Genomic DNA, 115,343 nt, shown 5'->3' with positions numbered 1-115,343 from the left:
CCAGTGCTGCCACGTCGGCGCCGACATGGCGTGGGACGCGGAGGGCAACCTCTTCCTGTCCACGGGTGACAACACCCCGGCCGGTGCCCCCGGCGCCGACGGGTACGCCCCGAACAACAACGCGCCCGGCATGAACCCCGGGTTCGACGACCGCCGCAGCGCGGGCAACACGAACGACCTGCGCGGCGCGATCCTGCGGATCAACCCGATCGAGGACATCGCCCCCGGCACCGAGGTCGGGCCCGGCACCACGTACACGATCCCCGAGGGCAACCTCTTCGACGACCCGCAGTACGAGGGCTCCGAGGACCTGGTGCGCGAGGAGATCTACGTGATGGGGGTGCGCAACCCCTTCCGGATCGACTACGACCTCGAGTCCGGCGCGCTCGTCTGGGGCGACTACGGCCCCGACGCGGCGAACGCCAACCCCGACCGCGGCCCCATGGGCTACGTCGAGTGGCAGCTCACGACCGAGCCGATGAACGGCGGCTGGCCCTACTGCCACGGACCCAACGCGAACTACAACGAGTGGGACTTCGCGACGGGCACGCCCGGCGAGTGGTTCGACTGCGAGGCCGGCGCGAAGAACAACTCCACGTGGAACACCGGTCTGGACGTCGTCCCGCCGGCCACGGCGCCGCAGGTCTACTACGGCGACCGCCCCGGCGACCAGCCGGAGCTGCTCGACCCGCTGGTCGAGCTGGGCGGCGGCGGCCAGGCGCCCATGGGCGGCCCGATCTTCCGCTCCGCCGACTACCCCGACGCGCCGGGCAAGTTCCCCGCGTACTGGGACGGCAAGCCGTTCATGGCGGAGTTCTCCCAGGACTACGTCGTCGCGTTCACGCTCGACGAGCTCTCGTCGGCCGGTGAGGTCACCGCGGTCGAGGACTTCCTGCCCAACGCGCACCTGGAGACGGTGAACCAGCCGATCTGGGACAACGTCATGGACATGGAGTTCGGTCCGGACGGGTCCATGTACGTCCTGGAGTACGGGGACGGCTTCTTCCGCCAGAACCCGGACGCCGGGCTGTACCGCATCACCTACGGGTCGGAGAACAAGACCCCGCGCGCGGCGATCTCGGCCACCCCGGTGTCGGGCAGCGACGCGCCGCTCGAGGTGACGTTCGACGCCTCGGCGACCACGGACGCGGAGACCCCGAACGAGGGCCTGACCTTCGACTGGGACTTCGACGCCGACGGCGAGTACGACGCCCAGGGCGAGACGGTGACGCACACGTTCACCGAGCGCGGCCGGTTCGCCGTGCAGCTGCGCGTCACGGACCCGGAGGGCAACTTCGGCCTCGCGATCCAGCAGGTCACCGTCGGCAACACCGCCCCGGAGATCACGCTGAGCCAGCCGGACGGCGCGGTCTTCGACTGGGGCGACGCCGTCCCGTACACCGTCGCGGTGCACGACGCCGAGGACGGCGACGAGCCGGTGTGCACCAACATCCAGTACACGTTCGGCCTCGGCCACAACGAGCACGCCCACCCCGAGGTGAGCGGGCGCGCCGCGGTCACCGAGGACGGCTGCGGCTTCACGATCCAGACGAGCCCCGACGCCGTCGAGCACGGCGAGGGCGAGAAGATCTTCGGCACGCTCGTCGTGACCTACACGGACAAGGCCCAGGGTGACGTCCCCGCCATCACCGGCGAGGCCACGCACATCCTCAAGCCGCAGGCGCAGCAGGCCGAGTGGTACGACGCGGCCGAGGGCGTCGAGGTCGTCGAGGACCCGGCGGCGAACGCCGGCCGCTATGTCACCTCGTTCGACGAGGGCGACTCGTTCACCTACCGGCCGCTCGCGCTCGTCCACGCCCCGACGGGCGAGGCCGTCGACGAGGTCACCGTCCGCGGCAGCGGCGAGGGCACCGTCACGCTGAGCTGGCAGGGTGCGGGGGCCGAGTCCTCCGAGCCGCTGGCCGACTTCGCCTTCACGGGCGAGGGCTGGCAGGACGTCACGCAGACGCTGAGCAGCGTGCCCGAGGGCACCGGCTCGGTCGTCGTGACGACCACCGGCGGCGTGGACGTCGACGCGGTGACGTTCGCCGTGGGCGAGGGCAGCACCGAGCCGGTCGTCGTGCCGGCCGAGCAGGTGTCCATCCAGATGTTCTCGCTCATCCCGTGGGTCAACGAGGCGGGCCTCCCGGCCGTCCTCGAGCGCCTGTCGGAGATCGGCTTCAAGAACATCGAGCCCTTCGGCGGCAACTTCTCCGGCTACACCGCCGAGGAGTTCCGTGCGCTGGCCGACTCCTACGGCCTGAGCGTGAAGTCGTCGCACTACAACGTCGACGAGGCCACGTTCGACGCGACCCTGGACTACGTGGGGACGCTCGGCCAGGAGTACGTCGGCTCGGGCGGCTGGCCCGCACCGGGGATCGGCACCTACGAGAACACGCTCGCGACGGCCGAGGCCATGAACCGGCTCGGGGAGCGGGCGGTCGACGCCGGCTTCACGAAGTTCTTCGGCCACAACCACGACGGCGAGTTCCGCACGACGTACGAGCACGAGGGGGAGACGCTCTCGGCCTGGGAGATCCTGGTCCGCGAGACGAACCCCGAGTACGTGACGTTCCAGCTCGACGTCGCGTGGGCCGCCCACGCGGGCGTCGACGTCCCGGCGCTCATCGAGCAGTACGGCGACCGGATCGAGCTGCTCCACGTCAAGGACGCCACGGGCCTGAACGCGGGCGGCCGCCCGTCGTTCACCAACCTGGGCGAGGGCGAGGTGCCGCTCCAGGAGATCCTCACGGCGGCGCAGGAGGCCGGCGTCGCGTACTACGTCCTCGAGTGGGACCAGGCGCCCGACGGCGAGGACTTCGCGGCCCACGGCTTCGAGTACCTCACCGGCGTCCCCGCCGGCGAGGCCGGGCCCGACGTCACGGCGACCGCGCAGGCGCGCTGCCTCGCGGGCAAGACCTACGTCGCGGTCCGTGCCCTCAACGAGGACGACGTGCCGCTCACCGTGACGCTCGAGACGCCGTACGGCACGAAGACGGTCGAGAACGTCGCCCCGGGCGCGAACGCCTACCAGTCGTTCGCGGTCCGCTCCGGCGAGGTCGAGGCCGGCTCCGCCACGGTCACCGCCACCGACGCCGAGGGGAGGACGGCCACGGTCACGGCCGAGCACGACGCGCTGTCGTGCGGCTGACACCGGCCTGACGCGCAGGAGCGCCGGGTGAGGCGGACGTCCGACGCCGCCTCACCCGGCGCTCGCGCGTCCGGGCACCGACCCGCTCCGGACGCACGGCGGCCCGGGTGACGCACGCGTCACCCGGGCCGCCGTCGTTCGGGCCTGTCAGCCCTCCTTGACCTGGTCGCGGACGTCCGCCGCGGCCTCCTTGCCGTGCTGCCCCACGGACTGCGCGGCGTCCTTCGCGGCGTCGCGGACGGCCTCGGCGCCCTCCTTGGCGGGCTCCTTGAGGTCCTGCACGACCTCCTGCGCCGTGGACTTCACGTCCTCGACGAGCGGGGCCGCCTTCTCCTTGACCCCGACGGCGGCGCGCTGCTCGGCGCGGCTCGACGGGAGGAGGGAGGCGACGACGAGGCCCACGCCGAAGGCCACGAGGCCGACGGCGAGCGGGTTGCCCTGCGTCTGCTCGCGCACCGCCCGCGGGGCGGAGCCCACGGTGTCGGCGACCGAGGACGCCGTGCTGCGCGCCGAGTCGGCGACCGACGAGGCCGCCTCGCGCCCGCGGTCGGCGACGCCGTGCGACGTGTCCCGGGCTGAGCCGACCGTGTCGTGCGCGCTGCCCATGACGCGGTCCTTGACGCTCGTCACGCCCGACCGCACGCGGTCCACCTGGCGGCGCGCCACGTTGCCGGGCTTGACCTTCTCCCCGAGGGCGTCGACGTCGCGGCTCAGCTCGGTCCGCGTGCGCTCGATGTCCGCCCGGATCTCCTCCGGATCGCTGGTGCTCATGAGTTCTTCTCCTCGTGTCCTCGGACGGCGTTCGGGATCTTCTTGAGGGTGTCCGTGGTCTCGGGCATGCCCCCGACCGTGCGCAGCTCCTTGCGTCCGCGCGCCGCGAGCACCGCGGCGACGATCGCCCAGAGCACCGCGACGACGACGGCCGACCAGCCCCGGCCCATGACGGCGCCGAGCGCCCACCACAGCGCCACGGAGAGGAACAGCAGGACCATGTGGCCCGCCACCCCGGCGCCGGCGAGCATCCCGGCGCCCTTCCCGGCGCGCTGCGCGGACTGCTTGGCCTCCGCCTTGGCGAGCTCGACCTCCTGGCGCACGAGGGTCGACAGGTCGCGGCTCACCTCGGCGACGAGCTCGCCGAGGCTCTGCTGCTCGGCCTGCTGGTCCGCCGACGTCGGCGCGGGCTGCGGCGTGGCCGCGAGGCCCGGGTCGGGGCCGCTGCCCGTCGTGTGCCGACCGGTGCCCGCCGCGGCGAACGGGTCAGGGGTGTACGACATCGGGGCCACCTCCCGGCCGGGCGCCCGAGCCGGGCGTCGTGGGCGGGTACGACGGCGCCGGGGGAGCGCCCTCGGCCGACGTCGCGACGTCGGGGTCGTGCGCCAGGCGGTCGTTCGCGAGGCCCGGGTACGCGCCCGCCGTGCCGATGTCCGGCGCGCCCGTCGTGCCCGTGCCCCCGGTCGTGCCCGGCACGCCGGTGGTCCCGGTCGTGCCGGTCCCGCCGACGGTCCCGGTGCTCCCGGTCGTCGCGCCGGTGGTCGTGCCCGTGCCCGTGGTCGTGCCGAGCGGTGCGGCGTGCGCGCCGCGCGTCGCGGACGGCGTCGACCCGGTGCCGCCGCTCTGCTCGCGGTCGGAGCCGGTGTCCGGTGCGTCCTTCATCCCGCGCACGAGGCGCCCGACCAGCAGGCCGGCCCCGGCGGCGAGGAGGAGGAACGTCCCCGGGCGGCGCCGCGCGAAGTCCTCGACCTCGTGCAGCACCGACGCGGGCTCGCGGTCCTCGAACCACTGCGCCACCTGCCCGGTGGCGTCCCCGGCGCGCCGCACGAGCTCGGTCGCGTAGCCCGGGTCCTCGGTGCCGTCCGCCATCTGGCGGAGCTCGTCACCGAGGGACCGCAGCCCGCTCGCGAGGCGCTCCTGCTGCGTGCGCGCCTGGTCGCTGAGCTCCGTCCTCGTCTGGTCGACCAGGCCGCGGGCGCGGTCCGTGGCCTCGTGCGCGACGTCGCGCGCCTTCTCCTTCGCGTCCTGCGCGACCTCGCGTCCGGCGTCGCCCGCGTGGGACGCGGCCTCGCTCGCGCGCTGCTTCACCCCGGACGCGGCGCCGCCGCCGTCCCCGGTGCCCTGCGCCGTCCCGACACCCGGCGAACCGGGCCCCGAGCCGTACGGCACGTTCGTCTCGCTCATGGTCGGACTCCCGTCGTCGTCGCCGCTCGTGCGGCGTGACTGGCGACGGAGCGGTAGCCGTGCCGGGCTCTCGCTCCGCCGGTACGGCCACCTCCTGGACCACCTCCCACGCTAGGCGCGGGCCGCGCGCACACAACTGGAACGAGGGGTCGCCCGCAGGTTGCGAGCGGGCGGGGCCTTGCGACCGTGGGAGGAGGTCCAGCAGCCTGCCGCCCCCGCCGGGCCGGGCCCGGCAGCACGACCGCGCCCCCGGGCGCAGGAGGTTTCGACCATGGCCACAGGAGAGACCGGGTTCGACGACGTCACGTTCGACCTCATCTCGGTGCAGTACCACTCGCTCAAGGCCGGGCACGACTACGGCCAGTACGTGCGCGACGCCCGGAACGCGGGCAAGGAGGAGATCGCCGCGTTCTTCGAGAAGGTGATGGCGGAGGACTCCGAGCGGGCCCAGCAGTGCCACCGCTTCCTCGCCGACCTGACCCAGGACGGCACGTCCGCGACGTCCCCGCAGGGCTCCCAGCAGGGCTGATGCACCGCCGGCCGCCCGCTCGGGAGCCGGTTCGGCTCGCGAGTCGGGCGGTCCGTGGGGAGCATGGCGGTGGCGTCGAGCAGGGGCGCCGTCCGCGCGAGCGTCAGGAACACGTGATGACCTCCACCGCCCTCCCCGCCCACGTCCCCACCGCCGGGTCGGCGACCACCACCGGCCCGGCGGACGAGCCCGCGCCCGGAGCCTCGCCGGCACCGGGGTCGGGCCGCCTGCCGCGGCCCCGTCCGCGGGGCCCGTTGAGCGCCGCGCTCCTCGCCGCGCTCGTCGAGCCCCCGGGTGCGGCCGACCTGCGGCCGGTCGAGGACGCCGTCGGGCCGGCGCTCGACGCCGCGGCCGGGACGATCCTGCGCGACGAGGACGTGCAGCTCACCCTCACCCTCCTCTACGAGCTCCACTACCGCGGGGTCGAGGGCGTCGACGACGACTGGGAGTGGGACCCGGCGCTGCTCGCGGTGCGGGCACGTCTCGAGGCCCCGTTCGAGGCCGCGGTGCGCGGGCGCGCCGGCCGGCCGGCGTGCGACGCGACCGACGCGGCGGGCGTCGCGCGACGGCTGTTCGAGCTCGCGGCGGCCGACGACGGCCCGAGCCTGTCGCGGTACGTCGCCAAGCGCGCCGACGCGGGGCAGGCGCGCGAGCTCCTCGCGCTGAAGTCCCTCTACCAGCTCAAGGAGGCCGACCCGCACACGTGGGCGGTCCCGCGGCTCGCGGGCGTGCCGAAGGCGGCGCTCGTGGAGATCCAGGCGGACGAGTACGGCGGCGGTCGGCCCGGCCGCATGCACGCCGAGCTGTTCGCGCAGGCGATGCGCGGCGTCGGGCTCGACGACACGTACGGCCGCTACGTCGACGCCGTGCCCGCGGTCGTGCTCGCGGCCCTGAACACGATGTCGCTCTTCGGCCTGCACCGGCGCCTGCGGGGCGCGATCGTCGGCCACCTCGCCGCGTTCGAGATGACGTCGTCGGTGCCGAGCCGCCTGTACGGCAACGGCTTCCGCCGCCTCGGGCACGACGCGGACACCACCTGGTACTTCGACGAGCACGTCGAGGCGGACGCGGTGCACGAGCAGATCGCGGCGCGCGACCTCGCGGGGCGCCTCGTCGAGCAGGAGCCCGCTCTGCGCGACGACGTCCTGCTCGGCGCGGCCGCGTGCCTGGCCGTGGAGGGCGACGTGGCTGCCCACGCGCTCGAGCGCTGGCAGCAGGGCGCCTCGGCGCTGCGCGTGCCGCTCGCCCCCGCCGTCGAGCCGCAGCCGGGCACCGGCCCCGCCGCGGCGCAGGAGGGCGACGCGCCGCGTGGCTGACGTGACCTACGTGCTGCCGCTGCGCCGCGAGCAGCCCGACGAGCCGGCGACGGCCGAGCTGTCCGCCTACCTGCACGACCTCGCGCGCCACGTCGAGGTCGTCGTGGCGGACGGGTCGCCCGGTCCCGTCCGCGACCGCCACGCCGCCGCCTGGGGCGGCGCGGCGCGCACCCTCGCCGTCGGCCCGCCGCCCCCGGGCTGCAACGGGAAGGTGGTCGGCGTCCTCGCCGCCCTGGCCGCGACGACCGCGCCGCGCCTCGTCCTGGCGGACGACGACGTGCGCTGGGACGCCGCGACGCTCGACCGGGCCCTCGCGGCGCTCGACGACGCCGACGCCGTCGTGCCGCAGAACGTGTTCGACCCGCTGCCGTGGCACGCGCGCTGGGACACCGCGCGCTCGCTCGTGAACCGCGCGCTCGGTCACGACTGGGCGGGCACGGTGGTGCTGCGGCGCGACGCGCTCGGTCCCGACGGGTACGACGCCCGCGTGCTGTTCGAGAACCTCGAGCTGGAGCGCACCGTGCGCGCCCGCGGCGGGACGGTCGTGCACCGTCCCGACCTCCTCGTGGCCCGGCGCCCGCCGCCGACGCGGAAGTTCGTCGAGCAGCGCGTGCGCCAGGCGTACGACTCGTTCGCGCAGCCCGTGCGGCTCGCCGCGGAGCTCGCGCTCGCCCCGCTCCTCGGCGCGTGCGTCGCGGGTGCGGTGCGGTGCCGCGGGCCGGTGCGCGCGGCGTGGCTGGGGACGCTGGTGGCGCTGCTCGCGGGCGTCGTCGCGCTCGCCGAGGCGGGACGACGGCGTGCCGGGGGCAGCGCGGCGTGGCCCGCGTCGTCGGCGCTGTGGGCCCCCGCGTGGTTGGTCGAGCGGGCGGTGTGCGTGTGGGTCGCGGTCGTCTGGCGCGTCCGCGGCGGCGTGCCGTACGCCGGCACGCGGATCCGCCGGGCCGCACACCCGACGGCCGCGCTGCGCGGCGCGACGACGCGGGCGGTGGCCGCATGACGGGCGCCGGGGGTGCGTCGCGCGAGGACTCCCGGGCGGGGTCGCGGGCGGAGGAGGTCACCGTCACGGCGTGCCCGGACGGGCCGCTCCTCGTGCGTGGTCCCGCGCGGCTCGTCGACCAGCGGGGTCGTGAGATCGAGCGGCACCGCGCGACGGTCGCCCTGTGCCGCTGCGGTGGCACGGCCATCCCGCCGTGGTGCGACGGGACGCACAAGGTGAACGGCTACCGCAGCGGCGAGCCCGACGACGGGGCGCGCGGGACCGCCAGCGACGGCGGGACGGGCGCGTAGAACCAGCCGTGGAACGCGGCCCGCGCCGGCTGGGGCAGGACGCGGGCGACCGCCAGCATGGCCTTGCCCTGGACGCCGTGGACCACCTCGGGCCGGCCGTGGACGAGCGCGTCCACGGCCTGCCGCGCCACCGCGGCGGCGCTCGGCTTCGGCAGGCGCCCCACGTGCGTGCGCTCCATCCCGGCCTCCCGGAAGAACGGCGTCCGGGTGGGCCCGGGCAGGAGCGCGGTGACGGTCACGCCCGTGCCGGCGAGCTCGCCGCGCAGCGACCACGCGAACGAGCGCAGGAACGCTTTCGACGCCGCGTAGGTCGCGAAGTGCGGCGCCGGCATCTCGCCGGCGACGGACGCCGTGACGAGCAGCCGCCCGTGCCCCTCGGCGAGGAGGTCGGGCAGCAGCAGGTGCGTCAGGTGCGCGACCGAGCGCACGTTGAGGTCCACGAGCCGCAGCTGCGCCTCGAGCGGGGTGCGGGCGTAGGCGCCGTGCACGCCGACGCCCGCGTTGAGGACGACGGTCGAGACGCCGAGCTCGCGCGCCCGCCGGGCGGTGGCCTCGACGCCGCGCGGCGTCGTGAGGTCGACCGTGAGGCCCTCGTGCGTCCCGCCGTGCGCGGCCAGATCGCCCACGGTCGCGTCGACGTCGCGGTCGGCGACGACCAGGACGTCGTGCCCCCGCCGGGCGAGCTCGTGCGCGAGCGCGCGGCCGATGCCGCTCGTCGCGCCCGTCACGAGCGCGTTCGCGCGGTCCCGCACGACCGCCGGGGGACGCGGCGTCACGGGAGGTCCGGGACGTCGTCGTCGCCGAGCGCGACCTCGGCGGGCGGCTCGCGCAGCGCCTGGGCCAGGTGGCCGCCGAGGAACGCGCTCGCCCCGGCGAGCCCGTAGGCGGCGAGCGACACGGCGACGCCCGACCGGCGCCGGCCGCCGCGGCGCAGCAGCCACGACGCGCCGTAGAGCAGCGAGACGCCGGAGTTGAGCGCGGCATGGACCGCGCCGACACGGCGCGCGCGGCGGTCGACGTCGAGGTAGTCGGCGAGGCCCGTGAGCGCGGTCGGCGCGACCGCGAGCACGCCGAGCCCGACGAGGCGCTGCGCCGCGGGCGCGCTGCGCTCGCCCCCGACGAGGTCGAGCACGGCGGCGCTCGTCCACAGACCGACGGGCACGTCGGTGAGGGTCGCGTGCAGGGCGTGGCCGAGCGAGCGGCCGTGCAGCTCCTCGCGCAGCCGTCCGTGCGAGGGGACGAGGGCGAGCGCGACGCCGCGCACGGTGCCGGAGAGCCCGTCGAGCGCGGGGGAGTCCTCGAGCCGCCGGGCGAGGCGCAGGAGGACGGGGGAGTCGTCGTCGCGGGCGGCGGTGCCGGGGGCGTCGGGCATGGTGGCTCCTCAGGTCTCGTCGAGCTCCCGTTCTCGAAGCTGCGTCGACCGTAGGCACGTTCGCGCGCGCTCGCGCGCGCGTGGGCCCGGACGCACGTCGCCCTCGTCCCGGCGGGCCCGGACGAGGGCGGTTCGCCGCAGGGCAGGCGTGCGGCGGTCTTCTTCACCGGCTGCCCCGCGACGGGCACCACGCTAGGGGCTCGGCTCCCTCGGCGGCCTTCCCCGCCGGGGGTGAAATCCGGCGTGTCGTGGTCCGGCCGCCCCAGATGCGACCGGCGGCGGACGGCCACAGGGTGGGAGGACGCTCGACGCGTCGAGAACGGGGCGCGTGCCGTGGTCCTCCCGTGCACGCTCGTGCCCGGGAGGCGACCTCCCGAGGGAGAGACCATGTTCTTCCACCGTCAAGAGCTCCAGCACCAGGCCACGCCGGACCGCCCGGACGCCGTCTACGCCCGCAAGCTCCAGGAGGTGCTGGGCGGGCAGTACGGCGAGATCACCGTGGCCATGCAGTACGGCTTCCAGTCCTGGAACGCCCACATCCCCGGCAAGTACCGCGACCTGCTCTACGGCATCGGGGCCGAGGAGTTCGGGCACGTCGAGATGCTCGCGACGATGATCGCGCAGCTCCTCGAGAAGGCGCCCGTCGGCGCCGTCGAGGGAGCGGTCCAGAACGACCCGACCGTGGCGGCGATCATCGGCGGCACCGACCCGCAGCACGCGATCGTCGCGGGGGCCGGTGCACGGCCCGTCGACTCGAACGGCAACCCCTGGACGGCCGGGTACGTGACCGCGAGCGGAAACCTGCTCGCCGACTTCACGGCCAACGCCAACGCCGAGATGCAGGGCCGCGTGCAGGTCGCGCGGCTGTACCACATGACCGACGACGCCGGGGTGAAGGACCTCCTGGCGTTCCTGCTCGCGCGCGACACGATGCACCAGAACCAGTGGCTCGCGGCGGCGCAGGAGCTGCGCGACGAGGGCGTCGAGGAGCTCCCGGTGCCCAGCACGTTCCCGGTGTCGAAGGAGGACCGCGACGTGTCCTACCAGTACATCAACTTCTCCGACGGCGAGCACGCGTCCGAGGGGCGCTGGGCGAGCGGCCCGACCCCCGACGGCAAGGGCGAGTTCACCTACGTCGCCGAGCCGCCCGCGGGCGTCCCGATGCCGCCGCCCACGACGCCGGACGAGCGCTTCCACGGCACGACCGGGAAGCCGTCGACGCTCGAGAGGGCGAAGGGCGCCGTCAAGGACGCCCTGCACAAGGACTGAGAGGGGAGGCCGACATGACCGCCGCATCCGCACCACGGGACGCCGCGCGGGCCGACCGCCCCGCGCGGGGCGTCCACCAGTACCTGGCGCTCGTCATCGGGATCGTCTACCTGCTGGTGGGCGTCGTCGGGTTCGCCGTCACGGGGTTCGACGGGTGGACCGTGCACGACCACTCGCAGACCCTGCTGGTCTTCGCGATCAACCCGCTGCACAACGTCGTCCACCTCGTCATCGGCCTCCTCGGCGTGCTGCTGTGGAGCCGGTCGTCGAGCGCCCGGACGTACGGCTGGATCCTCGCGATCGGCTACGGGGCCGCGTTCGTCTACGGGCTGGTCGTCGTGAACGACCCGCAGGCGAACGTCCTCAACATCAACGGCGCGGACAACGTGCTGCACGCGGTGAGCGCGGCCGCGGGCCTCGCCATCGCGCTGTGGCCGGCGCGCCGGGAGACCGGTCCCGCGACGCCGACCACGAGGACGGCCGCGTGACCGACACCCCGGTCGACCTGACGGCGAGCGAGACCGGGCGCGTCCTGCGGGACGTGCTCGGTCCGCTCGTCGCCCAGGGCGCCATCGTGCGGCGTCCCCGCGCGACCGCCTGGGCGGAGCGACGCCAGGTCGACCGCACGTCGCGCCGGGTGCTCGAGCGGCTGCGCGCCCGGTACGACGGCGCGCCGCTCGTCGTGCGCCTCGGGGGCCGGCGGCTCGTGCTCGCCACGCGGCCCGAGCACGTCGAGCGCGTCCTCGCGGGCTCCCCCGATCCCTTCACGCCGGCGTCCTGGGAGAAGCGGGGCGCGCTCGCCCACTTCCAGCCGGACGGCGTGCTGATCTCGCCGCTCCCGGAGCGGCTGGTGCGCCGCCCGTACAACGAGGCGGCGCTCGACATGTCCGAGCCCGTGCACCGCGACGGGGACGCGTTCGTCGCCGCGGTCGAGCGCGAGACCCGCGCGCTCGTCGCGACCGTCGAGGCGTCGGGCCGGCTGGACTGGGACACGTTCGCCGCGTCGTGGTGGCGCACCGTGCGGACGGTCGTCCTCGGCCGGGCGGCGCGCGACGACGAGCGCCTCGTCGCGATCCTCGACGCGCTGCGGCGCGACGGGAACTGGTCGTGGTTCCGGCCGCGCCGACCCTGGCTCCGCGCCGCCCTGGAACGGCGGATCGCCGAGCACGTCGCCGTCGCCGAGCCGGGGACCCTCGCGGCGCGCGGCCGCGACACCGGCGGGGCGGACGCCGTGCGCCGGCAGATCCCGCACTGGCTCTTCGCGTTCGACGCGGCGGGCGCCGCGACGTTCCGCGCGCTCGCGGTCGCCGCGGCGCGGCCCGCCGTGCGCGACCGGCTGCTCGCGGAGCCGACGACCGCCGGGAAGGGTCCGGCCGTCCTCCCGTACGCCCGCGGGTGCGTGCTCGAGTCCGTCCGGCTGTGGCCGACGACGCTCGCGATCCTGCGCGACGCGACGGCCCCCGTGCGCTGGGGCGCGAGCACCTTCCCGGCGGGCACCGGGTTCGTCGTGCTCAGCGCGTTCTTCCACCGGGACGCGGACCGCCTGTCGTTCGCCGACGCGTTCACGCCCGAGGCGTGGCTCGACGGCCGGGCCGACGCCGACTGGGGCCTCGTCCCGTTCAGCGGCGGTCCCGTGTCGTGCCCCGGCCGCAACGTCGTGCTGCTCCTGGCGTCGCACACGCTCGCGCGCGTCGCGCGCCTCGACCTGGCCGTCGCGCGCGGCCGCTACCTCGCCCGGGACCCGCTCCCGCCGACGATGGACCCCCTCGGCCTGCGGTTCGGGCTGCGCGGCGAGACGGCCCGCCGGGAGGGCGAGCTCGCCCCGAGCGCGGCCGCCTAGACACCGCCTAGACACTGCCCAGACGGCACGAGGGCCCGGGTGCGCCGCACCCGGGCCCTCGTGCTGCCGTGCGTCAGGCGTCGCCGGACGCCTCCCCGCCGGTGCGCGGGTTGACGTTCCCCGGCTCTGCGTCCGGGTCCGTGTCGTCCGGGTCCGTGTCTTCCGACCCCGAGCCGCTCGCCTGCCGCCCCTCGCGGGGGTTGAGCGACCGCGGGTCGGCGTCCGGGTCCTCGGCGGGGTCGTAGCCGCGCTCGTCGTTCTCGCTCATGTCGGCCTCCTCGGTCGGGCTCTCGTGCGGGTCTCGCGCCCCGGACGGGCGGCGCGTCCTGTCACCGTCGCACGACCTCCCGGCGCTCGCAGGGCTGGGGATGCCTGGCCGTCGACCCGCTCGTAGCCTGGGGACGGCGGGCGTGACCGGCAGGTCCCGTCCGTCACGGAGAGTCGAGAAGGGGCCCCGCCGGCACGCAGCGACGCCAGCCCAGGAGGTCCCGATGCCCGACGCGCCCAGCATGCTCGACACGCTGCCCCGCCTGCGGAGCCTCGCGGAGGTCGCCGGGCTCGTGGAGGTGGTGCGCCCCCTCTACGTGCGGTTCAGCGGCGGTCCGGAGCAGGACGCCGAGAGCGTGAGCCGCGACCACGAGAGCGGGTGCCTGCTGCCCGGTCTCAGCGTCAACCCGCTGACGCCCGAACCGTGGTGGGACCGCCCGGTGGAGCACTGGGTGGCGCGCCAGCTCTGCCAGTACGCGCACCTCATGACGCCGGAGCGCTTCCCGTGGCTCCTCACGGGCGAGGTCGCCGGGCGCGGCCCGGACAGCGAGCCGCTCCTCGTGGACGTCGTGCCGGCCGCGTCGCTCGACCCGCGGGTCGTCGAGGAGGCGGGCCGGCTCTACCGGAAGGCGTTCGACGCGGGCGACGACGGCACGTGAGGAGCGGAGCCGTCACGCGAGCCCGGGTCGCGTGCGCACGCACGCGGCCGGGATCTCCCGGGGCCGCGTCGCCGTGTACCACCCGGCCACGAGGAGCACCATGAGCGTGACGTCCACGACGTCGCCCGCGTAGTACATGAGCTGCGCGCCCGTGCGCGCGTCGGCGGGGGAGACGCCCGCCGGCGGGTGCGCGTAGAGCCACTTCGCGAGCACGGAGTGCGCGGCGACGAAGGCGACGAGCACGCCCGCGCGCACCCGGAAGGACGCGCGGGACGGGTGCGGGTCCGGTCCGACGAGCGACGCGGTGAACAACCAGCCCGCGAGCAGGACGTGCGCGTGCACGACCACGCCCACGACGGCGGAGGAGTGGGCGAGGTGGAAGAGCCCTGTCGTGTACAGGAGCCAGAGCCCGCCCGCGTCGAGGAGGCCCGCGACCACGGGGTGGCCGACGACGCGCGGCACGGGGGAGCGCAGCACCGCGCTGACGCGACGCGCCCGGGCGGGCGGCAGCGCGCGCAGGAGCAGCGACACGGGCGCGGCGAGGACGAGGAGCAGCGGCGCCAGCATGCCCAGCAGGACGTGCCCGGCCATGTGGGCCGTGAAGCTCGACCGCGACGCCTCCGCGAGCGGCCCGACGGTCGCGACGCCCGCGCACGCGAGCCCCGCGTACCAGGACAGCGTGCGCCGCACGGGCCACCGGCTGCGCGACCGCGTCGCCCGCAGCCCGGCGGCGTAGGCGGCGGCGCCCAGGGCGAGCGCGACGACCGCGACGACCGTCAGCAGGGCGGGCCCGCCGGTCGCGACGTGATGGTGCGGGGGCATCACGCGCTCCCGGCGGCGTCCGCACGAGCGGGCCGCGCGCGGCGCAGGACGACCAGCCCGACGACGAGCGCGACGACCGCCGTCCCGATCCACACGACGTCGTACACCAGGAGGTCGACGCCGTACCGGATCTGGTGGATCCCGAGGATCTTGTGGTTGAGGACGCCGTCCAGGAGCTCGAAGCCCCCGACGCCGACGACCACGGCCCCGACCCAGCGCGACCACGACACCTCCGTGCGGCGGCGCACGTCGGCGAGCAGGAACAGCCCCCAGACGGTGACGAACCAGCCCACCGCGTGGAAGACGCCGTCGGCGGCGAGCGCCACCTGGGTCGTCGACAGGTCGTAGAAGTGGTGCCACTGCAGGCCCAGGTGGAACACGAACAGGTCGATGATCGACGCCGCGATCCCGGCGCCGAACAGGACGCCCGACAGGACGGTCCGGCGGTCGTGCGCGCGCGCCGCGTCGGCCGGGCCGTTCACGAGCGTCCCGGGTCGTCGTCGGCGGGGTCCGGCGCGTCCTCGACGACGAGCGCGCGCAGGAGGGACTCGGCGACCTCGCGCGGGCTCACGTTCCGGTGCCGGGCCGCCGAGTCGACGATGCGGCGGGCCTCGTCGGCGGAGCACTGGTTGGTCTGCATGATCGCGCCGACGGCGCGCTCCGTGGCGACGGCGTCGGACATGTCCCGGTAGAAGCCCGCGGTCGAGTCCTCGAGCACCGCCAGCTCGAGCCGCAGCCCGACCGCGGACGCCACGAGCTGGGCGTACGCGTCGGCGGCGGTCAGGAGCTCCGGCGTCCACGGGTCGGGTGCGCGCGAGTACAGGTTGAGCGCGACGGCGACGTCCGCGGTGACGATCGCGGGGACGGCGACCGAGGAGACGAAGCCCTCCTCGGCGCACTGTCGTGCCCAGCGCTCCCAGCCGACGGACTCCTCGACGGACGGCACGAGCCGGGAGCCGCCGTCCTCCATCGCGTCGATGCAGGGGCCGGCGTCGTCGAGCGCCTCGGCCTGGTCGCAGCGCGCCGCGGCGTCGGTGCTGCTGCCCGCGCGCACGCTCACGCCGGCCTGGCGCATCGTGATGCTGACCTCGAGGCCGTGGCCGAGGATCGTCGCGGCCCGGTCCGCGAGCTCCTGCGGGAAGCTGGCGATGCCCATCGTGCCCTCCTGGCGGTCGGCGCCCGCGCCCACGCGGGCAGGTCCTCACGCTACGGTGGGCGCCTCCCGCTCGCGCGCACTCGCGCCGGGGTGCGCGAGCGGTTGCCAGTGCGGGGCGCGCGACTAGCGTCGCCTCATGGTGACCGTCACTCGGGCCGTGCGATGCCCCTCCGACGCGGTGCTCGGCGTCCTCGCGGACGGCTGGTCGTACTCGACGTGGGTCGTCGGGACGGCGCGTATCCGTGCCGTCGACGACACGTGGCCCGCGCCCGGGTCGCGGATCCTGCACTCGGTCGGGCTGTGGCCCGCGCTGCTCGACGACGAGACGGTCGTGCGCGCCTGGGACCCGGACCGGGGGATCGACCTCCAGGCGCGCGGCTGGCCCGCGGGCGAGGCGCGCGTGCGGATCGAGGTGCGCCCGACGGAGCAGGGCTGCACCGTGCGGATCACGGAGGACGCCGAGAAGGGTCCGGGCACGCTCGTGCCCCGACCGGTGCGCAGCGCCGTGATCGGCCCCCGGAACGTCGAGGCCCTGCGCCGGCTCGCGCACCTCGCGGAGCGCCGGACCCCGTAGCGCGGCAGCACCATCGCCCCCATCGCCCCCATCGCCCCCGCGTCAGGGGTCGCGCAGCAGCCGTGCCCACGCGGTGCGCACGAGCGCGCGGCGCAGCGACCCGCGCGGTCCGGCGGCGGCGAGAGCGGCGCGCGCCGCGTTCCACCCGCACGCCCCGTGGACCCCGCCGCCGGGATGGGCGGAGGCGCTCGCGAGGTAGAGCGACGCGACGGGCGTCTCGGGGCGGCCGAGGCCGGGGGTCGGGCGCAGGAAGAGCTCCTGGTGGACGGCCGACGTGCCGCCGTTGATCGCCCCGCCCGCGAGGTTCGCGTCGACCGCCTCCAGGTCGGCCGGGGTCTGCACGAAGCGACCCACGACCGTGTCGGCGAAGCCGGGCGCGACCCGCTCGACCGCGTCCTCCACGCGGCGCACCTCGTCCGTGACGCGCTCGCGCGTCCACGGCACGCCGTGCGGCACGTGCGTGTAGGCCCACGCCGACTCGGTGCCCGCGGGCGACCGCGTGGGGTCCGACGTCGTCATCTGCCCGAGGACGAGGAACGGCCGCTCGGGGACGTGGCCGCGCGAGAGCGAGGCCGCGACGTCGACGAACCCCGCGCGGTCGACGCCGAGGTGCACCGTGCCCGCACCGCGCGCCCCGGGCGCGGTCCACGGGACGGGCCGGTCGAGCGCCCAGCTCACCTTCACGGTCGGGTGGTCCCACTGGAACCGGCCGAGGTCGCGCACGAGCCGCGCCGGGAGCCGGTCGGCGCCGACGAGGTCGAGGTAGAGCGCGGGCGCGCTGACGTCGGCGAGCACGGCGTGGCGGGCGCGCACGTGCCGCCCGTCGGCCGTGCTCACGCCGACCGCGCGACCGCGCACCACGTGCACGCGCTCGACCCGCGCGCCCGTGACGACGTCGCCCCCGCGGGCGCGCAGCCGCGAGACGAGCGCGTCGGGGAGCCGTCCGGCACCCCCGGTCGGGACGGGGAAGCCCACGTCCTGGCCGAGCATGGCGAGCAGCCAGCCGAACACGCCGCTGCCCGCGGCGTCGGGCGGGACGTCGGCGTGCATGGCGTTGCCGGTGAGCAGCAGGCCGCCCCCCTCGCCTCGGAACGTCTCGTCGGCCAGGCGGCGCACGGGCAGGACGGCGAGCCGGGCGAGGTCGAGCGTGCCCGCCGCGCCGAGCCGGCGCAGCACGCGCAGCACCGGCCCGGCCGCCGGGAGCGGGCTGAACAGCGCGTCGAGGAGCGGGTCGCGCACGCGGTCCCAGCCCGCCACGAGCTCGAGCCACGCGTCGCCGTCGCCGGGTGCGACCTCGTCGAGCCCGGCGGCGGTGTCCTCGGCGCGGGCGCGCAGGACGGCGGCACCGCCGTCGTCGAGGGCGTGCGCGAGGACGTCCGGGGCGCGGGACCACGTGAGGCCGTGCTCCTCGAGGTGCAGGCCCCGGATCACGGGCGACCCCGCCGCGAGCGGGTAGAACGCGCTGAAGAGGTCCGTCTCGTACCCCGGCGCCGCGACCTCGGCGGAGCGGACCGCGCCGCCGTACGTCTCCTGCGCCTCGAGGACGAGCACGTCCCACCCGGCGTCGGCGAGCGCGTTCGCGGCGACGAGGCCGTTGGGCCCCGCCCCGACCACGACGGCGTCGACGGTGGTCAGGCCCACGGGTCGAGCACGACCTTGATGCAGCCGTCCTCCTTGCGCTGGAACGTGCGGTACGCGTCGGGCGCCGACTCGAGCGGCAGCCGGTGCGTGCGCAGGTCCAGCACGCCGAGCGGGTCGGAGACGTCGGCGGCGAGGGGGAGGACGTCGTCGGTCCAGCGGCGCACGTTCGCCTGGCCCATGCGCAGCGTCACCTGCTTGTCGAAGAGCTGCATCATGGGCAGCGGGTCCTTCGCCCCGCCGTAGACGCCGGAGATCGAGATCGTGCCGCCGCGGCGGACGAGGTCGATCGCGGTGTAGAGGGCCGCGAGGCGGTCGGTCGCGGCGCGCTCGGTGAGGGGCGCGGCGAGCGCGTCGGGCAGGACGCCGACGACCTTCTGGGTGGCCTCGGCGACGGGGGAGCCGTGCGCCTCCATCCCGACGGCGTCGATGACGGAGTCCGCGCCGCGGCCCGACGTGAGGTCGCGCACCGCGCCGACGAGGTCGTCGACCGCCGACGGGTCGAGGGTCTCGACGCCGTGACGCTCGGCCATCGCGCGCCGCTCCGGCACGCGCTCGATCCCGACGACGCGGGACGCGCCGCGGTGCCGCGCGATCCGCGCGGACATCTGCCCGATCGGGCCGAGCCCCAGCACCACGACCGTGCCGCCGGGCGGCACGTCGGCGTACTCGACGGCCTGCCACGCGGTGGGCACGACGTCGGAGAGGTAGAGGTAGCGCTCGTCCGGGGAGCCGTCGTCGGGCACGACGACCGGCCCGTACTGGGCCTGCGGCACGCGCAGGTACTGGGCCTGCCCGCCGGGCACCTGGCCGTAGAGCTTGGTGTACCCGAAGAGCGCGGCGCCCTTGTCCTGCGACCGGACCTGCGTCGTCTCGCACTGGGTCTGCAGCCCGCGCTCGCACATCCAGCAGTGCCCGCACGCGATGTTGAACGGGACGACGACGCGGTCGCCGACCCGGAGGTTCCCCGCCTCGGGCCCGACCTCCTCGACGACGCCCATGGCCTCGTGGCCCAGGACGTCGCCGGAGTCGAGGAACATCCCGAGCACCCCGTACAGGTGCAGGTCGGAGCCGCAGATCGCGGTCGACGTGACGCGCACGATCGCGTCCGTGGGCTGCTCGATCCGGGGGTCGGGCACGTCCTCGACGCTCACCTTCTCGCGTCCCTGCCAGGTCAGTGCTCGCATGGTGCTGCCGTCCTTCCGTGGGTGGTGCGTGTGCGTGGTGCGTGGTGCGCGTGCGTGGTGGGGACGGCGGGCTCAGCCCTTGCTCCCCGTCGTCGCCACCCCCTCGACGAAGTGCCGCTGGCCGAGGAAGAAGAGGAGGATCATCGGGAGGGTCGTGATGACGGAGGCCGTGACGACGACCTCCCACTGCGACTCGCCGCCGGGGCCGAACTGGTCGATGAGCGCCTTGAGGCCGCGCGGGATGGTGAACGTCGACGAGTCCTGCAGGTAGATGAGCGGGCGCATGAGGTCCGTCCACGCCGCCTGGGCCTCGAAGAGGAGCGTCAGGACGAGGGCGGGCCGGCACAGCGGCACCGCGATGCGCCAGAACATCTGCCAGTTGTTCGCGCCGTCGAGGCGCGCGGCCTCGAACGGCTCGCGCGGCAGGCCGAGGAAGAACTGCCGCAGCAGGAACACGTAGAACGCGCTCGCGAACAGGTTCCCCGCCCACAGCGGCACGTTCGTCCCCACGAGCCCGAGCTGGTTCCAGATGAGGAACGTGGGGATCATCGTCACGGCGCCCGGCAGCATCATGGTCGCGAGCACGAGCGCGAACAGGGCGCCGCGGCCGCGGAAGCGGAAGAACGCGAAGCCCCACGCGACGAGCGCGCTCGACACCGTGACGAGGCCTGCGGCGAGCACGGTGACGACGACGGTGTTCCCGAGCCACAGCGCGAGCGGTGCCTCCTGCCAGACGGTCACGTAGTTGTCGAGCGTGAACGTGCGCGGCACGAGCCGGTTGTCGAACACCTCGGCGCGCGGCTTGAACGACGCGGAGAGCAGCCACAGCAGCGGGTACACGAACGCGACCGTGGCGAGCACGAGCGCGGCGAGCACGACGGCGCGCAGCCACCGGCGGCGCGGCCCGCGCCCGGCGCCGCGCGTCCGGGCGGGGGGCGGCGGCCCCTGCGCCTCGGGCGCACCCGTGGCCGGGTCCGGCGCGGCGCCCGGGCCGCTCACGGCGGGGCGGGGGAACGAGGGTGCGGTGGTCATCGCTGCTCCCCCTCGTAGTAGACGAGCCGTCGGGACACGACGAGCTGGACGAGCGTGACGAGCATGATGACGACGAACAACAGCCACGCGAGCGCCGACGCGTACCCCATGTGGAGCTCCTGGAACCCCTCCTGGAAGAGGTAGATCACGTAGAACAGCGCGGCGTCGTTGCGGTAGGTGGAGTTGCCGGCGCCGAAGTAGGCCGAGTACGCCTCGGTGAACATCTGGAACCCGGCGATCGTGTTGATGACGACGACGAAGAACAGCGCGCCGCTGATCATCGGCACCGTGACGGCGCGCGTCCGGCGCCAGAACCCCGCCCCGTCGACGCGCGCGGCGTCGTACAGGTCGTTCGGCACGTTGCGCAGGGCGGCGAGCAGGATGATCACGGCCGACCCGACGGTCCAGAGGCTGATGAGCACGAGCCCGGGCTTGATCCAGGCCTGGTCGGTCGTCCACGACGGTCCCTGGACGCCGAACCAGGACAGCACCTGGTTGACGACCCCGTACTGGCCGTTGAACAGCAGCAGGAGCAGCACGCCGACGGCGACCGGCGGCGTCATCTTGGGGATGAAGAACGCGGTGCGGAAGAAGCCTGCCGACCGGCCCGCCTGGTTGAGGAGCAGAGCGAGCGCGAGCGCCACGACCGTGTAGAGGGGCACCTGGACCACCGTGTAGACGAGCGTGTTCCACAGCGACAGCGCGACCTTCGGGTCCTGCGCCATCTCCCGGTAGTTGTCGAGACCGACGAACGTCGGGTCGTTGATGACGTCGTAGTCCGTGAGCGACAGGTAGGCGCTGTAGAGGATCGGCCACGCCGTGAACACGAGGAACCCGACGATCCACGGGCTGATGAAGCGCAGCGCCGCGTTGCGCTCCCGCCGCGCGGACGCGCTCAGGCGCGGGCGGCGACCGCCCGGCGCCGTGCGGTGGCCGTCCGACGCCGGGGGAGGGGTCGGCAGGGTCGGCGCGACGTCGGCTGCCGCCACCTCAGTCCTCCTCGTCCCACTGCGCCCAGGCGTCGTCGAGCGCCTTCTGCGCCTCGTCCTGGGCCTGCGCGAGCGCCTCGGCCGGCTCCTGCTGGCCGTTGAGGACGCGGTTCACCGCGTCCTGCCAGGCGGTCTCGAACTCGTTGTCCGCGGGGTTCGCCGGGAGCGCGAAGGTCGCGTCGTTCGCCTCGTACATCGCGTCGATCGCGTCCTGCCACGGCTGGGGCGCGTCGTCGGGCACGAGGTCGTCGCGGATCTGCTGGTCCGCCTCCTCGTTGCCGGTGAGGACGCCCGTGAAGACCAGGCCGTCCTGCGCACGCGCGTCGGCGCGCGCCTGCGCCGCCTCGACCCAGGCGTCCGTCTCCGTCATGAGGCGCGCGAACCGGCACGCCGCCGCGGGGTTCTCGCTCCCGCGCGGGACGGCCCAGGCGGAGCCGGACGCGAACGCGATCGCGTCGCCGTCGGGCGTGCGCACGGCGTCGAACGCCATGGGGGCGTCCGGGGACGACTCGTTGAGCACGTTGATGTACCACTGCTCCATCGGCATCGCGCCGAGCGCGTCGGTCGCGAACTGGTTCCCGGCGCCGAAGAAGTCGGCGGAGTCGCGGAACGTCTTGACCGCCGGGAAGCCGCCCTGGGCGTCGTAGATCCCCACCGCCCACTCGAGCGACTCGACGACCTCGGGGCCGTCGAGCTGCGCGGTGCGGCCGTCCTCGGAGAGCAGGTCGGCGCCCACCGCCTTCGACCACAGCGGGAGGAACTCGGGCAGCTTCGAGTCGAACCCGATGACGCTCAGCGCCCCGCCGTCGGTGCGCAGGAGCGCCTCGTTCGCCGCCGTGACGGCCTCGCGGTCCGAGCCGTTGACGTCCTCGACGGTGAGCCCGGCCGCGGAGAGCAGGTCGGCGTTCGCCATCGTCACCTGGACCTGGTTGAACTCCGGGATCCCGTACACGCTGCCGTCGAACGTCACCTGGTCGACGGCGGTGTCCACGAACGCGTCCAGGTCGATCTCCTCGGCCGCGACGCACTCGTCGAGCGGGAGGATCGCGTCGCGCGACGCGAACGTGCCGATCTGGTCACGGTTCGCGTACACCACGTCCGGCGGGTTGCCCGACGCGACCGCCGAGAGGAAGGCCTGGATGTCGAGCTCGCCCTCCGAGAGGCGCACGTCGACGTCGTCGAGGCCCTCGACGGCGCGGTCGTAGCGGACCTCGCCGATCTCGTCGCCGGTCCCGAAGCCCATGACCGAGAGCTCGCCCGACGGCGACCCGTCGGTCGTGAAGTCGACGTCCGAGCCGTCGTCACCGGTGCCCTGCGCACAGCCCGTCAGGGCCAGGGCGGCGACCACCATGCTCGTTCCTGCGGCTGCCGCGCCGCGTCGGCGGACCATCATCTGCCTCCTCGTGGGAGCCACGGGGCGGACGGCAGGGGTGCGCGACGCCACCGTGGTGCTCGACGGCGTCGGCGTCTGGCTGCACCGACGCCGCCAGTGAAGCACCGGCTCTGCCCGCTCACACGTCGAACCGCTGCTCGGGCCCGGTGCCCGGCGCGTGCACGGCAGGCGCGCGTGCGGGCGCCCGCCGTGCGGGGCACCCTCGTCCCGTGGCACGAGACGAGAGCAGGACGGGACCGACCCCGCCCGCGGCCCGGGCACCCCGGGTGGTGGAGGCGGGGACACGGGCGCGCCGCGCGGTCACGGCCGCGCAGCGGCAGTGGGTGCGCCACCCTCGGTGGTCGCTGGCGGTCAAGGGCGCGCTCGCGGCGGCCGTCGCGTGGTACGTCGGGGTGCTCGCCCCGGCCCCGTTCTCCGAGTACCCCTACTACGCCCCGCTCGGCGCGGTCGTCGCGACGACGAGCACGCTCGCGCGCTCCGTCCGCGAGTCGACCCAGGCGATCCTCGCGATCCTCGTCGGCGCGGCGATCGCCCGGGGCGTCGACCTCGTCCTCGCCCCGAGCGCGCTGTCCGTGGCGGTCGTCGTAGGCCTCGCGCTCCTGTGCGCGGGGTGGCGGCGGTTCGGCGAGATGGGCACGTGGGCGGTCACGTCGGCCCTGTTCGTGCTCATCATCGGCAACGACGCGAAGGTCGAGTTCGTCGGCGCGTACGCCGGTCTCGTCGTCGTGGGTGCGGGCATCGGCGTCGTCATCAACCTGCTCGTGCCCCCGCTGCCCCTCACCCCGACCGAGGAGGCCCTCGACGGGCTGCGCGACACGCTCGTCGACCAGGTCGAGGCGCTCGGCGACGGTCTCGCGGGCGAGCGCCCGCCGTCGGCGGAGGAGTGGGAGGAGCGACGGCGCGAGGTGGAGCCGACGCTCACCCGCGCGCGCGACGCCGTCGCGCGGACACGGGAGGCCGCGCGCGCCAACATCCGGCTGCGTCGCCACCGCGACTGGGCCGCGTCGCAGGTGCGGCGCGCGCAGGAGCTCGAGGGGTCGGCCGGCGTCGTCGGGTCGCTCGTGCGGCTGCTCGTCGAGTGGGAGCGCGAGGACCGCGACGACCTCGCGCTCGGCGCCCGCCTGCGGCCGCTCGCGGCCCGTGCCCTGGACGCCTACGCCGGTGCGCTGCGGTCGGTCGGCCCGGAGCCCGCCGACGCGGACGCGCTGCGCGAGCTCTCCGCGCGGACGCAGGAGCTGCACGACGGCGTCCGGGCGGCGCGCCGCGAGGACGACCGGGACTACTTCGTCGCGGGCGCGGTCGTGCTCGCCCTGCGGCGCGGCGTGGCGGTGCTGACGGCCGTGTGACACCGGGCGCAGAGCCGCCCCGGTCCCGCAGGCTGGTCGGACGCAGCCGTGGGAGCCGGGGCGGCTCGGGTCGTCAGCTCAGGTGCTCAGGGGCGCGTCAGCCGCAGGCGTGCGCCGCGTGCTCGACCACCTCCTCGCTCGTCACCTCCTCGCCGTCGACCGTCGCCGTGGCGGACACGGTGACGGCCCCTGCGTCGAGCGTCGTCGCGCGCGTGGCGAACGACTGGTAGGCCGCCGCCCCGGGCGCGACGCCCGCGACCGTGCGCGACCCGAACGCCGTCGTGAGCGTCACGTCCGCCACGACGTCGGACGCGTTCGTCGCCGCGACCGCGAGGTACGCCTTGCCCGCGAGGCACCGCGGCGTCACGACGACGTCGAGCGCCACGCCGGCCGGCTCCTGCGCCGGCGTGACGACGAGGTCGCGCAGGCTGCCGGTGTTGTCGAACGAGCCGAACCCGACGCGGCCCGTGCCGAACGTCGTGTCGTTCGCGGTGAGGAGCGGTGTGTCGAGCCCGTCGACGTAGACGGCGACGTCGCCGCTGTCCGCGCAGCGCACGACGCGCACGTCGTGCCACTCCTCGTCGGTGACCGCCGGGGGAGCCCCGACGGCGCCGTCCCACTGGTCGTCGATCCGCTCCCGGTCCTTGCCGTCGACCTTGAAGATGCCGTTGTGCGCGTAGATCGTGTTGTCCTGCGACAGGTGCGCGTAGTAGTACTGCGTGTCCGACTGCCAGCCGAACACCACGATCACGTCGCGGTTGTTCACGGACGCGGGGGCGTCGAGCCGCACCTCGGCGTCGAGCGCGAACGACCCGAGCTCGGGGCCCTCGGTGAGGACCGCGTACTCGAACGGACGGCGGATGCCGTCGTTCGGGTTGTCGCCCGCCTGCGCGAGCACGACCGCGTCGCCCGGGAACTGCCACTTCGACGGCGTGCGCGGCGCCCAGTGCTCGGCACCGAGGACGTCGGTGATCGGCTCGCCCGCCGGCGCGCACGACGGCGGCGTCGGAGGCTCGACCGGCTGGGCGCCGAACAGCGCGTACTGCGCGGCGACCTGCTCGGGCGTCGGGACGACGTCGAGGAACATGAGGTCGTCCATGCGGCCGTGGAACGGGTTCGCCTCGCGCGTGTCCTGCGGGAAGCTCCCGCCGATCTTGATCCCCGCGGGGTCGGTGGGCGACGTCGCGCCCGCGCCCCACGGGTTCGAGGCCGTGTACCGGCCCTCGAGCTCCTCGCCGTTGCGGTACAGCTTCATCTCCCCGCCCGCGAAGTCGAACGTCGCGGCGAGGTGCACCCACTGGTTGCGCTGGAGGATCTGGTCCCACGGCAGGTCGGCCGCGAACGTCCACGAGCCGCCGCCGTCGAGGCGGCGCCCGAGCGCGACGAGCCGCAGCTCGCCGTCCACCGTGATGACCTCGAGCAGCGCGCGCACCGCGTGCCCGTCCGACGTCCCGGTCAGGACTCCGGCGAGCCCGATCGCGTTGTAGCGGTCGTCGGGGTTCGCCGTGCCCGAGTTGAGGGCGGGGTGCTCGCCGGTCGGCTTGAACCAGCCCATCACGGAGATCTCGTCCGCCCCGGCGAACGCACCGAGGGAGTCGACGCCGTCGGGGTCGTAGACGCCGGCCTTCCAGTCGTCGTTCGACGCCGTCCGGGGACTCATCTGCTGCGTCTGGAGCGCCTCGCCCGCACCGGGGTAGGCCCGGTCCGCCACGCGCATCTCGACGCCGCCGTTGACGAGCTCGATGTCGGTCCCCGACCAGCCCTGGTCCGCCTCCCACGTCGGCGCACCCGGGACGGGGTGGTCGAAGTCGTAGTGCGCGACGAGGTTCGGGGCGAGCTCGGGCAGCGCGACGGGGGAGGCGGCCGTCGCGCGCCGCGCGCCGGTCACCTGCCAGATCTTCCCGTTCGCCTTCGAGACGAGGTACAGCTCCCCGTCGGCGTCCGCGCCGAACCGCAGGTCGACCCGCTGGTCGCCGACGAGCTCCTGGAACGTCGTCTCCGCGCCGTCGGCGAACACGCGCAGGTGCTCGATCTCGGCGAGGTCGGCCGGGTCGCCGTCGTTCCGGACCATCTCGTCGGCCTCGGTGCCCAGGACCCACCCGCGCACGAGGTCGGTGAACAGGTAGCGGCCGTGCAGCTCCGGGATGTCCCCGCGGTACACGAAGCCGCCGTTGAGCGCGACGCCCGCGTCGCCGGTCTGGCCCGGGTCGCGGTTGTGGTCGTACGCGGCGACGGGGTAGGTGAAGCCGTGCTGCGCGTCGTCGGCGGGCAGGGGGAAGATCTGCCGGTTGTCCGCGAGGAACGGTCCCTCGCGCACGGACCAGCCGAAGTTGTCGCCCGGCTCGACGGCGTACACCGACTCGACCTGCCACTCGCCGATGTGCCCGAGGTACATCGTGTGGTCGCCCTCGGGGTCCCAGCTGATGCGGTGCGGGTCGCGCAGGCCGAGGGCGTAGATCTCGGGCAGCGCCCCGGGGGTGCCGACGAACGGGTTGTCCGCGGGGATCCCGTATCTCCCGTTGGCGCTGTCGTCGCCGAGCGGGTCGATGCGGAAGACCTTGCCCTGCGGCGTCGCGAGGTCCTGCGGGTTGCCGTTGCCGACGCCGTTGCCGCCGTCGCCCACGAGGACGTAGAGGTTTCCGTAGTCGGCGTCACCCTCGGTCACCGTGGGGTTGAACGCGATCTGCTGCACCGTGTGCACGCGGCCGGCGAACGGCACGCGCAGGACCTCGCGGCTCGTGCCCGCGAAGACCGGTGCGGACGGGTCGGTGGCCTTCCACTCCGTGACGACGCTGTGGAACTGCGTGTTGCCGTACGCCGGGTAGTCCGGCGTGTCCTGCGTCAGCGCGGTGCCGCCCTCGGTGTGCACCGTGTAGAACAGGCCGTTCTCGGCGAAGTCGGGGTGGAACTCGGCGGAGCCGAGTCCGGTCCCGAGGCCCGCGCTGTTGTGGAAGTTGTCGAGGAACTGCTGGCGCACGTCGAGGTACGCCACGTGCTCCCCGGTGTCCTTGTCGACCGTGTAGAGCACCGCGTTGTTGTCCGGCACCATGAGGCGGCCGGAGCCGTCCGGGATCTCGTCGAGGTGCGTGATCCGGTTGTGCCGCACGAGGCGCTGGTCCTGCGTCGCCGGTGTCGTCGACGACTCGGGGAGCTGGGCCAGCTCGGTCACCTCGATGCCGAGGGTCGACGGCGTCGGGTCCGGCAGCGGGTTGAGCAGCGGCTCGCTCGGCGCGGTGCCGCCCCCGGCGCAGTCGGCCGGGTTGCCGGTCGGGACGGCGAGGTTCTGCCCGGTCGTGTCGACCGCGACGTCGTCGAGCATGAGCCGGCCCGCGCTGCTCGCGCCGTTGATCCAGAAGAAGCGGTCGAGCGCGCCGCTCACGCCCTGCCGGAAGCCGAACTGCTGCTCGGTGCCCGCGGGCAGCCGCGTGACCTCCTCGTACGGGCCGCCCTGGCTGTACACGCTGACCTTGTCGGTCGCGTTGTCGGCGACGATCCAGACGCACTGCCACGTGTCGCGCGACCACACGCCCGCGGGCTTGAAGGCGCCGCCGTCGCGCACGAGCATGACGTCGTTGTTCTGGTTGTTCACGTAGGCGCGGCTGTGCGCGTAGTCGGACGGCGCGTCGTGGTCGGTGATCCCGAACGACGTGTCGACGCTCCCCGTGCGCAGGAAGCGGAAGAACACGGTCCCCGTCGTCCCGTCGGCGATGCCGGGGACGGCGCGGTGGGCGCGCTGGGTCCCCCCGACCATCTCGAGCACCTGGTTGTTGCCGTTGAGCGGGTCGGCGATCACCCGGGCGGCGGAGGAGGCGGACCAGCCGTCCTGGCCGTTCAGGGCGGTCCGCTGGTAGGACTCGAAGCTGAGGACCTCGCTGAACTCGTCTGCGGCCTCCTCTGCGGCCGCCGGTGGTCCGAGGAGGGTTCCTCCCAGGACGGCCGCGAGGGACAGGGCGAGCGCCGCCCTGCCTCGTCGGCTCGCATGCGTAGACGTCATCGTCTGCTCCACTTCGTCGGATGGTGCTGGCACGACGCTGGTTAGCGCTGTCATGCGACCGACCCGCCGGGCGTCCGCCGCCGGGCCGGCCCTCCTGCACGCCGTCGGTCCTCGTCCCCGCGTCGTTGCGGCGAGGCCCGTCCGGGCCGGGCGCACGGTCGGTGACCTCGTCGGTCGCCGCGTCCTGCTCTCCCGTCCTGCTCTCGAGCGGCACGTCCGTGTGCGCGACTCTCGCAGCGTAGGGAAGCGCTTTCCCAGTGTCAAGGGATCCGTGCGCGCGGCGCCGAGGAGGCCGCAGGGACGACGACGGCGGGCGACCGGACGTGCCGGTCGCCCGCCGTCGGGGGCGTCGCGCGGACGGGTCAGGAGGCCTGCGCGAAGGTCTGGATGCGGTCGATCTGGAGCGGCGGCTTCTTCTCGCCCGCGGTCACCGCGACCGGCAGCCGGTTCTGCGCCGGGGCGAGCGGGCACGTGACGAAGTTCGTGAACGCGCACGGGAAGGAGAAGGCGCGGTTGAGGTCGACCACGGTGTCGCCGTTCCGCTCGGTGTCGGGGACGCGCACGAGCCGGCCGTTGCCGTAGGTCTCCTTGCCGCTCGTGGTGTCGGTGAAGTGCGCGTTGCCGCGCTCGATGCCCGTGTCGTCGTCCGGGCGCCCGGCGACGAGGAGCGTGTGCTCCGTCCCGTCCAGGGTGAACGTCACGGTGCCGATCACGCGCTGCTCCTCGAACACGCCGCGCTCGACCGTCGGGTAGTCCGACGCCTGCTCGGCCGTCCGCGTGAACCGCGCCGGGAGGATCCACCGCTCGTCGAGCGGGAACGTCTCGATGTCGTCGAGGCGCTTGCGGGCCGCCTCGCGCGGGTCGCGGACGCGCACGCCGAAGATCTGGCGGCCGGTCGCGTCGGTGCGGCGGATGGTCTCGACGCGCAGGTCGCCGTAGAACGCGGGCACGAGGGAGTACTTGTGGCCGGTCGACACGGGCGTCGGCGAGGTCACGGGGGCGCCGTCGAGCGTGACCGTCTCCCCGCTGCCGTCGGGCGTGTACACGACCTCGTCGTCCTGGACCGACCAGGTGCCGGGCACGCCTTCGACCTGCAGCGGCTCGTCGCCCGTCAGCCAGTCCTGGCTGACCATGGACATCCACCCGTACGGGCTCGTCAGCTCGTCGATCCGGGCGCGGTGCCACCGCTCCCACTCCTGGCGGTACTCGGCGCTCACTGCGGACATGTCGGTCCTCTCGTCGAAGTTTCGGGTCACAGGTCGGGTCACGGGTCTGGACAGGGTCGGGGCGCAGGTCAGGGCACGCGCGTCGCGCGCTCCACGAACGCGCACACCTGCGCGAACGAGTCGGCGTCGGCGAACGCGTTGCCCGCGGGGGTCCCGCCGGCCGACAGCTCGATGCCGGAGACGGGGTGGCGCGTCGGGCCCTGCGCGACGGGGAGGTGCGGCAGGGCGATCGAGTGCCCCGCGTCGGGGTAGTCGAGCAGCAGCGTCTCGTGGGCGTGGCCCGCGGCGCGCAGCGTCTCGACGACCTGGCGGGCGTACATGCTCGAGGGCCACAGGCCGTCGGCCATGCCGGAGACGCACGCGACGGGGCCCGCGATGCGCTCGACGGGGATGCGCGACACGGCGGCGAACCGGCGGTCGCGCAGGCCGTCGACGTAGACGTCGCGGTACCGGTCCGGGGGCGGCCCGCCGGTCCACGGCTGCCACGTCACGCCGGGGTTGTCCTGCCACAGGTGCGGGAGCGGCTCGCCGTCGAGCGTCCACGTGGGGGAGTCCCACCCCTGCGCGGGGTCCGCGGCGCCCTGGGAGCCGTGCACGTGGGCCCCAGGCACGTAGGCGACGACGGCGCCCACCAGGCCGGGGTAGGTGGCGCCCAGCAGGAGCGCGAGCTCGCCGCCGCGCGACTGGCCGCTCACCACGACGACGCCCGCGCGCGGCGCGAGCTCGCGGTGCACGTGGTGCAGCGCGGTCTCGAAGTACTCCAGCGGCGTGGCGGTGATGTGGTCGGGCAGCCCGGGAACGCCGAAGTAGCCGAGCGCGAGCGCCTGCACGCCGCGCGACGCGTAGAGCGCGCCGCGCTGCTCGTTGATCCCGCCGCCGGAGCCGTTGAGCACGACGATCGTCGGGTGCGGACCGTCGCCTTGCGGCACGAAGAGCGTGCCGACGAGCCCGTCCTCGCGGACCTCGCGCCGTCGCACCCCGGGCCCGGTCCAGCGCTGCACGAGGTCGGCCGTCGCGCGCTGCGTGGCGTCGGACTCGTCCCACGCCTCGAGGCGCGTGCGCAGCGGGCGTTCGACGTCGGTCGTGGCCGGCCGACCGGGCGTCGTGCCGGCCGTCGTGCCGGGCGTCGGGTCGGGCCGCTGCGACGTGAGGAGCGCCATCCCGTCGACGCGCCCGTAGTCGCCGGTCATCGGCGGGTCGCGGTCGAGCCGGACGGTGCCGGCCCGGTCCGCGCGGTAGGTCGCGCGGGCGGACCACGCGGTCCCCGCGCGGTCCGTCGTCGCGCGGACCGTGACGAGCGCGCCCGGTGCGGCGCCGCTCACCTCGATGCGGCGGGCGACGTCGAGCAGGTCGTCGGCGGGGCTGACGGCGAGCCGGAGCGTCACGGCGTGCCTCCCGTCGCCGGATCCAGCGCGTCCCAGACGTCGCGGTCGACGTCGAACGCCTCCGCGTCCGGCCGGGCGCCCGGGACATGGCCCCCGGCGCGCTCCCAGTCGTCGCCGAGGCGGTCGGCCCGGTCGGCGAGGTCCTCGGCGCCGAACACGCGGGGGTCCAGCGCGAGCACCCAGAGCCCGCGCCCCACGGCGTCGCCGCGCGCCCCCGTCAGCAGCCCGGCGAGCGCCTCGACCGTGAGACCGAGGAGGGACCCGAGCAGCCCCGCGGGGAGCAGCGCGCGGACGGCGCCCGCGTCCCGGGTGACCTCGCCGCCGGGGCCGAGCGCCGCGCCGTCGGGCAGGGGCGTGCCCTCCCGGGCGCGGCGCCGCGCGTCGGCGAGCGTGACGGCGCTCGTCGCGGCGTCCACGACGAGCGCACGACCCTGCCCGGCCCGCGGCACCGCCACGGCGAGCGGGTTCGTGCCGACCACGGGGGCGGTCCCGCCGTACGGGGCGACGGTCGCGGGGGACTGGGCGAGCGCGACCCCGACCAGCCCGTCCTCGGCGAGCGCGCGGACGTACGCGCCGACGCGCCCCGTCCCGCCCGCGTGGCGCACGGCGACCACGCCGACGCCGAGCGCGCGGGCGAGCCCTGCGGCCCGGCGGACCGCCGCGGCGAGCGCGACCGGCCCGGGGAGGTCGTACGCGTCCAGCGTCGCGGTCGCCCCGGTCACGACGGCGGACGGCGCCCCGGTCCCGGCGCGCCCCGTCGTCGTCCGCGCGCGCGCGTCCCGCAGCTCGCGGACGAGGAGCGCGAGGCCGAACTCCGGCCACCCCGACGCGTCCCCCGCGACGACGGCGCGGGCCGCGAGGTCGGCGTCGGCGGGGTCGTGGGCGGCGAGCGCCGCGCGGGCCCGGGCACGGGCGTCCGCGGCGTCGACGCGCACGGTCGAGGTGGCGGGCACGGCGGTCCTCTCGGGTGGTGGGGATGGGTCGGGTCGTGCGGGCGGGGCGGGGCGCGGGCCGTCGCGCGGAAGAGACGCTCAGTCGTCGCCGAAGAACGCCCCGGAGTCGATCGCGAGGCCCATGACGACGCTGCGACCGCGGCGGATGTGCTCGAGCTCGAGGCGAGCCGCGCGCTCGCCGTCGCCCGCGCGGAGCGCCTCGATGAGGAGCCGGTGGTCGTCGAGCGGAGGTCCGGGCTCCAGGGGCTGGCGCCCGCAGAGCCGGAACGCCCGCTCCAGGTCCTCGAGCGCGAGCTCGGTGATCGCGTGCAGCCGGGGGTTGCGCGAGTACTTCGCGACCCGGCAGTGGAACAGGTGCGACGCCGACAGGATCGACTGCACGTCCTGCGCCTGCGGGTACGTGCCCTCGGCGATCGCCGCGAGCTCGTCGACCTCGGCCGGGCTCGCGTGGGCGGCCGCGAGGCGCGTCGCCATCGGTCCCGTCGCCTCGCGCACGTCGAGCACGTCGACGAGCGTCTTGAGGGTGACCGGGGCGACGCGGCACAGCGCGCGCGGGCGCACGTCCACGAGGCCGTCGTGGTCGAGGCGGTGCAGCGCGTCGCGCACCGGCGTGCGCGACGTCCCGAACTCGGACGCCGTCTCCGTGACGTCGATCTCCTCGCCGGGGCGCAGCTCGGTGAAGATGATCCGGCGCCGCAGCTCGTGGTAGATCCGGTCCGCGGCCGGGACGACGCTCATGCGCCGGCCCCGGGCACGCGGGACGGGTCGTGGTGGGGTGGGTTCATGCTGCCTCCTACTGACGGGACCAGGGCACGAGACGTCGTTCGAGCACCGTGACCAGGGTCGTGGAGAGGTAGCCCAGCACGGAGATGGTGACGATGCCCACGTACATCTTCGCGACGGCGAACGTCGTCCACGAGCTCCAGATGAGGTAGCCCAGGCCGTTGCGCGATCCGACGAACTCCGAGGCCGCGATGATGACGAACGCGCCGCCCACGGCGAGCTTGAGCCCGGTGAAGATGCTCGGCAGCGCGGCGGGCAGCGCGACCGTGCGCCAGCGCTGGAGCCGGCCCGCGCCGTTGGCGGTCGCCACGTCGAAGTAGATCTGCGGCGTCTGGAGCACGCCGCCCATCGCGTTGTAGAAGACGTAGAAGAACACGCCGATCGCGACGATCACGTACTTGCTCGCCTCGCCGAGGCCGAACACGAGGAGCAGCAGCGGGAAGATCGCGACCTTGGGCACGGGCAGCAGGCTCGCGAAGATCGGCCCGAGGAGCGTGCGCAGGGTCGTGACCGACCCGAGCGCGATCCCGAGGACCAGCCCGGGCACGGCGCCGAGCACGAACCCGATCGCGATGCGCGTGAGCGTGATGCCCGCGTGCTCGAAGAGCTCGCCGCTCCCGACGAGCTGCGCGAACGTCTCGGCGATCGACGACGGCGGCGGGAAGAACCGCGCGTCGAGCACGTTCGTCCGGCTCGCGAGCTCCCACACCGCGAGGAGCAGGAGCGGCGTGAAGGGCCCGACGACCCGCACGAGGCGACCCGTGCGCCGGCGGCGCAGCTCCTCGGTCAGTTCGCGCGTGATCTCGGCCGTGCGGTCGTCGGCGTCGTGGGGCGCGTCCGGGGCGCCGCCCGGCGCGGCGTGGCCGCCCGGGCGGACGGGGGCGCGCTCGTCCGTGGGGGTCGTCATGCGACCGCCTCCCGGACGCCCGCGGCGGAGCGCTTGTCCGCCCCCGCCGCGTCCTGCACCGCGGCGTCCTGTGCCTCCGCGTCCCGCAGGAGCCGCCACAGCTCGTACGTGATCTCGCCGTGGCGCGGGTCGCGGCGCAGCTCGAGGATGTCGCGCGGGCGGTCGAAGGGGACCCGCACGTCGGCGAGGATGCGCCCGGGCCGGGCGGACATGACGACGACGCGGTCCGCGAGCACGAGCGCCTCGTCGACGCTGTGCGTGATGAAGAGCACCGACCGCGAGGTCTGCGACCAGATCTTCAGCAGCTCCTGCTGCAGCACGACGCGCGTCTGCTCGTCGAGCGCGCCGAACGGCTCGTCCATGAGGAGGGTCGCGCCGTCGTCGGCCAGCGCCCGCGCGACCGACGTGCGCTGCCGCATGCCGCCCGAGAGCTGGTGCGGGTAGAAGCCGCGGAACTCCGTGAGGCCCACCATGTCCAGGAGCGGGGCGACGCGCTCGCGCCGGGCCGAGCGCCGCACACCGCGCAGGCGCAGGGGGTACTCGACGTTCTGCTCGACCGTGAGCCACGGCAGCACGCCGTGGTCCTGGAAGACGACGGAGGGGCGCGCCGCCATCGTCACCGTGCCGCGGTCGGCCTCCTCCAGGCCCGCGAGGATGCGCAGGAGGGTGCTCTTGCCGCACCCGGAGGGTCCGAGCACGCAGACGAACTCGTTGTCCTCGATGGTGAGCGACACGTCCTGGAGCGCGACGAGCACGTCGTCCCGGCGACGGTCGTGGAACCCCTTCCAGAGGCCCTCGACGGAGACGGCCGTCACGAGCCGAGCTCCGCGGCCCGCTCGCGCGCCTGCTCGAGGAGGTCGGCGCGGAAGATGCTCTCCACGTCCGCCTCGCCCTCGTACTCGAGCGTGCCGCGGTCGCGGAAGAACTGCTCCTGGGCGTGCACGTCCTCCCAGTCGATCTCGCCCGTCGGGTCCTGCTCCGTGAGCGCGAGCGACGTGAGCGTCTCGACCGGCAGCTCGGTGTACCGCGCGATGATCTCCTGGTTCGCCGGGTCGTCCCAGCCGCCCGCCTCGAGCTCCGCGGCGGCGCGCAGGTACGCGGCCGTGAACGCGACGACCACGTCGGGGTGCTCGTCGACGTACTCGGTGCTGAACACCAGGGCGCCGAGCTCGGTGCCCGCGTGGTAGTCGATCGGGAGGATCTCGGACGCGATGCCCTCGCTCTCGAGCGACGACGAGATGGGCTCGATCGACCAGGCGGCGTCGACCGAGCCCCCCACGAGCGCGGGGCCCGTCTCCGGCGGGCCGACGTTGACGAGCTCGACGTCGTCGAGCGTGAGGCCGCCGGCCTCCAGCGCCTTGGCCACCGAGTAGATGCCGAAGCCGCCGTCGCCGGGGATGCCGACGCGGCTGCCGGCGACCTGCTCGATCGACGTGATGCCGGAGTCGGCCGCGACGACGAACGGGGCCGGGTTCGGCCCGCTCTCCGGCACGCGCGAGACGCTCGCGATGACCGAGAGCGACGCGCCGGCCTCGGTCGCGTTGAACAGGCCCGCGCCCCACGTCGCGCCACCGGCCGTGACGTTGTTCGTGCTGACGAGCTGGTAGGTCTCGCCCGACGTCCCGCCCTTGGCGAGGAGCTCGACGTCGACGCCCGCCTCCTCGAAGTACCCCTTGTCCTCCGCGAGGAAGAACGGCGCGTAGTCCGCGTAGGGGGAGTAGAGGAACGAGATCTGCGGCGCGGCGTCGTCCCCGCCGCCGGACGGGTCGCTCCCGCCCGCACAGCCCGCCAGGATCCCTGCCGCCGCGACGAGCGAGATGGTGACCGACGAGCGGCGTGAGATGGCCATGAGTCCTCCTGGGGTCTGACACACGAGCAAGCGCGCCGTGATGTGCTTGCCACTATGCGCTAGTGCATCAGTTGGCCCCAGCGTGGTCCCCATCGTCTCGCTGAGTGGGACGACGTAACGCGAAAGAACCCCGAACGGGGCATCGGCCGGCCGTGCGCGGCCCGCCCGCCCGGTCTGCCGGCCTCACGGCTCGAGGACGCGCGCCTTCTGCTCCGCGAGCTCGGCGTCGGTGAGGACGCCCCGGTCCCGCAGCGCGGCGAGGTCGCGCAGCTGCGCGATGCGCACGTCCATCGCGGACGCGCCCCCGGAGGCCGTCCCGCCGTGCTCGGGATCGTGCGCCCCGCCGTGCGCCCCGCCGTGCGGCCCGACCTGAGCCCCGGACCGGTCGTCGTCGGGCAGCCCGGTCACGGCGCCGAGCACGCCGACGAGGTCGGTGTCCTGCACGCGGTACGTCGTGCTCGACGCCGGGTGGGCACGCCCGACGTCGTCCAGCATCTGCTGCACGAGCGCGCCCACGGGGCCGCGGACGACGAGCTCGACGTCGGGCCGGTCGTCGGGCGCCGCCGTGCGCAGCTCGACGAGGTCGAGGCCCAGCGCCGCGAGCCGCTGGAGGAGCCCGTACAGCGCGGCCTGGTCGCGGACCCGCGCTTCCAGCCGCGTGCACTCCACGGACCGGCGCACGCCGAGCTCGGCGAGGTCGGGCTCGGGCAGCACCACCGGCCCCAGCACCGTCACCTCGACCAGCGTCGTGCGGTCCATGCGTCCTTCTCCCGGCTCGCCCACGTCGGTCCAGGATGCGCGGGCACGGACCCGGGCGGGATCACCCGGCGGGGGTGGCCCGCGGCGCCGGGCGGCCGACTACCCCCGACGGGTGAGCACGCGGACGCCGCGGCCGCTCCACAGTGGGAGCGTCACGGGACCGCCGTGACCCGACACGAGGGGTGCCCGATGGACGGATTCTGGGACTGGTTCTGGCTCATGGTGTGGTGGTTCTTCTTCATCGCCTACCTCGTCGTGCTGTTCCAGATCGTCGCGGACCTGTTCCGCGACAAGACGCTCAGCGGCTGGTGGAAGGCGCTGTGGATCGTCGCGCTGATCTTCGTCCCCTACCTGTCCGCGCTGATCTACGTCATCGCGCGCGGGCGGGGCATGGCGGAGCGGCACGCGGAGGAGCAGCAGGCGCGTCGGCAGGTCATGGACGACTACGTGCGGGCCACCGCCGGCACCGGCAGGTCGCCCGCGAGCGAGATCGCGGACGCCAAGGCGCTGTACGACGCCGGCACGATCGACGCCGACGAGTTCGCCCGGCTCAAGGCCCGAGCGCTCGCCTGAGGACGCGCGATGGCCGACGAGACCGCGCCGGGCCGCGAGGCGTCCGACGTCGCCGCGCGCCTCGCCGCGCTGGAGCGCGAGAACGCGGAGCTGCGGCGCCGGCTCGAGGAGCGGCCGGCCGCCGCGGCGCCCGCGGGCCCGGACGGCGACGCGACCGCGCCGGAGGCGGCGCGGCGGCCCCGGCGCGGGCTGCGCGCCGCCGCGTGCGCGGTCCTCATCACGCTCGGGGCGCTCCTCGCGCCGCTCGGCGCGGTGTCGGCGTGGGCGCAGCGCGAGCTCACGGACACCGACCGCTACGTCGCGACGGTCGGACCGCTCGCGGGCGACCCGGTCGTGCAGTCCGCAGTCGCCGGGCGGCTCACCGAGGTCGTCATGTCGCGCATCGACGTGGCCGCGCTCGTCGACGACCTCGTCGGCGGGCTCGAGGAGCGCGACGTCCCGCCGCGCGCGACCCGCGCGCTCGCCGCGCTGGAGGCGCCGCTCACGAGCGGCGTCGAGTCGCTCGTGCACGAGACGGCGACGCGGCTCGTGGAGAGCGACGCGTTCGAGGGCGCCTGGCTCCAGGCGAACCGCGTGGCGCACGAGCAGCTCGTCGCCGTGATGCGCGGCGAGGACGGCGACGTCCTGCAGGTGAGCGACGACGGCCGCCTGTCCATCCAGCTCTCCGGCCTGATCGACCTGCTCAAGGAACGCCTCGTGGACCGCGGCCTGGACGTCGCGGCCCGTATCCCCTCGGTCGACGCGACGTTCACCGTCGCGCAGTCCGCCGAGCTCGTCATGCTCCAGAACCGGTACGCCCAGGTCGTGACGCTCACGACGTGGCTGCCGTGGGTCGTGCTCGGTCTGCTGGCCGCGGGCGTCCTCGTCGCGAACCACCGCTCGCGCGCGCTCCTCGTGGCCGGGCTCGCCCTCACGGGGGCGATGGTCGCGCTGGGCGTCGGGCTCGCCGTCGCGCGCGGCCTGTACCTCGGCGCGCTCTCGGGGCAGGTGCTGCGGCTCGACGCCGCGGAGGTCGTGTTCGACCAGGCCGTCGGCTACCTGCGTCTCACGCTGCGCACCGTCGGCGTGCTGGGCCTCGTGGTCGCGCTCGCCGCGTACGTGGGCGGGCCGAGCGCGTCGGCCCGCAGCCTGCGCGCGGGGCTCGGGCGCGCGGGCGCCGCCGTGCGCGGCTGGGGCGAGGGCCGGGGCGTCTCGACGGGCCCCGTCGGCGACTGGCTCGGCCGGCACAAGGCGTTCGTGCGCGTCGTCGTCGTGGCGGCCGCCGCGCTCGTCCTGCTGCTCGCGGGCACGCCGACGCCGGGCCTCGTCGTCGGGGTCGCGCTCGTCGCGGGCCTCGTGCTCGTCGTCGTCGAGATCCTCGCCCGCCCACCCGCCGTCGTCGCCCCGCCCCCCGGTCCCGGGCCGGCCTGAGGCGCGTGGCGAGCCCGTGCTCCGCTCGCCCTGCGGTCCGGGGGCCCCGGGAATACCCTGCCCCCATGGTCTCGGTCGAGCCCCGTGCCGAGCCGGAGGACGTGACGCACGTCACGGACGCCTCCGGGACCTCGCGCGCCCGCACCACCGTCCCTGAGCTGCCGCCGTCCACGGTGGGCCGCCCGGAGGTCGAGGCGCTCGTCGCGGCGGCGGCCACGCGCCGCCTCACCCTCGTGTCGGCCGGCCCGGGCTGGGGGAAGACGACCGTCGCGGCGCGGTGGGCGCGCGGCGGCACCGGCCCGCGGGTCGCGTGGCTGACGCTCGAGCCGTTCGACGACAAGCCGGCGGCCTTCTGGGCCGACGTGCTCGCGGCGCTGCGGGCGGCCGGGGCGGTGCCCGCGGGGCACCCGCTCGAGACCCTCGTCGTCCCGCCGCGCCTCACGCCGGCTCTCCTGCGCCGCGTGCTCGCGGCGATCGAGGCGCTGCCCGAGCCCGTGGTACTCGTGCTCGACGACTTCCACCACGCCGCGTGCGCCGAGGTCGCGGCGACGGTGGACGACCTCCTGCGCTACCGGCTGCCCCTGCACCTCGTGGTCCTCACCCGCGTCGACCCGCTCCTGCGCCTGCAGCGCCTGCGCGCGCAGGGCGAGATGACGGAGGTCGGCGCCGCCGAGCTCGCGTTCGACGCCCCCGCGGTCGCGGCGCTGGCGACGGCGCAGGGACGCGACCTGGCGGCGGACGACGCCGGGCGGGTCGTCGGCGAGACCGGCGGCTGGGCCGTCGGGGTGCGGCTGCGCGTCGAGGAGCACGACGCGACGAGCCGGGCGCGCGCCGCCCGCTCTGCGGCGGAGTTCCTCCTCGCCGAGGTCCTCGACAGCCAGGGGCCCGAGGCCCAACGCTTCCTCCTGCGCACGAGCGTGGCGTCGGCGGTGTGCCCCGACCTCGCGGCCGTCCTCGACCCGGGGGCGCCGACGGACCGGCTGCTCCCCGGCCTCGCCGCGGCGGACGGTTTCGTCATGACGTCGGGCGGCCGGCGCACCTGGTACCGCTACCACCCGCTGCTGCGCGAGATGCTCCTGCACCAGCTGCGCACCGAGGACCCGGCGGGGCTGCGCGAGGCGCACCAGGCCGCGGCCCGCTGGTTCGCGCAGGACGGGCAGGCGCTGCGCGCGCTCGAGCACGCGGCGGCCGCGGAGGACTGGCCGCTGCTCGGCGAGGTGTTCGTCGAGGGCGCGGCGGCGGAGCTCGCGGGGCCGCACCGCGAGACCGTCGCCCAGGTCCTGCGGCGCGTGCCGTACGCGACCCTGCGGCCCGACGCCCGCCTGCATCTGTGCGCGGGCGCGCTCGCGTCCGTCGACGAGCGGTTCGACGCCGTGCGGCTCCACGTCGCGCGGGCGCGCGACCTCCTCGCCCCGGCCGTGGACCCGGTGGCCGACCCCGCCGCCGCGGTGCTCCTCGAGCTGCTCGCCGCGTCCGCCGCGCGGTCGACGGGCGACGTGCGGGCCCTCGCGACGGCCGCGGGCGCCGCGCTCGCCGCGGCGGACGCGGTGCCGTACCCGTTCCCCGCCCTCGAGACGTACCGGGGCCTCGCGCGGGCGCACCGCGCGGCGGGCCTCGCGTGGTGCGCGGTCGGCCCCGAGCCGGCGGGGGAGACGACGTCGGGCACGCTCGCCGCCCCTGGTGGCCGGTCGTGGCGCGCCCCGCAGCTCTACGTCCTCGGGGCGCGCGCCGCCGCGGCGCTCCTCGCCGTCGCGGCCGGTCGGCTCGACGCGGGGGACGGCGCCGCGCGCGAGGTGCTCGTCGAGGCGGAGCGCCGCGGCTGGGACGGGTACGCGCACGTGCGGCCCGCGCACGCTGCGCGCGCGTGGGTGCGGTATCTCCGGGCGTCGGACGACGGGCTCGACCGGCACCTCGCGCACGCCCTCGCGGCGGACGCCGGCGGGCGCGAGCCCGCGTCCGAGGCGGCCGTCCGGCTGCTGCAGGCGCTCGTCGCCGCGGACCGCGGGCACGCGCGCGCCGCGCGGCAGGCGCTCGTCGCCGCGGACCGCGCCCTGGGACGGTCCGCGACGCCCCCCGTGCTCGCGGACCTGTGGGTGCGCGCCACGGCGGCCGCGCGTCTGGTCGACGACGGCACGGGCCCGGCGCTCGGGGCGCGCCTCGCGCGCGAACGCCTCGGGAGCGCCGCGGTCGTCGCGGTCTGCGGTGCGCGCGAGCTCCTCGCGGCGGGGCGCACCGGCGCGGCGGAGCGTGCCGTGGCGGGCCTCGGGGACGCGCCGGGGGAGGAGGCGGACGTCCTCGTGCGGGTGGAGGCGGCGCTCGTCGAGGCGTCCGCGCTCGCCCGGGCGGGCACGCGCCGCGTCGACGCCCCGCTCGGGCGGGCCCTCGACCTGGCCGCCGCGGAGCGGGTCGTCCGCCCGTTCCTCGCCGTCCGGGGCACCGAGCTCGACGAGCCGCTCGCGCGCGCGGTCGCGCGCCGCGACGACGCCCTCGCCGCGCTGCTGCGCACCCACCTGGACGCACCGGGCCGGGCACCGGAGCCGGTCCCGCTCGTCGAGCCGCTCACCGAGCGCGAGCTCGCGGTCCTCGCCGTCCTGCCGTCGATGGCGAGCAACGCCGAGGTGGCCGCCGACCTCTTCGTGTCGGTCAACACCGTCAAGGCGCACCTGAAGTCGGTCTACCGCAAGCTCGGCGTCGGCTCGCGGCGCGAGGCCGTGCGGCGCGGCCGCGAGCTCGGCGTCGTGCCCTGACGGGTCTGCCGAGGAGACGCGCTCAGGCGCGGCGCCGGTCCACCGTGCGCAGCACGAGCTTCCCGAGCTCGACGAGGACGAGGAAGGCGAGCGCGACGAGCGCGCACACGCCCCACTGGCCGCCGTCGAGGTCGACGGTGCCGAAGATCCGCTGCAGCCCGTCGAGCGTCGTGACGAGGAACGTGAGCCCGAGGGATGCGAGCAGGAGCACGACGAAGCGGCCGTTCGCGAGCGTCTCGGACGACAGGATGCTCGCCCGCGGGTCGCGCCACTCGAGCGCGGCGACGACGTGCAGGAGCGACATCGCGGTGAGGCCCATCGTCGTCGCGACCGCGAGGTCGGCGTCGGCCTCGCCCCACGCGACGGCGACGAGCGTGCCGACGGCGATGAGCACGCCCCCGACCGCGAGCCGCACGCCGAGCGCGCGCCCGATGACCGGCTCGGTGGGTGGGCGTGGGCGACGCCGCATGAGGCCGGGCGTCGCGGCGTCGAAGCCGAGGCCGACGGCGAGCAGCACGTCGATCGCGAAGTTGACCCACAGGATCTGCAGCGGCGTGAGCGGGGTGCCCCCCGCGACGGTGAAGATGCCCGCGCCGACGAACGTGAGGATGAACCCGACGAGGACGACCATCTGGAAGCGGATGTACTTCATGAGGTTGTCGTAGAGGCCGCGGCCGCCCTCGACCGCCGCCACGATCGTGGCGAAGTTGTCGTCGGTGAGGATCATCTCGGCGGCGTCCTTCGTCACCTCGGTGCCCGTGATCCCCATCGCGACGCCGATGTCCGCGCGCGTCAGGGCGGGGGCGTCGTTGACGCCGTCGCCCGTCATCGCGACCACGTCGCCCTTGCGCTTGAGCACGTCGACGAGACGCACCTTGTCCTCCGGCGCCACGCGTGCGACCACGCCGATCTCGCCGACCTCCGCCTCGAGCTGCGCGTCGGACATCGCGGCGAACTCGGCGCCCGTGAGCGCGCGCCCCTCGATCCCCAGCTGCCCGGCGATCGCCGCGGCCGTGGTGACGTGGTCGCCCGTGATCATCCGCACGCGGATCCCGGCGTCGCGGCACTCGGCGATCGCGTCGCGCGCCTCGCGGCGCGGGGGGTCCACGATGCCGACGAGCGCGAGGAGCTCGAGGTCACGCACCGCGGTCAGCAGGTCGCCCGCGAGCTCGTCGCGCGCGACGGTGCGCCGCGCGACGGCCAGCACGCGCATGCCCTCGCCCGCGAGCGCGTCGTTCTCCGCGAGGACGCGCGCGCGGCCCTCGTCGTCGAGGGGCGCCGACCCGCCGTCGGCCGTGAGGTACCGCGCCGAGCGGGCGAGCAGCACGTCCGGGGCGCCCTTGACGAAGCACACGAGCTCGCCGTCGATCTCGTGGAACGTCGCCATGAGCTTGTACGCGGCGTCGAACGGGACCTCCGCGACGCGCGGGTGCTCGGCGCGCGTCTCCTCGACGTCGAGCCCGGCCTTGGCCGCGAGGACGACGACCGCACCCTCCGTCGGGTCGCCGATGCACTCGCCGTCGCGCACGACGGCGTCGCTCGCGAGCGCCAGGGGGAGCGCGACCGGCTCGAGCGGGACGTTGGTCGACCCGGCCGCCGCGAGGATGCGGCCGGTCGTGGAGTAGCCCTCGCCGTCGACGGAGAACCGGCGTCCGGCGAGCACGAGCCGGCGCGCCGTCATCTGGTTGAGCGTGAGCGTCCCGGTCTTGTCGGAGCAGATCGCCGACGTCGACCCGAGCGTCTCGACGGACTTGAGGCGCTTGACGATCGCGCCCTCCTCGGCGAGGCGGCGCGTGCCGAGCGACAGGAGCATCGTCACCACGGCGGGCAGCCCCGTCGGGATCGCGGCGATCGCCAGGCTGATCCCGACCACGAAGAGGCTGTCGAAGTCCTCGCCGCGCACGAGCCCCAGCACGACGACCACGACGAGGGCGACCGCCGCCATGACCGTGATGATCACCGTGATGCGGTCGAGCTGGCGCGTGAGCGGCGACCTGTCCTGCTCGACCCCGCTGAGCATCCCGGAGATGCGGCCCACCTCGGTCGTCATGCCCGTCGCGGTGACGACCATCTCGCCCCGCCCGCGCGTGACCTGGGAGTTCATGTACGCCATGTCGGTGCGGTCGCCGAGCGGGGCGTCGTCCGCCGCGACCGCCGCGACGCCCTTCGCGACGGGCGTGCTCTCGCCCGTGAGCCCGGCCTCCTCGATCTCGAGCGAGGCGGCGACGAGCAGCCGCCCGTCCGCGGGGATCTTGCCGCCCGCCTCGAACCCGACGACGTCGCCCGGCACGAGCTCCTCGGCGGGAACCTGCTCCTGGCGCCCGTCGCGGCGCACGGTGGCCGTCATGACGAGCATCTGCTGGAGCGCGGCGACGCTCTGGGCCGCCTTGCCCTCCTGGTGCAGGCCCATGAGCGCGTTGAGGACGGTGAGGGCGAGCACGACGACGCCGGTCGTCACGTCCCCGAGCGCGATGATGCTCACGACGGCCGCGCCGACGAGGACGAGCTGCATGAGGTCGCGGTACTGGCGCAGGAACGCCTGCCACGGCCGTTCCTTGCGCTCCTGCGCGAGCGCGTTCGGCCCGTAGCGCGCGCGCCGCTCGGTGACCTGCGCGGACGTCAGCCCGACGGCCGGGTCGACGTCGAGCGCCGCGCACACCGCCTCGGGCGGTGCCGTGTGCCAGGGGCCCGTGGGGGCCGGTGCCTGCTGTCGGGGGATCGGTGCAGCCGTCATCCTCGGCTCCTCTCGGGCGCTCGTCCCACCGTCGCAGCGGGCTCGGGCGGGGTCCTCACCCGGCGGGGGTGAACGCCCCGCGGCGGCGCGGCACCGGTGCGCGACGTGCCGCCGACGCCCGCGCTCGACGCGCGTGCCGCCCGGGCCTCAGCCGCGCGACCCCACGAGCCCGCTCTCGTACGCGACGATCACGGCCTGCACCCGGTCGCGCACGCCCAGCTTGGCCAGGAGGTTGCCGACGTGCGTCTTCACGGTCGTCGCGGACAGCACGAGGCGGTCGGCGATCTCGGCGTTCGACATCCCCTCGGCCACGCACCGCAGCACGTCGAGCTCGCGCGGCGTGAGGGAGCGCAGCCGGGGGTCGAGGCCGTCGTCGACGGCCGGCTGCTCGCCCGCGGGCAGGTGCGGCGCGAAGAGGTCGAGCATGCGGCGCAGCACGCGGGGCGCGACGACCGAGCTCCCCGCCGCGACCGTGCGGATCGCCTCGACGAGCTCGTGCGGGCGCGCGTTCTTCAGCAGGAACCCGCTCGCCCCGGCGCGCAGCGCCGCGAACGCGTACTCGTCCACGTCGAACGTCGTGAGCACGAGCACGCGCGTCCCGGGGTGCTCGGCGACGACGCGCCGGGTCGCCTCGATGCCGTCCATGCCGGGCATCCGGACGTCCATGACGACGACGTCGGGGGCGAGTGCCGCGACCTGGTCGAGCGCTACGCGTCCGTCGGAGGCCTCGCCCACCACCTCGAGGTCGGGCTCGGACTCGATGACGAGCCGGAAGCCCATCCGCAGCAACGCCTGGTCGTCGACGAGCAGCACGGTCGTCACGGTCGTCCTCCCTCGTCGTCGTGCACGTCGCGGTGCGGGTGCTCCTGCTCGGGGGCGCTCCGCGCCCCGACCTCGCCCGGGTCGCAGGGCAGGACCACGTGCACCGCCCAGCCGCCGCCCGGTCGCGGCCCCGCCTCGACGACGCCGCCGAGCAGCGCGGCGCGCTCGCGCATGCCCACGATCCCGCGCCCGGTCCCGCCGCCGGTCGCCGGGCGCGTGCCGCCCTCGTCGCGGACGTCGATCTCGACCGCGCGCGCGGTGCGCCGCACCACGACCTCGGCCGCGGGCGTCCCGGGCGCGTGCCGCAGCACGTTGGTCAGTGCCTCCTGCACGATGCGCACGGCCCCGAGCCGCAGCGACGTGTCCGCAGGCAGCGCGACGTCGAGGCCGCTCGCGGCGACAGGCACGCCCGCCGCGCGGAACCGTGCGACGACGGCCGTGAGGTCCGTCCCGGTCGGCTCGACCGGGGTGCCCGCCCCGTCGCCGCCCTCCTCGGGGTCGAGCGCGCCGAGGACGCGCTGCATGTCGGCCAGCGCGTCCCGTCCCGTGCGGGACAGCTCGTGCAGGGCCTCGCGCGAGCGGTCCGGCGCCCGGTCGAGCGCCGCGCCCGCGCCGTCGGACAGCGCGACCATCACGGACACGCTGTGCGCGACGACGTCGTGCATCTCGCGCGCGATCCGCGCCCGCTCGGCGGCCCGGGCGAGCGCCGCGCTCTGGTCGCGGTCGCGCGCCATGGCGCGGTAGCGCGCGACGAGGTCCTCGTCGTGCAGCCGTCGTGCCCGTGCTCCCGACCCCGTCGCCATCCCCAGCAGCAGGAGCGCGAGCAGGAGGAGGACCGACACGGAGCGCCGGCCGGGGGAGAAGGGCGGCTGCGCGAGGTCGCGCACCGGGTCGCCGTCCGGCAGGACGATCGGGTCGCTCCACAGCAGCATCTCGGCGAGGCCGATGTCCTGCCACCACCACAGCGCCGCCACGACGACGGCGAGCACCGCTCCGCACACGATCCACGCCGTGCGGGGCGCGCGCTCGGCGGCCACGGTGTGCACCGCGCACGCCAGGCACACGCCGAGCACCCCGAGCACGCCCGCCGTCGCGAGCGACGCGACAGCCAGGACGGTGAGGGCCGCCGTCACGGTCAGCGGGCGCGACCGCCGGACCAGGAGCAGGCCCGCCCCGAGGGCGGCCCCGACGAGCCAGGCCGCGACGACCACCTGGGCGACGGGCTCGTCGGGGCGGAACAGCCCCAGCCCGGTGGACCCCTCGACCGTCGTGAGCGCGACCGCCGCGGTGACGAGCCCGAGCAGCGCGACCGCGCCCGCGAGCGCGAGGTCGGTCGCCCACGGGTGCCGCGCCAGGACGCGGCCGACGGCGCCGCGCCGCCGCACGTCGGGCTCGGCGCGCGGGCCGCCGTCGTGCGCCCCGGGCGCGGACGGGAGGGCGAGGGGCGACGAGGGCACCGGCCTACTCTCCCATCGGCCGTCGTGCGGCGCGTCAGACGACGTCATGGCGCCGCAGCCGGTACGCCGCCGCGGCGAGCAGCGCGGCGGCCCACGCCGCGAGGACGAGGCCTCCGCCCCACGTGCCGAGGTGCGGCCCCAGGGTCGTCGCGTCGAGCGCGGCGAGCCGGGCGTCGTCCTGCAGCAGGCGCGCCCCCGCACCGGGCAGGAGGGCGCGCGCCGTGTCCGCGACGCGTCCCGGGTTCGTCGCGAGCACGTGGTCGAGCACGACGAGCAGCACGACCCCGCCGACGAGCGCCCCGTCCGGCCGCCGCACGAGCGCCCCCAGGCCCAGGCCCACGAGGGCGACCCCGGTCAGGTAGAGCACGAAGCCCGCCAGCACGCGCAGCGTCTCGCGGTCCGCGAGATCGAGCACGAGCGCGGCGTCCGCGCGCTGCTCGGCGGTCGCGGCGAGCGCCGCACCCAGCGCGAGCACCGCGACGGCGAGCGCGGCCGCCGTCGTCACGAGCGCCTGCGCCGCGAGCACGGGCAGGCGGCGGGGGACCGCGGCGAACGTCACGCGCGCGGTGCCGTTCCGGAACTCTCCGGCGCCGACGCCCGCGCCGAGCACGAGGAAGCCGAGCTGGGCGAGCACGGACCCCGCGACGGCGAGCGGCGCCCCGGAGGACCCGGCGTCGGGCCGGGCGAACGCGCCCAGCGCCCACGCCGTCCCCGCCGCCGCGGCGACGGTCGCGAGCGCGAGCCAGGCCGTCGAGCGCAGGCTCGTCAGCTTGTCCCACTCCGCCGCGAGCACCCGGGGCAGGGTCACCTGCGGCCGGTCGGGCGCGGGCGGGGTGCGGGCCGGCGCCGGGGCCGTCGGGGGGATCGTGGCGGCCACGTCAGACCACGTCCCGCGTGCGCAGGCGGACGGCGGCCAGGGCGAGCGGGACGAGGACCCACGCCGCGAGGACGAGCCCTCCGCCGACGGCACCCAGGTCGGGCGCGCCCTCGACCGCGCCCTCGCCCGTGAGCAGGGACGCCGCCCCGGTGGGCAGGAACGTGACGACGGTGTTCACCGCCGCCTGCGCCGACGAGACGCCCGCGGGTGCCGCGAGCGGGTCGCCCGACAGGTCGGCCGCCAGCACGAGCGCGACCGGCAGCACGAGCACGACGAGCACCGCCGCGGTGAGGGCGGGGACGGGCCGCCGCACGAGCGCGCCGATCGCGAGGCCGAGCAGCGCCATGCCGGCGAGCAGGAGCGTCATCCCGACGAGGACCTGCGGCGTGCCGTCCCGGCCGAGGTCGAGCGCGAGGCCGCGCGCACGGGCCGACGGCAGCAGCGCGAGCACCGCCGCCCCGACCGCGAGCACCGCGGTGAGCAGCGCGAACGCGGCGGTCGCCGCCGTCTGCCCCACGAGCACGGGCCAGCGCCGCGGCTCGGCGACGAACGTCGTGCGGAACGTGCCCGTGCTGTACTCGCCCGTCCCGACGAGGACGCCGAGGACGAGCGGCGGCACCTGCGCCAGCAGCAGGCCCGACGTGAGGGAGCCGAGCGGGTCGAACCCCGGGTCCACGGACGACGCCTGGGCCGAGAGGTACGTCAGCACGGCCGAGACGACGACGGTGAGAGCGGCCGCCCACCACGACGAGCGCAGGCTCGTCAGCCTCGTCCACTCCGCGGCGACGGCGCGGGGGAGCGTGGGGCCACCGGCGCTCGCGGGCCGGGGCACCGCCGGGTGCGCACGCCGCGACGACGCGGTCGGTGCGGTGGGGGCGGTCATCGGGCACCTCCGGCCGACGCCAGACCGGTCTCGCCCGCGGCACGGCCGCGGTACTGGACGGCGTCGGCGGTGAGCCGCAGGTACGCCTCCTCGAGCGAGCCCGCCGCGCCCGCGAGCTCCTGCACCGGCGCGTCGGCGAGCAGCCGGCCCTGGCCGATGACGACGACGCGGTCGGCGCACAGCGCGAGCTCGTGCATGAGGTGCGACGACAGCAGCACCGCGCGGCCCTCCGCCGCGAGGCCGCGCACGAGCCCGCGCACCCACAGCACGCCGTCGGGGTCGAGGCCGTTGACGGGCTCGTCGAGGACGAGCGTCCCGGGGTCGCCGAGGAGCGCGCCCGCGATGCCGAGGCGCTGGCCCATCCCGAGCGAGAACGTGCCTGCACGCCGCCCCGCGACGCTCTCGAGGCCGGTCATCCCGATCACCTCGTCCACGCGCGCCCGCCCGATCCCGTGGGTGCGGGCGAGCGCCGTCAGGTGGCGGAACGCCGTGCGGCCCGGGTGCACGGAGCGCGCGTCGAGCATGACCCCGACCGCGCGCAGGGGCGCCGGCAGGTCCGCGTACCGGTGACCGTCCACGGTCGCCGTGCCGGAGGTCGGGCGCTCCAGCCCGACGACGACGCGCATCGTCGTGGACTTCCCGGCACCGTTCGGGCCGAGGAAGCCCGTCACGGTCCCGGGCCGCGCCGTGAACGTCAGCCCGTCCACCGCCGTCGTGGGTCCGTAGCGCTTCGTCAGCGCCTCCACCTGGATCATCGGTCCTCCCGTCGTCCGCGGGCCCGGTCGTCGGGCACCGCCGTCGTCGACGCTACGAAGACCCGCGGGGGCACCGGCTCGGGCGGTCGGCCGAGATCCGCGACACTCCCGCCTCCTCCTCGGGGAGGAGGAGGTCGTGCCGGGGTGGGACGAGCGTGCCCAGGAGGGACGGTCCTGCCCGGGCGGACGGGGCGCGGCGCGGGCGGGCACGACGACGGTCAGGCGGTGGCGGTCCTTGCGGCCACCCGGACGCCCGCGTCCCATCCCGGTGCGCGCCCGCCGCCCGGGGGGGACGTGGTCGGTCGCGAGCCCTGCCCGGGCGAGGGACCACGCGACGAGCGAGTTCGAGTTCCACATCTCGCCCCCGCCGGGCGGCCGCCGACCCCACGTGAGCGGCGGGACGCCACGCACGGCCCGCAGGATCCGGGCGACAGCGGCGGCGTCGCGCGTGAGGACGACGGGTGGCCCGACGGCGTGCTCCCGGTCGGGGATGGCGCCGTGCGCCCAGCAGCGCACCTCGTACCGGAACCAGCGGGAGCGGCCCAGCGGCCGCAGACCCACGGGGCCGGTCACGACGACGCCCCGGTCGCACACCGGGCCGCCCCACGCGGGGGTCATCTCGACGACGTACGGCACCCCGTCGCAGCGCAGTCCCAGCGCCGCGTGGAACAGCGGGCGGGGACGCCGCCGCGCGAGCAGCGCGGCGGCGCGCTCCCACGCGGCGCTCGTGCGGCGGACGACGTGGCCCCCCGCCCCGACGGGCAGCCAGAGGAGCTCCGCCCGGTTGTCGCCGGGCGTGGTCGCGGTCACGCCCCGACGCTACGGCACCCGGGTCCGCGCGGGAGCGGTAGGCTCGGGGGCATGCTTCCGGCGTGAGAGCGCCGGCGGGATCCGAATGAGACAGCGGATCGAGAGGCCCCGTCGCTCCACACGACGGGGCCTCTCGCTGTCCCGGCGCGTCCTGCCGCCCGGCCGGGTGCCGTGCCTCACCGGACAGGGGAGGGCGCGGCGTCCGCTCCCGGCAGGAACGGGCCGAAGATGGCGGCGACCGCTGCGGCGGCCCCGGCGGCGTCCTGCCGCGCGACGGCCTCGACCAGCTCGTGGTGGTGGCGGTGCGCCGCCTCGTCGTCCTCGTTCTCCTCGTCGCGCATGTGCACGGTGAAGACGTCGAGCATGCTCGAGTAGAGCGTGACGTAGAGCGGGTTGTGCGTCGCGGCGACGATCGCGCGGTGCAGGTCGAGGTCGGCGCGCGCGCGGGCGTCGCGGTCGTCGGCCTCCCAGGCCGCCTCCCGCCGGTCGCGGAGCTCGCGCAGGTGCTCGACGTCGTCGTCCGAGCGGCTCGCCGCGGCGAGCGAGGCGGCGGTGCTGTCGAGGGCGAGGCGGAGCTCGAGGTAGTGGCGGCGGCTGCCGCCCGCGAGCTGGCGCTCCAGGGTGCCGGTCAGCTCGGAGCTCGAGATGACGAACGTGCCGCGGCCCTGCTCGCGGCGCAGCAGCCCGGCGTGCACGAGCGACTGCAGCGCCTCGCGCACCGTGTTGCGCCCGACGCCGAACTCCGCCACGAGCGCGGCCTCCGTGGGGATCCGGTCGCCGACCGCCCAGCGGCCCGAGACGATCTCGTCCCGGAAGCGCGCCGCGGCCTGGTCGATGAGGCCTACTCGACGCATCGGTCCGCCTGTGCCAGACTGCTCCAGATTCATCCCATGATCCCATCATCCGCCGACCTCAGTGTGGAGTGTAGCGTGACGACCCTCTCTCCCCCCCGGCCCCGCGTGCGCCCCGGACGCCTCACTCTCTGGGCGGGTCTCGCCGTCGCGCTGACGGCCCTCAACCTCCGGACGGCGGTGACCGGGTTCACCCCGCTGCTGGAGACCGTGGGCGCCGACCTCGGGTTCGGGGTCGCCGTCGCGGGGCTGCTCGGCACGGTCCCCGCGGCGTCGTTCGCCGTGTTCGGCTTCCTCGCGCCCGCGGTCACGCGGCGGTTCGGGCTCGAGCGCACGGCCACCGTGGCGCTCGCTCTCACCGCGCTGTCCCTCGTGCTGCGCGCGGCCTCCCCGACGACGACCGTGCTCGTCCTGTCGACGGTGCTCGCGCTCGCGGGCATCGGGGCGGCCAACGTCGTCATCGTGCCGCTGGTGAAGGCGTGGTTCTCCGACCGGCTCGCGCTGTGGACCTCGCTCTACCTCCTCCTCATGCAGACGGGGCAGTTCGTCGCCCCCCTGCTCGCGGTCCCGGTCGCCGAGGCGAGCAGCTGGCGCGTGTCCGTGGGGCTCTGGGCCGGGCCCGCCGCCGTGGCCGCCGTCGTCTGGCTCCTGCTCGCGCTCCGGCTGCCCGCCGCCCACCACGCGCCCGCACCCGTCGCGGCGGCCGGCGCGCGCCTCCGGGTGGGCCGGTCGTCCACCGCGTGGGGCCTCGTCGGCCTCTTCGCCATGATGTCGCTGTCGAACTACGCGATCATCACGTGGGTGCCGGCGGTCCTCACCGACGCCGGGGGCAGCGCCGCGCTCGGCGGTTCCATGGTCGCGCTGTACTCGGCGTGGGGCGTGCTCGCGGCGCTGGTGGTGCCCCAGGTCGCCACCCGGATGACGAACCCGTTCGTCGTCGTGGTCGCGTGCTCGGTGGTGCTCGTCGCCGGGTACCTGGGCCTCCTGCTCTCCCCGCTCGACGGCACGGCGGTGTGGGTGTGCGCGCTCGGCATCGGGGTGAGCACCTTCCCCCTGTGCATGACGCTCATCAACCGGCGCACGCGGACGGCCCAGGCGGCGTCGGCCGTGTCCGGATTCGTCCAGGGCATCGGGTACGGGATCGCCTGCTTCGGGCCCCTCGGGCTCGGCCTGCTGCGCGAGGCGACCGGCTCGTGGTCCGTCCCGCTCGTCGTGCTCGCCGCGACCGCCGTCCCCGGGGTCGTGGCCGGCTGGTTCGCCTGCCGACCCCGCTTCGTCGACGACGCCGTCGTGGTCGCCGACCGTCCGGCGGACGACGTGGAGGACCGCGCGGCCGGCGCGTGACGCCGCACGCGGGCTCGGGGCGGCGCCCGCCGACGCGCCGCGGCAGGTCCCGGCCCGTACGGTCGGACGATGACCGACCCGCGCGACCGGCCGTACGTGGCCGGCCTGCTCGTCCTGACCGTGGCGACGGGCGTCGTCGACGCGGTGAGCTACCTCGCGCTGGACCAGGTGTTCACCGGCAACATGACGGGCAACGTGCTCTTCGTTGGGTTCGCCGCCGCCGGTGCGGGCGGGATCCCGCTGCTCAACAACGTCGTCGCGCTCGTCGCCTTCGTCCTCGGCGCCGCCCTGTGCGGGGTGCTGCTCCGTGGGCGCGCCGACGACGCGCGGATGCCGCGGCGCGCGCTCGGCGTGCTCGCCGGGGGAGCGGTGCTCGTGGTCGCGGGCGGCGCGCTGTGGCTCGCCGTCGGGCGCCTGCCCACGCCCGCGGTCCTGGCCCTCACCGCCGCCCTCGCGCTCGTGATGGGCGCCCAGGCGGTCGCCGCGCGGGGCGCCCACGTCCAGGACGTCTCGACCGTCGTCGTCACCACGACGCTCGTGAACCTCGCTCTCAGCAGCCCGCTCGCGGGCGGGTCCGGAGAGGGCGCGGCCCGACGCGCGGGGGCCGTGCTCGCGATGGGCACGGGCGCGGCCGTCGGCGCCGTCGTCGTGCGGTCGTGGTCCGGTGCGGCCGGCCTGCTGCTGGCGGGCCTCCTCGTCGCGGTCGGCACGACGACGCTCGCCCTGGCCCGCCGCCACGACGCCGTGGCGCCGCGCTGACGCGCCCGACGGGCTCCCCGGGCGCGTCAGCCGTGCTCCGGCTGCCAGCCCTCGGGCCCGCGGCTAGCCTCGCGGGACGGCACCCTCGGAGGGAGAGCGGGATGAGCCAGGGACGAGTGGTCGTGGTCACCGGCGCGGCGCGCGGGATCGGGCGCGCGACGGCGGTCGCGTTCGCGCGGGCGGGCTACCGGGTCGCCGGCCTCGACATCGCGGCCGTCGCGAGCCGCGCGCTCGAATACGAGCCCGCGAGCCCAGCCGACCTCGCGCGGACCGGCGAGCTCGTGGAGGAGGCGGGGGCGTCGTGGCTGCCGCTGGTCGCCGACCAGCGCGACCTCGCTGCCGTGCGCGCGGCGCTCGGGGAGGTCGTCGAGCGGTTCGGCGGCCTCGACGTCGTGTTCGCCAACGCCGGGATCCAAGGCTTCGCCTCGGTCCTCGACATGAGCGACGAGCTCTGGCACGACACGATCGACGTCAACCTCACCGGCACCGCGAACGTGCTGCGCGCCGCGGCACCGCTCCTCGTCGAGCGCGGCGGCGGGCGGATCATCCTCACCTCGTCGACCCAGGGTCAGCACGGCACCCTCGAGGGCAGCGCGTACTCGGCCTCCAAGTGGGGGCTCATCGGGCTCATGAAGTCCGCGGCGCTCGACCTCGGCCCCCACGGCATCACCGTCAACGCCGTGATCCCCGGCCTGATCGACACCACCCTGACGCGCCACGAGGAGCGGTACGCCCAGGCCCTGGAGTCGTCGGGGAAGGCGCCCACCGGCGACGTCGCCCGCGACGAGCAGGCGGCCGCCGCCGGGCTGGCGAGCAAGCTCCCCCTCGGGGTGCCGTGGCTCGCGCCGGAGGACGTCGCCCCGGCCGTCGTCTTCCTCGCCTCGCCGGAGGCGTCCATGATCAGCGGCACGAGCCTCGCCGTCACCGGCGGCGACAGCGCCAACGTCACGGCGTGAGCCGACGCGTGGGGCGCGGCCCCTCCGGTGCTCAGGCACCTCAGGCTCGGAGCACCCGGGGCTGAGGAGGTGCGGCGCGCGCTGAGGCCCCGGGGCGGGTCGGGACGGCGCGTTCGACCGATCCGGGACGGGGCGCCTCAGGACGAGCGTGAGCACCATGCCCGCCATCGACCCGCAGCTGCCCGTCCTCGTCCGCACGGCCCGTCTCGTCGGCACCTCGGTGCTGAGCATCGGCGCGGCGGTCGCCCTCGTCGCGTGCGCGGCAGCCACCGACCCTATCGACCCGTCCGTCGCGGACCGCACGTATCTCGGGCTGCCCGCCGAGGGCGGCGAGGTGCACCCGTGGTCCGACGCCGAGACCCCGGCCGTCGGCTACGCGCGCGGCGGCGAGCCGCAGACCGTGAACGTCGTGACGTTCGGGTCGAGCTCGTGCCCGCTCGTCCCGGTCGACTACACGTGGGACGCCGAGGAGCGCGCGCTGAGCTTCCGCCTCGGTCGCCGGGCGGGCACCGACGAGCGCCCCTGCACGCTCGACACCGCGCCGTCGACGAGCGTCGTCGTCGTGCCCGGCCTGCCTGCGGACGAGGCCGTGACGATCCTCACCTCGGGCGACGACGTCGTCCTCCCGCCGGGGCGCTGACACCACGTGCGCGCCAGGGGACTGGTGTGTGCCCCGGGGACGACGAAGGCCCCTGGTCTGCGTTTCCGCAGGCCAGGGGCCTCGATCATGGTGTCCGGAGGGGGACTTGAACCCCCACGCCCGATAAAGGGCACTAGCACCTCAAGCTAGCGCGTCTGCCATTCCGCCACCCGGACGAGTGGACCTTCCCGGCGTTTCCGCCGTTCCGGTGCGGGGAAAAACATAGCACGGTTCGGGGGTGGTTCTCACATCGCCGTCACGCCCCGGACCAGGGCCGCGACCTCGACCGCGACCTCGTCGTCCACCTCGACCAGGGCCGTGCGCGGCGCCCGGCGTGCGGGGACGACCTGGGGCAGACTGGGCGGATGGTGGCCACGACGCGACGGAGGCACGCGTGACGGACGAGCAGCGACCCGCAGCAGGCCCGGCACCGACACCTCGGCCGGGCTCCGGCTCCGACCGCTCGGCGGCGTCGGTCAAGCACCTCGCCGGGGCGTCGAGCGCGGCGCGCAAGGTCGCCGGGGCGCGCCGCAACCCGTCGGTGGTGGGGTACGACGAGACGGTCCCCGCCTGGCTGCGCACGACGGCCGGCTGGTCGTGGCGCCTGCTCATGATCGTCGCAGCGGTCGCGCTCGTCTTCTTCGCGACCGCGCAGGTGCAGCTCGTGTTCGTGGCGGTCTTCCTCGCGCTCGTCATCACGTCCGTCCTGCGGCCCGTGACCGACTTCTACAGCAGGATCATGCCGCGCGGCCTGGCCACGGGGCTCGCGATCCTCACGGCCCTGCTCTTCTTCGCCGGCCTGCTGACGTACGTCATCACGTCGGTCGCGGGCCAGTGGCAGAGCCTCGCGGAGCAGTTCGACCAGGGCATCGAGCAGATCTTCGACTTCCTCGAGAACGGCCCGCTGCCGGTGACGATCACCGCGGACGACGTCAACGGCTGGATCGACAACGGGCGGCAGTGGCTCACGGAGCACGGCGGCGACATCGCGAGCCAGGCCGCGGCGAGCGCGGGCTCCGTCTTCGAGGCGTTCGCGGCGATCGCGCTCGCGATCTTCTGCACGGTGTTCTTCCTCGCCCGCGGCAAGGACATGTGGACGTGGTTCCTCAACCAGCTCCCGTCGCGCTCGCGCGACAGCTGGAAGATCGCGGGCGGCGCCGGCTGGTACACCTTCTCCGGCTACGCGCGCGGCACGGTGATCATCGCGCTCGTCGACGGCATCCTCGCGGGGATCTTCCTCGCGATCCTCGGCGTCCCGCTCGCGGCCCCGCTCGCAGTCCTGGTGTTCATCGGGGCGTTCATCCCGATCATCGGCGCCCCGCTCGCGATGATCATCGCCGCCATCGTCGCGCTCGCGGCCAAGGGCTTCCTCATCGCGCTGATCGTGACGATCGGCATCGCGCTCATCGGGCAGTTCGAGGGCCACGTGCTGCAGCCGCTCGTCATGGGCAAGCAGGTGTCGCTCCACCCGGTGGTGGTCGCGATCGCGGTAACGGCCGGCACGCTCCTCGCCGGGATCCTCGGCGCGGTCGTGTCGGTGCCGCTCGTCGCGGTCGCGTGGTCGGTGTTCTCGCACCTGCGGCACAAGGACCCACCGATGGAGGACGAGCTCCCGACGGCGAAGGAGATCGCCCTCGGGGACGTCGGCCCGGGCGTCACGCCGCCCCCGGAGGGCGCGACGAGCTGACCGCCGCGCCGTCCCCGCCCGGACTGCGCCCGGCCGGGACGCGTCGACCCGTGCGCTGCCGCGGGGCCGGGACCGGGATCACCGCGGGACGGCGGAGACGCCCGCGTCGAGCCGGACCGAGACGTGCACGGTGTCCCCGACGTCCTTGCCGGTCGCGGCTCGCACGGACCGCAGCACGGCGAGCAGGTGCGGGCCGCCGTAGGCGACGAGGGACGCGTGGTACGCGACGTCGTCGACCGCCGCGAGCACGGGGACCCGGCCGCGCGTCCCGAACAGGTCGGGGACGTCGACGGGGAGCGTGACGAACGCTCCCGACCGTGTCCCGGCGGCGACCACCACGGCGTCGAACTCCACCGGGCCGGGGTCCGTCCACGTGGGCATGGCGTCGACCGTAGCGGAGAGCGCGGGAGCGGGGAACGGGCCGCCCGGGCGATTTCCGGACGGCCCGGTCAGCCGCGCTCGGACCCGGCCGACCGGCCTGCGGCCCGTGCACGCGCGGCGCCACGACGGACGAGCGTCACCACGACCGCGGCCGCGGCGAGCAGCGCCGGTGCGACGAGCGACGCCCCCGCGAGGAGCAGCAGCACCGCCGTCAGGGCCGTCGCGACCGCGGCGAGCCACCAGCCGGGAGAGCGTCGGGGGAGCAGGCGCAGCGCCGCCACCATGCCCAGCGCGTAGACGGCCACCATGCTGCTCGTGTGGACGCGGACGAACGGCTCGAGGTCCAGCCCCGTGGCGACGAGCACCGCGAGGTAGCCCGTCGCGAGCGCGAGCGTGACGGCCAGCGCGCGGCGCGGGACGCCCGCACGGCCCGCGAGCGCGGCGAGGGGTCGCGGGAGGTCGCCGTCCCGGGCGAGCGCCTGCCCGAGGTTCGCGAACGCGGCAAGATACGCGGTGAGCACCCCGGACGTGACGACCGCGGCGACGACGCCCACGAGCACCGGACCCGCCCCGGGTGCGCCCACGTGCGCGAGGTCGAGGAGCGCGACCGTCCCCGTCCCCGCGTCCGTGCCGAGCACCCCGACCGTCGTGACCTGGAGCGCCAGGTACGCGACGCCGACCACGACGAGCGCCACGCCCGTCGCGGCGGGGATCGTGCGCCGCGGGTCGCGGAAGTCGGCCGAGACGTGCGTGCCGACCTCCCACCCCGCGAACGCCCACACGAACAGGCTCACGGCGGAGCCCACGCCGGACCACCCCTCGCTGAGGAACGGCGTGAAGCGCTCGGCGCTCGCCGCCGGCGCCGCCGCTGCGACGACCACGACGACGGCCGCGAGCAGGAGCGTCGTCAGGCCGAGCTGGACGGCGCCCGCCACGCGCACGCCGAGGGCGACGGCGAGTGCCGGCACGACGACCAGCGCGACCGCCACGACCGGGACGACGGCGCGGTCCGCCCCGACGACGGCGACGACGTACTCGGCCCCGAGCACCGCGACGACGGGGACGCCCGCGCACACGCCGAGGAAGAACCAGTACCCGGTGGCGCGGGCCGCCGTCGGGCCGAGCGCCGCACGCACCGCGCTCGCGACCCCGCCCCGGTCGGGGTGACGTGCGGCGAGCGCGGCGAACGTCCCCGCGAGCGGCACGCTCGCCACGAGGACGAGCGCGACGGCGAGCACGGACGCAGGCCCGGCGACGCGCGTCGCGAGGCCCGGCAGCGCGAGGACGCCGGTCCCGAGGACGCTCGCGACGTACAGCGCGCTGCCGCGCGCGAGGCCCAGCGTGCCCGCCGGGGCCAGGGCTGGGGCCGGGGCTGGGGCTGGGGCGGGGTCGAGCGGGCTGGTGGGCAGATCCCGTCCGGAGCGGGAGGCCGCGCCGCGCGTCGGGGCGGGCGAGGCTGTCGTGCGGGAGGTCGTCGGGTCCACCCGCTTACCCTGGCAACGACGGCGGGGCCGGACGAGTGGCAGTCAGGACACGCAGGCACAAGATCCTGCCACCCTGCGCACGACGGCCGCCTGCGACCACACTGGACCATGAGGATCGGGATACCCACCGAGGTCAAGAACCACGAGGACCGCGTCGCGCTCACCCCCGCCGGCGCGCACCACCTCGTGCGGGCCGGGCACGACGTGCTCGTCCAGTCCGGGGCCGGGACCGGCTCCCACCTGCCCGACGCGGAGTTCGAGAGCGCGGGCGCGCGCATCGTGCCGACCGCCGAGGAGGTCTGGGGCGAGGCGGAGCTCGTCTGCAAGGTCAAGGAGCCGGTCGCGAGCGAGCACCGCTTCCTGCGCGACGACCTGCTGCTCTTCGCCTACCTCCACCTCGCCGCCGACGCGGCGTGCACGCGCGCCCTGCTCGACGCCGGCACCACCGCCGTCGCCTACGAGACCGCCCAGGCCCCGGACGGCACCCTCCCGCTCCTGGCGCCCATGAGCGAGGTCGCCGGACGCATGGCGACCCAGGTCGGCGCGTGGCTCCTCCAGCGCCCGGCAGGCGGCCGCGGCGTCCTGCTCGGCGGCGTGCCCGGGACGCGACCCGGTCGGGTCGTCGTGCTCGGGGGCGGCACCGCCGGACGCCACGCCGCCGAGATCGCCGTGGGCATGCGCGCCGAGGTCACGGTCGTCGACCTCGCGCTGCCCGTGCTGCGCGCCGTCGACCGAGAGTTCTCCGGGCACGTGCGCACCGTGGTGTCGAACGCGTACGCGATCGAGCGCGAGGTGCTGGAGGCGGACCTCGTCGTCGGCGCCGTGCTCGTCGCGGGGGCGCGCGCCCCGCGCCTCGTCACCGACGACCTCGTCGCGCGGATGCGGCCCGGCGCCGTGCTCGTGGACGTCGCCGTGGACCAGGGCGGGTGCTTCGAGGGGTCGCGGCCCACGACCCACGACGACCCGACCTTCGCCGTCCACGGCACGACGTTCTACTGCGTCGCGAACATGCCCGGCGCGGTCCCCGTGACGAGCACGCTCGCGCTGACCAGCGCGACGCTCCCGTACCTCGCGGCGCTCGCGGACGGCGGGGTCGACGCGGTGCGGGAGGACCCGCTCCTGCGGTCGGGGGCGTCCACCCACCGCGGCGCGCTCCTCAACGCGGCGGTGGCCGCCGCGCACGACCTGCCGTGGACGCCCGTGGAGGACGCCCTGCCCCGGTGACCCTCGCGGGTCCGGGCACGGTCGAGAGCGGCCGTCGCTACGATCACCCGGGCGGCGAGTCCGGGTGACGCCGCGCGGCACGGCGTGCCAGGCTCGGGCGGGTGCACCCCTTCGCCCTCGACGACGGCCGCGTCCACCTGTCCACCCCGACCCTCGACGACGTCGATGCGATCACGGCCGCGTGCCAGGACCCGGACGTCGCCGCGTGGACGGTGGTGCCGTCGCCGTACACGCGTGCGGACGCGGTGCAGTTCGTGCAGGAGCACGTCGGTCCCGGGTGGGAGCGCGGGGACGTCCTCACGTGGGGCGTGCGCGAGAGCGCGGGCCGATCGGGCATCCCCGGCCCCGACGGCGTGAGCCCGCTCCTCGGCATGATCGGCCTCAGCCTCGACGACGCGCCCGAGGGACGGCGGTCGGCCGAGATCGGCTACTGGACCGCCCCCGGCGCCCGGGGCCGGGGCCTCATGACGGCCGCGGGCCGCCTCGTCGTGGACTGGGCGTTCGACCCGGAGGGGGCGGGTCTCGCGCGGCTCTTCTGGCAGGCGTACGTCGGCAACTGGCCCTCGCGCCGGACCGCGTGGCGCCTCGGGTTCCGGGTCGAGGGCACGGTGCGCGGCTTCGCGCTGCAGCGCGGCGAGCGACGCGACGCGTGGCTCGGCACGCTCCTGCCCGACGACCCGCGCGAGCCCGCGGAGCCGTGGCCGGGGGACGCGCCGCCGTCGGGCCGCGCGGCCTGACGCCGTACCGCCACGGCGCTCCCGGGCGGCGAGGTATCCGTTTCCGTCGTGCCCGCCCGCGGGCCAAGATGGGCACCATGACCTCCGAGCCCACGACGCGCGCCGACGCGCCCGCGCCCACCACCGCGCCGGCCCTTCTCGACCTCGACCCCGCCAACCCGTTCGCGGTGCCGTCGGTGCTGCCGTACGAGCTGCCCGACTACGACGCGATCCGTGAGGAGCACTACCTCCCGGCGCTGCGGGCCGCGACGGCCGCGCAGCGCGCGGCGATCGAGGCGATCGCGACCGACGACGCGCCGCCCACCGCCGCGAGCGTGCTCGAGGCGCTCGAGCGGTCGGGCCGCGACCTCGCGCGCGTGCTCAACGCGTTCTACAACCAGCTCTCGGCCGACGCGACGCCGGGCCTGGAGCAGATCGAGGAGGAGTTCGCGCCCGAGCTCGCCGCGCACCACGACGCGATCTACATGGACGCGCGCCTCTACGCCCGCGCCCGCGCGCTCCAGGACGCGGTTGACGCCGGCGAGCAGACCCTCGAGCCCGACGCCGCGTGGCTGCTCCGCACGCTGCTCGTCCGGTTCCGCCGTTCGGGCGTGGAGCTCGACGCGGAGCAGCAGGAGCGCCTGCGCGCGCTCAACGGCCGCCTGACCACGCTCGAGGCCGCGTTCGGCCGCAAGCTGCTCGCGGGCGCGAACGCCGCGAGCGTGCTCGTCACCGACAGTGCGGAGCTCGACGGCCTCGCCGAGGACGCCGTCGCGGGCGCGGCGGCGGCCGCCGCCGCGCGGGGGCACGAGGGCGCGTGGTTGCTGGAGATGCAGCTCCCCACCCAGCAGGGAGTCCTCGCCTCGCTCGCGCGCCGCGACGTGCGCGAGCGCGTGCAGCAGGCGTCGGAGTCGCGCGGTGCGACCGGCGACGACCACGACACGCGCAAGATCGTGCTCGAGACCGTGCGCCTGCGCGCCGAGCGCGCACGCCTGCTCGGTTACGAGCACCACGCCGCGTACGTCGCCGAGGACGCGACCGCCAAGACGACCGAGGCCGTGAACGCGATGCTCGGGCGGCTCGCTCCTGCCGCCGTCGCGAACGCGCGCCGCGAGGCGGCCGACCTCGAGACGGCGCTGCGGGCCGACGAGCCGGGCGCGACGCTGCGCGCGTCCGACTGGTCGTTCTACGCCGAGCGCGTGCGCAAGGACCGCTACGCGCTCGACGACGCGCTGCTGCGCCCGTACCTCGAGCTCGAGCGCGTCGTGCACGACGGCGTGTTCCTGGCCGCGAACCGCCTGTTCGGCATCTCTTTCGCCGAGCGCCACGACCTCGTCGGGTACCACCCGGACGTGCGCGTCTTCGAGGTGTTCGACGCCGAGACGCCGGGGGAGCCGGGCCAGGGCCTGGGTCTCTTCCTCGCCGACTGGTACACGCGCGAGTCCAAGCGCGGCGGCGCCTGGATGAACAACCTCGTCGACCAGAACCACCTGCTCGGGCAGAAGCCGGTCGTCGTCAACAACCTCAACATCGTCAAGCCGCCGGCCGGCCAGCCCACGCTGCTCGTCTGGGACGAGGTCATCACGCTCTTCCACGAGTTCGGGCACGCGCTGCACGGCCTGTTCTCCGACGTGCGCTACCCGTCGCAGTCCGGCACCGAGGTGCCGCGCGACTTCGTCGAGTACCCCTCGCAGGCCAACGAGATGTGGGCGTGGGAGCCGACGGTCCTGCGCTCCTACGCGGTGCACCACGTCACGGGCGAGCCGATGCCCGCCGAGTGGGTCGACACGATGCTCGCCTCGCGCCAGTTCAACGAGGGCTTCGGCACGACCGAGTACCTCGCCGCTGCGCTGCTCGACCAGGCCTGGCACCAGGTCGGGCCCGACGGCGTCCCCGCGTCGGAGGCCGACGTCGTACCGTTCGAGGCCGCCGCGCTCGAGGCGGCGGGCGTCGCGTTCGCGCCCGTCCCGCCGCGCTACCGCACGACGTACTACAACCACGTGTTCGGGGGCGGGTACGCGGCCGGGTACTACTCCTACATCTGGTCCGAGGTCCTCGACGCCGACACGGTCGAGTGGTACCGCGAGAACGGCGGCCTGTCGCGCGAGAACGGCGAGCGCTTCCGCCGCGTGCTGCTCGCGCGCGGCGGCTCGCAGGACCCGCTGCAGTCGTTCCGGGAGCTCCGCGGCCGCGACGCCGACATCGCGCCGCTCCTCGCGCGCCGCGGCCTCGACGCCTGAGCCGACGGCCCGGGGAGGCCCCTGAGCCTCCCCGGCCCGCGCTCAGGGTCCGCTCCGGGCGCGCGTACGCCGCCCGGCCGACGCCCGACGCCCCGCGGGCCTCCTAGCGTCGAGACGTGGCCCTCGCCCGGGCCGCCACCGGCCCCGGTCCCGGAGGCCGCCGTCGTCCCCTGGAGCGCAGCCGCCATGTCGACCTCGCCGACCGTCCCGCCCGCCGTCGTCCCGGCCGCGGGCCCGCCGCACCGTGCGCGGCGGGTCGTCCTCGTGCTCGGCCTGGGCGCGCTCCTGCTCGTCGGGACGGTCGTCGCCGTCCTCGGCGTCGCGTGGGCGCGCGCCGCGACGAGCACGGCCGGCGCCGTGGAGTTCACCCGAGCTCTCGCCGTCCCGCCCCTCGCGGAGTCGCGCGTGGAGGACGGCGTGCGCGTCTTCGCGCTCGAGGCGCGCGCGGGCCTCGCGGACCTCGGCGCGTCCGCGCCCACACCGACGATCGGCCTGAACGGGGACTACCTCGGGCCGACGCTGCGGGCCGCGCGGGGCGAGCGGGTGCGCGTCGACGTGACGAACGCGCTCGACGAGACGACGACGCTCCACTGGCACGGCATGCACCTGCCGCCCGCGATGGACGGCGGCCCGCACCAGATGGTCGAGCCCGGCAAGACATGGTCGCCCACGTGGACGGTCGACCAGCCCGCCGCGACGCTCTGGTACCACCCGCACCTGCACGGTCGCACGGCGGACCAGGTGTACCGCGGCCTCGCGGGGATGTTCCTCCTCGACGACCCCGTCGGTTCGGAGGGCCCGGCTGCCGACCTGCCGCACGAGTACGGCGTCGACGACGTCCCGGTGATCCTCCAGGACAAGCGCTTCCACGCCGACGGCCGGCTCGACGACGCGGTGTCGTTCCTGTCGCCGGTCGGCACGCTCGGCGACACGGTCCTCGTCAACGGCACGCCGGGCCCCTACCTCGACGTCACGACCGAGCGCGTCCGGCTCCGCCTGCTCAACGGCTCCGACTCGCGCGTCTACGACGTCGGGCTCGCCGACGGGGGCGCGTTCCGGCTCGTCGGGACCGACGGCGGCCTGCTCGCCGCGCCGCAGACCGTCGAGCGGGTCCGGCTCTCGCCCGGCGACCGCGCCGAGGTCGTCGTGACTCTGACGCCCGGGCAGCGCGAGGTGCTGCGCAGCTTCCCGCCCGACCTCGGCGTCAACCCCGTGTTCGAGCGCTTCTCCGGCGGGGACGACACGTTCGACCTCCTCGAGCTGCGCGCGGCCGCGACGCTCGCGCCCAGCCCGGACGTCCCGGCCGTCCTCGGAGCGACCGACCCGGCCGACGCGCTCGACGAGTCCGACGCCGTCCGCACCCGGCGCTTCGAGCTCTCCGGGAGCGCGATCAACGGCCGGTCCATGGACATGAACCGGGTCGACGAGGTCGTCACCGTCGGCGAGACCGAGGTCTGGGAGGTCACGGGCCTCGACGACACCCCGCACAACTTCCACGTCCACGACGTCCGGTTCCGCGTGCTCGACGTCGCCGGTGAGCCGCCCGGCCCCGACCTCGCCGGCTGGCAGGACACGGTCTACGTCCAGCCGGGGCGCGTGACGCGCCTCCTCGTGCGGTTCGACGCCGCCGAGGGCACGACCGACCCGACGACCCCGTACATGTTCCACTGCCACCTGCTCACGCACGAGGACCGCGGCATGATGGGCCAGCTCGTCGTCGTCGCCCCGGGCGAGCAGGCGCCGTCGCGCCTCGACGCGCCCGACGGCTCCCCGCACCCCGGTCACGACGCCGCGCCCCTCGGCGGCACGGGCCCCCGCGGCCTCGCTCGGGGCCCGCACGGCGGTCACTGAGCCGCAGGCCGGACGACGGCGCGTCCGGGATATGGGCGGTCGGGCCCGGCGGTCGGCGCGTCCTGCGGCGACGGGTAGCGTGTCGCTCATGACCGCTCCGCACCCGGACTCCCTGGCCAGCGCCCTCGCGGCGACCGACGCGACCCCCGGCACGGTGCCGCGCGCCGAGGACGAGGTCGTGCGGATCTGCCGCGAGTTGTTGCGCATCGACACGTCGAACTTCGGCGACGGGTCGGGCCCGGGGGAGCGGGCCGCCGCGGAGTACGTCATGGGGCTGCTGCACGAGGTCGGGCTCGAGCCGGAGCTGTTCGAGTCGGAGCCCGGCCGGGCGAGCGTCGTCGTGCGGCTCGAGGGCGCGGACCCGACGCGACCGGCGCTCGTGCTCCACGGTCACCTCGACGTCGTCCCCGCGCAGGCGGAGGACTGGTCGGTGGACCCGTTCGCGGGCGAGGAGATCGACGGACTGCTGTGGGGGCGCGGCGCCGTCGACATGAAGGACATGGACGCGATGATCCTCGCGGTCGTGCGCCAGATGGTACGCGAGGGCCGCAAGCCCGCGCGCGACGTCGTCGTCGCGTTCTTCGCGGACGAGGAGGCGGGCGGTGCCTACGGGGCGCGCTACGCCGTCGACCACCGGCCCGAGCTGTTCGAGGGCGCGACCGAGGCGATCAGCGAGGTCGGCGGGTTCTCGGTCGAGGTCGGGGGACGGCGGGCCTACCTGCTCCAGACGGCGGAGAAGGGCATCGCCTGGCTGCGCCTCGTCGCGGAGGGCCGCGCCGGGCACGGGTCGCAGGTGAACGACGACAACGCGGTGACGCGGCTCGCCGAGGCGGTCGCGCGCATCGGGACGCACCACTGGCCGAACACGCTCACGCCGACGGTCGACAAGCTGCTGCGCGGCGTCGCGGACCTCACGGGCCTGCGGTACGACCCCGAGGACTCCCGGTCGATCGAGGCCCTCGTGGCCGCGCTCGGCCCGGCGTCGCGGTTCGTCGGCGCCACGGTGCGGCACACGTCGAACCCGACGCAGCTCTCCGCGGGCTACAAGGCGAACGTAATCCCCGGCCGCGCCGAGGCCGCGATCGACGCGCGCCTCCTCCCGGGCCACGAGGAGGACGGGTTCGCGACGCTCCGCGCGCTCGCGGGCGAGCACGTGCGGGTCGAGGAGATCCACCGCGACATCGCGCTCGAGGTGCCGTTCGAGGGCGACCTGGTGGACGCGATGGTGGACTCGCTGCTCGCGGAGGACCCGGAGGCGACGGTGCTGCCGTACACGCTGTCGGGCGGCACGGACAACAAGTCGCTCGCCCGGCTCGGGATCACGGGCTACGGCTTCGCGCCGCTGCGCCTGCCCGCCGACCTCGACTTCTCCGGCATGTTCCACGGCGTGGACGAGCGCGTGCCCGTCGACTCGCTGCGGTTCGGCGTGCGCGTCCTGGACCGGCTCCTGCGCACCTGCTGACCGGAGGGCGTCGCGCGGTCAGGTCTCGCCGAGCAGCGCTCGGACGCAGGAGCGCAGCTGCGCGCGGTACCCCCCGCCGAACAGCACCGCGTGCACCGCGACCGGGTACACCTGGTGCAGCGCGACGCGGTGGCGCCACCCGCGCGCGAGCGGGTGCGCGGCGTCGTACGCGGCGAAGATCTCGTCGAGGAACGGCGCGCCGAACAGCGCGAGCATCGCGAGGTCGGCCTCGCGGTGCCCGCCGTGCGCGGCCGGGTCGATGAGCACGGCCTCGACCGCGCCCGCCGAGCCGCCCGTGCGGTCGTCCGGGCCGCCGCCCCGGCCTGGCGCCCACAGCACGTTGCCCGACCAGAGGTCGCCGTGCACGCGCGCCGGCGCGTCGTCGAGCGCGGGGCGGGCGAGGTCGGTCAGGCGCGCGGCGAGGCGGTCGAGGAGCCGCGCGTCCTCGGCGTCGAGCGCACCCCGGTCGCGGCCCTGCCGCGCGACCGGCAGGAGGCGCGCCTCGGCGTAGAAGGTCGGCCAGTCCGGCCACGCGCCCGTCGGCAGCGGCAGCGGGTCGTCGAGCGGGCCGAAGAACGCCTCACCGGACCACCCCGGCGGGGCAGCACCCCAGGCCGGCGCCCCGGTGTCGTGCACGACGGCGAGCGCCCGCCCGAACGCCCGGGCCGCCTCGCGGGTCGGCGCGGTCGTCGGCACGCGCTCCAGGTCGAGGTGGTCGGGGCCGACGTCGAGCACGCGGGCGACGCGCGGCCCGCCCGGGACGTCGAGCCATGCCAGCCCGGCGGCCTCGCAGCGGAAGAACTCCGCCGGGGCCGCGGCGCGCGACTTCGTGAAGACGGCCGGAGCCGCCTCGTGCTCGCCGCTCACCGGGCCGCTCTCACCGGATCGTGCTCGTGCTCACAGCGTCGAGCTGACCCGGATGATCTTGCGCCGCAGCCAGACCCGGCGCTCGCCCCCGACGTACAGCCGGGTGCGGGCCAGCTCCCAGCGCCCGTACTCCGCCTCGTCGGTGAGGAGCCTGCTCGCGTCCGACCGGCTCGTGGAGCGGTCGATCGTCAGGACACGGTACTCGTACTGCCCGCCGTGCGCGGCCCATCCGGACCTCCGGCGTGACGTCGGCCTCTCCTCCACGTGCCACCGTCCTCTCTCGCCTGTCTCGGTCGCGGGCCGGGTGGTGGGACCGACCCGGCCAACGAGTGCCATTGTGCCCCTCTCGGCGCTACCGTCAGGGTATGACCGCTGACCCGCGTGCCGCGCTCGACCGGTTCATCGCCGCGCTCGAAGCCCACTACAACGCCGTCGCCGCACGTCGCGGGGAGGACGACCCCGCGGTCGACGACGCCTACTACGTCCTCGGGGACGCCTTCGAGGTGTACGACGAGGCGCTGGGACAGGTGCACGGGGAGGCGACGCCGTTCTACCTCGCGGAGGAGGACGACGAGGACGACGAGGACGACGACGCGGAGGAGGACGACGACCTCGACGACACGCTCGACGACGACGTCCTCTCCGGCGAGCTCGAGACCGACGGCGCGCGCTGAGCCGCCCGAGGTCGCCGAGGGAGGGGCGGGGTCACCACCGCTCGGGGTAGCCGACGTCGAGCGCGCTCACGTCGTCGAGCGCTGCGCGCACGGCGTCGGGCAGCACGAGGTCCGTCGCGGCGAGCGACGTGCGCAGCTGCGCAGGGGTGCGCGCACCGACGACCGCGCTCGCGACGGCGGGGCGCCCCAGGAGCCAGGACAGCGCGACGTCGAGCGGCGCGCGGCCCAGGCCCTCCGCGGCGGTGACGACGGCCTCGACGATCCCCGACGACACGTGGTCGAGGTACGGCTCGACGAACGCGGCGAGGTGCGGGGACGCGCCGCGCGAGTCGGCGGGGAGCGAGCGCCGGTACTTGCCGGTGAGGACGCCGCGCCCGAGCGGGGACCACGCGAGCAGGCCCAGGCCCAGCGACTCGGCGGCCGGGACGACCTCGCGCTCGGCGCCGCGCTGGAGCAGCGAGTACTCGAGCTGGACGGCGGCGAGGCCGACGTCGTCGGTCCCGCCGAGGAGGGTCGCGGCCCGCGCCGTCGCCCATCCCGGGTGGTTGGACAGCCCGACGTAGCGCGCGCGCCCGGAGGTCACCGCGTGGCGCAGCGCCGACAGCGTCTCGGTGAACGGCGTGCGCGGGTCGGGCGCGTGCACGAGGAACAGGTCGACGTGGTCGGTGCCCAGGCGCGCGAGCGAGTCGTCGAGCGAGTCGAGGAGCGCGCCGCGGGACGCGTCGACCACGGGGCCCGACGGCGTGTGGCGCACCCCCGCCTTGGTGCAGAGCAGGACGTCTCGCCGGTCGACCTTCGCCCCGAGCAGCGACCCGAGGAGCGACTCGGCGTCGCCGTCGGCGTAGGAGGCGGCCGTGTCCACGAGGGTGCCGCCGGCGTCCACGAAGTCCCGCAGCTGCTCGGCCGCGTCGAGCTCGTCCGTGTCCCGGGCCCACGTCATGGTGCCGAGCCCGAGCTCGGACACGCGCAGGCCGGTGCTGCCGAGGTGGCGGTTCTCCATGGTTGCCGAGGGTACCGGCGGGGGCCCGCGGGCGACCGTCGGGGCGCGCGGTCGGGGACCTGGTCGGGCCAGGTTCACCCGCTCGGCCTCGGGCCCGCACGTGCGCGGCTGCCGCGCCCCGAGCGGGTATCGTGACCGCTCGTGAACGCGTGGGAAGCCGTCCTCCTCGGCCTCGTCCAGGGCCTGACCGAGTTCCTCCCGATCTCGTCGAGCGCCCACCTGCGCATCGTCGGCGAGCTGATCGGGTCGCAGGACCCGGGTGCCGCCTTCACGGCGATCACGCAGATCGGGACCGAGACGGCGGTGCTGCTGTACTTCCGGCGGGACATCGCGCGCATCTGCGCCGCGTGGTGGCGCTCGGTGCGCGGCGACCACGGCACGGACTGGCGGGCGCGGCTCGGCCGGCACGACCACGACGCCGCGATGGCCTGGTACATCGCGCTCGGCTCGGTGCCCATCGTGCTGCTCGGCCTGCTGTTCCAGGACGCGATCGAGAACACGTTCCGGAACCTCTACCTGACGGCGCTCATGCTCGCGGTGTTCGCGCTCCTGCTCGGCTGGGCCGACCGCATCGGCGCCAAGCGGCGCACGCTGCGCGAGCTCTCGGCCGGGCAGGCGGTCGCGTTCGGCTTCGCGCAGGCGCTCGCGCTCGTCCCCGGCGTCTCGCGCTCGGGCGGCACGATCACCGCCGGCCTGCTCATGGGCTTCACGCGCGAGGCGGCGGCGCGCTACTCGTTCCTCCTCGCGATCCCGGCCGTCATGGGCTCGGGCTTCTACCAGCTCTTCAAGTCCGCGGACGAGCCGGCACCCGGGGCACCCGGCGCCGGGGCGACCCTCATCGCGACGCTCGTCGCGTTCGTCGTCGGGTACTTCGTCATCATCGCGTTCCTCAAGATCGTCTCGACCTTCAGCTACACGCCGTTCGTGGTCTACCGCCTCGTGCTCGCGGCGCTCGTCGTGCTGCTCCTGCTCGTGGGCGTGCTGGAGCCGGGCGGGACGGCCGTCTCGACGCCGTGACCCTCTCGGGCCGCGGTCAGAGCCAGCCGACGCGCTTGAAGACGCGGTAGAGGACGACGCAGCCGCCCGCCATGAGGGCGAGCGCGAAGGGGTAGCCGAACGCCCAGTGCAGCTCCGGCATGTTGCGGAAGTTCATCCCGTACACGCCCGCGACGATCGTCGGGTACACGAGGATCGCCGCCCACGCCGAGATCTTGCGCATGTCCTCGTTCTGCCGCACCGAGACCTGGGTCATGTGGACCTGGAGCATGTCCGAGAGCAGGTCGTCGTGCGCGTCGAGGTGCCGGTCGATCCGTTCGACCGTCGTCACGACGCGCTCGAGCATGCGCCGGTTCACCCCGAGGTGGTCGGGGACGTCCGGGTCGAGGAGCTCGGGCAGCTCCGCCGTGACGGGCATGAGGGCGCGCCGCGCCTCGGTGATCTCGCGCTTGAGGTCGTAGATGCGCTCGACCGGGTCCTCTCGCTGCTGGTCGAACACCACGCGCTCGGTGTCGGCGACGGCGTCGCCCAGGCCCAGCTCGACCTGCGAGGCGCCGCCGACGATGGCGAGGACCGCGGCGGAGACGATCCGCTGGACCGGCGAGCCGTGGGGGTCGCCGGGCGCGGCGACCTTGTCGAGCATGATCGCGTGCACGTCCGCGTCGCCCTCCTCGGCGGTGAGGACGAGGCCCGGGCCGAGCAGCGCGGCGAACTGGCCCGTGTGCACCTGGCGGTCCGACTCGGTGAACCATGCCGTCGGGGTCACCAGGAGGAGCCAGTCCGCCGCGACCCGGCGCACGTGCGCCAAGGGGTGGCGGTTGTGCCGCGCGAGGTCCTGCCGCGTCGGGCCCACCCCGGTCGTGACCTGGGCCGCGGCGTCGAGCACGGCGTCGAGGTCCTCCAGACGCGCCCAGGTCACCGTGGCGCGGGCGGCGTGCCGGTCGCCGGGCGTGTCCAGGGTGCCGGGATCGGCCGGGTGCACGCCGTCGGCGCCGGGCTCGACCGTCCACGCCGCGACGGCGCGCACGGTCGGTCGTCGGGGCGCGGGGGCGGGTGCGCCGTCGGGCGGGGTGCCCGTCCGTGGCTCGGTGGGGTTCGTCACGTCCGCATTGTCCCGCGCCCCGCACGGACCTGCCCGGTCGCCGTCGGGCGCGGCTCCGCGCGTCGCTCGCGTGCCGGACGGCGGTCCGACGGCGGCGCCCCGGCGGCTAAGGTTGACGCGTGCACAGCTGGCCCGCCCCGCAGATCCCCGAGCTCCCCGGACGAGGCCTCCCGGTCCGGGTGCACGACTCGTCGACCCGTGAGCTCGTCGTCGCCGCCGCGGGCGAGGACGCCACCCTGTACGTGTGCGGCATCACGCCCTACGACGCGACGCACATCGGCCATGCGGCCACCTACGTCGCGTTCGACCTGCTCGTGCGCGCGTGGACGGACGCCGGGCACCGCGTGCGCTACGCGTCGAACGTCACCGACGTCGACGACCCGCTGCTGGAGCGTGCCGCCGCGACCGGCGTCGACTGGCGCGCGCTCGCCGTCGAGCAGACCGCGCTGTTCGCCGAGGACATGACGGCGCTCGGCGTCGTCCCGCCCGACGTCTACGAGGGCGCGGTGGAGACGATCCCCGCCGTCGTGGACGCGGTGACCCAGCTCCTCGACGCGGGCCTCGCGTACCGCGTCCCGGTCGAGCCCGGCGCCGGCGGCACGGACCCCGGGCTGGGCGACGTCTACGCCGACCTCTCTGCCGACCGCGCGTTCGGCTCGGTCTCACGCCTCGCGCGCGACGTCATGGAGCACCTCTTCGCCGAGCGCGGCGGCGACCCCGACCGCGAGGGCAAGAAGGACGCGCTCGACCCGCTGCTGTGGCGCCGCGAGCGCCCGGGCGAGCCCGCGTGGGACGGCGGCGCGCTCGGCACCGGCCGCCCCGGCTGGCACGTGGAGTGCGCGGTCATCTCGCGCGACGGGCTCGGCCTGCCGTTCGACGTGCAGGGCGGGGGAGCGGACCTGCTGTTCCCGCACCACGAGATGTCGTCGTCGCACGACCGCATGCTCGCGGGCGGCGGTGCGCCCCGCGCGCACGTGCACGCCGGCCTCGTCGCGTACGAGGGCGAGAAGATGAGCAAGTCGCGCGGCAACCTCGTGCTCGTGTCGAACCTGCGGGCCACGGGCGTCGACCCGATGGCGATCCGCCTGGCGCTGCTCGCGCACCACTACCGCGGCGAGTGGGAGTGGACCGACGACGACCTGCCCGCGGGCGTGCGACGTCTCGAGACGTGGCGCGACGCCGTGTCGGGCAACGGTGGCCCGGACGCGACCGCGACGCTCGCGGCCGTGCGCGCCGCCCTCGCCGACGACCTGGACGCCCCGACGGCGCTCGCCGCCGTGGACGCCTGGGCCGCGGAGTCGCTGCGCCCCGGTCGTGACACGTCGCGCGACGAGGAGGGCGCCCCGGGCGTCGTCGCGCGCGCGGTGAACGCCCTGCTGGGCGTCCGGCTCTGACGAGCCGCCCCGCGCAGACACCGCCGCCCGCGAGGCGGGCCGTGCGTCAGACGGTCGGGCCCTTGCCCGGGTTGCCGCGGTCGCGGCGGCGCAGGTAGCGCTCGAACTCGCGCGCGATGGCCTCGCCGCTCGCCTCTGGGAGCTCGGCCGTGTCCTTCGCCTCCTCGAGCTGCTGGACGTACTCCGCGATCTCCGCGTCCTCCGCGGCGAGCTCGTCCACGCCGTGCTGCCACGCCTCGGCGTCCTCGGGCAGGTCGCCCAGCGGGATCGGCTCGGACAGCAGCTCCTCGATGCGCGCGAGGATCGCGAGCGTCGCCTTGGGCGACGGCGGGTGCGCCACGTAGTGCGGCACGGCCGCCCAGAGCGACACCGACTGCATCCCGCGCTCCGCCGCGGCGTGCTGGAGGACGCCGACGATGCCCGTCGGGCCCTCGTACGTGCTCGGCTCGACGTCGAGCACGGCCTGCAGGCCCACGCTCTCCGACGTCGCCGTCATGGGGATCGGCCGCGTGTGCGGCACGTCCGCGAGCAGCGCGCCGAGCGTGACGACCGTGCGCACGCCGTGCTCCTCCGCGACGTCGAGGAGCTCGCGGCAGTACCGGCGCCAGCGCATGGACGGCTCGATGCCGTGCACGAGCACCACGCGGCGACCCGTCGGCGACAGGACCGCCGACGCGATCGTCGTCGTGGGCCACGTGATCTCGCGGCGGCCGTCGTCGTCCGTCGTGACGACCGGGCGGTTCACCTGGAAGTCGTGGTACTCCTCCGGGTCCAGCTCGTCGACGTCCTCGGCTCCCCACACCTCGTGGAGGTGCTGAAGGGCGGCCGTGGCGGCGCTCCCGGCGTCGTTCCAGCCCTCGAACGCCGCGATCATCACGGTCTGGCGGGTGCCCTCGGTCGCGTTCTCGGTCATCACCCCAGCCTATGCGGCCGGGCCCGACGGCGTCGGGGCGGGTTCGCGCCCGGCGTAGCCGCCTCAGCCGCAGTCGAGCGCCTGGTAGGCGACGTCGTCCGACGACGACCGCCCGTCTCCCGTGGCCGTCACTCGCGCGCTGCCCGCGTCGAGCGTGTCCGAGCGCGCCGAGAACGACTGGTACGCGGACGCGCCGGGCGCGACGCCCGCCACGGTGCGCTCGCCGAACGGCGTGCTCAGCGTGACGTCCGTGGGCACCGCGCCGTCGTTCGTCGCGCGGACCGCGACGTACGCCCCCCCGGCCAGGCACCGCGGGACGGCGGTCGCGGAGACGTCGGGGCCGTCGAGTGCGGCGGACAGCGCGAGGACGCCGAGCACGGCCGTGGTCGAGCGCACGACGCTCGCCGACGCGCCGGCGTCCTCGATCGCCGTGGAGCCGAGAGCGAGCGCCTCCTGGACCAGGGTCTGCGCCGCGTCCCAGTCACGCCGGTCCGCGGCCTCGAGCGCGCGCCGCATCCGGACCTGGACCTGCGCCCCGGCCTCCGGCTCGACCGTGCCCGCGGCGACGCGCTCGTCGACGAGGTCGACGACGTCGGTGTACCAGGAGGGGTCGGCCGCGACGTCGGCACCCACGAAGCCCGCCTCCACCGCGGCACGGGTCGACGCGACGACGGCGTCGCGGTAGTCCTCGGCGTCCGGGTACCAGGTCGCGAGCGTGGCGTCGTCCACCGGGCGCGAGCCGCCGTCGAGGAAGCAGAACCCGGGCCCGGCGTTGGCGCCGGAGTTGATCCGCGTCGGGACGTCCTGCTGCGCGAGCCGGACGCCGCCCAGGCCCAGGCCGCGCTCGTCGCGCACCACCTGGCGCGGCGCCTGGTCGGACAGCGTGATGGGGGCCGCCGACGGCGGGGTCGTCCCGTCCGCGACCCACGCGGCCACGTGGTCGTACGCCGACGCCTGGACCAGGTGCTGGGGCACGCGGGAGCCGGACGGCTCCTCGCACGTCTGCGGCGTCCCGGGGTAGCCGCCGGGCGCGGAGCCGACGTCGCGGATCCGCAGCCGCCCGTAGTCGGTGATGAGCTTCCAGTCGCCGTGCGACGCGCCCGCGACCTCCCACGTGCGCCGCACGTCGGTGTCGGGCTGGCGCTGCGCCGCCCCGAGGAGGTCGATCGCGACGTCGGTCTCGCTGTTGATCTTGAACACCGGCGTCTCGAGGCCGTCGCGCAGCAGCCCGCCCCCGCCGTGCAGCACGACGGCGTCGACGACCCCCGCGAGCGGGTCGACCGAGTTCACGTACGACCACAGCCGCCCCGCCGACTGCGAGTGCCCGGTCGCGACGACGCGCTCCGCCTCGAGCGGACCGAGCGGCGCCGTGCCCGCGGGGTCGCGCACCGCGGCCACGGCCTGGCTGAAGACGTCCCACGAGAGGGTGTCGTCGGTCACGGTGCCGCCGTCGGTGAGGTCGAGCGTGCCGTAGCGCTCGGGGCTCCAGGCCCGTAGGCCGGTGGGCGAGTGCACGCCCGCCCGCTGCGCCGACACCCCTACCCACGCGTAGCCCTCGCGCACCAGGTGCTCGTGCGTCTGGAACCAGTCGACCTCCTGGTCCCACTGGTTCGAGACGTTGTACCACTCGGCGATCACCGTGCCGTTGAACGTCGCGGGGTCGACGGGCCGGCGCACCACGACGCGGGTGCGGAACGCGTGCCCGGTGCTGAGGACCGTCGCGTCCGTCACGCCGTCCGCCTGGTAGCGGGTCGCCTCGCCCTCGACGAAGAACTCCTCCTCGACGTAGCCGCGCGCGGCCAGGTCGTAGTCGGTCGCGAGGAAGGGGTACCCGTGGGCAAGGTCGCCGGGCGCCGTCGTCGTGGGCACCGGGCCGGTCACCACGGGGTCGGGGACGGCGGCGTTCGCGGGGAGCGCGGTCCCGGCGAGCGCGAGCACCCCGGCGAGGGCGAGCGCGAGCGGGCGGCGGACGGGGGGTGCGGACATGGCGACTCCTTCGTCGGGCCCGACGGCGGTGGCGGGCGTTCAGCAGCCTAGGGAAGCCGCACGCTTCTGTCGACCGGCGCGCGAGTTCGGGAGCGGCGTCGCCAGAAGCCGTCGCGCGCGACCGCACGCCGGGACGTCGGCGCGCGCTCGCGGCGGAGCCGCCCGGTTAGGGTCGAGGGTGCAGGGGTTCGTCGCACGACCATTGATGGAGACCGCTTTGCCTTCTCGTCCTGACAGCACGTCCGCAGGTCAGCGCTCTGCCGAGCGTCCAGAGGTCCCCGCGTTGCCCGAGGCGGTCCTGTGGGACATGAAATCAACGGACGCTGGCTGAGAGCCGCAACTGGCGGAATGGTGCGCTTTTCGACGCATTGAACTCGGCGACTAGACCCCGAAAACGGGCCGAAAGGCGGGGAGGTGATGCATCGCGTGATGCATGGCGCTCGCCGGCTGAATGCGCCGAGACGACCCAGATGGGCCTGGAGGTCCCGCCTCGTGCCGAGGCGTCGACGAGGACCTGGCCGTTCCCTGGAGTACTGACGCGCCCCCGCGGGAGCGCAGAGACCCCCTGATCGCTCTAGTCCAGGGGGTCTCTGCGACGCGGTCTTGATGGCTAGGGTTGGAACAACGGCCTGCGGCTTACCGGTGCGGGGAGGCGCGGGTCAACAGCACCCTTGACGGATCGGAAAGTGCCCGCCTAGGTCACACGGCCTCGCCGAGGTAGTCCGGCCACTTCGTTGCACCTTGCTGCGTGGCGGTCATCAGGTGCGCGTAGGTGGTGCAGGTGACACCTAGGCTGGAGTGCCCGAGGCGTTCCTGGACGACTCTGGGGTCGGCGCCCAGCGCGAAGAGCAGTGCGGCGTGGGTGTGCCGCAGGTCCTTGACCGTAAGCCCCGGGAGTTCAGCGCCGGGGTTCGCGGCGCTGTAGAGCTCCTGGTCGCGGCGGAAGGCGGACAGTAGCGCGGACTGGCTGGCTGAGCGTCCGTTGCTCGGCGGGAAGACGAGGTCGCAGCGCTCCGTCTCGAGGGTGCCGGGGGAGTTGAGCTGCAGCTCCTTGATGGCGGCGAAGTGCTTTCGCGTGGTGGCGTCGAGGAGGATCATGCGGACGCGGTTGTGCTTGGGCGGCTTGAACCCGGGGCGTTGCCCGTGGGGGGCGGCCTTGCTGTAGTGCAGTGCCTGCCTGATCGTGAGGGTGCCGGCGTCGAGGTCGACGTCGTGCCACTCCAGGCCGAGGAGCTCGCCCGTGCGCAGTCCGGTGCGCGCCAAGATCGACCAGGCGTAGGCCCAGGGGCGGTGGATGTCGAGCGCCCAGCTGCAGAACGAGCGGACTTGCTCCGCGTTCCAGACTGCGGTGGGCTGGGCGTGGTCGCTCTGCGGGCCGCTCGACTGGTTCTTGCGGCGGTCCGAGGAGGGGCTTGGTGAGGGTGTGGTGATGTTCATGCCCGGTAGATGTGCGGGGCCTCCAGAGACGTCCTGTAACTGCGAGACCTTGCCCCGAACCCACGGGCCCCGCGCGTATCGAGGCGGCTATGACGGGCGGGTGTTCGCTCCACGAGGGCGTCCGCCAAGCTCGAGGGGCGTGGCGTCGCGAGCGACATCCGGACTGCCGCGACGCTTCGCTACGTCGCCAAGCGCCCTCCACGCACGAGGTGACCGGTGGCGGGCGGATCGAGCTCGTGGGCAGCCTTCCCTCTGGCGCGGGTCTAGCCCCGAGCCGCTAGCGAGGGTCCTCTGGCGTATCTGGCGGGACCCTGCCTAGGGCGGGTCCTGGTCTCGCCCATGGCTCGATGTCGGTCACCGCGGTGGTCATGCGAGTCGTGGTGGCCCTGGGGGTGAGGCGGTCGAGGATCATGATCATTGGGTCACCGACCGTCACCGCCCCGATCGTCCCAGCGAGAATGGCTGGTGCTCCGTCGGCGCGGAGCGCGGCCAATGCCCATGGCTCGTCGTCGGCTGGTAACTGTTCGCCGAGGAACACCGTGCGGCCGGAGTGGTAGCCGTCTGCGTCAGGGACCTCGAGGTAGTCGACCTCTCGATCTACGGGCATCACGCGGGTGACGGTGGGTGGAGTGGCCGTCGTATCGATCAGGTGCTGCGCGCCGCTCGCGGTCGACACCAGCACACGCGGGAACTGGAACCGGCCCCGCTCGAGGTCCCATCTAGCCAGGCCGGCCATCAGCGGGCTTCGCTCACGTCGGCGGAGTCGCGGTCGGCCCGGTGCAGGCTTCGGCTCCATTCGCGCAGGTCCACGAGTTCTCCTTCGAGGTCGGTCAGGTCGAGGACGACGGAGTTGAAGCGGCGGTTCTCCTTCGGCAGGACCTCGTACCGGGTCTTCATGCCGTCGTCCCGGGTGCGGGTGTGGGTGACTCGCTGGTGCCAGTGCCCGGACAGCACGAGCTGCGGGCGGGTGGTCTCCACGGCGCGGTCGAGCAGCTCACGGCCCTGGTGTGCGGAAGCGGCGATCTTGGGCGGGACCGTGAGCTGGGATTCGACCGGAACCGATGCGGGGACCTCGTGTGTGATGAGGATGTCCAGCGGCTCGCTGCCGAGCGCGTCGATGTCGCTGTCGAGGATGCGCTCCTGCGGCCACCAGGTGCGCCCGGGCTGGCGGTGCGGTCCGACATCGACGCTCACCGCGCCACCGAGGGAGCCGACCGCGCGCCCACCGATGGTGAGGCGGTGGCCTCGGGGGAGTGCGCGCAGTTGAGAACCGAGGTAGATCGCGCCCGACTCGTCGCGCGGCGCGGCGTCGATCCGGTCGTAGTTCTCGTGGTTGCCGGGCGTGACGAACAACCACAGGCCGAGCCGGGTCAGCCATCGGTCGATGGCCTTGGTGAACGATTTGCGCTCTCCCGGCCATGGGCCGATGCCGAAGTCCCCGACGCTGAGGATCACGGTGACGCCAGTTCGGGCCGCAGCCTGGAGCGCGGTGATGACTGCCATCGCGTCCCCGTGCACGTCACCGAGCACCGCGACCCGAGTAGCCGTCGCAAGTAGCTCGTCAGGGGCGGCCGGTTTGCTCACACGGCAACCTTCACACGAGTGCCCGCAGAAGTGGCTCAGGCGCCACCTGGAGCCCGCAAGCACCCGGCAATGTGTCCGTCGATCTTGGGGCAGTCCTGGCGGTGCGCAAAGCCAGCAACCTCTCCTGAAAGGTCCTGATCGTCTGCACGTACCGCCCGGTGCCGCCTCGCCCGTCGGGCCTTTGCTCTTCCCCAGAGTGCCTTGTCGTTCATCCGGGCCTGGGTGGTTAACCTGGCGTGCGGCGTTGGCGAATACTAGATGGAGGGTGAAGCAGCGATGAAGAGCAGCGCCCCGCCTTTTCACCCAGGGAGAGTGCGCGCCGGTGCGCGCCCCCTGTGACACGGGGCGGTGCGGTCGGACCACCGCGACGGCGTGATAAGCCTGATCGTCTCGAGGCCGTCGTCTCGCCGTGCTCGCGCTCCTCGCCGCGTTCGACGAGCGGCGCGCTCCTGGTCGAGCTCGCGGCGTCGTGGCGGCCACCGCTCATCCTGAGCCCAATGACGGCCGACGTCAACGAGGCTGCCGAGTGGTTCGAGACGTACGCTCCCGTCGGGGTCGACGGACGCACACTACCCGGCGTAGTCGGCCACGGTGGTCCCGAGCACGGCGAACTTGCTGCGCTGGAGCTTCTCCGACGCCGGGCGGTCTGCGTCACGACGACGCTCTCCGGCACGACGGCGGCCGGCGACCCCGTGGAGACGACAACGACCCTCACCGTTGTAGCGGGCGTCGACCCGGAGGGCGTCGATCCTTGCGACCCGACCGACCCCACGCGCCCGATGGATCCCATCGACTCGACGTGGCCGGTCACCGACCGGACAGTTCTGAGCAGCGGTTACGTCGGCCCGCTCGGACGGGTCTCGGCGATTGCAACCGGCGCCACGGTCGAGACTGTCGTCCGTGACGACTCCGAGGTTCGCTCGGTTGAGGACGAGCTGGACGAGGTCGTCCTCGACGTTTCCGAGGCGGCGCGACAGCAGATCCCGGCGGACCCGCCTTTGCGTTCCTCGGCGATACCGGCGATCCGGTATGGCTCTTGCCCGATAGCCCGCAGGCCGACCTCGTGTGGCCTGGAGTCGACGCCCGGCGGGTCTACGAGCAGCACTGGGGCATGACGGCGGACGACGTCGCTGCGGGACCCACGGACCCCTCGGGCCCGGGTGCGCCGAGCGAGGGCGACCTCACCGCTCCAACCGGGGGAACGTACGCGTCGAGGGTGAGTTCTCGCCCGGCGACACCGTCCTCGTCTCGGTCTGCCTGGGGGCGGCGGGCGAGGCCGTCGCTTCCTGCCTGTTCTCTGACCCCGTCGCGCTCGGCACCCCGCAGGTCGCGGCCGACGGCACCCACACGTCGTCCTGACTAGCGACGTCACGCTCGGCGACACCGCCTCGCCGTGACGCGGGCCCACGGCTCGCTTGTGGGCTGGCGGCCCCTGACCATCGTCGCCCCGACGGTTAACGATCCGGCGGACGACCCGAGCCCCAAGCCCTCCGACCCGCCCGGAACCGCCCTCCCAGGTGGGGTGCTGCCGGGGTGGGCCGCTCGTCACGACTGGCCTCGATGTGGCGGCGGTCGTGGCGTTGGCCCTGCTGGCAGCCGGGCTGGGGGCGGCCCTCCTCCTCGCGCGCGTGCCCGGCTCCCGTGCCCCGGCGGGTCCGCCCGCCGCGTCGCAGGCCGTGGGCGTTCTTACCGGGAGGGCAGGGGCGCGAGGTGCGCCGCGGCCGTTGTTTCTCCGGGCTGCAGTGGGCAAATGAACCGGCAACTGACGCCGACCACTTGCACACCATTCTCGATCGACGCCCAGCGGTCGGGCAGCTAGAACGGCCGGAGGGGAAGGGGCGTGGGGGCGATTTGTCTGCGGTGAGATGACCCGGGTCGAGGGCCGTGTTGTCATACAGAGCAGGAGGATGCCGGATGCGGGGCGAGTGAGTCTGATGATTCCGGAACGAAGAAGCGCTACGGGTCGCTGAGCGCCGTGCAGCCTGGTCGCGCGAGAGGTGTGGGCGTCCCCTATCAGGGACGGACCACACCTCTCGCGCCGGGCGTTTGGCAGAGCCGGCAGGTCAGCCGTGCCGGTGTTGCGTTTGTCAGGTCAGCGTGGCACCTGCCAGAACTGACTGCCGAAGTTTCTACGGCCGTGGTCGCGATGGTCCCGGTCGGCCTTCAGTCCGTTGCCCCTGCTCGACACGAGGGAGTCCCGCCCGAGCAGGACGGTGCTGTCGAGCTGGCCGTCGCGGGTGTCGGCCACGGCGACTCGGACGGTGCTGACCCGACGGGGTGTGACGCGGGCGTCGCAGGTGAGGACCGTGGTGAAGGCGTTGAGCTCGGTGTCGTGTGTCCCGGCGCCTGGGTCGTTCGGTGCGAAGTTCTCCACGTACAGCTCGGGGTGGGAGGTTGCGTTGACGGTGGCGGTGGACACCAGGTCACGTGTGCGCGGGACGGTGGAGCACGGCTGGCCGTTCACCCAGATGGCGAACGCGTCGGCGAAGTCCTGCTCGCTCCATCCTGCGTACTCCTCGCTGCCGAAGACGTAGGACAGGGAGAGGCGGTTGCCTGACGGCACAACCCGCATGGTGAGCACGGCCGCGTCGTAGGTGGTCTGCCCGATCAGGCGGTCGAGGGCGCGCGCGCCGCGGCCGCCGAGGTCGCCGGTGGTGGTGAGCTTCTCGTTCGGGCCGAGGACGGCCGAGGTGGAGAAGTCGGTGTCGGCGTCGGACTGCGGGTCGGCGTCGATGACTGAGCCGGTCGTAAGCGCGACGCCGCGCGAGAGGCCGGTGGCGTTCATTCCGGAGAAGCGGCCGGCCTGGACGTCGTTGCCGGAGAAGGTGGCGCTGCGCACCGTGATGCCGCGCCCGGCGATCGTCGCGGCGAGGTCTTCTGCTTCGAGGTCGCGCAGCGAGGTGACGCTTTGTCCGGGCGAGGAGGTCGCAGGCAGGGCGAGTGCGACCGTGCCGCTGGTGGCGAGCGTGGCCGCGCAGATGATGCCGACAGTGCGGGCGGCGCGCCGGTGATGACGGGGCCTGCGCCGCGGCTCGGCCGGTGGTCGGCCGTGGGCTGTTGAGGTGTTCATGATGCTCCATGAGTCGTCGGAGTGCGCCCGAGGGCGCCGTCGCGCAGGGCGCGACGCGTGGTTCATGGAGGAGGAGATGTCGCGAGATTCGCGTGCCGTTCAGCCGAAGCCGTACGAGCGGCCGGCGTCGTTACCGGTCGTCGGGTGCGATGGGACGCACCCTGGGTGTCACCCCCTGTGACGGTCCTACGAAATCCCTGTCAACGGCTTGACAGGTGTGGTGTGCATCACACTACGCTCGAAATCGTTGGGGGAGAACCGTTCGGACGAAGACGCTCACGGATCCAGCAGAAGGTGAACGGACGTGAAGTCTTCGACACGCACACGACCACGCACGAAGGGGCTGGTGAGCGGACTGCTCGCCACCGGCCTCCTCCTCGGAACCATCACGATCGGTTCCACGACCGCCTTGGCGGCCGAGGACGACGAGGCACCGACGCCCCCGTCGCTCACTGAGACCACGACGGACGACACCGCGCCGGCGCCCGAGGGGGCGACTCCTGAGGAGGGCGTCCCGGTACCCGCTGAGCCTGATCCGGCCGATGCCGACCCCGCTCCAGGTGACCCCGCGGCGCCCGATGACGGCGAGGAATCGCCGGACGACGACGCGCCGTCGGCCGACGACCCGACCGACGACACGACGGTCACGCCGTTCAGGTTCCCCGGGTTCCCGGCGCCGTCGATCCACAGCCAGCAGGCGTACGACCCGGAGGACGACTTCACGGCGCGCTGGACGCGCGCGGACGCCCTCCAGATGCGGGCGATGACAGACCCGTCCGCACCTGCGGGAGAGAACTCCATGCCGGAGGAGTACACGATGCCGGAGATCCCGCAGGACTTCCCGGTCCTGGTGGACCATAACGGCACCCAGGTCTGGGTGTGGGACACCTGGACCCTGACCGACGAGCACTCGAACCAGCTGAGCTTCAAGGGCTGGGAGGTCATCTTCTCGCTCGTCGCGGACTCGACCGCCGGGTACACGTTCGACGACCGGCACACCCACGCGCGGATCGGGTACTTCTACCGCCCCGCTGACGTGCCCGCCGACGAGCGGCCGGCGAACGGGGGCTGGATCTACGGGGGGCACGTGTTCCCGGACGGTGCCGCGGGCGCGATCTTCGAGGACCAGTCGTTCTCGACGGTCACCGAGTGGTCCGGGTCGACCCGGATCATGGAGGGCAACAAGCTGCGGATGTTCTACACCGCCGTCGCGTTCTACCGGGACGCGAACGACCAGGAGATCCAGCCCGCCGATCCGCGCATCGTCCAGACCGAGCTGCGCATCTTCGCCGACGAGGACGGCGTGTGGCTCACCGGCGCACGCGACCAGCACCAGCTGCTCGTGCCGGACGGAACGTTCTACCAGACCCGCGACCAGAACGCGTTCGTGAACTTCCGCGACCCGTTCACCTTCGAGGACCCGAACACCGAGGCCAGCCCGACGTACATGGTGTTCGAGGGCAACACGGGCGGTGAGCGCGGGTCGGTGCCGTGCACGGCCGAAGACCTCGGCTACCGCGAGGGCGACCCGTACGCCGAGCTGCCTGAGACGGTGACCGCCTCTGGCGCGAACTTCCAGATGGCGAACGTCGGCCTCGCCGTCGCCGAGAACAAGGCGATGACGCAGTGGCGGTTCCTGCCGCCGATCCTGTCCGGCAACTGCGTCAACGACCAGACGGAGCGTCCGCAGATCTACGTGCAGGGCTCGAAGTACTACCTGTTCACGATCAGCCACCGTCACACGTTCGCGCGCGGCCCGGACACCGACTCGACCGATCCGCGGTTCTGGTACCTGGACGGTCCGGACGGCGTCTACGGGTTCGTGGGCAACGGCATCCGGTCCGACTTCCAGCCGCTGAACGAGGGGAGCGGGCTCGCCCTGGGCAACCCGACGAACCTCAACTACGCGGTCGGGACCCCGGCGAGCCCGGACCCGTTCCAGACGGCGCACGCGTTCCAGTCCTACTCGCACTACGTGATGCCGAACGGGCTCGTCGAGTCGTTCATCGATGCCATCGGTAACCCGGACGTGCGACGCGGCGGGACGCTCGCCCCGACGGTGAAGCTCAACATCGCGGGAACCAGCGCGGTCGTCGACCGCTCCTACGGAGACGGCGGCCTGGGCGGCTACGGGGACATCCCCGCGAACGCCGAGCAGGACGTCTCGCCCGATTCCGACCCGAGACCGCTCCCGTAGCAGACGAGGGCAGCACGCCTGAGGTGGGGCGGCGGCACCCGGCCGTCGCCCCTCCCTCCCGCCCCGGCGGGCGGGTGGGATGCCACGGTGCCTAACGTGGTGACGATGGCCAGAACCGGTCGCTCTACGGCACGGCGCGTCCCTTCATGCGGGGTCGCGGCGTCCGTCGCGCTCGCGCTCGCTCTGCTCGCGGGGTGCACCGGCACGCCGGAGGGCGACCGGGCGTCGTCGGGCACGACAACGCCCGGCCCGCCCGAGAGCACGGCGTACGCCGAGCGGTGGCGTCCGCAGTTCCACTACAGCCCGCCCGAGGGACGCCTCGCGGACCCGAACGGGCTCGTGTGGTTCGAGGGGGAGTGGCACCTGTTCCACCAGCAGGACGGGACGTGGGCGCACGCGGTGAGCACCGACCTCGTGCACTGGGAGACGCTGCCCACCGCGCTCGAGCACGACGAGCTCGGCCAGGCGCTGTCCGGAAGCGTCGTCGTGGACGGGGCGAACACGTCGGGGCTGTTCCCTGGACGGGACGGCGGCCTCGTCGCGGTATACACCTCGACCGAGGGCGGCGAGGCGCAGTCGCTGGCGTTCAGCACGGACCGCGGTCGCACGTGGGAGCGCTACGCGGACAACCCGGTGATCCCTAACGACGGACGCGGCGACTTCCGCGACCCGAAGGTCTTCTGGCACGAGGCGACGCACCAGTGGGTCATGGTCGTCTCCGTGGGGGACGGCGTCGAGCTCCACGGCTCCCCGGACCTCCTGCACTGGGAGCTGCTCAGCATGTTCGGTGAGGGGCAGGGACTGCACTCGGCCGTGTGGGAGTGCCCGGACCTGTTTCCTCTGCCGGTGGACGGGGATCCGGACGACGTGCGCTGGGTGCTCACCGTGAGCGAGGGGGACTCGGAGGAGACGAACGGGTCGACGGCCCAGTACTTCGTCGGCGAATTCGACGGGTCGACGTTCACGCGCGATCCCGCGACGCCACCCGAGACTGTGCAGATCACCGACGTGGGCCAGGACTTCTACGCCGCCCAGACGTTCGAGCACGCCCCCGACGCGCGCCGGCTCTGGCTCGGCTGGATGGGCAACTGGCGCTTTCCCTACTCCGCCCCGACGACGCCCTGGCAGAACGCGATGAGCGTCCCTCGCGAGTTGTCACTGCGGCGCGTGGCTCCGGGCGCCCCTGCACCGTCGGGCGAGGTACTGCCCGAGGGCGGGTACGTCCTCACGCAGTCGCCCGTCCCCGAGCTCGAGGTACTGGATGAGGGGACCACGACCGTCACCGACGTCGTGCTCGAGGACGGCGAGACGGTGCTCGACGACCCGGGCACGACCTACCAGGTGGTGGCAGAGATCGAGATGGGCGACGCCGAAGAGGCCGGACTGCGGGTGCGTGAGCGACGGGCCGAGGACGGGTCGATCGAGGACGCGACGGTCGTCGGCATCGGCCCTGACGGCTTCTTCCTGGACCGGACGCACGCCGGCCTCACCACGCTGCCCGACAGGAGCGGGGAGAAAACCGAGTTCGGGGTCCGCCGCGCGGCGCCGTACACACCCGTGGACGGCGTGGTGCGGCTGCGCGTGCTCGTCGACGAGTCCTCCGTGGAGACGTTCGTCGACGACGGGGCCCTCACAGGGACGATGGTCGTCTACCCCGGTGAGGGCACCGTCGGGCTGTCGGTCTACGCGCGCGGAGGGACGGCGACGCTGCGGTCGCTCGAGGTGACACCGCTGGCCTCGATCTGGTGATGCGGGCGTGTGATCCCGCCCGAGGCGGCCCGCCCGCCTGGACGAACGCGCGAGTGTCTCGCTGCGCGAACCGTGACGCGAGGCCTCCCGCCGCACGTCACGCGGACGCGGCATCCACGCGTCGGGGCGGGTTGGCCCCGGCGCGCGAGACGGTGACGGCGGCGACCGCGACGCAGCGGCGCAGCACGTCCGCGAGCACGGCGGCGTCGATCGCGCGCAGCGCCTCGCGCCGGTCCGCGCCGAGCAGCCCGGCGTCCCACAGGCCGTCGAGGAGCGCACCCATGAACGAGTCGCCCGCGCCGACGGTGTCGACGACCTCGACGCGCGGGGCCGTGACGCGCTGCTCGCCCGCCGCGGTGACGGCGACCGCGCCCTCGCCGCCGAACGTCACGACGACGAGCGCCGGACCGAGGGCGAGCCACTCGCGCGCGACGGCGACCGGGTCCGCGCCCGGCACGAGCCACGCCACGTCCTCGTCGCTCACCTTGACCACGTCGGCGAGCGCGACGAGCGCCTCGATCCGGGTGCGCGCGTCGGCGGGGTCGCCCATGAGGGCGGGCCGGGCGTTGGGGTCGTAGGTGATCGTCGCGGTGTCGCGCGCCGCGGCGACGAGCGCGCGGACGTCGGACGCGCCGGGCTCCAGCACCGCGGCGATGGAGCCCGTGTGCACGGCGAGCGTGCCGGCGTCGGGAGCCGTGCCCGCGGGGACGCGCCACTCCAGGTCGAACTCGTACGTGGCTGCGCCGTGCGCGTCGAGGTGCGCGGTGGCGACGCTCGTCGTGGGGGCGTCGGTGCTGCCGGGCGTGAGGGTCACGGCGGAGTCGTCGAGCCACGCCCGCACCGCCTCGCCGTGCGCGTCGTGCCCGAGCCACGTGGCGAGCCGGGCGTCCCGCCCGAGCCGGCCGAGCGTGAGCGCGACGTTCGCGAGGCTGCCCCCGGGGTGCTCCGCGACGCTGCCGTCCGCGCGGTGCACGACGTCGACGAGCGCCTCGCCGACGACGAGGACGTGTCGATTGTCGGCCGTCGTCTCCCGGGGCGCGGCTTCGGTGAGCGGTGAGGTGTGCATCGCCTAGATCGCCTGGCCAAGCTCGCGGATGACGACGCCGGTGAAGCGTGCGGGGCCGCCGTCGGTGTAGAGGGAGATGCCCGTGTCGCCCTCGGCGAAGTGGACCTGCTGGGAGAGCACGGTGTGGCCGGCGTTGACGAAGACCTCGACGCTCTGGGTGTCGACGAGGATGCGCAGGTGCACGGATCGGGCGCCGGGGTCGATGGGGGCGGCGGCTCGCGAGTAGGGCGCGAGCGAGTAGCCGGCGAGGTCGGAGGGTCCTCGGTCGACGTACAGGTCCGCTCCGTACTTGCCGATGTTCGTGTGCCGGGAGCCATCGGGGGAGCGTCCGACGGAGATGCCGACGTTCGTCGCGGCGTCCCAGGCGATGTCGAGCTCGATCTCGTACGCGCGCCCGCTCCACGGCAGGACGGCGCTGCCGTCGACGGTCCGGTCGGGCAGCGTGGTGGTGGCGGTGACGTAGTTCGTCAGCGCCGCCACGGGGGTGCTCAGGAGGCTGTACCAGCCACCCGGCTGCCGGGCGAGCCGCAGCTCGCGGACGATCGAGTTCTGCCCGTTGTAGCCGTCGGTCGCGTCGGTGGGGACGTCGCGCGCGGCGTACTTCCAGTTGTTCATCCACGCGACGGCGAGCCGCTTGGTCTCGGGCGCGTCGATCGATGGCCAGGTGACGGCCGCGTACCAGTCCCAGCCCCAGTCGAGCCATTGCGGGGTGAGGTCGTCGGCGTGGAACTGCTCGCCGTCCCAGGTGCCTGTCCAGTAGGCGTACGTCATGGGGAGGCCGATGCCGTAGGCGTCCATGCTGGCGGCGAGCACCCAGTGGCGCGTGCCGTCGTCCGCGGTCATCTCGAACAGGTCGGGGCACTCGATGCCGCCGAGGGCGTGGTTCGGGTAGTCGAAGTTGCGTCGCAGCGTCCAGTCGCGCAGGTTCGGCGAGGTGTAGAACGCCGCGTACCGCAGCCGTCCGATGACGCAGACCCATTCTCCGCGGGCGGTGTCCCAGTGGATCTTGGGGTCGCGGAACCACTCGGCGTTCTCGATCTCGGCGGGCGTGGTGGCGGCGCGACCGTCGGTGTTGACGATGACGGGGTCGGGCAGGGCGGTGAACGTGAACCCGCCGTCGGTCGACCAGTAGAGGTACTGCTCCTGGTACTTGCGGACGCCGTCGGTCGGCTGGGTCGCGAGCGCGACGACCGCGCCGGCGCCGAACCCGGCGGTGTTCGCGGTGTCGACGACCGCAGACCCGGACCACACGGGGAAGTCGGGCTGCAGCGGCATCACGGTGCCGTGGTGCGTGAAGGCGACACCGTCGGTCGTGCTCGCGTGGTCCCAGCCGCCGGGGCCGTTGTTCTGGTCGGAGTGCAGGTAGTACAGCTGGTAGGCGCCGTGGGTGGTGACCGGGCGTTGGGGGTCGCAGAGCCAGCCACTGGGGGGAGTCATGTGGTAGACGGCACGGAGCGAGCCGGGGGCAGATGCCCGGGCTGCAGGCGGCACAGCACTACCGAAGATCAGGGCGAGTGCTCCGGCGCCGGCTCCCTGGAGCACGGCGCGGCGTGAGATGGACGGCGTCATTGCTGGTTCCTCTCGTGGACGGGCGGGCGCGACGAAGCGTTCACCCTGGTGCAGGCGGTGGCGGAAGGAGGGATGTCAGGATGGAAGGGTTGGTCAGCTGAGCACCGCGGCAGGCGCCGGGAGGGCGACATCGGTGGGCGCCTCGACGTCGACCGCGGTCACGTGCACGGTTCCTGGCCGCGCCGTCTCGAGGCTCGCGATGACGCCCTCGGCCCCGAGGAGGACCAGGGTGGACGCGGTCTCCTCACCGTCCGCGACGAAGACCTCGAGAAGAGGCCCGTCGAGGCTGAGGAGCAGTCGGGCCGGGCGGTCGCCCGGTAGGGGGACGGTGGTCGTCGACGGGAAGTCGGGGTGCACCGCCTCGGCGGCCGGGCCCCCGCGAGTGAGGCGCAGGCTCCCGGTCCCGGGTGCGTGCACCAGGTCGACGAAGGCGTCCGCCGCCCCGCGCAGCTGCATGCGGAGCGTGCCGGTCGATGCGGGGTCCCAGCGAAGCTCGAGCAGGGAGTGCCCGGTGAGCGAGAGCTCGGCCGGACGGTTGACGACCGCGACCGAGGTCGACGCCGCATGCTCGAGGTGCTCGCGGACGAAGGCCGGCGGTGCCTGCACGAGCGTCGCTCGTCCCTGCACGGTGCGCAGCGTCAGGGTGCGTGGCAACGACATCGCCCCACGCCATGGCGCCGTGGGGAACGCGTGGGCGTAGCGCCAGTTGCTCATCCAGCCGATCGTCACGGCCTCGCGGCCCGGGGCGTCGTCGAACGTGACGGCCGCGTAGTAGTCGCGGCCGTGGTCGAGCCGGCGGAGCTCGGGGAAGTCGGGGACGAACGTCGTCCCGTCGAAGTACCCGACGATGTAGTGCATCGACGAACCCGCGGGGTCGGGGTCGTCGCCGACGGGGTTGGTGCTGAGCAGCAGGACCCACCGAGGGTCGTCGGTGTCACCGTCCAGGGGCAGCTTGACCAGGTCGGGGCACTCCCAAACGACGCCGGTCGCGCCCAGGGGCCCGAAGGTGCTCAGGTGCTCCCAGGACACCAGGTCGTCGGAGGAGTAGAGCAGGACCTGCCGATCGTCCGCCTCGACGGTGAGCATGACCCACCGGGCGGCGTGGCCGTCGTCGTAGCGGATCACCTTGGGGTCGCGAAAGGCGGTGGTGCCTCGGTCGAGGACCGGGTTCCCGGGATCGGTCCGCCACGTGAAGCCGCCGTCGTCGCTGGTCGCGCGTGACTGCGCTTGGTGCCCGTCGTCGTAGGCGCTCGTGTAGTAGGCCGTGAGGACGTCGCCGCCGGCGCGCGACGCCACGACGGAGCCGGAGAAGATCTGCTCGCCGGTCCGGTGCGCCAGCGCCACGGGGTGCTCGGTCCAGTGCTGCAGGTCAGGGCTCGTGGCGTGGCCCCAGCTCATGTTTCCCCAGTCAAGACCCTCCGGGTTGTGCTGGAAGTAGAGGTGCCAGAGGCCACCGTGGTGCACGAGCCCGTTCGGGTCGTTCATCCAGTGCCGCCGGGGGGTGAAGTGGAAACGGGGACGGGGGACCTCGGTGCTCGTCGGTTGCATGGTTCGCCCCCTCAGACCGAGTTCCGGTGTACCGGCGGGCAGGCGATGAGGCGGAGCTCGTCGTCCGGCGCGGGGTCGACGCCGAGGAGCATCCGCACGCCTGCCGCGCCGAGCTCGTAGTGCGGCAGCGCCACCGTGGACAGGGTCGGGCGCAGATGGGCGGCGATGACGTCCTGGTTGTCGAATCCCATGACGGCGACGTCGTCGGGGATGCGCAGCCCGCGCTCGCGCAGGCCGTCGTACGCGCCCATCGCCACGCGGTCGTTGTGGCAGAACACAGCGGTCGCACCGGACTCGACGATGTGCGACGTGCCGGCGTAGCCGCCCTCCTGCTCGGGCGCCACGGAGACGACGAGCCGGGGGTCGTAGTCGACGCCGGCCGCCTCGAGCGCGGCGCGGTATCCGGCCAGACGACCGGTCTGGGCGGGGGACGGGGTCGTGGTGTTCAGGAAGGCGATGCGGCGGTGGCCGGCGGCGAGGAGCTCCTCGGTGGCGGTCCGCCCGCCCTGCTCCTCGTCGGGGACCACGGCGGGCAGACCGCTGCCGTCGGCGTAGCAGTCGACGAGGATCGTGTCGGTCTGGTGCAGCGACTCGGGGACGACGATCTCGCGGTGGTACCAGGTGGAGTAGAGGATGCCGCGCACCTGGTGCTCGAGCATCATCGCGATGGCGTCGTTCTCGGCAGCCACGTTGCCGTCGGTGTTGGCGACCAGCAGGACGTAGCCGTGCTTCCACGCCTCGTCTTGTGCCCCGTGGATGATCTGGCCCGCGAACGGGGTCGTGGCGATCTCGTCGGCGACGAGGCCGATGAACGGGGAGGTGCCGCGGGAGAGGGTCTTCGCCAGTGCGTTGGGGCGGTAGCCGAGCCGCTCGACGGCCTCGTGCACCCGTCGCCGGGCGTCCTTGCCGATGCGCGCACCCGGCTTGTCGTTCACGACGTGCGAGACCGTGGCGACCGAGACGCCCGCGAGCTTCGCGACGTCGCGCATCGTGACGGTCGCACCGTGCTTGCCGTTTCCTGCCGTGCTCATCCCTTGGTCGCCCCGCTCTCGAGCCCGTTGATCATCGCCTTGTTCAGGACGAGGAATACCAGCAGCAACGGGGTCACGGTGACACACACGGCCGCGAAGGTCGCCGTCCAGTCGGTGTTCCCCATCGCACCGATGTAGTTCTGCAGACCGAGCGGGATGGTCTTGAGCCCGTCGGACAGGACGAACGTGTTGGCGAAGATGAAGTCGTTCCAGATGAAGATGCTGTTCACGAGCACCACCGTGATGATGGTGTTCACCGACAGCGGGGTCGTGATGCGGGCGAAGATCCGGTACGGGCCTGCGCCGTCGAGCGACGCCGCCTCGTACATCTCCCGGGGGATGTACTCGTAGAACGAGGAGAACAGGTAGATCGCCATCGGCAGCGAGAACGCTGCGAGCGGGATGATCATCGAGGCGTAGGTGTCGAGCAGCCCGACCTGTGCGTAGTCGACGAAGAGCGGGACGAGCGCGATCTGGACAGGCACGATGATGCCCAGCAGGAACAGGCCGCGCACGAGCCCGCTGAACCGGAACCCCAGCACCTGCAGGGCGAAGGCACCCATCATCCCGGCGACGACGATGAGCACGCTCGCGCCGAGGGTCACGACGAAGCTGTTGACGATGTTCATCCACAGGTTGCCGGTCGCGAACGCCCGCGCGTAGTTGTCGAGCGTGAGCTCCCCGGGGATCGCGAACGGGTTGCCGCCGGCGAAGTCAGCCGCCGTGCGGAAGCTCGTGAGGAACAACCACGCGAGAGGGTAGACCTGGACGACGACGATCGCGACGATCGTGACGGTCAGCAGCGTGCGCTGGACGCGGAGCCGGGACGAGCGCGACGAGTGCGCGCGGGCCGGCGGGCGCACGGGGTGCGAGGTGTCAGGTGTGGATCGGGCCAGGACGGGCGTGGTCACGAGGCGTCCCTTCGACGGAGCAGGAGGAAGATGAGGCCGACGGCGACGAGGCACTCGACCACGATGAACACGGAGATCGCGCTGGCGTAGCCGTAGTCCGTGTGCACGAACGCGGTCTTGTACATGTAGGTGGTCAGCAGCTCAGAGGCCTGGCCGGGGCCGCCGTTCGTGAGCAGGTAGGGGATGTCGAACCCGCGCAACGCGAACGTCGTCGCCATGATCGTCGTCGTGATCCACACCGGTCGGATGTAGGGAAAGCGGATGCGCCAGAACACCTGCCACCATGACGCTCCGTCGAGTCGCGCGGCCTCCTCGAGCTCACGGGGCACGGCGATGAGAGCCGCGTAGACGATGAGCATGTACAGGCCCGTGAACCGCCAACCCTCGGGAACGGACACCGCGGCGAGCACCGTGTCCACGTTCGACAACCATGCGGTCTGCAGGCTCTCCAGCCCGACCCACCCCAGGATCTGGTTGAGCAGGCCGACGGGCTCGAGGGAGTAGATGCGCTGGAACAGGAACGCGATCGCGACGGTCGAGATGACGGCCGGCAGCAGGTAGAGGGTCTTGACGAGCTCGCGTGCGCGAGGGAGAGCCGTCAGCAGGCCCGCGACGGCCAACGCGCCGCCGAGCTGGAGCACGAGGCAGATCGCGAGGTAGCCGAGGGCGTTGCCGAACGCGGTCCAGAAGACGTCGTCGCGCGTGAACATCTTGGTGTAGTTGTCCAGGCCGACGAAGTCCATGTCGCTGATCCCGTCCCACCGGAACAGGCTCAGGAACAGGGACTGCACGATCGGCAGCAGCACCGCCACGCCGTAGAGGACCAGCGGAGGCACCAGGAAGACCAGGACCGCGATCCGCGACCGGCGGGGAAGCATCGACGACCTCAGCGGCGTGCGCCGTGTCTGCGGTCGAGGTCGAGGTCGGGCGGCGACGTCGACCGTGGCGGTGTCAGTCATCGATGTTCTCCCGCAGCGTCGCGTCCATGGTCGTCACGAACTCCTCCGGCGTGATGTTGCCCTGGACCAGCAGCGTCAGCTCCTGCTGGAGCCGGGTGTTGGTGGCCGGGTCGAGCTGGGTGTCCCAGGGCATCGCGATCTTCGGTCCGACCGTGTCCGCCTGCTCGACCGCGCGCGAGTAGAGCGGGGTCGCGTCGGCGGGGATCGTGGTCTGCACGGTCGTCGTCGGGGAGATCGCACCCGTGGCCGCGTAGATCTCGGGGTACCGCTCGAGCGCGAACTTCAGGAAGTCCCGGACCAGCGGGTCGTACGTCTGGGCGTTGACCGCCATGCCGATACCGGACGGCGTGACGTACTCGTCGTCCGTGGTGACGGCACCGTCGATCGTCGGGAGGGTGAAGTAGTCCACGTCGTCGCGCACCCCCGGGTCGAGCGCCTCGGTCGCGAGGTTGCCCAGCTCCCAGGTGCCGATGTTGTAGACGGCGGCCTTCCCCGACGTGAACAGCGCCTGGGCGTCGGCGTAGCCCGTGGAGGAGAAGCCCTCCTGGAAGCACCCGGCCTTCCCGAGCTCGGACAACCACTCGGCGGCGGCGACACCCGCAGGATCGGAGAACGACGCGTCGCCGTTCTTGAGGTCCTGGACGTACTCCGGGCCCGCCATGCGGAACGGGTAGTAGGCCATGTACCGCTCGAGCGGCCACTGGTCCTGGCCGTTGAGCGCGATCGGCGTGATGCCCTGGGCGCGCAGGTCTTGACAGAGCTGCGGGAAGTCGTCGAGGCTCGCGGGGACCGAGACGCCCGCCTCCTCGAACAGCGCGGTGTTGTACCAGAAGAACTCGAGCTGGAACTCGAACGGCACCATGTACAGCGACCCGTCGTCGAACCGCTGGTATCCCAGCGCGGCCTCGCGGTAGTCCGCGGCCAGCCCGAGGTCGTCCAGCAGGGCGTCGACGTCGATCATCCGGTCCTGGCTCGCGAGCTTCTGCGCGAAGGGCGTGGCGTCGGTGTCGAAGAGCTCGGGGAGCTTGTTCGCGGCCGCGAGGGTCTCGTACTTCTGGATGTACGACGGCCGGTCCGGCGTGGTGATGAGGTTCAACGAGAATCCGGGGTGCTCGGCCGCGTACTCGTCGGCGATCTGCTCCATCGCCGTGATCACGCCGCCGTCAGCGGGTCGCGACAGGAGCCAGGAGATCTCGCGGGTCTCGATCTCACCCTCGGGGTTGACGTCGGTCGGGTCGGCGCCGCCCGCCCCACCCGCGCAGCCGGTGAGTGCGAGGGCGGTGGTCACGGCGACGGCGAGGAGTGCTGCGTTGCGCTTCCTGATGGCCATGGTGGAAATCTCCGTTGATCGATGGGGTGTGGTGCAGCGGGTCGGGTTCGGGGGCTACGGCGCCGTGGCGAGCACGTCGTCGCCGAGGGCGGTGGTCTCGTCGAGGTCTCGCGCCGGGCCACGGTCGCCCGGGGTAGCGAGCGCGAGACGGATCAGAGTTGCGGTGCCCTCTCCGACGAAGGCCCCCACGCGGCCCTCGGGCCGGTCGTACAGGCGCGTGCTCAGCACCGTCGCGTCATCGACCGTGGCGATGCACAGGTCGCCGTCGACGATCACCTCGAGCTCGTGCAAGCCAGGGCCGAGCGCGCACGGGCGCTCGAGCTCGACGGCGAACGGCACGTCGCCGGAGATCTGCCACTGCTCGGTGCCGGTCTGCCGGCGCGGCCACCGGTCGAGGACGAGGCGCTGGCGGTGCGGTTCGAGGCGCAGCACGTACCCCTCATCGCCGTCCGCGCTCGCGCGCAGCAGCAGGCCGAGCTCCCGGGTGCCCGCGGCGACGTCGAACCGGGCGGTGAGCCGGAACGCGTGCGGCGCGTCCTCGGTCGAGAGCACGCTGACGTGCCCGTCGGGAGCGGAGAGCGTCGTCCCGGCGGCGACGACGTCCACCGGATCGACGAAAGCGTCGCGCTGCTCTCGGGTGGGGTGGAAGGCGAGGGCGCCGTCCTCGCGCTGCTCGGCCTCGAGCACGGACATCGTGCCCGCCCACTGCCACGCTCCGTCGTCGGTCGCGCCCTCGCGGGAGGCGATCCAGCCGAAGAAGAACCGGCGGCCATCGCGCTCCGCGGACTTGGCGGCGTAGTACGCGCGCCCGTCGAGCGTGTCGTGCGCCGGCACGAGCCACGGGCCGTCCAGGCTGCGGGCCATCCGGTAGCGCGTGGTGAAGGCGTCGCTGAACTCCGAGTAGACGAGGTACCACCACTCACCCCACTGGAAGACCTCGGGGCACTCGTGAGCGACGTACCGGCGCGGGTCCCAGAACGGCGCTGCCGCCTCCCACGTGGTGAGATCGCGCGAGACGCACTGGGCGATGACGCCGCGTCGACGCTCGGGCCCGTGGTCGTGCCGGGCTGTGATCAGCATGCGCCACAGCCCGGCCTCGGCGTCCCAGAGCACGAACGGGTCGCGCCAGTCCCCGGTCTCATAACCGGGCGTCGCGCCGAACGTCTCCGCCGAGCGGCTCTGCCAGGACTGCATTCCGTCGCGGCTCGTCGCGTGCATCACCACTTGGAGCGGTCGCCCGTCCGCACCGACGATCCCCGGGTTCTGCCCGGTGTAGAACGCGTGGTGGATCCCGTCGCCGTCCACGACGATGCTTCCGGTGTAGACGTTGAAGTCCGCCGCAGACGGCCCGCCCGAGGCGAGAGCCTCCCCGGCGTCGTGGAAGTCGACCAGGTCGTCGGTGACGACCCGGCGCCACGGCATGCCCTCCTTGGGCGTACGACGCGTCTCGTGCAGGTAGAAGAGGTGGAAGACACCGTCCTCCTGCCAGGGGATTACGTCCCCCACCCAGGCGTCCGTCGGCTGGTAGAACCCTCGCTGGTCCATTGCTACCCATCGTCGTGGTTAAGCGGTTGCGCACAGCATAGTTGCGCACTCCTGAGTTGGTCAACCGGTTCACCATGTCCGGTCGGACCGACCAACAACAGGAGGCGCGGTATGGCCGCCTCCGGGGAGGGTGACGTTCGTTCGGCGGGTCGAAGAGGCTGAACCCGGTTCGCAGAAAGGTGCTGCGTCGAATGGCGGCGACCAGCGGTGGGTCGTCGCGGTTGGTCTTGATAGCGCTGTCAACGTGTGCGAGGGTATGCCGCGGGAACGGCGTCGAGGCCGGTCCCGCCTCCGAGTCATCGACGACCACCGACCCACGCCGCCGTGGGACCAAGGAGAGCACCACATGCGGACAGACAGCGCTGTCAACGCTGATCGCGATCCATTCCCAGCCCGGACCGGACCGTCACGCTCTCGTCCGTCGCGTGCCGGCGGACACCGACGTCGCGCGGGCGCCGTCGTCGCCCTCGCCACCGCGGCGAGCCTCACGCTCCCGCTGGCCACGTACGCCGCGCCCGGGATCGGGGCGTCGCCCACGGCCATCGCCGGGACGGAGGCAGCGACGGGGTCCGATGCCGCCGCGGCCGCCGTCGACGGTCCGCTGGTCGACTACGTCAACCCGTTCATCGGGACCAAGGACGACGGCAACACCTACCCCGGCGCCGCCGTCCCGTTCGGCATGGTCCAGCTCTCGCCGGACAACGGGCACAACGTCGGGTACGACTACGACCGCACGTCGGTCCGCGGGTTCTCGCTCGTGCACCTGTCGGGCGTCGGCTGCGGCCTCGGCGGTCCGCTCCCGACCCTGCCGACGACGGGCGCGATCACCTCGACCGACTACGGCCAGTACGCGCTCGGCTTCTCGCACGACGACGAGGAGGCCTCGCCCGGCTACTACCGCGTGGGTCTCCAGGCGCCGGCGGGCACGATCGAGGCCGAGCTCACCGCGACCGCGCGCACGGGCGTCCAGCGCTACACGTTCCCCGCGACGGCGCAGGCCAACGTCCTGCTCAACGCCGGCCAGGCGCTCAACCGGGTCACGGAGTCCGACGTGCGCGTCGTCGACGACCGCACGGTCGAGACCCGCATCACCGTCCGCGGCTTCTGCCAGGACACCGAGCCGCAGACGATCTGGACCCGCACGACCTTCGACCGTCCGTTCGTCGCGCACGGCACGTGGGACGGCGCGACCGTCACCGCGGGCTCGGACGCCGCGTCCGGTGGCGAGGGCCGTCGCGGCGCGTACGTCACGTTCGACACGACCGGCGGCGACCTCGACGTCGAGGCCGTCACCGCGATGAGCTACGTCGGCGCGGACGGCGCCGCGGCGAACCTCGCCGCGGAGGCCGGCACGTTCGACGCCGTGCACGACGCCGCGCGCTCGGCCTGGGAGGAGCGCCTCGGGCTCGTGCAGGTCGCGCAGGGCGACCAGGACGACCTGCGCACGTTCTACTCGTCGCTCTACCGCAGCTTCCTCGCGCCGAACGTCGGTTCCGACGTCGACGGGCGCTACCGCGGCTGGGACCAGGAGGTCCACGCCGCGGAACCGGACTTCACGTACTACCAGAACTACTCGCTCTGGGACACGTACCGCACACAGCAGCAGCTCCTGTACCTGCTCGCGCCCGACGAGTCTGCCGACATGGCGCTCTCCCTCGTGCGCCAGGGCCAGCAGGGCGGCTGGCTCCCGCGCTGGGGCTACGGCACGGTCGAGACGAACATCATGACCGGAGACCCGGCGACGCCGTTCCTCGTCAGCGCGTGGCGGCAGGGCCTTCTCGCTGGCCACGAGGAGGAGGCGTACGCGGTCCTCAAGGAGAACGCCGACGGCGTCCCGCCCGCGGACTCGCCCTTCAACGGGCGCGCGGCGAACGTCGAGTACCTGCGCGACGGGTTCGTCCCGCACGAGCCCGCGCGCTCGGGCAAGCCCGGCGACTACGACCTCCAGCACGGCGCCTCCGCGACGATGGAGTACGCGCTCGCCGACGCGATGCTCTCGACGATGGCCCGCGGCCTCGGCCACGACGAGGACGCCGACCGGTACGCGGCGCGCGGCCAGAGCTACCGCAACGTGTTCGACCCGCGCACGGACAACTTCCGGGCGCGCAACGCCGACGGCTTCTTCGTGGGCGACGCGGACCCCGCGCACTCCGACGGGTTCCACGAGGGCACCGCGGTGCAGTACCAGTGGCTCGTGCCCCAGGACGTGCCCGGCCTGTTCGACCTCATGGGCGGCACCGACGCCGCGGTCGACCGTCTCGACGCGTTCTTCGCGTACGACGAGCTCGTCGCCGACCCCGCGCGCGTCGCGAGCGAGGTCTGGGTCAACGGGACGTACGACTACTACGGCTGGGAGACCTACAACCCGAACAACGAGCCGAACCTCCACGCGCCGTACGTCTACCTGTGGACGGGCGAGCCGTGGAAGACGACGGACGTCGTGCGCGCCGCGTCGACGCTCTTCACCGACGGCCCCGACGGCGTCACGGGCAACGACGACCTCGGCACGATGTCCGCGTGGCACGTGCTCTCGTCGATCGGCGTGTACCCGATCGTGCCGGGCACCGACCTGTGGGGCCTGACGACCCCGCTGTTCGACGACGTCACGATCACGCTCGACCCCGAGGTCTTCGGTCGGGACTCCCTGCACCTCACGGCGGACGGCGTCGCGCCGGACGCGCACTACACGCAGTCCGTGTCGCTTGGCGGCGAGCCGCTCGACCGCGCCTGGGTCACGGGTGCCGAGCTCACCGCCGCGGGCACGCTCGACGTCGCGGTCGGCTCCGAGCCGTCCGCCTGGGCGACCGACCCCGCGGCCTCGCCGGGCGCCGTCGTGCCGGCGGACGGCACGGTCGAGCGCCTGTTCGTCGGTGCGACGCCGCGGCAGCCGGTCCTCGCCCCGGGCGGGCAGGCCGAGGTCGCCGTCCAGGTCGTCGCGCAGGGCGCGGGGGCCTCGACCGGGACGCTCGAGGTCACGTCCGACGGCGCCGTGACGGCGACGACGGACCTCGCCGAGTGGACCGCGGAGTCCGACGGCCTGCCGGCCACGGTCGAGGGCACGGTCACGCTCGCCGCGCCCGCCGACGCCGAGCCGGGTCTGCACACCGTGCGGCTCGTCGTGCGCGACGCCGCGGGCACCGAGGCGGTGCGCGAGGTGCAGGTCGTCGTCTCGGGCGAGTCGTGGATCGCGGGTGCGTTCGACAACGTCGGCATCGGCGACGCCGGGGCAGCCAACGCGAACCTCGACGGCTCGGGCGCCTACCTCCTGCGCGACCTGCTCGCGGCCCTCGGCGCCGTCCAGGGCCTCGAGCTCACCGTGCCGGGCACGGACCTGACCTACACGCTCGGTGCCCCGCCCGCGGGCGCGCCCGACAACGTCGCCGCGAGCGGCGAGGTCATCGAGGTGCCCGAGCACCTGCGCTCGGCCCGCCACCTCTCGGTGGTCGGGACGAGCACGCACGGCACGCACGGGGGCGGCCTCGTCCTCGGGTTCGCCGACGGCACGTCGCAGACCGTCGACGTGCGCCTCAGCGACTGGTGCACGGGCTCGCCCGAGCCCGGCAACATCACGGTCGCGAAGGCGGGGGCGCGCGGCGACCGCGAGAACGTGCAGAAGGTCGGCTGCGGCCTCTACGCCACCGCGCCCGTCGCGATCCCCGACGGCAAGGTCCTGACGTCGGTCACGCTGCCGGACGACGAGCGGTTCCACGTGTTCGCGATCGCGACCGACGCGACGGGGGTCGTCCCCGCGCCGCAGGTCGAGGTCACGGCACAGGCCCGCTGCCTCGGCGGCAAGGCGTTCGTCGCGGTGCGCGCGCTCAACACCGGCGAGCAGGCCGCCGCGATCGAGCTCGCGACGCCGTACGGCTCGAAGCTCTTCGGTGACGTCGCGCCCGGGGCGAACGCGTACCAGTCGTTCGCCACCCGCGCCGCCGCCGTCGAGGCGGGCGAGGTCACGGTCACCGTGACGACGCCCGACGGCGAGCCCCAGCAGGTCACGGCCGCGTACGACGCCGTCGCCTGCTCCTGATCGACGGTGGTGCGGGGCCGTACGGTCCCGCACCACCGTCCTCCACCCGCGACCCCTGTTCCTTCGTCCGTGAGGACCCGCATGTCTCGCACACCTCTCACGCGCACCACGGTGCGGCGTGCCGTCGCGGCGGTCTCCGCCACGGCGGTCCTGGCCGCCGGCCTCTCGCTCGCGCCCGCCGTCGGGCTCGCGGGCCCGGCGCTCGCGGCCGCACCCGACCTCGTCGAGGACCCCGTCTCCTTCGTCGACCCGTTCGTCGGGACCGGCCAGGCGACGGGCGTCGTCGGGGAGATCAACAACTTCCCTGGTCCGTCGATGCCGTTCGGCATGATGCAGCTCTCGCCCGACACCCAGGTCTCCGTGGGCAACGGCGACAAGGCGTACGCGGGCTACCGCTACTCGCACCAGGCGATCCGCGGCTTCTCCATGACGCACGCGGCGGCCGGGTGCTGGATCTTCGGCGACGTCCCGATCCTCCCGGTGACGGGCGACGTCGGGCAGTACCCGTGGGACCGCAAGGAGGCGTTCAGCCACGACGCGGAGAGCGCCGAGGTCGGCCGGTACGCGGTCACGCTCCAGTCGTCGGGGATCGAGGCGGAGCTGTCGGCCGCGACCCGCTCGGGCGGGCTGACGTTCGACTACCCCGAGGGTGGTGCCGCGTCGCAGGTGATCGTCAACGCCGCGGGCTCGCTCGCGAGCGTGCGCAACGCGACGGTCGAAGTCGAGGACGCGCGCACGGTCACCGGCTCGGTGACGAGCGGCGGGTTCTGCGGCAAGAACAACACCCACACGACGTACTTCGCGATCGAGCTCGACCAGGACGCGCAGGCGTTCGGCACGTGGCAGGGCTCGACCGTCTCGCCCGGCGACCCGTCGGCCGACGGCAACGGCGCGGGCGCGTGGCTCACCTTCGCGCCCGGCGCGACCGTGCACGCGAAGGTCGGCATGTCCTACGTGAGCGTCGAGGGCGCGCGCGCCAACCTCGCGGCCGAGATCCCGGGCTTCGACTTCGACGCCGTACGCGACGCCAACCGCGCCGCGTGGGCCGACCTGCTCGGGAAGGTCCGCGTCGTGGGGCAGGACGAGGACGACCTCACGATGTTCTACACCTCGCTGTACCACTCGCTGCTGCACCCGAACACGTTCACCGACGTGGACGGGCGCTACATCGGGTTCGACGGCGCGGTCCACCAGGCCCCCGAGGGCCACGAGCGGTACGCGAACTTCTCCGACTGGGACACGTACCGGTCGCTCGGCGCGCTCCAGGCGCTGCTGGCGCCCGACCGCGCGTCGGACATGGCGCAGTCGCTCGTCGAGGTCGCCGACCAGTCCGGGTGGCTGCCGCGGTGGCCCGTCGCGAACCAGCACACGGGCCAGATGACCGGCGACTCCTCGGTGCCGCTCATCGCGAGCATGTACGCGTTCGGGGCGCGCGACTTCGACGCGGAGTCGGCGCTCGCGCACATGGTCAAGGGCGCGACGAGCGCGGCGCCCACGGAGAACGGGTACGTCCAGCGGCGCGGGATCGAGACCTACCTGGAGCGCGGCTACGCGCCGCAGACCGAGGAGTTCCGCGGCGACCACCGCGTCGTCGGCGCGTCCATCACGCTCGAGTGGTCCATCGCGGACTTCGCGATCGGGCAGCTCGCGGCCGCGCTCGGCCAGGACGACGTCGCCACCGAGTACGCCGCGCGCGGCCAGTGGTGGCAGAACGTGCACGACCCGGTGACCCGCACGGCGGGCGCCCGCAACGAAGACGGGACGTTCGTGCGGTCGCAGGGCGGCGGCGGGTTCGGTCAGGAGGGCTTCGACGAGGGCAACGCGGAGCAGTACACGTGGCTCGTGCCCCAGAACGTCGCGGCGCTCACCGAGGCGCTCGGCGGGCGCGAGGCCACCGCGGAGCGGCTCGACGCGTTCACCGCGCAGCACAACGCCGGACCCAACGAGCCGCACCTGTGGATCGGCAACGAGCCGAACTTCGGCGTCCCGTGGCTGTACGACTACGTGGGCCAGCCGTGGCGCACGAGCGAGCTCGTCGACGAGCTCACGTCGACGCTGTTCCGCCCCGAGCCGAACGGCAAGCCCGGCAACGACGACCTCGGTGCCCAGGCCGGCTGGTACGTGTGGGCCGCCATGGGCCTGTACCCGACGACGCCCGGCACGGACGTGCTCGCGCTCAACGCGCCGCGCTTCGACCGCGTCGTGGTCGACCTCGGCGAGGGCGACACCCTCGACCTGCGCGCCTCCGGCGCCTCGACCGGTGCCCGCTACATCAGCGGCGTCACCGTCGACGGCGCGGCCTGGGACGGGACCTCGCTGCCGCGCCACGTCGCGCACGAGGGCGGCGTCGTCGAGCTCGCGATGTCGACCGAGCGCGACACCACGTGGGGGACCGCGGTTGCGGACGCCCCGCCGTCGTGGCGCGACGGCGAGTCCGCCGTCGTCGCCGCGGCGGACCCGGGCCTCGTGACGGTCGCCCCCGGCGGGTCGTCTGACGCGTCGGTGGCGGTGCAGCTCTTCGGGGTCGACGCCGCGGACGTGCGCGTGGCGGTCGATGCTCCCGACGGCATCGGGGTGGGCGAGCCCGCGCTCGTCGACGACGGTTCCGGCCACCTCACCGGGACGGTCCCCGTCCAGGTGGGCGTCGGCGTCGCGTCCGGCTACCACGACGCACGCCTCGTGGTCTCGGCCGGGGACGACGACGTCGCGGTGCCGCTCACGGTCCTCGTCGCCGCGCCGGGATCGCTCGTCGCGGCCTACGACACGGTCGGGACCGCGCCCGAGGCGAACCGTGGCGTCGGGAACTTCGACGCGGCCGGCAACTCGTTCTCGCGCGAGGCGCTCGCCGACGCGGGGCTCACCCCGGGCTCGGCGCACGACGTCGACGGCCTGGAGTTCACGTGGCCCTCCTCGCCCGTGGGCCGGCCGGACTCGGTCACGCTCACGGGCGAGAGCGTGCGGTCGACGCGCCGACGAGCCGGCTCGCGTTCGTGGGCGCGGCGACCGACGGCACCCACCGTGGGACCGCGGTCGTGACGTTCGACGACGGCAGCACCGCGTCCACGACGATCGGCTTCGGTGACTGGGTGCTGCCCAGCGCGGACGGGTCGCCCGTGGAGGGCAACTCCGTCGTGGCGAAGATGAACCGGCGCAACGGCGACAAGGACAGCGCGTTCGTGTTCGCCACGGCCCCGTACACGGCCCCCGAGGGCCGGCGCGTGGTCGCCGTGACGTTCCCTAACGTCGACGACCTGCACGTGTTCGCGATCGCGACCGAGCCGGCCGCGGACGTGCACCTCGTGGACGTGACGGTCTCCCCACGCTGCCTCGCCGGGACCCCGTACGTGGCGGTGCGCGCGGCGAACGCCTCCACCGGGGCCGTCGACGTCGACCTCACCACGGGCGCGGGCTCGCGGTCCTTCACGGCCGTCGCTCCCGGCGCGAACGCCTACCAGTCGTTCGCCGCTCGCGGCGCGACCGGGGACGTCGACGTCACCGTCACGGCCACGGGGGAGGAGGGGACGCAGACGATCACGCAGACCGTCGTCGTCCCGCGCTGCTCCTGACGGACGCCGGGCCCTCACCGCCTCGCTCGGTGCGGGCCCGGCGTCGTGCTCGACCGCCGTACCGCACGACCGCAGCATGGCACGACCGCAGTACCGCAGTACCGCAGTACCGCACGGACGGTCTCATCGACCACGCCCACGCACGACCGACATCGACGAGAGGGACGACCCATGACCGGTACGACGACGTACCCGGCCCCGCGACCCCGCGACCGCCGGACCACCGCGCCGCTCGCCCTGCTGGCGGCGCTCACCACGCTCGCGCTCCTGCTCGCCGCGGCGCTCCAGGCGCCCGCGGCGCGCGCCGCGGAGGAGTTCACGCCGACCGAGGTGGTCGGCGCCGGCACCACCTGGCGCTACCTGGACGACAACACCGACCCGGCCGCGGGGAACGCGGACCGGACCGTGTGGGCGGACCCCGCGTTCGACGACTCGGCGTGGAAGACCGGCCGGCCGGGCTTCGGCGCGGTCAACGGGACCGCGAGCGGCATCGGCGGCGGCAACACCATCACCACGCTGCTCGACTACTGGATCACGCAGACCCCCAAGGTCGTCGTGCCCGCCTACTTCTTCCGCACGACCGTGACCCTCGACGCGGCCACGCTCGACGAGATCACCGGCCTGCGCGGCACGCTCGTCTACGACGACTCCGCCACCGTCTACGTCAACGGCGAGCGCGTCGCGGGCTGGGGCGACTCGATGATCACCCGGAACCTGCAGTACCAGGACAAGGCCGGTGCGACCGCGCCCCTGCGCGAGACGCTCGTCATCCCCGCCGACGCGCTCGTCCCCGGCGAGAACACGATCGCGGTCGAGATCCACCAGTGCAACGAGACGAGCTCGGACGTCTTCTTCTCCCTCGCGCTCTCCACGACCGACGACCCGTCGGTGCCGTTCCCGCAGGACGTCCTCGACCGGACCTACGCGTCCGACGCGACGCCGTTGGCCCCGGCCGGGCAGGACTGGTTCACCTGGATGCTGCGCGGGTTCGCCGACCTGCGCGCGAACCACCCCGAGATCCTCTCGTCCAACGAGCCCGGCCAGCCCACGAGCGCCAATGACCTCGGCTCGCTCGCGCGCAACACCGCGTACGTCGCCGGCGACGCGCAGGTGCAGCGCGCCCTGACCGACGGGCGCGGCTCGGCGTACGAGACCATGGCGGACGCGCTCGGCAGCGAGCTGGGGCCGATCTACCGCGACGCGCTCGCCGACGGCCGCCTCCCCAAGACGAAGGCCCTGCTGTCCTGGCGCATCGAGAAGTCGGTCGGCAACCACGAGCCCGCGAAGGCGGCGTACGACTACAAGCGTCCGTTCGTCAGGTTCGGCTTCACGTCCGCGGGCGGCCACGTCAACGCGTTCGAGACCTCCGGCAGCTACGAGGGGCTCCGCAACAACGGCTCGTTCCCCAGCGGGCACACCAACCACGGCTACGCGCAGGGCACGGTGCTCGCGACGCTCCTGCCCGAGCTCGCGCCGCAGATCCTCGCGCGCGCGTCCGAGTACGGCGACAACCGCCTCGTGCTCGGCTTCCACTACCCGCTCGACGTCATGGGCGGGCGCATGGCCGGGCAGAACATCGCGCAGCTCCGGTGGTCCGACCCCGCGTTCCGCGTGCTCCTCGAGCAGGCCCGGACCGAGCTGGTCACGGTGCTTGAGCGGGCGTGCGGTGACGAGATCGCCGTGTGCGCCGAGGACCAGGTGCCGTACCTGGCGACCGACCAGGCGCTCGCGGTCTACGACCAGCGCCTCACGTACGGGTTCCCGCGCGTCGGGGAGGCGGGTCGGGAGATCCAGGTGCCCGCGGGCGCCGAGGACCTGCTGCGCACGGCGTTCCCCGACCTCACCGGCGACCAGCGGCGGCTCGTCCTCGCGGCGACCGCGCTCGACTCGGGCTACGCGCTCGACGTCGCGGGCGAGGCCGAGTGGCAGCGCGTCGACCTCGCGGCCGCCATAGCGGCAGACGTCGTCGTGAACGCCGACGGCACGCTCACCGTGGACGGCGAGGTCGTCGGCGAGCCGACGGCGCCGCTCGTCGAGGTCGAGACGTCCGCGCGGTGCCTCGCCGGGGCGCCGTACGTCGCGGTCCGCGCCCGCAACGTGTCCGACGGCGCGCTCGCCGTCGCGCTCGTCACCGGCGCGGGGGAGAAGACCTTCGCCGCGGTAGCCGCCGGTGCGAACGCGTACCAGTCGTTCGCCGTGCGCCGCGGCGTGGAGACGGGGGCGGACGTGCCCGTGACCGTCACGGCGACCGGCCCGGGCGGCGCGACCCAGGAGGTCGCGCGGGACGTCGCCGTCCCGACGTGCGCCTGAGACGGCGGGGAAAGTGAGCATCGCGGTCCGGTGCTGCCGGACATCACCGGACCGCGATGGTTGGTCTTGGAGGTGTCAGCAGTCGTGCCCGTCGTAGGCGGCGTGCGACGTCGTGCTGACGCCCGGGTTCGGGTGGGTGGTGGTGACGGTGGCGATCCCGGCGTCGATCGCTGTGGTGCGTGCGGCGAACGACTGGTAGGCGTTCGCGCCGGGCTTGACGTGGGAGTACGTCTTGGTCCCGTGGGCCGTGCTCAGCGTGATCGACAGCGGCGTGTCTCTCGTGTTCTCGGCGCGCACGGCGAGGTAGGCCTTGCCGGCCAGGCACCGGGTGCTGGTCGTGACGGCGACGACGTCGTCCTCGTCGGTGTCGAGCCCCACGTAGGGCAGGACGACCGGTCCGGAGGTCCAGTTCATGACGGTGGCCTGGCTGGTCGAGGCGGTGATGGCGTCGAACGCGTTGCTGTCGGTGGTGTCGGTGTCGCGGGCCGGGTTCGTGTCGGTCCAGACACCGGCGCCGCCACCTCCGCGGTAGGGCCCGACGAACGTGGGGCAGCCGGTGCCCTGCCAGCACTGGGCGCTGTAGATCGGGCGCACGTTGCCGACGCCCTCGCCGTCCTCGGCGGCGCTGAACATGGAGACCTGGTAGCCCGCGGTGCGCAGGTCGACGCCGTCGAGCGCGTCGGCCGGGACCGAGCTGATGATCTTGCCGCTGGGGACGACGCTCAGCTCGGCGCCTGCGACCCGTGCGTGGTCGGCGTCGTAGGTCCCGCCGCCGAAGCGTGAGGCGTCGTTGCGTCCGTCCGCGACGACGGCGTACTGCCACGCGCCGGCAGCGGAGGTGTTCGTCCCCGGCAGCAGCGGCGTGGTGGTGTCCGAGGACCTGTCGCTGAGATAGATGTTCACCCGCTGGGTGCTCATGCCGTTGCCGCCCCAGGGGTTGCGGACCTCGCCGGCGGTGGAGACCACGAACCGGACGGTGTCGCCGTCCTCGTACACGTCGAGCCCGGTGAGGTCGAAGCTGCCCGGGTTGAACGCCCCGTCGGAGGGGTAGAGGTAGCTTCCAGGCCCGTGGTCGTCGCCGGCCGGGTCGGGGATGGTGCCGACCTTGGTACCGAAGGTGTAGATCGTGAACCGCTGGACGGTCATCAGGCCGTTGTCGGCCACGGCGGTGATGCGGACGCGGTTGGTGATCTGGTCGAGCTCGATGTCCGCGGCGAACTGTCCGTCGGCGAGCGTCGCGGGGGTGTCGGTGCCGTTGACGGTGACGGTGAGCTCGGCGGCGTCCGTGGTGCCGGCGACGTGCAGCGTGCGCGAGGAGGTCGTCGCCCCGTCCTGGAGTCCGTCGACGGTCAGGGCCGGTGCGGGGCCGGCGGGCTGGTCGTCGCTGGTGGCGTTCCAGCTGTCCCAGGTGTCGGCGTCGAAGTCGAGCCGGCCCAGCTCGGTGGACGCCCAGTTGTCGCCGGCTTTGAGGATCGGGACACCGCCGACGGTGTAGTTGTGCAGCAGCAGGCCGTTGCCGTCGGTGACCTCGTTGCCGAGGGTCACCTTGATGCCGGCCGGGTCTGCGTAGCGCTTGAGCTGGTTGACCTGCTCGGCCGCGTCGAGCTCGTTCCACGCGTCGATGTGCAGTCCGTCGATCTCGATGTTCTCGGTGTTCGACAGGGCGTAGATGCGCAGCGCGCAGTTGGTGGTGCCTTCGACGCGGGTGTCGCTGAACCGCATGTTCTTCACCGTCGTGGCGGTGTCGGCGCGGTCGGTGGCGCCCATGTCCTGCCAGTGGGAGGAGGAGTTGAAGATGCAGGTGTTGTACTTGGTGTCCTTCCAGTACATGCGGTTGTGGATGACGTCGGTGTTCGTCACCGTGACGTCCTGGATCTCCCGCGGGGTCCAGCCCCACTGGATGACGGGCCCGTTCTCGTTCTTCCAGATCACGGTGTTCTCGATCGCCACGTCGGAGTGGTACATCTTCATCACGTCGTCGTTGGCGTGGAAGAAGGTGTTCTTCATCCGCCCGCCGTCGTAGAGCTCGATCCCGTCGGTCTGCCAGTACCAGGACCCGACCTGCTTGTAGTTGTCGACGTTCATCTGGAAGTTCCCGACGCCTACCTCGTTGTCGCCCTCGTGGGCGTACACGACGAACGAGTGGTAGGGCGGCTGGTTGATGGTCACGCCCTGCAGTTCGAGGGTCTGGGGCTGGGTGGAGGACTCGAACTGGAGCATCTTCACGCAGGTGACGTGGCAGTTGTCGTTGACGTTGTGCCGGTAGCCGTTGGAGGTGTCGGCCTCGTAGACGTACTGCTCACCGGAGAGGACGCCGAGCCCGGTGACCTTGAACTGCGGCTGGGTCTCGTGCGGGAAGCGGAAGGCGCCCTTGACGTAGGCGCCGGGAGCCAGGTAGACCCACCGCACGTTCTCGGGCAGGACCGCGTGGTAGTCCGCCCCCATGTTGTAGGTGCCGGGGCCGAAGTAGACGATCTCCTGCGTGATGTCGTCCAGGTCGTTCACCAGGCCGGGCTGGGGGCGGTAAATGGTGCCGGACTGCTCGGTGGGGATGGTGCGCTCGGCCTCGGCCGCCGACGGCGTCGGGTTGGCGAAGACGAGCATGGAGTTCTGCGGCTCGGTGCTGATCGCGCGGTTGCCCTCGGCGCTGGTGGTGAGCTTCCCGCTGGTGCCGGACATGTCGTTGTAGGCGGTGATCAGCTGCGGGTCGAACTCGACGGAGAACCGGTAGCCCTCCTCGCTGAAAGGCACCTTGACGCGGACGGTGTCGCCGTCGACGAGCTGGGTCTGAAGGCCCAGGTCGGTGGGGCGGATGGTGACCTGGTCGGCGGAGGTGATCGCCTGCCCGGTCTTGAGCGTGACGTCGACCCACACGTCGGTGGAGTATTCGAAGCTCGACCAGCTCATGGTGAGGTCGGCGGCGGAGGAGAACTCGGCGCCGTCTTCCTCGGTGTACCCGATCTTGTCGTTGCCGCTGCGGGGCACACTGAGGTACACGAACGACCCGAACTGGTCCTGCGGGTCGGTGGTCGTGGCGATGGTGGCGTCGTAGAACGGGGACTGGCGGACCTGGTCGTCGGCGATCGGGTCCGTCGTGGCCGCGGCGTCCTGGTGCCACCAGGTGCGCAGGTCGTCGGTGTTCGCGGTGCGGTCCAGCGTGACCGTACCGGCGGCGCGGTTCGCCACGGCGGTGGGCGGTGCCGCGGCGGAGGGGGTGGCGACCAGGAGGCCGGCGACCAGGGCGGCGGCGGCCATGGTCGCGACCGCCAGGGGTCGTGGTGTTCGGGCAGGATGCATGAGGGTTCTTCTCCTGGGTGCGGACGGTGCAACGGTCGGGCCCGGTGAGGGGCGCCTTTCGCTCGCGAGTGCGGGCGGGCCGGTGGTGCGGGCATGGCAGTGCTCGCACCACCGGTGGTCGGTGGGCGTGCGGTCAGGTGCTGGGACCGAGCGTTTCAGGCGGCATGTGCTCCTCCTTGAGCAGTTCATCAACGGTGATGAGGGTGTGGCTGATCGCCGCGCGGCTCGAGCGAGCGTGCGGTGCTGCGGGGTTGGGGTCAGTGTCGGGGCAGGTCGGACAGGACGGTGCGCTGGATGGCGACGGCCGCGGCGCCGCGGGCCCACAGCGTGGGGTCGTCGTCGAGGATGCGCAGGTCCAGGGGTGAGGCCTCGGGCTGGCGTGCCTGGGCGATGCCGGCGCGCAGCCGGTGCTGGGCGACGTGCGCCAGGCGGATGCCCTCGCCGGTGAGCAGGATGCGCTCGGGCTGGGCGATGTTCGCCACGGCCGCGATCAGCGTGCCGAAAGCGTGGGCGGAGCGCCCGACGATCTGGTCGGCCAACGGGTCGCCCGCGGCGGCGAGATCGAGCACCTCGTCGTAGGTCACGGCGCGGCCCAGGACCATGGCGGCCTGGGTGTGGATGGCCTCGGTGGACAGCATCGCGTCCGCGCAGCCGCGGTGGCCCTCGGGGCAGGACGGTCCCAGGGGGTCGAGCGGGAAGTGGCCGAGCAGGCCGATCCCGGAGTCGGGGCCGGTGACCAGGCGGTCGTGGATGACAAGGCCACCGCCGACCCCGGCGCCGATGGTCAGGGCGGCGAAGCTGTGCACGTCGCGTCCGTCCCCGAACCAGTGCTCGGCCTCCATGAGCGCGTCCAGGTCGTTGGCGATCGCCACCGGCAGCCCGGTGCGCTCGGCCAGGAGCCGTCCGAGGTCGACGCCGTGCCAGTGCAGGAACGGGGCGCGCTGCACGAGCGTGAAGTCGCGGACCGCTCCGCCTAGCCCGACACCGACCGCGGCCGGGGCGCTGTGACCGCTCAGGTCGCTGACCAGCGCGTCGAGGACGTCGATGACGGACTGTGGGTCCTGGGCGGTGATCTCCCGGACGCTGGTGGTCAGGATGTCCGCGCGCAGGTTGGTCAGTACGCCGTAGGCGCGAAAGCCCGTGAGCTTGATCCCGACGAACTGCTGCAGGTCCGGGTCGACGTCCAGCGGCTGCAGGGGGCGGCCCCCGCCGCGCGGGGCCGGCTCGTGCACCTCGTGCAACACGCCGGCGTCCAGCAGCGGTTTGGTGATTCGCGTCAGGCTCGGGGTGGACAGGTCCAGGCGCCGCGCCAGCTCGGTGCGCGCCAGCGGGCCGTGCAGCAGCACCTCGAGCGCCACGCGGCGCGAGGTAGAGGACAGCGGCGTCCAGGGTGATGCAGTGTCGAGCACCTGCGCTCCTCAGTGAGTCGGTCAACACAGAGATAGTACCGTCGCGAAACTGCGGCGCAACCCCCTTCCGTGACAGAACCGTGACTTCCTGCGACTTGACGCGCCCGGGCGGGCTCGTGGTTAATGTTGGCACGAAGAAAACCTTCGTCTCGGATCGTGGGGCACCCGGGCGTCGTCGAGGACGCGGTCGGGCCCGAGGCACAAGGCGACGACGTCGTCGACTCAGGAGGAAGTGGAATGCGTAAGCACACGGCGGTGCTGGCTGCCGGCTCGCTCGTTCTCGCGCTGGGCCTGGCGGCCTGCTCGGGCGGCGACGGTGGCGGTGGCGGTGGAGCGGCCGAGGACGGCAAGACCCTGAAGGTCTGGTGGTGGGAGAACGACGACTCCGCGCTGTCGGCGGCCTGGAACACGGCGATCGACATCTTCGAGGAGGAGCATCCGGACGTCGAGGTGCAGTTCGAGCTCAAGACGTACGAACAGATGCAGCAGTCCGGGCAGCTCATCCTGGACTCCAACGACGCCCCGGACGTGCTGGAGTACCTCAAGGGCAACGCGACCGCGGGCGTGGTGTCCAAGGCCGGCCTGCTCACCGACCTCACCGACGTCGCCTCCGAGCGCGGGTGGGACCTGGACAACACCGCGCAGGACGTCGGCCTGTACGAGAACGGGATCATGGGCTCGGGGCAGCGGTACGGGGTGACGAACTACGGCGAGTACGTGGGCCTGTTCCTCAACACCGACATGCTCGCCCAGTACGACCTCGCCACGCCCGAGACGCTCGAAGAGCTCGAGGCCGTGATGCAGACGTTCGTGGGCAACGGCGTCACCCCGCTCGCCCTCGGTTCGGCGGACTACCCGGGCCCGCACCTGCTGTACGCCCTGGCGCTGGCGCACATGGACTCCGACTCCCTGGCCGCCTACCAGCAGTTCACCGGCGAGCCGGACTGGTCGGCGTGGGAGAAGGCCGCGACGACGCTCACGGAGTGGGTCGACAAGGGCTACATCAGCACCGACTCCACTGGGATCCCAGCCCAGGACTCCGGCAACGCCTTCGTCGCGGGCAAGTACCCGCTGTTCTACTCCGGCACATGGTGGGCGGGCAGCTTCACGACCGACATCTCCGACTTCGCCTGGGACCAGGTCCTGTTCCCGGGCAACGACCTGCACCCGGGCTCGGGCGGGAACCTGTGGGTCGTGCCCGAGAAGGCGAAGAACAAGGAGCTCGCCTACGACTTCATCGAGATCACCCAGCGGCCTGAGGTGCAGAACGAGCTCGGCAACCTCGGTGGCGTCCCGGTCGGGGCCGAGGAGGGTGGGGTGACCGAGCCCGTCGGCGAGCTCATCACGTCGCGCTTCACCGAGCTGCTCTCTGGTGAGGGCGGTCAGCTGGCCTGGTACCCCGACTGGCCGGTCGCGGGCCTCAACGACGTCCTCATCGCCCAGACCTCGGACCTGGTCCAGGGCAACGTCGACCCCGCCCAGGCGGCGTCGAACATCCAGGCCGCGTACGACGCCGGCAAGCCGCAGGGCTGACCCGGTCCATCACAAGGGTGCGGTGGCGCGAGCCCGGCTCGCGCCGCCGCACGCACGAAGGACTCGACCATGACCTCTCTGACCGGCGCACCCACACGCCGCCGTCGCTTTCTGGGCACGGAACGCCCCGCCGGGTACTGGTGGTACATCGTCCCGGGAGCGCTCGGCTTCCTGGCGGTGGTGCTCGTCCCGTTCGCGATGAACATCTTCTACAGCCTCACCACCTGGAGCGGGGTAGGCGACCCGCAGTTCGTCGGGCTCGACAACTACACCCAGCTCCTGGGCGACGTGACGTTCTGGACCTCGTTCCGCAACAGCGCATTCTTCATCGTCGCGATGGCCGTGATCCCCACCGCGATCGGTGTCGTCGTGGCCGCCGTCCTCTTCGACTTCATCGCCCCCCGGTTCGGCACCCGCACCTCGAGCCTGCTGCGTTCCCTCTTCTACCTGCCCCAGATCCTGCCGATCGCGGTCGCCGGCGTGCTGTGGAAGTGGATGTACCAGCCCGAGTACGGGATCATCAACACCCTGCTCAGTGCCGTCGGCCTCGACGGGCTGCGCCAGAACTGGCTCGGCGACTCCGACCTGGCCATCTACTCGGTGATGAACGTGCTGATCTGGCTCCAGATCGGCTACACGGTCGTGCTGTTCATGGCCGGCCTGTCCCGCGTCGACCCGGCCCTGCACGAGGCCGCTGAGCTCGACGGCGCCGGATGGTGGCAGCGGTTCCGCATGATCACCCTCGTCCAGCTGCGGCCCGAGATCGCCGTCGTGCTCATCACGACGTCCGTCGCCGCGCTCAAGGTCTTCGCCCCCATCTACGTACTCACCAAGGGCGGGCCTGGCACGAGCACGATCGTGCCCGCGTACTTCTCGTTCTCCAACTTCTTCACCACCACGCGCGTCGGGTACGGCGCCGCGGTCGCCACCGTCCTTGCACTTCTCGTGACGATCATCGCGATCGCGCTCCTGCGCTACCAGACCCGGACCACAGAAGGGTTCGACGATGACGGTCGATAACCTCGCTCGCGGCGCCATCGCCCCGACCACCGGCGACGTCAGCCCGGCACCCGCCGCGCCCCTGCGCACCCGCGGCGGATCGCGCTCCCGACGCCGTGTCAGCGGCTGGATCGTGCTCGTCGTGGTCTCGGTCGCGGCGCTGCTGATGATCTTCCCGTTCTGGATCGCGCTCATCAACGGGTTCAAGCCCGCCGCCGAGTACATCCAGGACGGACCGGTCTCGCTGCCCAGCGAGCTCGACTTCTCCGCGCTTGTCGACTTCTGGCGCGGCGTCGACTTCAACCGCAAGCTCCTCAACAGCGTCGTCATCTCCGGCAGCGTCGCACTCATCGCCGCGGTGCTCTCGCTGCTCAGCGCGTTCGCGATCGGCATCGGACGGATCAAGGGCCGCGTGTGGATCCTCGCGGTGTTCATGGTCGCGTTCACCATCCCGCAGGAGGCGCTTGTCTACCCCCTGTTCGTCCTGACCCGTGACCTCGGGCTCTACGACACCCTGGCTGGCGTCATCATCATCCTCGCCGTCCTGCAGAGCGCGTTTGGGACCTACATGCTCTCCTCCGTCCTGGGCGCGTTCCCCCAGGAGGTGCTCGAGGCCGCACGCCTGGACGGCGCGAGCCGGCGCCAGATCCTGGGCCGGATCGTGTTCCCCCTGACCCGGCCCACGCTGTCGGTGCTCGTCACGTTCTTCTTCATCTGGACGTGGAACGACTTCTTCCTGCCCCTGATCCTGCTCCCGTCGGCGAAGAACCAGACCGTCTCGGTCTCCCTCGGCGCGCTCTCGGGCCAGTACACCTCCGACCCCACGGCCCTGGCGGCAGCTTCGCTCGCCGGCATCCTGCCCGCCCTGGTCTTCTTCCTCATCTTCCAGCGCACCCTCATGCGAGGCGTCAACCTCGGCGCCGTGAAGTAGCACCCCACCGCCTCCTGGCCCGGTGACCGCGCCCCCGGCACCGGGCCAGGACCTCGCGCGAGCCTAGTCGACCCCGGGCCTGCGCCGACCCACCACGAAGGACAGCACCATGACGCTCACCCAGCCCGACCACGCCACGACCACGACCGACCCCCAGTGGTGGAAGAGCGCCGTCGTCTACCAGATCTACCCCCGGTCCTTCGCCGACTCCAACGGCGACGGCATCGGCGACCTCCCGGGCATCCGCTCGCGCCTGGACCACCTGCAGCGCCTGGGCATCGACGTCATCTGGCTGTCCCCGATCTACCGCTCCCCGCACGCCGACAACGGCTACGACATCGCCGACTACCAGGATATCGATCCCGCCTTCGGCACCCTCGCCGACTTCGACGCCCTCCTCGCCGACGTGCACGAGCGCGGCATGAAGCTCGTCATGGACCTCGTCGTCAACCACACCAGCGACGAGCACCCCTGGTTCGTAGAGTCCAGCTCCAGCGCCGACAATCCCAAACGCGACTGGTACTGGTGGCGCCCCGCCCGTGACGGCTTCGCACCCGGCGACCCGGGCGCCGAACCGACGAACTGGGAGTCCTTCTTCTCCGGCCCGACCTGGACCCTCGACGAGGCCACCGGCGAGTACTACCTGCACCTGTTCGACCCCAAGCAGCCCGACCTCAACTGGGAGAACCCCGAGGTCCGCCAAGCCGTCTACACGATGATGCGCTGGTGGCTGGACCGCGGCGTCGACGGTTTCCGCATGGACGTCATCAACCTCATCTCCAAGGACACCGCACTGCCCGACGGCGCACCCGGCGCCTCAGGCCTCGGCAACGGCTTCCCCCACTACGCCAACGGGCCCCGCATCCACGAATTCATGCAAGAGATGCACCGCGAGGTCTTCGACGGCCGCGACGGCGAGCACCTCACCGTCGGCGAGATGCCCGGCGTCACCTGGCAGGACGCAGTCCTCTTCACCGACCCCGCCCGGCACGAACTTGACATGGTCTTCCAGTTCGAGCACGTCAACCTCGACCACGGGCCTGGCGGCAAGTTCGACCCCCGCCCGCTGCAGATCTCCGACCTCAAGGCGTCCCTCGGGCGCTGGCAGCGCGAGCTCGGCACGACCGGTTGGAACAGCCTCTACCTCGGCAACCACGATCAGCCGCGCAGTGTCTCCCGGTTCGGCGACGACGGCCTGCACTGGCGTGAGTCCGCCACTGCGCTGGCCACTGTGCTGCACCTGCACCGCGGCACCCCCTACGTTTACCAGGGCGAAGAGATCGGCATGACCAACGTGCCTTTCGCCGGCGTCGACGCGCTACGTGACGTCGAGTCGCTCAACCACTACCGCGAAGCCATCGCCGCCGGCCAGGACCCCGAGAAGGTCTTGGCAGCCATCCGCCACATCGGCCGCGACAACGCGCGCACCCCCGTGCAGTGGGACAACAGCCCGCAAGCCGGCTTCACCACCGGAACCCCATGGATCGACGTCAACCCGAACCACACGTGGCTCAACGCCGCCGCCCAGCACGACGACCCGACATCGATCTACCACCACTACCGCCGCCTCATCGAGCTGCGCCACACCCTGCCCGTCGTCGCCCACGGCGACTTCACCATGCTCCTGGCCGACCACCCCACCGTGTACGCCTACCAGCGCCGCCACGAGGACACCACGCTGCTCGTCGTCGCGAACCTTGCCGGCGAGGCGATCGACATCGAGCTCGACGTCGAGGCGTACGACCTGCTCTTGAGCAACGCAGCGGCCAGCGAGGAACAGCTCACGCTCCGACCCTGGGAAGCCAGGGTCTACATCACGGCCCCGCGCTGAGCTCACGGCGGACGACGCCCTCCAGCCGGGGTGAAGGAGAAGAACCAGATCTTCATCGCGAGGGGTGAAGCCGTCGGTACGGTGGTGCCGACTGCAACTGCATCGCTCAGCGCTTTGGTTGGCTGCGAGCTCGCCCCGTACTTCCACGCACGACGAAATCAACCGGTGGGAGGGAGAGCGCAGGACGTTCGCGTCCCTCGACTGCGGCGACGAGCGTCTCGGCCGCTGCGGCACCCCACGCGATCACGTCCTGACGGATCGTAGTCAGAGGCGGCACGATGTAGGGCGCGAGGGGAATGTCGTCGAATCCCACGACGGAGAGGTCCTCGGGGACGCGAATGCCGCGGTCGGTCGCGGCTGAGATCCCAGCGATCGCCATGAGGTCGTTGCCATAGATGATGGCGCTGGGTGGTCTGGGAAGGTCGAGCAGCTCGTGTGTCGCGCGGGTCCCGGATCCGCCGGTGAAGTCGGCTGTCGCGATCGCTCTGTCACGGATGCCGAGCTCGTCGAGTGTGTTGGTCCACGCCTGCTTGCGTGCCTCCGTGTGGACGTATCCGGCCGCTCCCATGACATGTCCGATGCGGCGATGTCCGAGGGCATGGAGGTGGTGAACCGCACGACGCACGCCGGTCGCGTCGTCCATGCCGACCACGGCCGCGTCGGTGTCAGGCGACGCTGAGGTGGGGGCGACGACGACGCTGGACAGTCCGAGGCTCGCGACGAGTTGGTGCCGGTCGTCCGCAACGCGGACATCAGTGAGGAAGACGCCGTCGACACGCGATTCCCGTGCGAACCGCTCATAGGCCGCGCGCTCAGTGGCAGGGTCTCCGACGACCTGCAAGACGAGAGCGTAGTCGTGCTGAGCAAGGCCGGTCTCGACCCCGGCGAGGAACTGCGGAAAGAAGGGATCCGTGCTGAGGAGCTCTGGTTCGCGTCGTATCACCAGACCGACCGCCTGGGTCTTGTTGCGTGACAGAGCACGAGCTCGAGCGCTCGGTTGCCATCCGAGGTCCTTCGCAGCTTGCAGGATTCGTTCCCTCGTCGCGACGGAGACTCCTGGGCGGTCGTTGAACACGAAGGACACCAGGCTCTTCGAGACACCCGCTCGATCAGCCACGTCGCCGATGGTCACCCGTCGGCGATGGCCCGGGGCGTCGATAGCCCTGCTCGCCCCCCGCCTGGCTGGACCGGACGACGGCACGCCTTGCTTCGTTGCGCTCACTGCGCCAGCGTAGCGCAGAGTTTAGGTGCAGTTTAGTTCGAGTTCTCCTTTGCCCAGCCTGCCGGGCGAGCGTTGCGTGCGTGATGAGGTTCCAGGGGGGGCCGTGGAGACCGTACTTGACCGCGGACCGCTCAAACCGGTTTAATAATACTGTCGGTGCCGTCCAGGGGGGCGGCACCGACGGACTGACCGATGAGCCGCGGTGCAGGGGACCACGAGCAGGCTCTGGAACCGAGCGGGCATGGGTGCCCGGATGAGGAGTTTGACGCGATGAGGCGTGGCGCAAGGATGACAGCGCTGGCAGCGACGGCCGCGGTGGTGCTGCCGCTCGCAGCGTGCGGGTCGGGCGACGACGGTGGATCTGCCGACGGTGGCGGAGACCTCGCGAGCGGGCCGATCGACATCTGGTACTCGACCAACGAGCAGGAGATCGCGTGGGGCGAGCAGGTGGTCGAGGCGTGGAACGCCGAGCACCCGGACGAGAAGGTGTCCGCGCAGGCGATCCCCGCGGGGAGCTCGTCCGAGGACGTCATCGCCGCCTCGATCACGGCGGGGAACACGCCGTGCCTGGTGTTCAACACCGCCCCCGCGGCCGTGCCCGCGTTCCAGAAGCAGGGTGGCCTGGTGAACCTGTCGACGACGTTCGACGACGCGGAGGACTACATCACGGGTCGTTCGGGCGCCGCGGCCGACGGGTTCCGCAGCGCTGACGGGGACCTGTACCAGCTCCCCTGGAAGACGAACCCCTTCATGCTGTACTACAACA

General features: G+C 73.8%; 91 protein-coding genes, 1 tRNA gene and 1 pseudogene (2 of these 93 cut by a window edge). 40 read left to right on the top strand and 53 right to left on the bottom strand.

Annotated features, from left to right (window positions below; all coding sequences use genetic code 11):
- Positions 1 to 3,151, top strand: the 3' portion of a protein-coding gene (locus MT994_RS04070) for a PQQ-dependent sugar dehydrogenase (protein WP_354805229.1). The gene continues 635 nt to the left of window position 1, outside the view; 3,151 of the gene's 3,786 nt are visible here — the last part of the coding sequence; its start codon lies beyond the left edge, outside the window; the stop codon is at positions 3,149 to 3,151.
- Between the two features lie 147 nt (positions 3,152 to 3,298).
- Here the strand turns inward: MT994_RS04070 and MT994_RS04065 are convergent, their stop codons facing one another.
- The 3 genes from MT994_RS04065 to MT994_RS04055 are packed head-to-tail and all read right to left on the bottom strand — an operon-like array spanning position 3,299 to position 5,326.
- Positions 3,299 to 3,922, bottom strand: a complete 624-nt coding sequence (locus tag MT994_RS04065) for a DUF3618 domain-containing protein (protein WP_074806908.1) — start codon at positions 3,920 to 3,922, stop codon at positions 3,299 to 3,301.
- Complete coding sequence (locus MT994_RS04060) at positions 3,919 to 4,425, bottom strand: phage holin family protein (RefSeq protein ID WP_354805228.1); 507 nt, start codon at positions 4,423 to 4,425, stop codon at positions 3,919 to 3,921. Before MT994_RS04060 ends, MT994_RS04065 begins: the two co-directional genes overlap by 4 nt.
- Positions 4,409 to 5,326, bottom strand: a complete 918-nt coding sequence (locus MT994_RS04055; RefSeq protein ID WP_354805227.1) for a hypothetical protein — start codon at positions 5,324 to 5,326, stop codon at positions 4,409 to 4,411. The genes MT994_RS04060 and MT994_RS04055 overlap by 17 nt, the downstream gene beginning before the upstream one ends.
- A 271-nt stretch (positions 5,327 to 5,597) precedes the next feature.
- Between MT994_RS04055 and MT994_RS04050 the strand changes: the two genes are divergently transcribed.
- The 4 genes from MT994_RS04050 to MT994_RS04035 all read left to right on the top strand — a co-directional run bounded on the left by MT994_RS04050 (position 5,598) and on the right by MT994_RS04035 (position 8,458).
- Complete coding sequence (locus MT994_RS04050; protein WP_034654615.1) at positions 5,598 to 5,855, top strand: hypothetical protein; 258 nt, start codon at positions 5,598 to 5,600, stop codon at positions 5,853 to 5,855.
- Positions 5,856 to 5,971: 116 nt separating this feature from the next.
- A complete protein-coding gene (locus MT994_RS04045) occupies positions 5,972 to 7,171 on the top strand; it encodes an iron-containing redox enzyme family protein (RefSeq protein ID WP_083711751.1) in 1,200 nt (399 codons plus the stop codon).
- The gene (locus MT994_RS04040) at positions 7,164 to 8,168 is read left to right on the top strand and encodes a glycosyltransferase (RefSeq protein WP_354805225.1); all 1,005 of its coding nucleotides are present in this window, start codon (positions 7,164 to 7,166) and stop codon (positions 8,166 to 8,168) included. The genes MT994_RS04045 and MT994_RS04040 overlap by 8 nt, the downstream gene beginning before the upstream one ends.
- Positions 8,165 to 8,458: a CDGSH iron-sulfur domain-containing protein gene (locus tag MT994_RS04035; RefSeq protein WP_354805224.1), complete on the top strand. Its 294-nt coding sequence runs from the start codon at positions 8,165 to 8,167 to the stop codon at positions 8,456 to 8,458. Before MT994_RS04040 ends, MT994_RS04035 begins: the two co-directional genes overlap by 4 nt.
- Here MT994_RS04035 and MT994_RS04030 read toward each other — a convergent pair.
- Positions 8,392 to 9,234 carry an SDR family NAD(P)-dependent oxidoreductase gene (locus MT994_RS04030; protein ID WP_061267411.1) on the bottom strand — a complete coding sequence of 281 codons (843 nt, stop codon included), beginning with the start codon at positions 9,232 to 9,234 and terminating at the stop codon, positions 8,392 to 8,394. The two genes, MT994_RS04035 and MT994_RS04030, sit on opposite strands and share 67 nt — an antisense overlap.
- On the bottom strand, positions 9,231 to 9,830 hold the full coding sequence (locus MT994_RS04025; protein ID WP_076404744.1) for a DUF2231 domain-containing protein: 600 nt from the start codon (positions 9,828 to 9,830) through the stop codon (positions 9,231 to 9,233). Before MT994_RS04025 ends, MT994_RS04030 begins: the two co-directional genes overlap by 4 nt.
- 387 nt (positions 9,831 to 10,217) lie before the next feature.
- Between MT994_RS04025 and MT994_RS04020 the strand changes: the two genes are divergently transcribed.
- The 3 genes from MT994_RS04020 to MT994_RS04010 are packed head-to-tail and all read left to right on the top strand — an operon-like array spanning position 10,218 to position 12,939.
- Positions 10,218 to 11,099: a manganese catalase family protein gene (locus tag MT994_RS04020; protein WP_354805222.1), complete on the top strand. Its 882-nt coding sequence runs from the start codon at positions 10,218 to 10,220 to the stop codon at positions 11,097 to 11,099.
- 14 nt (positions 11,100 to 11,113) lie between these two features.
- On the top strand, positions 11,114 to 11,587 hold the full coding sequence (locus tag MT994_RS04015) for a DUF4383 domain-containing protein (protein WP_354805220.1): 474 nt from the start codon (positions 11,114 to 11,116) through the stop codon (positions 11,585 to 11,587).
- On the top strand, positions 11,584 to 12,939 hold the full coding sequence (locus tag MT994_RS04010; RefSeq protein WP_354805219.1) for a cytochrome P450: 1,356 nt from the start codon (positions 11,584 to 11,586) through the stop codon (positions 12,937 to 12,939). Before MT994_RS04015 ends, MT994_RS04010 begins: the two co-directional genes overlap by 4 nt.
- Positions 12,940 to 13,012: 73 nt before the next feature.
- On the opposite strand, the gene MT994_RS04005 is transcribed toward MT994_RS04010, so the two are convergent.
- Positions 13,013 to 13,207, bottom strand: coding sequence for a hypothetical protein (locus tag MT994_RS04005; RefSeq protein ID WP_354805218.1), 195 nt, complete (start codon positions 13,205 to 13,207; stop codon positions 13,013 to 13,015).
- A gap of 223 nt (positions 13,208 to 13,430) precedes the next feature.
- Here MT994_RS04005 and MT994_RS04000 point away from each other — a divergent pair, with 223 nt between their 5' ends.
- The gene (locus MT994_RS04000; RefSeq protein ID WP_061267415.1) at positions 13,431 to 13,865 is read left to right on the top strand and encodes a DUF6098 family protein; all 435 of its coding nucleotides are present in this window, start codon (positions 13,431 to 13,433) and stop codon (positions 13,863 to 13,865) included.
- A 12-nt stretch (positions 13,866 to 13,877) separates the two neighbouring features.
- Here MT994_RS04000 and MT994_RS03995 read toward each other — a convergent pair whose 3' ends face one another.
- Genes MT994_RS03995 through MT994_RS03985 form a run of 3 tightly spaced genes read right to left on the bottom strand, consistent with a single transcriptional unit; the run spans position 13,878 to position 15,843 of the window.
- On the bottom strand, positions 13,878 to 14,687 hold the full coding sequence (locus MT994_RS03995; RefSeq protein WP_354805216.1) for a cytochrome c oxidase assembly protein: 810 nt from the start codon (positions 14,685 to 14,687) through the stop codon (positions 13,878 to 13,880).
- A complete protein-coding gene (locus MT994_RS03990) occupies positions 14,687 to 15,169 on the bottom strand; it encodes a DUF2243 domain-containing protein (RefSeq protein WP_061267416.1) in 483 nt (160 codons plus the stop codon). Before MT994_RS03990 ends, MT994_RS03995 begins: the two co-directional genes overlap by 1 nt.
- Entirely contained in the window at positions 15,166 to 15,843 is a 678-nt protein-coding gene (locus MT994_RS03985) for a GAF and ANTAR domain-containing protein (RefSeq protein ID WP_128957499.1), read from the bottom strand. Before MT994_RS03985 ends, MT994_RS03990 begins: the two co-directional genes overlap by 4 nt.
- Positions 15,844 to 15,979: 136 nt before the next feature.
- On the opposite strand from MT994_RS03985, the gene MT994_RS03980 reads away from it, so the two are divergent.
- Entirely contained in the window at positions 15,980 to 16,417 is a 438-nt protein-coding gene (locus MT994_RS03980) for an SRPBCC family protein (RefSeq protein WP_061267418.1), read from the top strand.
- Between the two features lie 42 nt (positions 16,418 to 16,459).
- On the opposite strand, the gene MT994_RS03975 is transcribed toward MT994_RS03980, so the two are convergent.
- The 5 genes from MT994_RS03975 to MT994_RS03955 form a co-directional block, all read right to left on the bottom strand.
- Entirely contained in the window at positions 16,460 to 18,058 is a 1,599-nt protein-coding gene (locus tag MT994_RS03975; protein ID WP_240696586.1) for an NAD(P)/FAD-dependent oxidoreductase, read from the bottom strand.
- A complete protein-coding gene (locus MT994_RS03970) occupies positions 18,049 to 19,242 on the bottom strand; it encodes a zinc-dependent alcohol dehydrogenase (RefSeq protein WP_061267419.1) in 1,194 nt (397 codons plus the stop codon). The genes MT994_RS03975 and MT994_RS03970 overlap by 10 nt, the downstream gene beginning before the upstream one ends.
- A gap of 72 nt (positions 19,243 to 19,314) precedes the next feature.
- The gene (locus MT994_RS03965; RefSeq protein WP_085387839.1) at positions 19,315 to 20,274 is read right to left on the bottom strand and encodes a carbohydrate ABC transporter permease; all 960 of its coding nucleotides are present in this window, start codon (positions 20,272 to 20,274) and stop codon (positions 19,315 to 19,317) included.
- Positions 20,271 to 21,263, bottom strand: a complete 993-nt coding sequence (locus tag MT994_RS03960; RefSeq protein WP_232322557.1) for a sugar ABC transporter permease — start codon at positions 21,261 to 21,263, stop codon at positions 20,271 to 20,273. Before MT994_RS03960 ends, MT994_RS03965 begins: the two co-directional genes overlap by 4 nt.
- A gap of 1 nt (position 21,264) precedes the next feature.
- Entirely contained in the window at positions 21,265 to 22,614 is a 1,350-nt protein-coding gene (locus MT994_RS03955) for an extracellular solute-binding protein (RefSeq protein WP_354805214.1), read from the bottom strand.
- On the opposite strand from MT994_RS03955, the gene MT994_RS03950 reads away from it, so the two are divergent.
- Complete coding sequence (locus tag MT994_RS03950; RefSeq protein ID WP_163187287.1) at positions 22,613 to 22,756, top strand: hypothetical protein; 144 nt, start codon at positions 22,613 to 22,615, stop codon at positions 22,754 to 22,756. The genes MT994_RS03955 and MT994_RS03950 overlap by 2 nt on opposite strands.
- A 109-nt stretch (positions 22,757 to 22,865) precedes the next feature.
- Complete coding sequence (locus tag MT994_RS03945; RefSeq protein WP_354805213.1) at positions 22,866 to 24,002, top strand: hypothetical protein; 1,137 nt, start codon at positions 22,866 to 22,868, stop codon at positions 24,000 to 24,002.
- 97 nt (positions 24,003 to 24,099) lie between these two features.
- On the opposite strand, the gene MT994_RS03940 is transcribed toward MT994_RS03945, so the two are convergent.
- From MT994_RS03940 to MT994_RS03900, 9 genes are all read right to left on the bottom strand, one after another.
- Positions 24,100 to 27,996, bottom strand: coding sequence for a PQQ-dependent sugar dehydrogenase (locus tag MT994_RS03940; protein ID WP_354805212.1), 3,897 nt, complete (start codon positions 27,994 to 27,996; stop codon positions 24,100 to 24,102).
- A gap of 362 nt (positions 27,997 to 28,358) precedes the next feature.
- Positions 28,359 to 29,222 (bottom strand): DUF1684 domain-containing protein, encoded by an 864-nt coding sequence (locus MT994_RS03935; protein ID WP_354805211.1) that lies wholly within the window; start codon positions 29,220 to 29,222, stop codon positions 28,359 to 28,361.
- 68 nt (positions 29,223 to 29,290) lie between these two features.
- Positions 29,291 to 30,607, bottom strand: a complete 1,317-nt coding sequence (locus MT994_RS03930; protein ID WP_354805210.1) for an acyl-CoA thioesterase/bile acid-CoA:amino acid N-acyltransferase family protein — start codon at positions 30,605 to 30,607, stop codon at positions 29,291 to 29,293.
- A complete protein-coding gene (locus MT994_RS03925) occupies positions 30,604 to 31,560 on the bottom strand; it encodes an Ldh family oxidoreductase (protein WP_354805209.1) in 957 nt (318 codons plus the stop codon). Before MT994_RS03925 ends, MT994_RS03930 begins: the two co-directional genes overlap by 4 nt.
- Positions 31,561 to 31,638: 78 nt before the next feature.
- Positions 31,639 to 32,298 (bottom strand): GntR family transcriptional regulator, encoded by a 660-nt coding sequence (locus MT994_RS03920; RefSeq protein ID WP_021483335.1) that lies wholly within the window; start codon positions 32,296 to 32,298, stop codon positions 31,639 to 31,641.
- A 55-nt stretch (positions 32,299 to 32,353) separates the two neighbouring features.
- Positions 32,354 to 33,250, bottom strand: coding sequence for an ABC transporter permease (locus tag MT994_RS03915; protein WP_081600323.1), 897 nt, complete (start codon positions 33,248 to 33,250; stop codon positions 32,354 to 32,356).
- On the bottom strand, positions 33,247 to 34,065 hold the full coding sequence (locus MT994_RS03910) for an ABC transporter ATP-binding protein (protein WP_354805208.1): 819 nt from the start codon (positions 34,063 to 34,065) through the stop codon (positions 33,247 to 33,249). Before MT994_RS03910 ends, MT994_RS03915 begins: the two co-directional genes overlap by 4 nt.
- Complete coding sequence (locus tag MT994_RS03905; RefSeq protein WP_354805206.1) at positions 34,062 to 35,099, bottom strand: ABC transporter substrate-binding protein; 1,038 nt, start codon at positions 35,097 to 35,099, stop codon at positions 34,062 to 34,064. Before MT994_RS03905 ends, MT994_RS03910 begins: the two co-directional genes overlap by 4 nt.
- Before the next feature lie 183 nt (positions 35,100 to 35,282).
- Positions 35,283 to 35,858 carry an SHOCT domain-containing protein gene (locus tag MT994_RS03900; RefSeq protein WP_354805205.1) on the bottom strand — a complete coding sequence of 192 codons (576 nt, stop codon included), beginning with the start codon at positions 35,856 to 35,858 and terminating at the stop codon, positions 35,283 to 35,285.
- A 189-nt stretch (positions 35,859 to 36,047) separates the two neighbouring features.
- On the opposite strand from MT994_RS03900, the gene MT994_RS03895 reads away from it, so the two are divergent.
- The 3 genes from MT994_RS03895 (at position 36,048) to MT994_RS03885 (ending at position 40,588) form a co-directional block, all read left to right on the top strand.
- A complete protein-coding gene (locus tag MT994_RS03895) occupies positions 36,048 to 36,431 on the top strand; it encodes an SHOCT domain-containing protein (protein WP_034654895.1) in 384 nt (127 codons plus the stop codon).
- Positions 36,432 to 36,440: 9 nt separating this feature from the next.
- Positions 36,441 to 37,841, top strand: coding sequence for a hypothetical protein (locus tag MT994_RS03890; protein ID WP_354805204.1), 1,401 nt, complete (start codon positions 36,441 to 36,443; stop codon positions 37,839 to 37,841).
- A gap of 65 nt (positions 37,842 to 37,906) precedes the next feature.
- Positions 37,907 to 40,588 (top strand): LuxR C-terminal-related transcriptional regulator, encoded by a 2,682-nt coding sequence (locus MT994_RS03885; protein ID WP_354805203.1) that lies wholly within the window; start codon positions 37,907 to 37,909, stop codon positions 40,586 to 40,588.
- Between the two features lie 22 nt (positions 40,589 to 40,610).
- Here MT994_RS03885 and MT994_RS03880 read toward each other — a convergent pair whose 3' ends face one another.
- The 7 genes and pseudogenes from MT994_RS03880 to MT994_RS03850 form a co-directional block, all read right to left on the bottom strand.
- The gene (locus MT994_RS03880; protein WP_354805202.1) at positions 40,611 to 43,322 is read right to left on the bottom strand and encodes an HAD-IC family P-type ATPase; all 2,712 of its coding nucleotides are present in this window, start codon (positions 43,320 to 43,322) and stop codon (positions 40,611 to 40,613) included.
- A gap of 147 nt (positions 43,323 to 43,469) precedes the next feature.
- A complete protein-coding gene (locus MT994_RS03875) occupies positions 43,470 to 44,144 on the bottom strand; it encodes a response regulator transcription factor (RefSeq protein ID WP_061267712.1) in 675 nt (224 codons plus the stop codon).
- Complete coding sequence (locus MT994_RS03870; RefSeq protein WP_354805200.1) at positions 44,141 to 45,601, bottom strand: histidine kinase; 1,461 nt, start codon at positions 45,599 to 45,601, stop codon at positions 44,141 to 44,143. The genes MT994_RS03875 and MT994_RS03870 overlap by 4 nt, the downstream gene beginning before the upstream one ends.
- 34 nt (positions 45,602 to 45,635) lie before the next feature.
- The gene (locus tag MT994_RS03865; protein ID WP_354805199.1) at positions 45,636 to 46,478 is read right to left on the bottom strand and encodes a hypothetical protein; all 843 of its coding nucleotides are present in this window, start codon (positions 46,476 to 46,478) and stop codon (positions 45,636 to 45,638) included.
- A gap of 1 nt (position 46,479) precedes the next feature.
- Complete coding sequence (locus MT994_RS03860; protein WP_354805198.1) at positions 46,480 to 47,361, bottom strand: hypothetical protein; 882 nt, start codon at positions 47,359 to 47,361, stop codon at positions 46,480 to 46,482.
- Between the two features lie 116 nt (positions 47,362 to 47,477).
- Positions 47,478 to 48,116 (bottom strand): annotated as a pseudogene (locus MT994_RS03855) (ATP-binding cassette domain-containing protein); the annotation flags it as partial.
- 986 nt (positions 48,117 to 49,102) lie between these two features.
- On the bottom strand, positions 49,103 to 49,780 hold the full coding sequence (locus tag MT994_RS03850; protein WP_354805196.1) for a GntR family transcriptional regulator: 678 nt from the start codon (positions 49,778 to 49,780) through the stop codon (positions 49,103 to 49,105).
- A gap of 75 nt (positions 49,781 to 49,855) precedes the next feature.
- Here MT994_RS03850 and MT994_RS03845 point away from each other — a divergent pair, with 75 nt between their 5' ends.
- The 4 genes from MT994_RS03845 (at position 49,856) to MT994_RS03830 (ending at position 53,476) form a co-directional block, all read left to right on the top strand.
- Positions 49,856 to 51,121, top strand: coding sequence for an MFS transporter (locus tag MT994_RS03845; RefSeq protein ID WP_354805195.1), 1,266 nt, complete (start codon positions 49,856 to 49,858; stop codon positions 51,119 to 51,121).
- A 69-nt stretch (positions 51,122 to 51,190) separates the two neighbouring features.
- Positions 51,191 to 51,880: a YoaK family protein gene (locus MT994_RS03840; protein ID WP_340698813.1), complete on the top strand. Its 690-nt coding sequence runs from the start codon at positions 51,191 to 51,193 to the stop codon at positions 51,878 to 51,880.
- 101 nt (positions 51,881 to 51,981) lie between these two features.
- Positions 51,982 to 52,836, top strand: a complete 855-nt coding sequence (locus MT994_RS03835) for an SDR family NAD(P)-dependent oxidoreductase (RefSeq protein ID WP_354805193.1) — start codon at positions 51,982 to 51,984, stop codon at positions 52,834 to 52,836.
- A 148-nt stretch (positions 52,837 to 52,984) separates the two neighbouring features.
- On the top strand, positions 52,985 to 53,476 hold the full coding sequence (locus tag MT994_RS03830) for a hypothetical protein (protein WP_171467950.1): 492 nt from the start codon (positions 52,985 to 52,987) through the stop codon (positions 53,474 to 53,476).
- 88 nt (positions 53,477 to 53,564) lie between these two features.
- Here MT994_RS03830 and MT994_RS03825 read toward each other — a convergent pair.
- Positions 53,565 to 53,652, bottom strand: a tRNA-Leu gene (locus MT994_RS03825).
- 218 nt (positions 53,653 to 53,870) lie between these two features.
- Between MT994_RS03825 and MT994_RS03820 the strand changes: the two genes are divergently transcribed.
- Positions 53,871 to 55,163: an AI-2E family transporter gene (locus tag MT994_RS03820; RefSeq protein ID WP_021482491.1), complete on the top strand. Its 1,293-nt coding sequence runs from the start codon at positions 53,871 to 53,873 to the stop codon at positions 55,161 to 55,163.
- A 78-nt stretch (positions 55,164 to 55,241) separates the two neighbouring features.
- Here the strand turns inward: MT994_RS03820 and MT994_RS03815 are convergent, their stop codons facing one another.
- Together MT994_RS03815 and MT994_RS03810 are read right to left on the bottom strand one after the other, a co-directional pair.
- On the bottom strand, positions 55,242 to 55,544 hold the full coding sequence (locus MT994_RS03815; RefSeq protein ID WP_354805192.1) for a DUF1905 domain-containing protein: 303 nt from the start codon (positions 55,542 to 55,544) through the stop codon (positions 55,242 to 55,244).
- A 68-nt stretch (positions 55,545 to 55,612) separates the two neighbouring features.
- Positions 55,613 to 57,028: an amino acid permease gene (locus tag MT994_RS03810; protein WP_354805191.1), complete on the bottom strand. Its 1,416-nt coding sequence runs from the start codon at positions 57,026 to 57,028 to the stop codon at positions 55,613 to 55,615.
- A gap of 108 nt (positions 57,029 to 57,136) precedes the next feature.
- Between MT994_RS03810 and ald the strand changes: the two genes are divergently transcribed.
- The 5 genes from ald to MT994_RS03785 all read left to right on the top strand — a co-directional run bounded on the left by ald (position 57,137) and on the right by MT994_RS03785 (position 64,521).
- Positions 57,137 to 58,252 (top strand): alanine dehydrogenase, encoded by a 1,116-nt coding sequence (gene ald / locus MT994_RS03805; protein WP_086150531.1) that lies wholly within the window; start codon positions 57,137 to 57,139, stop codon positions 58,250 to 58,252.
- Between the two features lie 101 nt (positions 58,253 to 58,353).
- Entirely contained in the window at positions 58,354 to 58,989 is a 636-nt protein-coding gene (locus MT994_RS03800; RefSeq protein ID WP_354805189.1) for a GNAT family protein, read from the top strand.
- Between the two features lie 77 nt (positions 58,990 to 59,066).
- On the top strand, positions 59,067 to 61,208 hold the full coding sequence (locus MT994_RS03795; RefSeq protein ID WP_354805188.1) for a M3 family metallopeptidase: 2,142 nt from the start codon (positions 59,067 to 59,069) through the stop codon (positions 61,206 to 61,208).
- A 186-nt stretch (positions 61,209 to 61,394) separates the two neighbouring features.
- Positions 61,395 to 63,059, top strand: a complete 1,665-nt coding sequence (locus tag MT994_RS03790) for a multicopper oxidase domain-containing protein (RefSeq protein ID WP_354805186.1) — start codon at positions 61,395 to 61,397, stop codon at positions 63,057 to 63,059.
- Between the two features lie 88 nt (positions 63,060 to 63,147).
- Positions 63,148 to 64,521 (top strand): M20/M25/M40 family metallo-hydrolase, encoded by a 1,374-nt coding sequence (locus MT994_RS03785; RefSeq protein ID WP_354805185.1) that lies wholly within the window; start codon positions 63,148 to 63,150, stop codon positions 64,519 to 64,521.
- A gap of 18 nt (positions 64,522 to 64,539) precedes the next feature.
- Here MT994_RS03785 and MT994_RS03780 read toward each other — a convergent pair whose 3' ends face one another.
- Together MT994_RS03780 and MT994_RS03775 are read right to left on the bottom strand one after the other, a co-directional pair.
- Entirely contained in the window at positions 64,540 to 65,388 is an 849-nt protein-coding gene (locus MT994_RS03780) for a fructosamine kinase family protein (protein WP_354805183.1), read from the bottom strand.
- Between the two features lie 30 nt (positions 65,389 to 65,418).
- Positions 65,419 to 65,652, bottom strand: a complete 234-nt coding sequence (locus tag MT994_RS03775; RefSeq protein ID WP_009861400.1) for a DUF5703 family protein — start codon at positions 65,650 to 65,652, stop codon at positions 65,419 to 65,421.
- 101 nt (positions 65,653 to 65,753) lie between these two features.
- On the opposite strand from MT994_RS03775, the gene MT994_RS03770 reads away from it, so the two are divergent.
- Positions 65,754 to 66,062: a primosomal protein gene (locus MT994_RS03770; protein WP_354805181.1), complete on the top strand. Its 309-nt coding sequence runs from the start codon at positions 65,754 to 65,756 to the stop codon at positions 66,060 to 66,062.
- Positions 66,063 to 66,093: 31 nt separating this feature from the next.
- On the opposite strand, the gene MT994_RS03765 is transcribed toward MT994_RS03770, so the two are convergent.
- Entirely contained in the window at positions 66,094 to 67,062 is a 969-nt protein-coding gene (locus tag MT994_RS03765; protein WP_354805180.1) for an aldo/keto reductase, read from the bottom strand.
- A gap of 141 nt (positions 67,063 to 67,203) precedes the next feature.
- Between MT994_RS03765 and MT994_RS03760 the strand changes: the two genes are divergently transcribed.
- Positions 67,204 to 68,079: an undecaprenyl-diphosphate phosphatase gene (locus MT994_RS03760; protein ID WP_021482775.1), complete on the top strand. Its 876-nt coding sequence runs from the start codon at positions 67,204 to 67,206 to the stop codon at positions 68,077 to 68,079.
- A gap of 16 nt (positions 68,080 to 68,095) precedes the next feature.
- On the opposite strand, the gene MT994_RS03755 is transcribed toward MT994_RS03760, so the two are convergent.
- Positions 68,096 to 69,160 carry a CorA family divalent cation transporter gene (locus tag MT994_RS03755; protein WP_061267731.1) on the bottom strand — a complete coding sequence of 355 codons (1,065 nt, stop codon included), beginning with the start codon at positions 69,158 to 69,160 and terminating at the stop codon, positions 68,096 to 68,098.
- A gap of 119 nt (positions 69,161 to 69,279) precedes the next feature.
- Here MT994_RS03755 and mshC point away from each other — a divergent pair, with 119 nt between their 5' ends.
- A complete protein-coding gene (gene mshC / locus MT994_RS03750; protein ID WP_085387864.1) occupies positions 69,280 to 70,554 on the top strand; it encodes a cysteine--1-D-myo-inosityl 2-amino-2-deoxy-alpha-D-glucopyranoside ligase in 1,275 nt (424 codons plus the stop codon).
- A 46-nt stretch (positions 70,555 to 70,600) separates the two neighbouring features.
- Here the strand turns inward: mshC and MT994_RS03745 are convergent, their stop codons facing one another.
- From MT994_RS03745 to MT994_RS03730, 4 genes are all read right to left on the bottom strand, one after another.
- The gene (locus tag MT994_RS03745; protein WP_021482086.1) at positions 70,601 to 71,467 is read right to left on the bottom strand and encodes a PAC2 family protein; all 867 of its coding nucleotides are present in this window, start codon (positions 71,465 to 71,467) and stop codon (positions 70,601 to 70,603) included.
- A 63-nt stretch (positions 71,468 to 71,530) separates the two neighbouring features.
- The gene (locus tag MT994_RS03740) at positions 71,531 to 73,453 is read right to left on the bottom strand and encodes an alpha/beta hydrolase domain-containing protein (protein ID WP_354805178.1); all 1,923 of its coding nucleotides are present in this window, start codon (positions 73,451 to 73,453) and stop codon (positions 71,531 to 71,533) included.
- A gap of 699 nt (positions 73,454 to 74,152) precedes the next feature.
- Complete coding sequence (locus tag MT994_RS03735) at positions 74,153 to 74,890, bottom strand: site-specific integrase (protein WP_257419324.1); 738 nt, start codon at positions 74,888 to 74,890, stop codon at positions 74,153 to 74,155.
- A 735-nt stretch (positions 74,891 to 75,625) separates the two neighbouring features.
- Positions 75,626 to 76,420 (bottom strand): metallophosphoesterase, encoded by a 795-nt coding sequence (locus tag MT994_RS03730; RefSeq protein WP_354805473.1) that lies wholly within the window; start codon positions 76,418 to 76,420, stop codon positions 75,626 to 75,628.
- Between the two features lie 551 nt (positions 76,421 to 76,971).
- Between MT994_RS03730 and MT994_RS03725 the strand changes: the two genes are divergently transcribed.
- Positions 76,972 to 77,589: a hypothetical protein gene (locus tag MT994_RS03725; RefSeq protein WP_354805176.1), complete on the top strand. Its 618-nt coding sequence runs from the start codon at positions 76,972 to 76,974 to the stop codon at positions 77,587 to 77,589.
- A 977-nt stretch (positions 77,590 to 78,566) separates the two neighbouring features.
- On the opposite strand, the gene MT994_RS03720 is transcribed toward MT994_RS03725, so the two are convergent.
- Positions 78,567 to 79,544 carry a choice-of-anchor L domain-containing protein gene (locus MT994_RS03720; protein WP_257419296.1) on the bottom strand — a complete coding sequence of 326 codons (978 nt, stop codon included), beginning with the start codon at positions 79,542 to 79,544 and terminating at the stop codon, positions 78,567 to 78,569.
- 346 nt (positions 79,545 to 79,890) lie between these two features.
- Between MT994_RS03720 and MT994_RS03715 the strand changes: the two genes are divergently transcribed.
- Together MT994_RS03715 and MT994_RS03710 are read left to right on the top strand one after the other, a co-directional pair.
- On the top strand, positions 79,891 to 81,741 hold the full coding sequence (locus MT994_RS03715) for a glycoside hydrolase family 68 protein (protein WP_354805174.1): 1,851 nt from the start codon (positions 79,891 to 79,893) through the stop codon (positions 81,739 to 81,741).
- 105 nt (positions 81,742 to 81,846) lie between these two features.
- Positions 81,847 to 83,490, top strand: coding sequence for a glycoside hydrolase family 32 protein (locus MT994_RS03710; protein WP_257419298.1), 1,644 nt, complete (start codon positions 81,847 to 81,849; stop codon positions 83,488 to 83,490).
- Positions 83,491 to 83,587: 97 nt separating this feature from the next.
- Here the strand turns inward: MT994_RS03710 and MT994_RS03705 are convergent, their stop codons facing one another.
- From MT994_RS03705 to MT994_RS03670, 8 genes are all read right to left on the bottom strand, one after another.
- Positions 83,588 to 84,556 (bottom strand): carbohydrate kinase, encoded by a 969-nt coding sequence (locus MT994_RS03705; protein ID WP_354805172.1) that lies wholly within the window; start codon positions 84,554 to 84,556, stop codon positions 83,588 to 83,590.
- A gap of 3 nt (positions 84,557 to 84,559) precedes the next feature.
- Positions 84,560 to 86,125: a glycoside hydrolase family 32 protein gene (locus MT994_RS03700; RefSeq protein ID WP_257417407.1), complete on the bottom strand. Its 1,566-nt coding sequence runs from the start codon at positions 86,123 to 86,125 to the stop codon at positions 84,560 to 84,562.
- A gap of 93 nt (positions 86,126 to 86,218) precedes the next feature.
- Positions 86,219 to 87,673 (bottom strand): glycoside hydrolase family 32 protein, encoded by a 1,455-nt coding sequence (locus MT994_RS03695; protein WP_354805171.1) that lies wholly within the window; start codon positions 87,671 to 87,673, stop codon positions 86,219 to 86,221.
- Between the two features lie 11 nt (positions 87,674 to 87,684).
- A complete protein-coding gene (locus MT994_RS03690; RefSeq protein ID WP_354805170.1) occupies positions 87,685 to 88,704 on the bottom strand; it encodes a LacI family DNA-binding transcriptional regulator in 1,020 nt (339 codons plus the stop codon).
- The gene (locus MT994_RS03685; protein ID WP_255434964.1) at positions 88,701 to 89,567 is read right to left on the bottom strand and encodes a carbohydrate ABC transporter permease; all 867 of its coding nucleotides are present in this window, start codon (positions 89,565 to 89,567) and stop codon (positions 88,701 to 88,703) included. Before MT994_RS03685 ends, MT994_RS03690 begins: the two co-directional genes overlap by 4 nt.
- A 44-nt stretch (positions 89,568 to 89,611) precedes the next feature.
- The gene (locus MT994_RS03680; RefSeq protein ID WP_144683803.1) at positions 89,612 to 90,493 is read right to left on the bottom strand and encodes a sugar ABC transporter permease; all 882 of its coding nucleotides are present in this window, start codon (positions 90,491 to 90,493) and stop codon (positions 89,612 to 89,614) included.
- Between the two features lie 73 nt (positions 90,494 to 90,566).
- Positions 90,567 to 91,904, bottom strand: a complete 1,338-nt coding sequence (locus MT994_RS03675; protein ID WP_354805169.1) for an extracellular solute-binding protein — start codon at positions 91,902 to 91,904, stop codon at positions 90,567 to 90,569.
- A gap of 54 nt (positions 91,905 to 91,958) precedes the next feature.
- Positions 91,959 to 93,449, bottom strand: coding sequence for a GH32 C-terminal domain-containing protein (locus MT994_RS03670; protein ID WP_354805168.1), 1,491 nt, complete (start codon positions 93,447 to 93,449; stop codon positions 91,959 to 91,961).
- Between the two features lie 346 nt (positions 93,450 to 93,795).
- On the opposite strand from MT994_RS03670, the gene MT994_RS03665 reads away from it, so the two are divergent.
- The 4 genes from MT994_RS03665 to MT994_RS03650 all read left to right on the top strand — a co-directional run bounded on the left by MT994_RS03665 (position 93,796) and on the right by MT994_RS03650 (position 103,355).
- Positions 93,796 to 97,479, top strand: coding sequence for a GH92 family glycosyl hydrolase (locus tag MT994_RS03665; RefSeq protein WP_354805166.1), 3,684 nt, complete (start codon positions 93,796 to 93,798; stop codon positions 97,477 to 97,479).
- An 81-nt stretch (positions 97,480 to 97,560) separates the two neighbouring features.
- Positions 97,561 to 100,515: a GH92 family glycosyl hydrolase gene (locus tag MT994_RS03660; protein WP_354805165.1), complete on the top strand. Its 2,955-nt coding sequence runs from the start codon at positions 97,561 to 97,563 to the stop codon at positions 100,513 to 100,515.
- Complete coding sequence (locus MT994_RS03655) at positions 100,512 to 101,045, top strand: hypothetical protein (RefSeq protein WP_354805164.1); 534 nt, start codon at positions 100,512 to 100,514, stop codon at positions 101,043 to 101,045. Before MT994_RS03660 ends, MT994_RS03655 begins: the two co-directional genes overlap by 4 nt.
- A 171-nt stretch (positions 101,046 to 101,216) precedes the next feature.
- On the top strand, positions 101,217 to 103,355 hold the full coding sequence (locus MT994_RS03650; RefSeq protein ID WP_257417423.1) for a phosphatase PAP2 family protein: 2,139 nt from the start codon (positions 101,217 to 101,219) through the stop codon (positions 103,353 to 103,355).
- Positions 103,356 to 103,430: 75 nt separating this feature from the next.
- Here the strand turns inward: MT994_RS03650 and MT994_RS03645 are convergent, their stop codons facing one another.
- Both MT994_RS03645 and MT994_RS03640 read right to left on the bottom strand, forming a co-directional pair.
- Positions 103,431 to 106,652 (bottom strand): glucodextranase DOMON-like domain-containing protein, encoded by a 3,222-nt coding sequence (locus MT994_RS03645; protein ID WP_354805163.1) that lies wholly within the window; start codon positions 106,650 to 106,652, stop codon positions 103,431 to 103,433.
- Between the two features lie 257 nt (positions 106,653 to 106,909).
- A complete protein-coding gene (locus MT994_RS03640) occupies positions 106,910 to 108,061 on the bottom strand; it encodes an ROK family transcriptional regulator (RefSeq protein WP_354805162.1) in 1,152 nt (383 codons plus the stop codon).
- 237 nt (positions 108,062 to 108,298) lie between these two features.
- On the opposite strand from MT994_RS03640, the gene MT994_RS03635 reads away from it, so the two are divergent.
- From MT994_RS03635 to MT994_RS03620, 4 genes are all read left to right on the top strand, one after another.
- A complete protein-coding gene (locus tag MT994_RS03635; RefSeq protein ID WP_257417434.1) occupies positions 108,299 to 109,594 on the top strand; it encodes an extracellular solute-binding protein in 1,296 nt (431 codons plus the stop codon).
- A gap of 69 nt (positions 109,595 to 109,663) precedes the next feature.
- The gene (locus MT994_RS03630; RefSeq protein ID WP_257417436.1) at positions 109,664 to 110,614 is read left to right on the top strand and encodes a sugar ABC transporter permease; all 951 of its coding nucleotides are present in this window, start codon (positions 109,664 to 109,666) and stop codon (positions 110,612 to 110,614) included.
- Complete coding sequence (locus tag MT994_RS03625; protein ID WP_257417438.1) at positions 110,601 to 111,524, top strand: carbohydrate ABC transporter permease; 924 nt, start codon at positions 110,601 to 110,603, stop codon at positions 111,522 to 111,524. Before MT994_RS03630 ends, MT994_RS03625 begins: the two co-directional genes overlap by 14 nt.
- Positions 111,525 to 111,633: 109 nt before the next feature.
- Positions 111,634 to 113,355 (top strand): alpha-glucosidase, encoded by a 1,722-nt coding sequence (locus MT994_RS03620; RefSeq protein ID WP_257417440.1) that lies wholly within the window; start codon positions 111,634 to 111,636, stop codon positions 113,353 to 113,355.
- A 106-nt stretch (positions 113,356 to 113,461) separates the two neighbouring features.
- On the opposite strand, the gene MT994_RS03615 is transcribed toward MT994_RS03620, so the two are convergent.
- Positions 113,462 to 114,577: a LacI family DNA-binding transcriptional regulator gene (locus tag MT994_RS03615; RefSeq protein WP_354805160.1), complete on the bottom strand. Its 1,116-nt coding sequence runs from the start codon at positions 114,575 to 114,577 to the stop codon at positions 113,462 to 113,464.
- A 288-nt stretch (positions 114,578 to 114,865) separates the two neighbouring features.
- Here MT994_RS03615 and MT994_RS03610 point away from each other — a divergent pair, with 288 nt between their 5' ends.
- On the top strand, positions 114,866 to 115,343 hold the beginning of the coding sequence (locus tag MT994_RS03610) for a sugar ABC transporter substrate-binding protein (protein WP_354805159.1). 812 nt of this gene lie beyond the right edge of the window; 478 of the gene's 1,290 nt are visible here — the first part of the coding sequence; its start codon is at positions 114,866 to 114,868; its stop codon lies off the right edge, out of view.

It is taken from the genome of Cellulosimicrobium sp. MI9406 (genome assembly GCF_040595865.1).
GTDB lineage: Bacteria > Actinomycetota > Actinomycetes > Actinomycetales > Cellulomonadaceae > Cellulosimicrobium > Cellulosimicrobium funkei.
The sequence above is the reverse complement of the archived record's forward strand: the minus strand, read 5'-3'. Positions and strand labels throughout refer to the sequence as shown.

Coding starts and splice junctions, on each gene's coding strand:
- MT994_RS03850 (WP_354805196.1), bottom strand. CDS start 49,780: ATGCGTCGAGTAGGCCTCATCGACCAGGCCGCGGCGCGCTTCCGGGAC.
- MT994_RS03625 (WP_257417438.1), top strand. CDS start 110,601: ATGACGGTCGATAACCTCGCTCGCGGCGCCATCGCCCCGACCACCGGC.
- MT994_RS03670 (WP_354805168.1), bottom strand. CDS start 93,449: ATGGACCAGCGAGGGTTCTACCAGCCGACGGACGCCTGGGTGGGGGAC.
- MT994_RS03860 (WP_354805198.1), bottom strand. CDS start 47,361: ATGACCGCCCCCACCGCACCGACCGCGTCGTCGCGGCGTGCGCACCCG.
- MT994_RS03815 (WP_354805192.1), bottom strand. CDS start 55,544: ATGCCCACGTGGACGGACCCCGGCCCGGTGGAGTTCGACGCCGTGGTG.
- MT994_RS04060 (WP_354805228.1), bottom strand. CDS start 4,425: ATGTCGTACACCCCTGACCCGTTCGCCGCGGCGGGCACCGGTCGGCAC.
- MT994_RS03835 (WP_354805193.1), top strand. CDS start 51,982: ATGAGCCAGGGACGAGTGGTCGTGGTCACCGGCGCGGCGCGCGGGATC.
- MT994_RS03695 (WP_354805171.1), bottom strand. CDS start 87,673: ATGCAACCGACGAGCACCGAGGTCCCCCGTCCCCGTTTCCACTTCACC.
- MT994_RS03720 (WP_257419296.1), bottom strand. CDS start 79,544: ATGAACACCTCAACAGCCCACGGCCGACCACCGGCCGAGCCGCGGCGC.
- MT994_RS03770 (WP_354805181.1), top strand. CDS start 65,754: ATGACCGCTGACCCGCGTGCCGCGCTCGACCGGTTCATCGCCGCGCTC.
- MT994_RS03680 (WP_144683803.1), bottom strand. CDS start 90,493: ATGCTTCCCCGCCGGTCGCGGATCGCGGTCCTGGTCTTCCTGGTGCCT.
- MT994_RS04050 (WP_034654615.1), top strand. CDS start 5,598: ATGGCCACAGGAGAGACCGGGTTCGACGACGTCACGTTCGACCTCATC.
- MT994_RS03905 (WP_354805206.1), bottom strand. CDS start 35,099: ATGGCCATCTCACGCCGCTCGTCGGTCACCATCTCGCTCGTCGCGGCG.
- MT994_RS03940 (WP_354805212.1), bottom strand. CDS start 27,996: ATGACGTCTACGCATGCGAGCCGACGAGGCAGGGCGGCGCTCGCCCTG.
- MT994_RS03690 (WP_354805170.1), bottom strand. CDS start 88,704: ATGAGCACGGCAGGAAACGGCAAGCACGGTGCGACCGTCACGATGCGC.
- MT994_RS03745 (WP_021482086.1), bottom strand. CDS start 71,467: ATGACCGAGAACGCGACCGAGGGCACCCGCCAGACCGTGATGATCGCG.
- MT994_RS03950 (WP_163187287.1), top strand. CDS start 22,613: ATGCTCGTTCCTGCGGCTGCCGCGCCGCGTCGGCGGACCATCATCTGC.
- MT994_RS03620 (WP_257417440.1), top strand. CDS start 111,634: ATGACGCTCACCCAGCCCGACCACGCCACGACCACGACCGACCCCCAG.
- MT994_RS04035 (WP_354805224.1), top strand. CDS start 8,165: ATGACGGGCGCCGGGGGTGCGTCGCGCGAGGACTCCCGGGCGGGGTCG.
- MT994_RS03725 (WP_354805176.1), top strand. CDS start 76,972: ATGACGGCCGACGTCAACGAGGCTGCCGAGTGGTTCGAGACGTACGCT.
- MT994_RS03935 (WP_354805211.1), bottom strand. CDS start 29,222: ATGTCCGCAGTGAGCGCCGAGTACCGCCAGGAGTGGGAGCGGTGGCAC.
- ald (WP_086150531.1), top strand. CDS start 57,137: ATGAGGATCGGGATACCCACCGAGGTCAAGAACCACGAGGACCGCGTC.
- MT994_RS03765 (WP_354805180.1), bottom strand. CDS start 67,062: ATGGAGAACCGCCACCTCGGCAGCACCGGCCTGCGCGTGTCCGAGCTC.
- MT994_RS03985 (WP_128957499.1), bottom strand. CDS start 15,843: ATGGGCATCGCCAGCTTCCCGCAGGAGCTCGCGGACCGGGCCGCGACG.
- MT994_RS03705 (WP_354805172.1), bottom strand. CDS start 84,556: ATGCACACCTCACCGCTCACCGAAGCCGCGCCCCGGGAGACGACGGCC.
- MT994_RS04045 (WP_083711751.1), top strand. CDS start 5,972: ATGACCTCCACCGCCCTCCCCGCCCACGTCCCCACCGCCGGGTCGGCG.
- MT994_RS04005 (WP_354805218.1), bottom strand. CDS start 13,207: ATGAGCGAGAACGACGAGCGCGGCTACGACCCCGCCGAGGACCCGGAC.
- MT994_RS03890 (WP_354805204.1), top strand. CDS start 36,441: ATGGCCGACGAGACCGCGCCGGGCCGCGAGGCGTCCGACGTCGCCGCG.
- MT994_RS04015 (WP_354805220.1), top strand. CDS start 11,114: ATGACCGCCGCATCCGCACCACGGGACGCCGCGCGGGCCGACCGCCCC.
- MT994_RS04065 (WP_074806908.1), bottom strand. CDS start 3,922: ATGAGCACCAGCGATCCGGAGGAGATCCGGGCGGACATCGAGCGCACG.
- MT994_RS03920 (WP_021483335.1), bottom strand. CDS start 32,298: ATGAGCGTCGTCCCGGCCGCGGACCGGATCTACCACGAGCTGCGGCGC.
- MT994_RS03790 (WP_354805186.1), top strand. CDS start 61,395: ATGTCGACCTCGCCGACCGTCCCGCCCGCCGTCGTCCCGGCCGCGGGC.
- MT994_RS04020 (WP_354805222.1), top strand. CDS start 10,218: ATGTTCTTCCACCGTCAAGAGCTCCAGCACCAGGCCACGCCGGACCGC.
- MT994_RS04025 (WP_076404744.1), bottom strand. CDS start 9,830: ATGCCCGACGCCCCCGGCACCGCCGCCCGCGACGACGACTCCCCCGTC.
- MT994_RS03965 (WP_085387839.1), bottom strand. CDS start 20,274: ATGACCACCGCACCCTCGTTCCCCCGCCCCGCCGTGAGCGGCCCGGGC.
- MT994_RS03840 (WP_340698813.1), top strand. CDS start 51,191: ATGACCGACCCGCGCGACCGGCCGTACGTGGCCGGCCTGCTCGTCCTG.
- MT994_RS03980 (WP_061267418.1), top strand. CDS start 15,980: ATGGTGACCGTCACTCGGGCCGTGCGATGCCCCTCCGACGCGGTGCTC.
- MT994_RS03785 (WP_354805185.1), top strand. CDS start 63,148: ATGACCGCTCCGCACCCGGACTCCCTGGCCAGCGCCCTCGCGGCGACC.
- MT994_RS03995 (WP_354805216.1), bottom strand. CDS start 14,687: ATGCCCCCGCACCATCACGTCGCGACCGGCGGGCCCGCCCTGCTGACG.
- MT994_RS03675 (WP_354805169.1), bottom strand. CDS start 91,904: ATGGCCATCAGGAAGCGCAACGCAGCACTCCTCGCCGTCGCCGTGACC.
- MT994_RS03885 (WP_354805203.1), top strand. CDS start 37,907: ATGGTCTCGGTCGAGCCCCGTGCCGAGCCGGAGGACGTGACGCACGTC.
- MT994_RS03635 (WP_257417434.1), top strand. CDS start 108,299: ATGCGTAAGCACACGGCGGTGCTGGCTGCCGGCTCGCTCGTTCTCGCG.
- MT994_RS03895 (WP_034654895.1), top strand. CDS start 36,048: ATGGACGGATTCTGGGACTGGTTCTGGCTCATGGTGTGGTGGTTCTTC.
- MT994_RS03915 (WP_081600323.1), bottom strand. CDS start 33,250: ATGACGACCCCCACGGACGAGCGCGCCCCCGTCCGCCCGGGCGGCCAC.
- MT994_RS03665 (WP_354805166.1), top strand. CDS start 93,796: ATGCGGACAGACAGCGCTGTCAACGCTGATCGCGATCCATTCCCAGCC.
- MT994_RS04055 (WP_354805227.1), bottom strand. CDS start 5,326: ATGAGCGAGACGAACGTGCCGTACGGCTCGGGGCCCGGTTCGCCGGGT.
- MT994_RS03795 (WP_354805188.1), top strand. CDS start 59,067: ATGACCTCCGAGCCCACGACGCGCGCCGACGCGCCCGCGCCCACCACC.
- MT994_RS03735 (WP_257419324.1), bottom strand. CDS start 74,890: ATGAACATCACCACACCCTCACCAAGCCCCTCCTCGGACCGCCGCAAG.
- MT994_RS03900 (WP_354805205.1), bottom strand. CDS start 35,858: ATGGACCGCACGACGCTGGTCGAGGTGACGGTGCTGGGGCCGGTGGTG.
- MT994_RS04000 (WP_061267415.1), top strand. CDS start 13,431: ATGCCCGACGCGCCCAGCATGCTCGACACGCTGCCCCGCCTGCGGAGC.
- MT994_RS03645 (WP_354805163.1), bottom strand. CDS start 106,652: ATGCATCCTGCCCGAACACCACGACCCCTGGCGGTCGCGACCATGGCC.
- MT994_RS03700 (WP_257417407.1), bottom strand. CDS start 86,125: ATGACGCCGTCCATCTCACGCCGCGCCGTGCTCCAGGGAGCCGGCGCC.
- MT994_RS03740 (WP_354805178.1), bottom strand. CDS start 73,453: ATGTCCGCACCCCCCGTCCGCCGCCCGCTCGCGCTCGCCCTCGCCGGG.
- MT994_RS03970 (WP_061267419.1), bottom strand. CDS start 19,242: ATGCGAGCACTGACCTGGCAGGGACGCGAGAAGGTGAGCGTCGAGGAC.
- MT994_RS03710 (WP_257419298.1), top strand. CDS start 81,847: ATGGCCAGAACCGGTCGCTCTACGGCACGGCGCGTCCCTTCATGCGGG.
- MT994_RS03660 (WP_354805165.1), top strand. CDS start 97,561: ATGTCTCGCACACCTCTCACGCGCACCACGGTGCGGCGTGCCGTCGCG.
- MT994_RS03955 (WP_354805214.1), bottom strand. CDS start 22,614: ATGGTGGTCGCCGCCCTGGCCCTGACGGGCTGTGCGCAGGGCACCGGT.
- MT994_RS03650 (WP_257417423.1), top strand. CDS start 101,217: ATGACCGGTACGACGACGTACCCGGCCCCGCGACCCCGCGACCGCCGG.
- MT994_RS03630 (WP_257417436.1), top strand. CDS start 109,664: ATGACCTCTCTGACCGGCGCACCCACACGCCGCCGTCGCTTTCTGGGC.
- MT994_RS03880 (WP_354805202.1), bottom strand. CDS start 43,322: ATGACGGCTGCACCGATCCCCCGACAGCAGGCACCGGCCCCCACGGGC.